108 protein-coding genes, 4 tRNA genes and 2 pseudogenes are annotated in these 106,551 nt (G+C 63.5%); 67 read left to right on the top strand and 47 right to left on the bottom strand.

Annotated features, from left to right (window positions below; translation table 11 throughout):
- Positions 1-43 precede the first annotated feature (43 nt).
- The 3 genes from IAE37_RS17590 (at position 44) to recX (ending at position 2,177) form a co-directional block, all read left to right on the top strand.
- Positions 44-526: a CinA family protein gene (locus IAE37_RS17590; RefSeq protein WP_201175590.1), complete on the top strand. Its 483-nt coding sequence runs from the start codon at positions 44-46 to the stop codon at positions 524-526.
- A 103-nt stretch (positions 527-629) separates the two neighbouring features.
- A complete protein-coding gene (recA, locus tag IAE37_RS17595; protein WP_201175591.1) occupies positions 630-1,697 on the top strand; it encodes a recombinase RecA in 1,068 nt (355 codons plus the stop codon).
- A gap of 9 nt (positions 1,698-1,706) precedes the next feature.
- The gene (gene recX / locus IAE37_RS17600) at positions 1,707-2,177 is read left to right on the top strand and encodes a recombination regulator RecX (protein WP_201175592.1); all 471 of its coding nucleotides are present in this window, start codon (positions 1,707-1,709) and stop codon (positions 2,175-2,177) included.
- Positions 2,178-2,223: 46 nt separating this feature from the next.
- On the opposite strand, the gene IAE37_RS17605 is transcribed toward recX, so the two are convergent.
- Positions 2,224-3,342 (bottom strand): LOG family protein, encoded by a 1,119-nt coding sequence (locus IAE37_RS17605; protein ID WP_201175593.1) that lies wholly within the window; start codon positions 3,340-3,342, stop codon positions 2,224-2,226.
- A gap of 276 nt (positions 3,343-3,618) precedes the next feature.
- Here IAE37_RS17605 and IAE37_RS17610 point away from each other — a divergent pair, with 276 nt between their 5' ends.
- Positions 3,619-3,822, top strand: a complete 204-nt coding sequence (locus IAE37_RS17610; RefSeq protein WP_201175594.1) for a hypothetical protein — start codon at positions 3,619-3,621, stop codon at positions 3,820-3,822.
- On the opposite strand, the gene IAE37_RS17615 is transcribed toward IAE37_RS17610, so the two are convergent.
- Positions 3,823-4,242, bottom strand: a complete 420-nt coding sequence (locus IAE37_RS17615) for a quorum-sensing-regulated virulence factor family protein (RefSeq protein WP_201175595.1) — start codon at positions 4,240-4,242, stop codon at positions 3,823-3,825.
- A 221-nt stretch (positions 4,243-4,463) separates the two neighbouring features.
- Here IAE37_RS17615 and IAE37_RS17620 point away from each other — a divergent pair, with 221 nt between their 5' ends.
- From IAE37_RS17620 to IAE37_RS17630, 3 genes are all read left to right on the top strand, one after another.
- On the top strand, positions 4,464-5,174 hold the full coding sequence (locus IAE37_RS17620) for a tRNA-uridine aminocarboxypropyltransferase (RefSeq protein ID WP_201175596.1): 711 nt from the start codon (positions 4,464-4,466) through the stop codon (positions 5,172-5,174).
- Positions 5,175-5,357: 183 nt separating this feature from the next.
- Positions 5,358-6,008, top strand: coding sequence for a response regulator transcription factor ErdR (gene erdR / locus IAE37_RS17625; RefSeq protein WP_201175597.1), 651 nt, complete (start codon positions 5,358-5,360; stop codon positions 6,006-6,008).
- Between the two features lie 73 nt (positions 6,009-6,081).
- Entirely contained in the window at positions 6,082-6,444 is a 363-nt protein-coding gene (locus tag IAE37_RS17630; protein WP_201175598.1) for a diacylglycerol kinase, read from the top strand.
- On the opposite strand, the gene finR is transcribed toward IAE37_RS17630, so the two are convergent.
- The gene (finR, locus tag IAE37_RS17635; protein WP_201175600.1) at positions 6,441-7,367 is read right to left on the bottom strand and encodes a LysR family transcriptional regulator FinR; all 927 of its coding nucleotides are present in this window, start codon (positions 7,365-7,367) and stop codon (positions 6,441-6,443) included. The genes IAE37_RS17630 and finR overlap by 4 nt on opposite strands.
- 117 nt (positions 7,368-7,484) lie before the next feature.
- Here finR and fpr point away from each other — a divergent pair, with 117 nt between their 5' ends.
- Positions 7,485-8,264 (top strand): ferredoxin-NADP reductase, encoded by a 780-nt coding sequence (gene fpr / locus IAE37_RS17640; RefSeq protein WP_201175601.1) that lies wholly within the window; start codon positions 7,485-7,487, stop codon positions 8,262-8,264.
- Between the two features lie 81 nt (positions 8,265-8,345).
- On the opposite strand, the gene tsaA is transcribed toward fpr, so the two are convergent.
- From tsaA to rimO, 5 genes are all read right to left on the bottom strand, one after another.
- Positions 8,346-9,041, bottom strand: a complete 696-nt coding sequence (gene tsaA / locus IAE37_RS17645; RefSeq protein ID WP_201175602.1) for a tRNA (N6-threonylcarbamoyladenosine(37)-N6)-methyltransferase TrmO — start codon at positions 9,039-9,041, stop codon at positions 8,346-8,348.
- A 6-nt stretch (positions 9,042-9,047) separates the two neighbouring features.
- Positions 9,048-9,509, bottom strand: a complete 462-nt coding sequence (locus IAE37_RS17650; protein WP_201175603.1) for a DUF1456 family protein — start codon at positions 9,507-9,509, stop codon at positions 9,048-9,050.
- A gap of 49 nt (positions 9,510-9,558) precedes the next feature.
- Positions 9,559-10,269: an rRNA pseudouridine synthase gene (locus tag IAE37_RS17655; RefSeq protein ID WP_201175604.1), complete on the bottom strand. Its 711-nt coding sequence runs from the start codon at positions 10,267-10,269 to the stop codon at positions 9,559-9,561.
- A gap of 120 nt (positions 10,270-10,389) precedes the next feature.
- Positions 10,390-10,851: a GNAT family N-acetyltransferase gene (locus IAE37_RS17660; RefSeq protein WP_201175605.1), complete on the bottom strand. Its 462-nt coding sequence runs from the start codon at positions 10,849-10,851 to the stop codon at positions 10,390-10,392.
- Positions 10,852-10,936: 85 nt separating this feature from the next.
- Complete coding sequence (gene rimO / locus IAE37_RS17665; RefSeq protein ID WP_201175607.1) at positions 10,937-12,268, bottom strand: 30S ribosomal protein S12 methylthiotransferase RimO; 1,332 nt, start codon at positions 12,266-12,268, stop codon at positions 10,937-10,939.
- 275 nt (positions 12,269-12,543) lie between these two features.
- On the opposite strand from rimO, the gene IAE37_RS17670 reads away from it, so the two are divergent.
- The 3 genes from IAE37_RS17670 to IAE37_RS17680 all read left to right on the top strand — a co-directional run bounded on the left by IAE37_RS17670 (position 12,544) and on the right by IAE37_RS17680 (position 15,127).
- Positions 12,544-12,768 carry a type II toxin-antitoxin system RelE family toxin gene (locus tag IAE37_RS17670; protein ID WP_201175608.1) on the top strand — a complete coding sequence of 75 codons (225 nt, stop codon included), beginning with the start codon at positions 12,544-12,546 and terminating at the stop codon, positions 12,766-12,768.
- Positions 12,752-13,078 carry a helix-turn-helix domain-containing protein gene (locus tag IAE37_RS17675; protein WP_201175609.1) on the top strand — a complete coding sequence of 109 codons (327 nt, stop codon included), beginning with the start codon at positions 12,752-12,754 and terminating at the stop codon, positions 13,076-13,078. Before IAE37_RS17670 ends, IAE37_RS17675 begins: the two co-directional genes overlap by 17 nt.
- A gap of 201 nt (positions 13,079-13,279) precedes the next feature.
- Complete coding sequence (locus tag IAE37_RS17680) at positions 13,280-15,127, top strand: potassium transporter Kup (protein WP_442967836.1); 1,848 nt, start codon at positions 13,280-13,282, stop codon at positions 15,125-15,127.
- A 95-nt stretch (positions 15,128-15,222) separates the two neighbouring features.
- On the opposite strand, the gene IAE37_RS17685 is transcribed toward IAE37_RS17680, so the two are convergent.
- The 4 genes from IAE37_RS17685 to IAE37_RS17700 all read right to left on the bottom strand — a co-directional run bounded on the left by IAE37_RS17685 (position 15,223) and on the right by IAE37_RS17700 (position 19,685).
- Positions 15,223-16,515 carry a virulence factor family protein gene (locus tag IAE37_RS17685; protein ID WP_201175611.1) on the bottom strand — a complete coding sequence of 431 codons (1,293 nt, stop codon included), beginning with the start codon at positions 16,513-16,515 and terminating at the stop codon, positions 15,223-15,225.
- Positions 16,515-19,157 (bottom strand): bifunctional lysylphosphatidylglycerol flippase/synthetase MprF, encoded by a 2,643-nt coding sequence (mprF, locus tag IAE37_RS17690; protein WP_201175612.1) that lies wholly within the window; start codon positions 19,155-19,157, stop codon positions 16,515-16,517. Before mprF ends, IAE37_RS17685 begins: the two co-directional genes overlap by 1 nt.
- Before the next feature lie 239 nt (positions 19,158-19,396).
- Positions 19,397-19,473 (bottom strand) — tRNA-Met (locus IAE37_RS17695).
- Between the two features lie 135 nt (positions 19,474-19,608).
- A tRNA-Met gene (locus IAE37_RS17700) sits at positions 19,609-19,685 on the bottom strand.
- Between the two features lie 221 nt (positions 19,686-19,906).
- Between IAE37_RS17700 and dinB the strand changes: the two genes are divergently transcribed.
- Positions 19,907-20,965 carry a DNA polymerase IV gene (gene dinB, locus IAE37_RS17705; RefSeq protein ID WP_201175738.1) on the top strand — a complete coding sequence of 353 codons (1,059 nt, stop codon included), beginning with the start codon at positions 19,907-19,909 and terminating at the stop codon, positions 20,963-20,965.
- 27 nt (positions 20,966-20,992) lie between these two features.
- Here the strand turns inward: dinB and IAE37_RS17710 are convergent, their stop codons facing one another.
- From IAE37_RS17710 to IAE37_RS17720, 3 genes are all read right to left on the bottom strand, one after another.
- On the bottom strand, positions 20,993-21,946 hold the full coding sequence (locus IAE37_RS17710; protein WP_201175613.1) for a hypothetical protein: 954 nt from the start codon (positions 21,944-21,946) through the stop codon (positions 20,993-20,995).
- 20 nt (positions 21,947-21,966) lie between these two features.
- Positions 21,967-23,682, bottom strand: coding sequence for a proline--tRNA ligase (locus tag IAE37_RS17715; protein WP_201175614.1), 1,716 nt, complete (start codon positions 23,680-23,682; stop codon positions 21,967-21,969).
- A 161-nt stretch (positions 23,683-23,843) separates the two neighbouring features.
- Complete coding sequence (locus tag IAE37_RS17720) at positions 23,844-25,160, bottom strand: OprD family porin (RefSeq protein WP_201175616.1); 1,317 nt, start codon at positions 25,158-25,160, stop codon at positions 23,844-23,846.
- A 726-nt stretch (positions 25,161-25,886) separates the two neighbouring features.
- Between IAE37_RS17720 and IAE37_RS17725 the strand changes: the two genes are divergently transcribed.
- Positions 25,887-26,306: an HIT family protein gene (locus IAE37_RS17725; protein ID WP_201175618.1), complete on the top strand. Its 420-nt coding sequence runs from the start codon at positions 25,887-25,889 to the stop codon at positions 26,304-26,306.
- A 1-nt stretch (position 26,307) separates the two neighbouring features.
- On the top strand, positions 26,308-26,517 hold the full coding sequence (locus IAE37_RS17730) for a SlyX family protein (protein WP_201175619.1): 210 nt from the start codon (positions 26,308-26,310) through the stop codon (positions 26,515-26,517).
- Positions 26,518-26,573: 56 nt separating this feature from the next.
- On the opposite strand, the gene IAE37_RS29085 is transcribed toward IAE37_RS17730, so the two are convergent.
- Entirely contained in the window at positions 26,574-27,167 is a 594-nt protein-coding gene (locus IAE37_RS29085) for a cold-shock protein (protein ID WP_201175620.1), read from the bottom strand.
- 282 nt (positions 27,168-27,449) lie between these two features.
- Here IAE37_RS29085 and IAE37_RS17740 point away from each other — a divergent pair, with 282 nt between their 5' ends.
- The 18 genes from IAE37_RS17740 (at position 27,450) to IAE37_RS17825 (ending at position 41,051) form a co-directional block, all read left to right on the top strand.
- Positions 27,450-27,923: a Dps family protein gene (locus tag IAE37_RS17740; protein WP_201175621.1), complete on the top strand. Its 474-nt coding sequence runs from the start codon at positions 27,450-27,452 to the stop codon at positions 27,921-27,923.
- A 159-nt stretch (positions 27,924-28,082) separates the two neighbouring features.
- Positions 28,083-28,409: a ribbon-helix-helix domain-containing protein gene (locus IAE37_RS17745; RefSeq protein WP_201175624.1), complete on the top strand. Its 327-nt coding sequence runs from the start codon at positions 28,083-28,085 to the stop codon at positions 28,407-28,409.
- A 92-nt stretch (positions 28,410-28,501) separates the two neighbouring features.
- Positions 28,502-28,723 (top strand): FmdB family zinc ribbon protein, encoded by a 222-nt coding sequence (locus IAE37_RS17750; RefSeq protein ID WP_201175626.1) that lies wholly within the window; start codon positions 28,502-28,504, stop codon positions 28,721-28,723.
- 95 nt (positions 28,724-28,818) lie between these two features.
- The gene (gene aspS / locus IAE37_RS17755; RefSeq protein ID WP_201175628.1) at positions 28,819-30,594 is read left to right on the top strand and encodes an aspartate--tRNA ligase; all 1,776 of its coding nucleotides are present in this window, start codon (positions 28,819-28,821) and stop codon (positions 30,592-30,594) included.
- Positions 30,595-30,705: 111 nt separating this feature from the next.
- A complete protein-coding gene (locus tag IAE37_RS17760) occupies positions 30,706-31,452 on the top strand; it encodes a YebC/PmpR family DNA-binding transcriptional regulator (protein ID WP_201175630.1) in 747 nt (248 codons plus the stop codon).
- 185 nt (positions 31,453-31,637) lie between these two features.
- Positions 31,638-32,162, top strand: coding sequence for a crossover junction endodeoxyribonuclease RuvC (gene ruvC / locus IAE37_RS17765; RefSeq protein ID WP_201175632.1), 525 nt, complete (start codon positions 31,638-31,640; stop codon positions 32,160-32,162).
- Between the two features lie 109 nt (positions 32,163-32,271).
- Positions 32,272-32,889 carry a Holliday junction branch migration protein RuvA gene (gene ruvA / locus IAE37_RS17770; RefSeq protein WP_027919956.1) on the top strand — a complete coding sequence of 206 codons (618 nt, stop codon included), beginning with the start codon at positions 32,272-32,274 and terminating at the stop codon, positions 32,887-32,889.
- Positions 32,886-33,932 (top strand): Holliday junction branch migration DNA helicase RuvB, encoded by a 1,047-nt coding sequence (gene ruvB, locus IAE37_RS17775; RefSeq protein ID WP_201175634.1) that lies wholly within the window; start codon positions 32,886-32,888, stop codon positions 33,930-33,932. The genes ruvA and ruvB overlap by 4 nt, the downstream gene beginning before the upstream one ends.
- A 125-nt stretch (positions 33,933-34,057) precedes the next feature.
- Positions 34,058-34,510 (top strand): tol-pal system-associated acyl-CoA thioesterase, encoded by a 453-nt coding sequence (gene ybgC / locus IAE37_RS17780; protein WP_201175636.1) that lies wholly within the window; start codon positions 34,058-34,060, stop codon positions 34,508-34,510.
- Positions 34,511-34,512: 2 nt separating this feature from the next.
- Positions 34,513-35,208: a protein TolQ gene (gene tolQ / locus IAE37_RS17785; RefSeq protein ID WP_133327888.1), complete on the top strand. Its 696-nt coding sequence runs from the start codon at positions 34,513-34,515 to the stop codon at positions 35,206-35,208.
- Between the two features lie 15 nt (positions 35,209-35,223).
- Positions 35,224-35,676, top strand: a complete 453-nt coding sequence (tolR, locus tag IAE37_RS17790; RefSeq protein WP_136916218.1) for a protein TolR — start codon at positions 35,224-35,226, stop codon at positions 35,674-35,676.
- Positions 35,676-36,740, top strand: a complete 1,065-nt coding sequence (tolA, locus tag IAE37_RS17795; RefSeq protein ID WP_201175638.1) for a cell envelope integrity protein TolA — start codon at positions 35,676-35,678, stop codon at positions 36,738-36,740. Before tolR ends, tolA begins: the two co-directional genes overlap by 1 nt.
- 26 nt (positions 36,741-36,766) lie before the next feature.
- Positions 36,767-38,038, top strand: a complete 1,272-nt coding sequence (gene tolB, locus IAE37_RS17800; protein ID WP_442967833.1) for a Tol-Pal system beta propeller repeat protein TolB — start codon at positions 36,767-36,769, stop codon at positions 38,036-38,038.
- Positions 38,039-38,092: 54 nt separating this feature from the next.
- Positions 38,093-38,593, top strand: coding sequence for a peptidoglycan-associated lipoprotein Pal (pal, locus tag IAE37_RS17805; RefSeq protein WP_043209505.1), 501 nt, complete (start codon positions 38,093-38,095; stop codon positions 38,591-38,593).
- A gap of 6 nt (positions 38,594-38,599) precedes the next feature.
- The gene (ybgF, locus tag IAE37_RS17810; protein WP_201175640.1) at positions 38,600-39,415 is read left to right on the top strand and encodes a tol-pal system protein YbgF; all 816 of its coding nucleotides are present in this window, start codon (positions 38,600-38,602) and stop codon (positions 39,413-39,415) included.
- 160 nt (positions 39,416-39,575) lie between these two features.
- Entirely contained in the window at positions 39,576-40,223 is a 648-nt protein-coding gene (gene queE / locus IAE37_RS17815; protein WP_201175642.1) for a 7-carboxy-7-deazaguanine synthase QueE, read from the top strand.
- A 16-nt stretch (positions 40,224-40,239) separates the two neighbouring features.
- The gene (queC, locus tag IAE37_RS17820) at positions 40,240-40,914 is read left to right on the top strand and encodes a 7-cyano-7-deazaguanine synthase QueC (RefSeq protein WP_201175644.1); all 675 of its coding nucleotides are present in this window, start codon (positions 40,240-40,242) and stop codon (positions 40,912-40,914) included.
- A 61-nt stretch (positions 40,915-40,975) separates the two neighbouring features.
- Positions 40,976-41,051, top strand: a tRNA-Lys gene (locus IAE37_RS17825).
- A 64-nt stretch (positions 41,052-41,115) separates the two neighbouring features.
- Here the strand turns inward: IAE37_RS17825 and IAE37_RS17830 are convergent.
- The 4 genes and pseudogenes from IAE37_RS17830 to IAE37_RS17840 form a co-directional block, all read right to left on the bottom strand.
- Positions 41,116-42,075, bottom strand: coding sequence for a cation diffusion facilitator family transporter (locus tag IAE37_RS17830; RefSeq protein WP_201175646.1), 960 nt, complete (start codon positions 42,073-42,075; stop codon positions 41,116-41,118).
- A 110-nt stretch (positions 42,076-42,185) separates the two neighbouring features.
- A complete protein-coding gene (locus tag IAE37_RS29255; protein WP_442967837.1) occupies positions 42,186-42,941 on the bottom strand; it encodes a methyl-accepting chemotaxis protein in 756 nt (251 codons plus the stop codon).
- 102 nt (positions 42,942-43,043) lie between these two features.
- Positions 43,044-44,252: pseudogene (locus IAE37_RS29260) on the bottom strand (PDC sensor domain-containing protein); the annotation flags it as partial.
- A gap of 66 nt (positions 44,253-44,318) precedes the next feature.
- Positions 44,319-45,671: an APC family permease gene (locus IAE37_RS17840; protein WP_201175649.1), complete on the bottom strand. Its 1,353-nt coding sequence runs from the start codon at positions 45,669-45,671 to the stop codon at positions 44,319-44,321.
- Positions 45,672-46,217: 546 nt separating this feature from the next.
- Between IAE37_RS17840 and IAE37_RS17845 the strand changes: the two genes are divergently transcribed.
- Positions 46,218-47,723 carry a YdgA family protein gene (locus IAE37_RS17845; protein ID WP_201175650.1) on the top strand — a complete coding sequence of 502 codons (1,506 nt, stop codon included), beginning with the start codon at positions 46,218-46,220 and terminating at the stop codon, positions 47,721-47,723.
- Positions 47,724-48,093: 370 nt separating this feature from the next.
- Positions 48,094-49,152, top strand: a complete 1,059-nt coding sequence (gene nadA, locus IAE37_RS17850; protein ID WP_201175651.1) for a quinolinate synthase NadA — start codon at positions 48,094-48,096, stop codon at positions 49,150-49,152.
- A gap of 28 nt (positions 49,153-49,180) precedes the next feature.
- Here nadA and IAE37_RS17855 read toward each other — a convergent pair whose 3' ends face one another.
- Positions 49,181-50,617, bottom strand: coding sequence for a M48 family metalloprotease (locus IAE37_RS17855; RefSeq protein ID WP_201175652.1), 1,437 nt, complete (start codon positions 50,615-50,617; stop codon positions 49,181-49,183).
- Positions 50,618-50,737: 120 nt separating this feature from the next.
- Here IAE37_RS17855 and IAE37_RS17860 point away from each other — a divergent pair, with 120 nt between their 5' ends.
- Both IAE37_RS17860 and IAE37_RS17865 read left to right on the top strand, forming a co-directional pair.
- Positions 50,738-50,977, top strand: coding sequence for a sulfurtransferase TusA family protein (locus IAE37_RS17860; RefSeq protein ID WP_201175653.1), 240 nt, complete (start codon positions 50,738-50,740; stop codon positions 50,975-50,977).
- Between the two features lie 20 nt (positions 50,978-50,997).
- A complete protein-coding gene (locus tag IAE37_RS17865) occupies positions 50,998-52,068 on the top strand; it encodes an AI-2E family transporter (RefSeq protein ID WP_201175654.1) in 1,071 nt (356 codons plus the stop codon).
- 131 nt (positions 52,069-52,199) lie between these two features.
- On the opposite strand, the gene IAE37_RS17870 is transcribed toward IAE37_RS17865, so the two are convergent.
- Positions 52,200-52,673: a peroxiredoxin gene (locus tag IAE37_RS17870; protein WP_201175656.1), complete on the bottom strand. Its 474-nt coding sequence runs from the start codon at positions 52,671-52,673 to the stop codon at positions 52,200-52,202.
- 10 nt (positions 52,674-52,683) lie between these two features.
- On the bottom strand, positions 52,684-53,244 hold the full coding sequence (locus tag IAE37_RS17875; protein ID WP_003254741.1) for a glycine cleavage system protein R: 561 nt from the start codon (positions 53,242-53,244) through the stop codon (positions 52,684-52,686).
- A 259-nt stretch (positions 53,245-53,503) separates the two neighbouring features.
- Here IAE37_RS17875 and dapA point away from each other — a divergent pair, with 259 nt between their 5' ends.
- The 5 genes from dapA to IAE37_RS17900 all read left to right on the top strand — a co-directional run bounded on the left by dapA (position 53,504) and on the right by IAE37_RS17900 (position 57,208).
- A complete protein-coding gene (gene dapA, locus IAE37_RS17880) occupies positions 53,504-54,391 on the top strand; it encodes a 4-hydroxy-tetrahydrodipicolinate synthase (protein ID WP_201175657.1) in 888 nt (295 codons plus the stop codon).
- A 17-nt stretch (positions 54,392-54,408) separates the two neighbouring features.
- A complete protein-coding gene (gene bamC / locus IAE37_RS17885; RefSeq protein WP_201175659.1) occupies positions 54,409-55,527 on the top strand; it encodes an outer membrane protein assembly factor BamC in 1,119 nt (372 codons plus the stop codon).
- Complete coding sequence (locus IAE37_RS17890; RefSeq protein WP_201175661.1) at positions 55,528-56,286, top strand: MBL fold metallo-hydrolase; 759 nt, start codon at positions 55,528-55,530, stop codon at positions 56,284-56,286. It begins immediately after the preceding gene.
- A gap of 29 nt (positions 56,287-56,315) precedes the next feature.
- On the top strand, positions 56,316-57,026 hold the full coding sequence (purC, locus tag IAE37_RS17895) for a phosphoribosylaminoimidazolesuccinocarboxamide synthase (protein ID WP_011535129.1): 711 nt from the start codon (positions 56,316-56,318) through the stop codon (positions 57,024-57,026).
- A gap of 92 nt (positions 57,027-57,118) precedes the next feature.
- Positions 57,119-57,208, top strand: a tRNA-Ser gene (locus tag IAE37_RS17900).
- Positions 57,209-57,252: 44 nt separating this feature from the next.
- On the opposite strand, the gene IAE37_RS17905 is transcribed toward IAE37_RS17900, so the two are convergent.
- Positions 57,253-57,417: a hypothetical protein gene (locus IAE37_RS17905; RefSeq protein WP_201175662.1), complete on the bottom strand. Its 165-nt coding sequence runs from the start codon at positions 57,415-57,417 to the stop codon at positions 57,253-57,255.
- Between the two features lie 98 nt (positions 57,418-57,515).
- On the opposite strand from IAE37_RS17905, the gene IAE37_RS17910 reads away from it, so the two are divergent.
- Together IAE37_RS17910 and IAE37_RS29265 are read left to right on the top strand one after the other, a co-directional pair.
- Positions 57,516-58,439 carry an Abi family protein gene (locus tag IAE37_RS17910; RefSeq protein ID WP_201175664.1) on the top strand — a complete coding sequence of 308 codons (924 nt, stop codon included), beginning with the start codon at positions 57,516-57,518 and terminating at the stop codon, positions 58,437-58,439.
- 68 nt (positions 58,440-58,507) lie between these two features.
- Positions 58,508-58,717 (top strand): hypothetical protein, encoded by a 210-nt coding sequence (locus IAE37_RS29265; protein ID WP_442967835.1) that lies wholly within the window; start codon positions 58,508-58,510, stop codon positions 58,715-58,717.
- Here IAE37_RS29265 and IAE37_RS17915 read toward each other — a convergent pair whose 3' ends face one another.
- The 7 genes from IAE37_RS17915 to IAE37_RS17945 form a co-directional block, all read right to left on the bottom strand.
- On the bottom strand, positions 58,718-59,008 hold the full coding sequence (locus IAE37_RS17915; RefSeq protein ID WP_201175666.1) for a DUF3892 domain-containing protein: 291 nt from the start codon (positions 59,006-59,008) through the stop codon (positions 58,718-58,720).
- A 340-nt stretch (positions 59,009-59,348) separates the two neighbouring features.
- The gene (locus tag IAE37_RS17920; RefSeq protein ID WP_201175668.1) at positions 59,349-59,618 is read right to left on the bottom strand and encodes a DUF3077 domain-containing protein; all 270 of its coding nucleotides are present in this window, start codon (positions 59,616-59,618) and stop codon (positions 59,349-59,351) included.
- Positions 59,619-59,745: 127 nt separating this feature from the next.
- On the bottom strand, positions 59,746-60,012 hold the full coding sequence (locus IAE37_RS17925; protein WP_201175669.1) for a hypothetical protein: 267 nt from the start codon (positions 60,010-60,012) through the stop codon (positions 59,746-59,748).
- A gap of 397 nt (positions 60,013-60,409) precedes the next feature.
- Positions 60,410-61,027, bottom strand: a complete 618-nt coding sequence (locus IAE37_RS17930) for a LysE family transporter (protein WP_201175672.1) — start codon at positions 61,025-61,027, stop codon at positions 60,410-60,412.
- 111 nt (positions 61,028-61,138) lie between these two features.
- The gene (locus IAE37_RS17935; RefSeq protein ID WP_201175676.1) at positions 61,139-63,580 is read right to left on the bottom strand and encodes a TonB-dependent siderophore receptor; all 2,442 of its coding nucleotides are present in this window, start codon (positions 63,578-63,580) and stop codon (positions 61,139-61,141) included.
- Positions 63,581-63,723: 143 nt separating this feature from the next.
- Positions 63,724-64,689 (bottom strand): FecR domain-containing protein, encoded by a 966-nt coding sequence (locus IAE37_RS17940; RefSeq protein WP_201175678.1) that lies wholly within the window; start codon positions 64,687-64,689, stop codon positions 63,724-63,726.
- Positions 64,690-64,693: 4 nt separating this feature from the next.
- Positions 64,694-65,224, bottom strand: a complete 531-nt coding sequence (locus IAE37_RS17945) for a sigma-70 family RNA polymerase sigma factor (protein ID WP_201175680.1) — start codon at positions 65,222-65,224, stop codon at positions 64,694-64,696.
- 330 nt (positions 65,225-65,554) lie between these two features.
- Here IAE37_RS17945 and mqo point away from each other — a divergent pair, with 330 nt between their 5' ends.
- Positions 65,555-67,192, top strand: coding sequence for a malate dehydrogenase (quinone) (gene mqo, locus IAE37_RS17950; protein ID WP_201175681.1), 1,638 nt, complete (start codon positions 65,555-65,557; stop codon positions 67,190-67,192).
- Between the two features lie 98 nt (positions 67,193-67,290).
- Positions 67,291-67,437 (top strand): annotated as a pseudogene (locus IAE37_RS28850) (helix-turn-helix transcriptional regulator); the annotation flags it as partial.
- 111 nt (positions 67,438-67,548) lie between these two features.
- Here IAE37_RS28850 and IAE37_RS17955 read toward each other — a convergent pair.
- Complete coding sequence (locus tag IAE37_RS17955) at positions 67,549-67,884, bottom strand: ArsR/SmtB family transcription factor (protein WP_201175682.1); 336 nt, start codon at positions 67,882-67,884, stop codon at positions 67,549-67,551.
- A 50-nt stretch (positions 67,885-67,934) separates the two neighbouring features.
- On the opposite strand from IAE37_RS17955, the gene xenA reads away from it, so the two are divergent.
- A complete protein-coding gene (gene xenA, locus IAE37_RS17960; RefSeq protein ID WP_201175683.1) occupies positions 67,935-69,026 on the top strand; it encodes a xenobiotic reductase XenA in 1,092 nt (363 codons plus the stop codon).
- 69 nt (positions 69,027-69,095) lie between these two features.
- Here xenA and IAE37_RS17965 read toward each other — a convergent pair whose 3' ends face one another.
- The 5 genes from IAE37_RS17965 to IAE37_RS17985 form a co-directional block, all read right to left on the bottom strand.
- The gene (locus tag IAE37_RS17965; RefSeq protein WP_201175684.1) at positions 69,096-70,346 is read right to left on the bottom strand and encodes an NAD(P)/FAD-dependent oxidoreductase; all 1,251 of its coding nucleotides are present in this window, start codon (positions 70,344-70,346) and stop codon (positions 69,096-69,098) included.
- 3 nt (positions 70,347-70,349) lie between these two features.
- A complete protein-coding gene (locus IAE37_RS17970) occupies positions 70,350-71,927 on the bottom strand; it encodes an aldehyde dehydrogenase (NADP(+)) (RefSeq protein WP_201175685.1) in 1,578 nt (525 codons plus the stop codon).
- Between the two features lie 149 nt (positions 71,928-72,076).
- Positions 72,077-73,024 carry a dihydrodipicolinate synthase family protein gene (locus tag IAE37_RS17975; protein ID WP_201175687.1) on the bottom strand — a complete coding sequence of 316 codons (948 nt, stop codon included), beginning with the start codon at positions 73,022-73,024 and terminating at the stop codon, positions 72,077-72,079.
- Positions 73,025-73,067: 43 nt separating this feature from the next.
- Complete coding sequence (locus IAE37_RS17980) at positions 73,068-73,994, bottom strand: 4-hydroxyproline epimerase (protein ID WP_201175689.1); 927 nt, start codon at positions 73,992-73,994, stop codon at positions 73,068-73,070.
- Between the two features lie 23 nt (positions 73,995-74,017).
- Positions 74,018-75,634, bottom strand: a complete 1,617-nt coding sequence (locus IAE37_RS17985) for an APC family permease (protein ID WP_201175690.1) — start codon at positions 75,632-75,634, stop codon at positions 74,018-74,020.
- A gap of 242 nt (positions 75,635-75,876) precedes the next feature.
- Between IAE37_RS17985 and IAE37_RS17990 the strand changes: the two genes are divergently transcribed.
- Complete coding sequence (locus IAE37_RS17990) at positions 75,877-76,683, top strand: AraC family transcriptional regulator (RefSeq protein WP_201175691.1); 807 nt, start codon at positions 75,877-75,879, stop codon at positions 76,681-76,683.
- Here the strand turns inward: IAE37_RS17990 and IAE37_RS17995 are convergent.
- Positions 76,671-77,558: a LysR family transcriptional regulator gene (locus IAE37_RS17995; RefSeq protein ID WP_201175692.1), complete on the bottom strand. Its 888-nt coding sequence runs from the start codon at positions 77,556-77,558 to the stop codon at positions 76,671-76,673. The two genes, IAE37_RS17990 and IAE37_RS17995, sit on opposite strands and share 13 nt — an antisense overlap.
- 98 nt (positions 77,559-77,656) lie before the next feature.
- On the opposite strand from IAE37_RS17995, the gene moaB reads away from it, so the two are divergent.
- Positions 77,657-78,238, top strand: a complete 582-nt coding sequence (moaB, locus tag IAE37_RS18000; RefSeq protein ID WP_236410028.1) for a molybdenum cofactor biosynthesis protein B — start codon at positions 77,657-77,659, stop codon at positions 78,236-78,238.
- 9 nt (positions 78,239-78,247) lie between these two features.
- Here moaB and IAE37_RS18005 read toward each other — a convergent pair whose 3' ends face one another.
- Positions 78,248-79,147: a bestrophin family protein gene (locus IAE37_RS18005; protein WP_201175694.1), complete on the bottom strand. Its 900-nt coding sequence runs from the start codon at positions 79,145-79,147 to the stop codon at positions 78,248-78,250.
- A gap of 20 nt (positions 79,148-79,167) precedes the next feature.
- On the bottom strand, positions 79,168-80,172 hold the full coding sequence (gene moaA, locus IAE37_RS18010; protein WP_201175695.1) for a GTP 3',8-cyclase MoaA: 1,005 nt from the start codon (positions 80,170-80,172) through the stop codon (positions 79,168-79,170).
- Between the two features lie 339 nt (positions 80,173-80,511).
- On the opposite strand from moaA, the gene IAE37_RS18015 reads away from it, so the two are divergent.
- The gene (locus tag IAE37_RS18015) at positions 80,512-82,842 is read left to right on the top strand and encodes an FdhF/YdeP family oxidoreductase (protein WP_201175697.1); all 2,331 of its coding nucleotides are present in this window, start codon (positions 80,512-80,514) and stop codon (positions 82,840-82,842) included.
- Positions 82,843-82,932: 90 nt separating this feature from the next.
- On the opposite strand, the gene IAE37_RS18020 is transcribed toward IAE37_RS18015, so the two are convergent.
- On the bottom strand, positions 82,933-83,394 hold the full coding sequence (locus tag IAE37_RS18020) for an Lrp/AsnC family transcriptional regulator (protein ID WP_201175699.1): 462 nt from the start codon (positions 83,392-83,394) through the stop codon (positions 82,933-82,935).
- A 113-nt stretch (positions 83,395-83,507) separates the two neighbouring features.
- Between IAE37_RS18020 and IAE37_RS18025 the strand changes: the two genes are divergently transcribed.
- Positions 83,508-84,689 carry a trans-sulfuration enzyme family protein gene (locus IAE37_RS18025; protein ID WP_201175701.1) on the top strand — a complete coding sequence of 394 codons (1,182 nt, stop codon included), beginning with the start codon at positions 83,508-83,510 and terminating at the stop codon, positions 84,687-84,689.
- Between the two features lie 84 nt (positions 84,690-84,773).
- Here the strand turns inward: IAE37_RS18025 and IAE37_RS18030 are convergent, their stop codons facing one another.
- Positions 84,774-85,010, bottom strand: coding sequence for a YdcH family protein (locus tag IAE37_RS18030; RefSeq protein ID WP_201175703.1), 237 nt, complete (start codon positions 85,008-85,010; stop codon positions 84,774-84,776).
- 117 nt (positions 85,011-85,127) lie between these two features.
- Between IAE37_RS18030 and IAE37_RS18035 the strand changes: the two genes are divergently transcribed.
- The 5 genes from IAE37_RS18035 (at position 85,128) to IAE37_RS18055 (ending at position 89,824) form a co-directional block, all read left to right on the top strand.
- Entirely contained in the window at positions 85,128-85,493 is a 366-nt protein-coding gene (locus tag IAE37_RS18035; RefSeq protein ID WP_201175705.1) for a 5-carboxymethyl-2-hydroxymuconate Delta-isomerase, read from the top strand.
- A gap of 152 nt (positions 85,494-85,645) precedes the next feature.
- The gene (locus tag IAE37_RS18040; RefSeq protein WP_201175707.1) at positions 85,646-87,283 is read left to right on the top strand and encodes a phosphoethanolamine transferase; all 1,638 of its coding nucleotides are present in this window, start codon (positions 85,646-85,648) and stop codon (positions 87,281-87,283) included.
- A 109-nt stretch (positions 87,284-87,392) separates the two neighbouring features.
- Entirely contained in the window at positions 87,393-88,526 is a 1,134-nt protein-coding gene (gene rnd / locus IAE37_RS18045) for a ribonuclease D (protein ID WP_201175709.1), read from the top strand.
- The gene (locus IAE37_RS18050; protein ID WP_201175711.1) at positions 88,523-88,816 is read left to right on the top strand and encodes a YcgL domain-containing protein; all 294 of its coding nucleotides are present in this window, start codon (positions 88,523-88,525) and stop codon (positions 88,814-88,816) included. Before rnd ends, IAE37_RS18050 begins: the two co-directional genes overlap by 4 nt.
- 75 nt (positions 88,817-88,891) lie before the next feature.
- Positions 88,892-89,824 carry a D-2-hydroxyacid dehydrogenase gene (locus tag IAE37_RS18055; RefSeq protein WP_201175713.1) on the top strand — a complete coding sequence of 311 codons (933 nt, stop codon included), beginning with the start codon at positions 88,892-88,894 and terminating at the stop codon, positions 89,822-89,824.
- 136 nt (positions 89,825-89,960) lie between these two features.
- Here the strand turns inward: IAE37_RS18055 and IAE37_RS18060 are convergent, their stop codons facing one another.
- Positions 89,961-90,554 carry a nitroreductase family protein gene (locus IAE37_RS18060; RefSeq protein ID WP_201175715.1) on the bottom strand — a complete coding sequence of 198 codons (594 nt, stop codon included), beginning with the start codon at positions 90,552-90,554 and terminating at the stop codon, positions 89,961-89,963.
- A 143-nt stretch (positions 90,555-90,697) separates the two neighbouring features.
- Here IAE37_RS18060 and IAE37_RS18065 point away from each other — a divergent pair, with 143 nt between their 5' ends.
- Both IAE37_RS18065 and IAE37_RS18070 read left to right on the top strand, forming a co-directional pair.
- On the top strand, positions 90,698-91,147 hold the full coding sequence (locus tag IAE37_RS18065; RefSeq protein WP_201175740.1) for a YcgN family cysteine cluster protein: 450 nt from the start codon (positions 90,698-90,700) through the stop codon (positions 91,145-91,147).
- A gap of 40 nt (positions 91,148-91,187) precedes the next feature.
- Positions 91,188-92,396, top strand: a complete 1,209-nt coding sequence (locus tag IAE37_RS18070) for a hypothetical protein (RefSeq protein ID WP_201175716.1) — start codon at positions 91,188-91,190, stop codon at positions 92,394-92,396.
- Between the two features lie 102 nt (positions 92,397-92,498).
- On the opposite strand, the gene IAE37_RS18075 is transcribed toward IAE37_RS18070, so the two are convergent.
- On the bottom strand, positions 92,499-92,840 hold the full coding sequence (locus IAE37_RS18075; protein ID WP_201175718.1) for a YgaP-like transmembrane domain: 342 nt from the start codon (positions 92,838-92,840) through the stop codon (positions 92,499-92,501).
- A gap of 272 nt (positions 92,841-93,112) precedes the next feature.
- Between IAE37_RS18075 and gabP the strand changes: the two genes are divergently transcribed.
- The 6 genes from gabP to IAE37_RS18105 all read left to right on the top strand — a co-directional run bounded on the left by gabP (position 93,113) and on the right by IAE37_RS18105 (position 100,956).
- Positions 93,113-94,510, top strand: a complete 1,398-nt coding sequence (gabP, locus tag IAE37_RS18080) for a GABA permease (RefSeq protein ID WP_201175720.1) — start codon at positions 93,113-93,115, stop codon at positions 94,508-94,510.
- A gap of 361 nt (positions 94,511-94,871) precedes the next feature.
- Positions 94,872-95,597, top strand: a complete 726-nt coding sequence (locus IAE37_RS18085) for a GntR family transcriptional regulator (RefSeq protein ID WP_201175722.1) — start codon at positions 94,872-94,874, stop codon at positions 95,595-95,597.
- Between the two features lie 60 nt (positions 95,598-95,657).
- Positions 95,658-96,977, top strand: coding sequence for an NAD(P)/FAD-dependent oxidoreductase (locus IAE37_RS18090; RefSeq protein ID WP_201175724.1), 1,320 nt, complete (start codon positions 95,658-95,660; stop codon positions 96,975-96,977).
- A 178-nt stretch (positions 96,978-97,155) separates the two neighbouring features.
- Positions 97,156-98,484, top strand: a complete 1,329-nt coding sequence (locus tag IAE37_RS18095; protein ID WP_201175726.1) for an MFS transporter — start codon at positions 97,156-97,158, stop codon at positions 98,482-98,484.
- A 74-nt stretch (positions 98,485-98,558) separates the two neighbouring features.
- Entirely contained in the window at positions 98,559-99,452 is an 894-nt protein-coding gene (locus IAE37_RS18100; protein WP_201175728.1) for a dihydrodipicolinate synthase family protein, read from the top strand.
- 13 nt (positions 99,453-99,465) lie between these two features.
- Complete coding sequence (locus tag IAE37_RS18105) at positions 99,466-100,956, top strand: aldehyde dehydrogenase (RefSeq protein ID WP_201175731.1); 1,491 nt, start codon at positions 99,466-99,468, stop codon at positions 100,954-100,956.
- Positions 100,957-101,126: 170 nt separating this feature from the next.
- On the opposite strand, the gene IAE37_RS18110 is transcribed toward IAE37_RS18105, so the two are convergent.
- Entirely contained in the window at positions 101,127-101,597 is a 471-nt protein-coding gene (locus IAE37_RS18110) for an RNA methyltransferase (RefSeq protein ID WP_060510325.1), read from the bottom strand.
- Positions 101,598-101,668: 71 nt separating this feature from the next.
- Complete coding sequence (locus IAE37_RS18115) at positions 101,669-102,040, bottom strand: YajD family HNH nuclease (protein WP_136916077.1); 372 nt, start codon at positions 102,038-102,040, stop codon at positions 101,669-101,671.
- 130 nt (positions 102,041-102,170) lie between these two features.
- Between IAE37_RS18115 and IAE37_RS18120 the strand changes: the two genes are divergently transcribed.
- Positions 102,171-102,458, top strand: a complete 288-nt coding sequence (locus IAE37_RS18120; RefSeq protein WP_201175733.1) for a hypothetical protein — start codon at positions 102,171-102,173, stop codon at positions 102,456-102,458.
- A gap of 51 nt (positions 102,459-102,509) precedes the next feature.
- On the opposite strand, the gene IAE37_RS18125 is transcribed toward IAE37_RS18120, so the two are convergent.
- Positions 102,510-104,552, bottom strand: a complete 2,043-nt coding sequence (locus IAE37_RS18125) for a S9 family peptidase (RefSeq protein WP_201175734.1) — start codon at positions 104,550-104,552, stop codon at positions 102,510-102,512.
- 91 nt (positions 104,553-104,643) lie between these two features.
- Here IAE37_RS18125 and IAE37_RS18130 point away from each other — a divergent pair, with 91 nt between their 5' ends.
- Genes IAE37_RS18130 through IAE37_RS18140 form a run of 3 tightly spaced genes read left to right on the top strand, consistent with a single transcriptional unit; the run spans position 104,644 to position 106,454 of the window.
- Complete coding sequence (locus IAE37_RS18130) at positions 104,644-105,135, top strand: MFS transporter (RefSeq protein ID WP_201175735.1); 492 nt, start codon at positions 104,644-104,646, stop codon at positions 105,133-105,135.
- Positions 105,136-105,149: 14 nt separating this feature from the next.
- Positions 105,150-105,923 carry a class II glutamine amidotransferase gene (locus IAE37_RS18135; RefSeq protein ID WP_201175736.1) on the top strand — a complete coding sequence of 258 codons (774 nt, stop codon included), beginning with the start codon at positions 105,150-105,152 and terminating at the stop codon, positions 105,921-105,923.
- A 9-nt stretch (positions 105,924-105,932) separates the two neighbouring features.
- On the top strand, positions 105,933-106,454 hold the full coding sequence (locus tag IAE37_RS18140) for a DUF2937 family protein (protein WP_201175737.1): 522 nt from the start codon (positions 105,933-105,935) through the stop codon (positions 106,452-106,454).
- Positions 106,455-106,551 lie beyond the last annotated feature (97 nt).

Genomic DNA, 106,551 nt, shown 5'->3' on the forward strand with positions numbered 1-106,551 from the left:
CCCCAAATGCTACGGTATCCCCATCTCCCCAAGGACCCCACCCATGGACCCGATCACCGTTCTCTCCACCCGCCTGGGCGAGCACCTGCGCCGCTTCAATGCCCAGGTGACCACCGCCGAATCCTGCACCGGCGGCGGTATCGCCGAGGCCATCACCCGTGTGCCGGGCAGCTCGGCCTGGTTCGAGGCCGGTTACATCACTTACTCCAACGCCCAGAAAACCCGCCTGCTGAACGTGCCCGAAGCTCTGTTCGCGCAGGTCGGCGCGGTTAGCCAGGAAGTGGTCGAAGCCATGGCCCGTGGCGCCCAGGCCGCCAGCGGCGCACGCTTCGCCGTGGCGGTCAGCGGCGTGGCCGGGCCCGACGGCGGCTCGCCGGCCAAGCCGGTAGGCACCGTGTGGCTGGCCTGGGCCGACGGCAACCACGTCAGCAGCGAACGCCGGCACTTCGATGGCGACCGCGAAGCGGTGCGTCGACAAACGGTGATCGCCGCGTTAGACGGCTTGTTACAGCTCGGCGCCGAGTAATTCGACGACAGGGGTTTGCCTCGGCGCTCGCCTGTGGAATAATACTGGCTACTTATACAGGTATTCCGGCCGTCAGGGCCAAGTCGAACACGTGAGGATTTCAATGGACGACAACAAGAAGCGCGCCTTGGCTGCGGCCCTGGGTCAGATCGAACGCCAATTCGGCAAAGGCGCGGTCATGCGCATGGGCGACCACGAGCGTTCGGCCATCCCGGCCATTTCCACCGGCTCGCTGGGCCTGGACATCGCCCTGGGCATTGGCGGCCTGCCAAAAGGCCGTATCGTCGAGATCTACGGCCCGGAGTCGTCGGGTAAAACCACGCTGACCCTGTCGGTCATCGCCGAAGCCCAGAAAAACGGCGCCACCTGCGCCTTCGTCGACGCCGAGCACGCCCTCGACCCCGAGTACGCTGGCAAGCTGGGCGTCAACGTCGACGACCTGCTGGTCTCGCAGCCGGACACCGGTGAACAGGCCCTGGAAATCACCGACATGCTGGTGCGCTCCAACGCCGTTGACGTGATCATCGTCGACTCCGTTGCCGCCCTGGTACCCAAGGCCGAGATCGAAGGCGAAATGGGCGACATGCACGTGGGCTTGCAGGCTCGCCTGATGTCCCAGGCGCTGCGCAAGATCACCGGTAACATCAAGAACGCCAACTGCCTGGTCATCTTCATCAACCAGATTCGTATGAAGATCGGCGTCATGTTCGGCAGCCCGGAGACCACCACCGGTGGTAACGCCCTGAAGTTCTACGCCTCGGTGCGCCTGGACATCCGCCGTACCGGCGCGGTCAAGGAAGGCGACGAAGTGGTCGGCAGCGAAACCCGCGTCAAGATCGTCAAGAACAAGGTCTCGCCGCCGTTCCGTCAGGCCGAGTTCCAGATCCTCTACGGCAAGGGTATCTACCGCAACGGCGAAATCATCGACCTGGGTGTTGCTCAAGGCCTGGTGGAAAAATCCGGTGCCTGGTACAGCTACCAGGGCAACAAGATCGGCCAGGGCAAGGCCAACGCTGCCAAGTACCTGCAAGAAAACCCGGCCATCGGCAACGAAATCGAGAAGCAGATTCGTGACAAGCTGCTCAATGCCGGTGCTGTTGCTGCCGCTGGCAAGGCCGCTGCCGCCGATGCCAACGCTGACGATGTAGCCGACGCCGACGCTGGCTATTGATAGACGCGTATGTCCGTCGTACTCGACAACCCCGTCGCGGTCCGACGGGCAGCCATGGACCTGCTCGCGCGTCGCGAGCATGGTCGAGTCGAGCTCACTCGCAAGTTGCGTCAGCGCGGTGCAACGGATGAGCTGATCGAGCCTGCGCTCGATCGGCTTGCCGAGGAAGGGCTGCTCAGTGAAGCCCGTTACCTCGAAAGCTTCATCCGCTACCGCTCCAGTGCCGGTTACGGCCCTGCCCGTATCCGCGAGGAACTCGGCCAGCGCGGCCTCAACCGTGGCGATGTCGACCAGGCCCTGCGGGAAAGCGAGGTGGACTGGGCGGCACTGCTGAGGGACACCTGGCAGCGCAAGTTTGCCGGGCAGCGCCCCCATGATCCCCGTAGTCGCGCCCAGCAGACGCGCTTTCTGGCCTACCGTGGGTTCCCCATGGACATGATCGGGCGCCTGCTCAGTGGGCGAGATCTGGACGACTACTGATTCGATGGCCTCATCGCTGGCAAGCCTGCGATGAGGCCATCGGCTTTCAGCTGACCTTCAATGCCTCCCGCGCTCGTTGGGTAGTATGCATCGGCTCTGGCTTGGCCCAGTTTTCTGGCAGGTTGATGAAATCCACCAACTCCCTCAGCCGGCCCTGGTCGCGGCCATTGAAGGCGAAGGTCAGTCGCGTCAGGTGGCTGTAGTTGCCGACCTCGTGTTCAAAGCCACTGTCCGCTTGCTGATGGTACTTGCCGCTCAGGCGCAAATCGGCGAACCCTTCCTGTATGTCGTACAACGCGGCTTCACTCAGCGCATGGTGCATGCGGATCACGAACTGGTTCTTCAGCCAGCGGCTGGAGTGGTAGTTGCTGTAGAACTGGTTGATTTCCTCAACCGCCTCGTCGGCGCTGTGTACCAGGCGCACCAGCTTGAGGTCGGTGGGCAGGATGTAGCGGTTTTCTTCCAGTTGGCGGGTGATGAAGCCCAGGCAGTCGCGCCAGAACGAACCGCCGGGCGAGTCGAGCAGCACCACCGGCACCAGCGGGCTCTTGCCGGTCTGGATCAGCGTCAGCACTTCCAGTGCTTCATCGAGGGTACCGAAACCGCCGGGGCACAACACCAGGGCATCGGCCTCCTTGACGAAGAACAGCTTGCGAATGAAGAAGAAGTGGAAGGGCAGCAGCTTGTCGGTGCCGTCTACCGTGGCATTGGCATGCTGCTCGAAAGGTAGGGTGATGTTGAACCCCAGGCTGTGATCGCTGCCGGCGCCTTCGTGGGCGGCGGCCATGATGCCACCGCCGGCGCCGGTGATGACCATGAGGTCGGAGCGGGCCAGGGTTGCGCCAAGCTCGCGGGCCAGCGCGTACATAGGATGCTCCAGGGGCGTGCGCGCCGAGCCGAACACGGTGACCTTGCGGCGGCCCTTGTAGCGCTGCAGGGTACGGAAGGAGTGGTCGAGTTCACGCAGTGCCTGCAGGGTGATCTTGGCGCTCCAGCGGTCGCTGTCGTCGTGGGCCATGCGCAGGATGGTCAGCATCATGTCACGGTAGAGAGGCAGGTTGGGGCTGTCGGGGGCCACCAATTGCAATTGTTTGTCGATGTTGCTCAGGTCGATGCCGTTTTCTGTGAAGTAGTTGAACAGGCGTTCATTCGGTTGGTAAGGCATTCAACGTCTCCTTCTGCAGCAAAACCTCATGGACACTTCATGTGTCGCGGGCTGCCGTGGCTCGAGCCTGTCACCCGAGCATTGCAGTGGGCCTGCAAGGCCGTGCTGTAGGTCGCAAAAAATCTCGTTTTTCTGGGGCGTTCGCTATCAATCTAGACCCTCGGTCCTGATCGTGCCGAAGCGGATTGGCATGCGCCGCTCGTCGGCACGTGGCCGCAGGGCGCGAAGCTTTGGTTAACTGGGAAAGCGAAGGTGCTGAAGACGGGGAGGTGGCCGATGCATCGCTTGGTCATCGAGGTAGACCGGCAGCTGTTTCAGCAGCTGGAACATGCGGCGCGGGAGCATCATCTGAGCCTGGAGGCCGAGTGTCGGCGGAGGCTGGCGGTGCTCGAGTGCCAGTCGCGTTACTTGCAGGCGATGCTGGCGGAGATGCGCGCCGACGAAGACTCGCGGCGCGCCCATGAGGATCAGCCGAGCTAGTTACTTCCTCTTGTTGCCGGCAGTGCAGCTGGCGGCGTCGAAGGCCTGGTCCATGACCGGTTGGTTGGTCTTGTAGACGGTGAAGCGATAGACCATGACCGCGCCCTTGGACATCAGGTTGCGGAAGCCGCTGTTGCGACACACGCTGTCGCCCATCTGGCTGCGCACGATCTCGGGGTTTTCCTGCATGCGTGCGGCATGTTCGGCACGTACGCTCAGGTGGTTGACCAATGCCTTGCCTTCGACGGTGTAGCCTTGATCGAGGATATCTTCGTTGATAGCTCGCGGCGTACCGACGCTGCTCTCCTTGGCGACCTTCTGCAGCATTTTGTTCAGGTCGTAGTCCTGCTTGGAGGCCGCCTGGGCTGCCAACGGCAGGGCAAGCAGCAGGCTCAGGGTCGGGACGATAAGACGCAGCATGTATCTCTCCTGGTTCGTTGACTGGCGCTTTGACATGCGCCGGCAGGCGGCGTTCCATGAAACCCTACTGGCGTGGGCATTCTCTGGCCGCCAAAGCGCGGATTATAAGGGCGCAATGCAGCGCTTGCACGGGCAAAAAGTGGCTGTTCTGGTAGACTGGCGGCCTGTCTACTCCGAGTTGCCGCAGTGTTGATTTCCTACTCGTTCCAAGGCTCGCCAGCATGAGCCATGCCGTAGCGCGGCTGCGCGCCGAGCGCCTGGCCCGCAGCATCAAGCCTTTCATTGCCCGTGGATCGCGTGCGGTCCGCTGCCCGGATTGCCGGGTGATCGCCAGCCATTGCCTGTGCCAATGGAAGCCCAAGGTCCGGGCCGAGGCGGGCGTGTGCCTGCTGATGCATGACACCGAGCCGCTGAAGCCGACCAACACCGGCTGGTTGATCGCCGACCTGGTCGAGGACACTTCGGCGTTCGGCTGGTTGCGCACGTCGGTCGATGAACAGCTACTGGCGTTGCTCGAACACCCCCAGTGGCAACCCTATATCGTTTTCCCCGGTGAGTTCGTCGCCCAGGAGCGGGTGGTCACCGAGGTGGTCCGCGAGCCAGGCAAGCGTCCACTGTTCATCCTGCTCGATGCCACCTGGACCGAGGCTCGCAAGATGTTTCGCAAGAGCCCCTATCTGGACCGCTTCCCGGTACTGAGCCTGGAGGCCGAGCAGATGTCGCGCTACCGCCTGCGCCGTTCCAAGCGGGACGATCACTTCTGCACCGCCGAAGTCGCGGCCATGTGTCTTGAGCTGGCCGGCGATGTGCGCGCCTCCCAGGCCCTGGACGCCTATCTCGACGTGTTCAGCCTGCATTATCTGAGCGCCAAGCGGCATCTGCCGTTGGATGAGCAGGACGAAGCGCACCAGCGTTTGCATACCTTCCTATAGTCCAAGGGGCATATGCCCCGGATTGGTTCATAATATCGGGGCTGGCAGCCAGGGTGGGCGGGTTCGGCAGGGCATTTGGCTTGACCATCCCCGGCTGTGCTCGGCATCCTTGCTGCCGATTCCCCGCCAGGCGCTCCACCTACCCCCCGCACGCGCCCGGCACAGAACAGGATCCATAGATCGATGGCCACATACGAAATCCTGATTGCCGATGACCACCCGCTGTTTCGCAGCGCGTTGCGCCAGGCCGTTACCCTCGGCCTAGGCGCGGATGTACGGCTGGTCGAAGTGGCGAGCATCGCCGAACTGGAAACCCGCCTGAGTGAAAAGTCCGATTGGGACCTGGTCCTGCTCGACCTGAACATGCCCGGTGCCTATGGCTTCTCCGGGCTGGTCTTGTTGCGTGGTCAGTACCCGCAGATCCCGGTTGTGATGGTCTCGGCCCAGGAAGAAGCGGCCGTGGTGGTCAAGTCACGCGAGTTCGGGGCCAGTGGCTTCATTCCAAAATCCAGTGGTCTCGAAGTGATCCAGGATGCGGTGCGCAAAGTGCTGGACGGCGAGGTCTGGTGGCCACCGCAGGCGTTCGAGAAGGTCGACGTCTCGGCGGAGGCCAAAGCCGCCAGCGAGGGCCTGGCCAGCCTCACTCCGCAGCAGTTCCGGGTGTTGACCATGGTCTGCGAAGGCTTGCTGAACAAGCAGATCGCCTATGAGCTGAACGTCTCCGAAGCGACCATCAAGGCCCACGTGACCGCGATCTTCCGCAAGCTGGGTGTGCGTACACGGACTCAGGCGGCGTTGCTGCTGCAACAACTGGAATCAGTCGCGAGCCACTAATCCCCCGCTAATTCACGCTTTTTTGACCCAGCCCCGACTAGGCTGCGGGCCTTTCATCGGTGTAGGGACACATATGTCGCCATTCAAAGGCAAGACAGGCCTTAAACGTATCTTCAATGCCGGTGGCTATTCATTGGACGGCCTGCGTGCGGCCTACAAGGGGGAGGCGGCGTTTCGCCAACTGGTGTTGCTCAACGTGGTGCTCATCCCGATCGCTTTCTGGCTGTCGGTGAGCCGTGCCGAGCGCGCCATCATGATCGCCGTGTGCCTGCTGGGGTTGATCGTCGAGCTGTTCAACTCGGCGGTGGAAGCCGCCATCGACCGCATCTCGCTGGAGCGCCACCCCTTGTCGAAAAATGCCAAGGACATGGGCAGCGCCGCGCAGTTCGTGGCCTTGACCATGGTCGCGCTGGTCTGGGGCGTGATCCTGCTCTAGGCAATCTGCGGCAGAACGATCTCGTCACTGCGGGTGAACCCCGCGGTGAAGTTGCGGCATAGCTCGAGAAACTCGCGCATGGCCGAGGTCTGGTACTTCTGCTTGTGCCAGATGAAATAGAACTGGCGCATCAGGTCCAGCTCCGGTGTCTCCACCGGCACCAGGCTGCCGCGACGGAAGGCGTCGCGCAGGGCCAGGCGGGAGATGCAGCCGATGCCAAGGCCCGACTCCACCGCACGCTTGATGGCCTCGGTGTGTTCCAGCTCCAGGCGAATGTTCAGGTTGGCGCGGTGGTGACGCATGGCCTGGTCGAAGGTCAGGCGTGTGCCCGAACCTTGCTCGCGCAGGATCCAGGCCTCGTGCGACAGGGTCTCGACATCGGCCCGGCCAATCGTCGCCAAGGGGTGTTGAGGCGCGCAGAACACCACCAGTTCGTCCTCGACCCATGGCTGCACCTCCAGGTCCGGATGATTGCAATCGCCCTCGATCAGACCTAGATCAATTTCGTAGTGGGCAACTTGTTGCACGATATGCGCTGTGTTCTGTACATGCAGTTTCACCTGGCTTTCCGGGTGCACCTGCATGAAGCTGCCGATCAGCAAGGTTGCCAGGTAGTTGCCGATGGTCAGGGTGGCGCCCACCGCGAGCGAGCCGAACCCGGACTTGCCGTTGAGCAGGTCTTCGATTTCCTTGGCCTGGTCCAGCAAGGCCACGGCCTGGGGGAGCAACTGGTGGCCAAGGGCATTGAGCGCCAGGCGCTTGCCGGCGCGGTCGAACAACTGGCAGCTCGATTGCCGCTCGAGCTCGGTGATCGAAGTGCTGGCGGCCGACTGGGAAAGGGCCAGCACGCTGGCAGCCCGAGACACGCTCTGGTGCTGTGCGACGGCGACGAAGACCTGTAGCTGACGAAGTGTGAATCGCATATCGATATAACCGATAACACATATCTTGATAATTCAGTTAACAGATATTGTCGCTGCCCCTAAACTATCGCGCAACTGCGCGTCTTGCGCGCTGCGTTTTTTTCAGGAGCCCCATCGATGAGCAACATGAACCACGAACGTGTCCTCAGTGTGCACCACTGGAACGACACCCTGTTCAGCTTCAAGTGCACCCGCGACCCGGGCCTGCGCTTCGAGAACGGTCAGTTCGTGATGATCGGCCTGCAACAAGACAGCGGCCGTCCGCTCATGCGCGCCTACTCCATCGCCTCGCCGAACTGGGAAGAGCACCTGGAGTTCTTCAGCATCAAGGTCCCGGATGGCCCGCTGACCTCCCAGCTGCAGCACCTGAAGGAAGGCGACGAGATCATCATCAGCAAGAAGCCTACCGGCACCCTGGTACTGGACGACCTGAACCCCGGCAAGCACCTGTACCTGCTGAGCACCGGCACTGGCCTGGCGCCGTTCATGAGCGTCATCCAGGACCCGGAAACCTACGAGCGTTTCGAGAAGGTCATCCTGGTGCACGGCGTGCGCTACGTCAACGAAGTGGCCTACCGCGAGTTCATCACCGAGCACCTGCCGCAGAACGAATTCTTCGGCGAGGCGGTGCGTGACAAGCTGATCTACTACCCGACCGTGACCCGCGAGCCGTTCGAGAACCAGGGGCGCCTGACCGACCTGATGCGCAGCGGCAAGCTGTTCAGCGACATCGGCCTGCCACCGATCAACCCGCAGGACGACCGCGCCATGATCTGCGGCAGCCCGAGCATGCTGGACGAAACCAGCGAAGTGCTGGACAGCTTCGGCCTGAAGGTTTCCGCGCGCATGCGTGAGCCAGGTGACTACCTGATCGAGCGCGCCTTCGTCGAGAAATAAGGCGAACGCGGTAACGAAAAAACGCAGACCCTGGGTCTGCGTTTTTTTATGCCTGCCGGGCCGGGCCTGGAAACAGCCGGCTCACTCCTCGTGCACCACCTCCAGCACCCGGATCAGGTCCGGCTGCGGGTAATGCCACCTGACCTGCACATCCCAGAATTTCACCCCATACACCCGCTCAGGCGGCGGTAGCTGGTACGCCGGCCGCGGATCCTGCGCCAGGCATTGCTCGATCAGCTCGACCAGCGGCTCATCCAGGCGCAAGGCATGCTCGCGGGCCTGGGGCAGGGCACTGTCGCTCCAGGTCACCGCGATCGCTGCAGGCGGCTCGCTGGCCATCTGGTTGCGGGCATCGCCAACGCTGTCGGCATAGGGCACGTAGGGCTTGATGTCGAGCACCGGGGTACCATCGAGCAGGTCGATGCCGGACAACAGCAGGCGCCCGGGCTCGACACGTTCGAGACGCACCACCGACTGGCCGATGCCGTTCGGTCGGTGGGTGGCGCGGGTGGCGAACACGCCCATGCTCTTGTTGCCGCCCAGCCGCGGTGGGCGCACCTTGAGGCGTGGCTTGTCTTCCAGGGCCTGGTGGAACAGGAACAGGATCCAGACGTGGCTGACCTGCTCCAGGCCGGCGACCGCGTCGCCCTGGTCGAACGGTGGCAGCAGCTCCAGCACGCCGCGTGCGGCTGGCGCCAGATGCGGCTGGCGCGGGATGGCGAACTTCTCCTTGAAGCACGAGCGCACGATACCGACCGGCGAAACCGAATACTGCATGCTCACTCAGCCACGCACGCGCAGGGTCAGGCCCTTGAGGAAGTTGCGCAGCAACTGGTCGCCGCAGGGGCGATAGTTGTCATGCCCGGCCTTGCGGAACAGGGCGCTGAGCTCGGGTTTGGACACCGGGAAGTTCACCGACTTGAGGATCGCGTGCAGGTCGTCTTCCTTGAGCTCGAAGGCGACCCGCAGCTTCTTGAGCACGGTATTGTTGGTCACCGGCAACTCGACCGGCTGCGGCGGGCGGCTGTCATCTCTGCCGCGGCGGTGGATCACCAGGCCATCGAGAAAGTGCGCCATGACCCGTTCCGGGCAGCGCACGAAGCCCGCTTCGTCTTCCTTCTTCAGGTAGGTGGCGAGTACCACTGGGTTAACCTCGAGGCCGGACAGCTCGATGATCTCGGCCATCTTGGCGTCGTTCACCTTGAGCATGTAGCGCAGGCTGCGCAGGACATCGTTGTGGTTCATGTGACTTGGATCCTGTTCAAAGCCGCACCTCCAGGCGCGGCGGTATCGCTTAGAAACGTTCGGTGCTGGCGACGTAGCGCCATTGGCCCAGGGGCAGCTTGCCCATGGAAACGCCACCCAGGCGGATACGGCGCATGCCAAGAACTTCCAGGCGCAGATAGGCGCACAGTTCGGCGATCTGCCCTGGCTGCGGGTTTTTCAGGGCCATGCGCAGGTGGGTCTCGTTCTGCCAGCTGGCCTTGGCCTTGGGCAGTTCGCGGTCGTTGCGCGTGGCACCACGGGCCAGGCGCTCCAGGGCCTGAGGCGTGGTTTCGCCGCGCACCTCGATGATGTATTCCTGCTCCATACGGCGCAGGTCGGCGTCGAGCTTGCGGGTCACACGCCAGTCCTGGGTGAACACCTGCAGCCCGCTGGCGCCGCGCTGCAGCGGCGCCAGGCAGGTCAGCCGGGCAAAATGGCCGTGCAGCGGGCGCACGCCCTCGCGGTGGGCTTCGCTGAGGCTGGCCATGGTCATGCTGGTGCGAGCGGTTTCGCTGTCCATGTCGGCGACTTGGTGCAGCAACAGGGTCACCGGCTCCAGGGTTTCGGCGCGGGCGCCCGGCAGTAGCGCGACCTGTTGCGATTCGACCTTGAACTGCGGCTGCTCGACCACCACGCCATCGACCGTGACCCAGCCGCCTTCGATATAGAGCTCGGCCTCGCGGCGAGAGCAGCCCAGCTGCTCGACAAGGCGTTTGGACAGGCGCACGGCTTCTGACATGACAGCGATTCACAAGGCAGGGAAAGACCTACATTGTACCTGCCCGGGCAGCCAAGATGATGGTAATCCATGTCAAATACGCCATTTAGGAAACATTGCACGGCGCCTTTCATGGTCGTCTTAGGACGCTGTGCGAATCCGCCGCATGTGCAGGAGCGGATAGGGCTGTCCCAGGCCGTCGGTTTCCGAGCGGCCAACCACCTCGAAGCCTTCGTGCAGGTAGAAGCCCAACGCCTGGTGGTTCTGCTCGTTGACGTCCAGGCGCTCGGCATCGAGTTCGGCCACGGCATAGCGCAACAGCCGCTTGCCCACGCCCTGGCCGCGGTAATCGGGGGCGACGAAGAGCATGGCGACCTGGCCGTTGGTGACTCCGGCAAAGCCGCAGATGCGCTGCCGGGCATCTTTGCAGCAGATCAACATGACGGCATCCAGGTAGCGACGCAGCACCTGTTCGCGCAGCAGCACGATGTAGTAGTCGGGGAGGAAATCGTGGGTCGCCCGCACCGAGGCCTCCCAGACTTGGACCAGTTCCTCGAAGTCCTGCGGGTGTGGGGTGTGCAGTGTCGCCAGTAGATGCGTCATGGAATGTTCTCCCGAGGGTATGGGGAAAACATAGATGCAAAAAAATCCCCCGCCACTGGGCGGGGTAGGTTCGGGTTGGGAGCGGTCAGATAGGCTCGGCCCACATGTCGTATTCATCGGCATCGACTACGCGGCAACGTACCTTGTCGCCCGGCTTGAAGCCGTGGTTGCCATCGATGAACACGCTGCCGTCGATTTCCGGGGCATCGAAGAAGCTACGGCCGACCGAGCCCTGCTCCTCGACTTCGTCGATCAGCACGTCGATTTCCTTGCCGATGCGCAGTTGCAGGCGTGCGGCGCTGATGGCCTGCTGGTGGGCCATGAAGCGGTCCCAACGGTCCTGCTTGACGTCGTCGGGCACTTCGTCCAGGCCCAGATCGTTGGCCGGGGCGCCTTCGACCGGCGAGTACTGGAAGCAGCCGACGCGGTCGAGCTGGGCTTCGGTCAGCCAGTCGAGCAGGTACTGGAAGTCTTCCTCGGTCTCACCTGGGAAGCCGACGATGAAGGTGGAGCGGATCACCAGTTCCGGGCACTGTTCGCGCCAGTTCTTGATGCGCGCCAGGGTACGGTCCTCGAAGGCCGGGCGCTTCATCGACTTGAGCACCTTGGGGCTGGCGTGCTGGAACGGGATGTCCAGGTACGGCAGGATCTTGCCGGCGGCCATCAGCGGGATCACGTCGTCGACGTTGGGGTACGGGTACACGTAGTGCAGGCGCACCCAGGCACCCAGGCTACTCAGGGCCTCGCACAGTTCGAGCATGCGGGTCTTGACCGGGCGGCCGTTCCAGAAGTCGGTCTTGTACTTGACGTCGACGCCGTAGGCGCTGGTGTCCTGGGAGATCACCAGGATCTCCTTGACGCCGGCCTTGACCAGGCGCTCCGCCTCGCTCAGTACCTCGCCCACCGGGCGGCTGACCAGCTTGCCACGCATCGACGGGATGATGCAGAAGCTGCAGCTGTGGTTGCAGCCTTCGGAAATCTTCAGATAGGCGTAGTGGCGCGGGGTCAGCTTGACGCCCTGGGGTGGCACCAGGTCGATCAGCGGGTTGTGGTCCTGGCGCGGCGGGACCACTTCGTGCACGGCATTGACCACCTGCTCGTACTGCTGCGGGCCGGACACCGACAGCACGCTCGGGTGCACGTCACGGATGTTGCCTTCCTCGACACCCATGCAGCCGGTGACGATGACCTTGCCGTTTTCCTTGATCGCTTCGCCGATCACTTCCAACGACTCGGCCTTGGCGCTGTCGATGAAGCCGCAGGTGTTGACCACCACCACGTCGGCGTCCTCGTAGGTGGGCACGACTTCATAACCTTCCATGCGCAACTGGGTCAGGATGCGCTCGGAATCGACCAGGGCCTTGGGGCAACCCAGGGATACGAAGCCGACCTTCGGCGTGGCGGGAGTGGTGGACATGGCTAACCTCGGTATTGAATGCAGGTCGCCCGGCCGCTGACGGGGGCGATCTCGACGGGCGCTTCTAGCGCCTCTGATCAAAAAGTGCGCAATTCTAGCGAGCGCAAGGGCGCTTGACCAGCAGAAAAGCGACGAACGCTGCATCACGTCGGATGAGCACTTGGCGCAACGCCTGAAAGACCTGGCAACACACCGTCGCTTCGGTATCCCTTGAAGACAGCGAGGCCAGCTACCACCTTTTTCACGCCATCAAAGCCTGTTTTTCTACTTATTAAGTGAAGCAGCTGCGAAGAATCAACAAAGCCGACCAGCCGAAAATCTATGACGCAGCCCAGGCATTGGCCCATATGCCCGACGTCGCCAGCGTGAAGGCGCTGACCAACCATTGCTATGGCTACCGACTGCGAGCTGGTAACTACCGCATCCTGTTCGACTGGGATGGCGGCGTGAAGATCGTCAACATCGAGGAGGTCAAAAAGCGCGATGAGCACACCTACTAACGTCCAGATCATCAACGGCGCTGATGGCCGCCCAGCCTTCGTCGTACTGCCCTATGCCGACTATATCGCCAGCCGCTCGCCAACCGATCTGGTGCCCAATGAGGTGGTGGGCTACATGGTCAAGGACGGCCTGACGGCCATTGCTGCCTGGCGACGGCATCTGGATCTTACCCAGGCCGAGATGGCAGAGCGTCTGGGCATCTCGCAGTCGGCCTACGCCCAGCAAGAAACCGTCGAGCGGCCGCGCAAGGCCACTCGCGAGAAAATTGCCACGGCACTCGGCATCCCGATGCAGTTGCTGGATCTCTGAGTACGCGCAAAGCCCCTGACCCTGGCAGAAAAGCGACGAACGCTGCGCTATGCTTCGCGGCATTGCGCCCAGGTTTCTGCAAGGCTTTGGCGTTGGGGGAGTTGTTCCGGTCTTCACGACCTTCTGCGGGAGTGGTCGATGGTTCAGGCAAGCGGTCACGCCGAAGGTGGGCAGGCGGGGAAACAGGGTGCGGCGCGGTCCATGGGCCTGCTCGTGGCAGCGGTCGGGGTGGTGTATGGCGACATTGGTACCAGCCCGCTTTATACCCTCAAGGAAGTCTTCACCGGCGGCTACGGCGTGCCGGTCAACCATGATGGCGTGCTCGGGATCCTGTCGCTGATCCTCTGGTCGCTGCTGTGGGTGGTGTCGTTCAAGTACGTGATGTTCATCCTGCGCGCCGACAACCAGGGCGAGGGCGGTACCATGGCCCTGACGGCCCTGGCCCGCCGGGCGACCGCGGCCTACCCGCGGCTGCGCTCGCTGATGGTCATCTGTGGGTTGATCGGCGCTTCGCTGTTCTATGGCGACAGCATGATCACCCCGGCGGTGTCGGTGCTATCGGCGGTGGAGGGCATGGGCCTGGCCTTCGACGGCATCGACCATTGGGTGGTGCCGTTGTCGCTGGTGGTGCTGGTGGCGCTGTTCCTGGTGCAGAAGCACGGCACCGAGAAGATCGGCAAGTTGTTCGGCCCGATCATGGTCACCTGGTTCCTGGTGCTGGCGGCGCTCGGGGTGCATGGCATCTCGCAGAGCCCGGAAGTGCTCAAGGCGTTCAACCCGGGCTGGGCGGTGAACTTCTTCGTGGTCCACCCTGGCATGGGCGTGGCCATTCTTGGGGCCGTGGTGCTGGCGCTGACCGGTGCCGAGGCGCTGTATGCCGACATGGGGCACTTTGGCCGCAAGCCGATTGCCCGCGCCTGGTTCGCCCTGGTGTTGCCGGCGTTGGTGCTCAATTACTTCGGCCAGGGCGCGATCCTGCTGCAGAACCCTGAGGCAGCACGCAACCCGTTCTACCTGCTGGCACCCGGCTGGGCCTTGCTGCCGCTGGTCGGCCTGTCGACCATGGCCACGGTCATCGCCTCGCAGGCGGTGATCTCCGGGGCCTTCTCCCTGACCCGGCAGGCCATCCAGCTGGGCTACATCCCGCGCATGCACATCCAGCACACCTCCAGCGATGAGCAGGGGCAGATCTACATCGGCGCGGTGAACTGGACGCTGATGGTCGGCGTGGTGCTGCTGGTGATCGGTTTCGAGTCGTCCGGCGCCTTGGCCGCTGCCTACGGGGTGGCGGTGACCGGCACCATGCTGATGACCACGATCCTGGTGTCTTCGGTGATGCTGCTACTGTGGAAGTGGCCGCCGTTGCTGGCGGTGCCGATCCTGCTTGGCTTTCTCTTCGTCGATGGCCTGTTTTTCGCTGCCAACGTGCCGAAGATCGTCCAGGGTGGGGCGTTCCCGGTACTGGCCGGTGCGGTCCTGTTCCTGTTGATGAGTACCTGGAAGCGCGGCAAGCAGATCCTCGTCGAGCGTATCGATGAGGCGGCATTGCCGCTGCCGATCTTCATTGCCAGCATCCGCGTACAACCGCCGCACCGGGTCGAGGGCACGGCCGTGTTCCTCACCGCGCGGCCGGATGCGGTGCCCCATGCGCTGTTGCACAACATGCTGCACCACCAGGTGTTGCACAGCCAGGTGGTGCTGCTGACGGTGGTGAGCGAGGACCGGCCGCGGGTGCCGGAGCCTGAGCGTTTCGAGGTCGAGGCCTATGGCGATGGCTTCTTCCGCGTGCTGCTGCACTTTGGTTTCATGGACGAGCCGGACGTGCCGGCGGCCCTGAAGTTGTGCCATCTGGAAGCGCTGGATTTCAGCCCGATGCGCACCACGTATTTCCTCAGCCGGGAAACGGTGATCGCCTCGCGCCTGGAGGGGATGTCCCGCTGGCGGGGGAACCTGTTCGCCTTCCTGCTGAAGAATGCCAACGGCAACCTGCGATTCTTCAACCTGCCGTTGAACCGGGTGATCGAGTTGGGGACGCAGGTCGAGATCTGAGGGCTCAAGCCAGGTGCGGTGCCTGCTTCGCGGGTAAATCGCAGCGGCGAACCGCCGCTCCTACAGGGACCGCACCAGCTTTCCGGTCGCTGGGCTCAGTTCTGTTCCGCCACGCTGGACTTGCCCTGACGCGTATCGATCTCGCCGATCAGGCGTTTGGCCAGTGCCGGGTAGTTCTCGTCGAAGTGGTGCCCGCCAGGCAGCTTCATGCGCTCACCTACCGCCGTCTTGTCGGTGCAGCCACTTTCGTCGGCCTCTTCCACGCCGTACACGCAGACCACCTTCGACGCCGGCAGCTTGGCCATCTCCGGCCCGGTCGGGGCCTCCTGGCCTTCCTTGCCCAGCCAGCCTTCCACCTCGATCTCGAAACTGCCGCTGCGGGCGAAGGCCAGCAGCATGACCGCGTCGATACGCTGCTGGTCTTCGGCAGGCAGGCGGTTGTAGATCGCAGGCAACACATCGGCGCCGAATGAATAGCCGGCCAGCACGAAGCGTTTGGTGCCCCACTTCTGACGGTAGTGCTGCATCAATTCCGACAGGTCGGCAGCGCTTTGCTCCGGCGTCTTGTGCTGCCAGTAATAGCGCAGGGTGTCGATGCCCACTACCGGATAGCCAAGCTTGGCCATTTCGCCAGCCACGTCGCGGTCCAGGTCGCGCCAGCCGCCGTCACCGGAGAGGAACAGGGTCACGGTGTCGGTGGTCTGGCCGGCCGGCACTTCCACCACGGGGATGGCCAGGGCATTGCCGTCGCGCCCGACCAGGGCTTGGGTCAGCTGGGCCTTGAGTACCTGCGGCAGGTGGATGTCGTAATCGCTGATACTGGTTTCGGCGTTGGCCTGGTCGCGCACGAACCCGGCACTGGCGTCATCCGGGTTGTCGTTCCAGGCCACGTTCCAATGGCCATGCGCAGCCGATTTGGGCAGCGCGGCCTTGCAGCCCGGTTGTTCGAGGCTGAAGTCGACCGAGATGGCCCGGGCCTTGTCGTCGCTCTGGCTGGCCAGCCAGCGCCAGGCCTGGGCTGCGCCTGGGCCGATGCCGGCGACTACGGTGGGTTGGCCGGCCAGTTGGCCAATGGCCTGGTCCATCGTCTGCTGTTGTTGGCTGCAGTCGGTAGGCGGCAGGATCACCTGGACCAATTGCGCCTCGCCGGCTTGGCTCAGGTCGAGCAGCTGCTTGTCGGTCAGGGCCTGGTCCTGGGGCACGCCGATGGCGACCCGGGCCCTGGCGTGCACGCCAGGCGTCACGCGAGTCATCGGCAGGCCGCTGACCGTCAGTTGTTCGAGGCGTGCCTCAGGGGCAGGGCGGGTCCACAGCCAGAAGGCCACGGCGCCAGCAGCAGCGGCCAGCAGCAGGGGTATCAGTACATACAACCAATAGCGTCGGATCATCAACGTTTCACCAATCCAGTCAGGCCGCCAGCGATCAGGGCAGCAGTATCAGCCAGTGCCACCAGCGGGTCCAACCCGGCCGGCACGGCCATGTAGCGGGGTTCCCAGTCCGGCTGGAACTTGTCCTTGAAGCGCCGCAGGCCCTGGAAGTTGTAGAGCTGCTCGCCACGGCGGAACACCATCGAACCCAGGCGTTGGGTCAGGGGTGCACCGCGTCGTGGCTGCAGGCCCGAGAGCGGTACCATGCCCAGGCTGAAGCGGCCGTAGTCATGGCTTTTGTAATGCAGGATGAGGCCGATCATCATGAATTCCATGGTCGACTTCGGTGCCTCGGGGTGGGCACGCATCAGGTCGAGGCTGGCCAGTTCGTTGCCATGGGTTTCCAGCAGATTGGCGAAGGCCACCGGCCGGCCCTGGAAGCGGATCAGGGCGATACGGAAGTGCTGCAGGTACTCGGGGCTGAAACGCCCGAGCGAAAAGCCCTTTTCGCGCACGTTCTTTCCGCCGAGCCAGGCGTCGGAGATTTCCTTGAGGGCATCCAGAGGTGCCTGCCCGGGCTCGTGGATTTCCAGGGTCAGGCCGTCACGGCCACCGCGATTCCAGGTGTAGCGCAGGTCTTTCATCTCCTTGCCCTTGGCTTCCAGGTCGAAGCGGCGCAGGTCGACCCTGGCTTCTTCGCCGAGCTTGAGCGCGGTCAGGCCGATGTCCATGTAGAACGGCAGGTTTTCCGCTCGCACCTGGTAGAACACCGGGCGGGCGTGGTGCAGGTCGCACAGGTCGCGGAACTGCCAGATCATCTCGGCGCGTTCCTGCGCCGGGCCGATCGGGTCGTACAACGCCACCAGGCTGCGTCCACGGCGGGCATACATGAGGAAGGCATTGTCATTGGGGTGGAACAGCAAGGCCTTGTCGCCGGTCAGGGCCAGGCCACCATCGGGCTGGTCCGAGGCCAGCAGAATGCGGTTGGCGCGCTGCAGTTCGTCGTCGTCAGGCAGGTGGATGGTCGGCCGCGCGGTGCGCAGCAACCAGGTCAGCGAAACGATCACCAGCAGCACCGCGCTGCCCATGGCTGCTCGCAGGCCACGTGGTGCATCGGCATCGAGGGTGAACTGCCACCACAATTGATGGCTGTAGGGCACGTCCTGGTAAGCGAACAGCAACAGCCACACCGACGCACCGACCACACAGGCGCTGGCCACCAGGTACACCGGCGAGAACGGCAGCTCGAGCAGCCGGCTCGGGCGGTAGAACGACCGTCGGAACAGAGCCAGCAGGGCGGCGGTAAGGGTTAGCAGGCAGGCTTCCTCCCAGTCGAAGCCCTTGAGCAGTGACAGCAGCGCGCCGACCAATAGCAGCACCGTGGTCAGCAGCCAGGCGGCCGAAAGGCGGCGGCGCAGGCCCTGGGCGAGCAACAGGCAGAGCACGCCGATCAGGCTGGCCCCGAAGTGCGAGGCATCGATCAACCGGTGGGGCACCAGAAAGCCCATGTGCTCCAGGCGCGTGTCGATCTCTGGCGTGGCGCCGGAGAACAGCAGTACCACGCCGGAAAGAAACACCAGAATCGCCAGGATCGGTGCCGCCAGGCCCGAGGCAGCCTTGATCGCCTGGTGGGTGAACAGCAGGCGCCGCGCTTCGTTGGCGAGCAGCATCGCGCAGGCCACCAGCAGCGGCAGCACTACGTAGATCAAGCGGTACAGCAGCAACGCCGCTGCCAGCGGCGCGGCGCCCAACTGGTCGGCGAAGGCCGCCAGCAGGATCGCTTCGAACACACCCACCCCGCCCGGTACATGGCTGAGCACGCCCGCGGCCAGGGCCAGCAGGTAGACCAGCACGAAGGCACCGAACGGTGGGGCTTCCGGCAACAGCAGGTACAGCACGGTGGCGGCAGCGGCCACATCCAGGGCGGTGATCAGCAGTTGCAAGGCGGCCAGGCGTGCACCGGGCAGGCGCAGGGTGCGACGGCCCAGCTGGACCAGCACGGCATCGGTCAGCGGCTGCTCGGCCAGGCGCCGGCGGTACAAACCGATGGCCAGCACCGCAGCGGCGACCAGCACAGCGACGGCAATACCGGCCAGTACGGTGGCCGGCAAGCGCAGCGCCGCAGCGGCGGCTGGCAGGTTGCTCAAGGTGGCCAGGGCCGCCAGGGGTGGCAGGGCGCAGCCGAGCGAGAGGCTGGCGAACACCGTCATGCGGGCCACTTCGGCGGCGCCCAGGCCTCGGCGCGCATACAGGCGGTAGCGCACCGAGCCACCGGAGAGCATCGACAGACCGATGGCATTGCCGATGGCGAAGGCACTGAACCCGCCCAGCAGCAAGGTGCGGGTGGGCAGCTTCACCCCGGCATAGCGGCTGGCCGACCACTCATAGCCCAGCAGGATCACGAAACCCACCACCGTCGCCAGCAGGGCACCCAGCAGCGAGGCGGTCGGCACGCTCAGCATGGCGTCGTGCAAGGCGTAGAGGTCCAGCTCGCTGAGCAGATGTCGGCAGGCGATCAGGGCCATGGCAAACAGCAGCAAGGTGACTGCCAGGCCGATGGGTTGCCGGTAGCGGCTCAGGCGCTCGAGCAGGGGCAGGCGCTGCGCGGCCGCAGGCAATGCCGAGGCCAGGGGCGCCGGGTGTTCGGTTTGATTGGAGGTCATCGAATACCCCGGGCATACAGCGCGAGGTTGGGGGAGGGTGCGGCCAAGTGAAGGTCCCTTTGAAAAACGTATCCAGATATTACTCCGGGCGGAGACGCTTTCAGCGGTCCGCCCGGGTTAAAGATAGTTCATGCTCAGGGGGCTTTGTGGGTCAGGGCAGGTAGGGGGTAGAGGTTGTCGGAAGACGAAAACAACAACGCCCACGCTGTTTTCACAGTGTGGGCGTTGTTCTGACGATATGGTTGCGGGAGCCGGATTTGAACCGACGACCTTCGGGTTATGAGCCCGACGAGCTACCAGGCTGCTCCATCCCGCGTCAGTGGTGCGCATTCTACAGTTTGGCGGATCAGTGTCAAGCGCTAACTATTGAATTTTTCTAATTTTTTTCTCTGCTACTTTTTCAGTGGCAAAGAAAAAGGCCACTGCGTGAACAGTGGCCTTTTCTCGAATCTGGTTGCGGGAGCCGGATTTGAACCGACGACCTTCGGGTTATGAGCCCGACGAGCTACCAGGCTGCTCCATCCCGCGCCTGTGGAATCGAATTCTACGGATTTGTGTCGGAGTGTCAAGCGATAATTTAAAAAAAACCTTTTTCGTTCAAACTCTTAGCGGTGCGAGCTGGCCTGCAGCTCAGGCGCTGCGGGGCTTTCAGGCCGATTATCGCGCCGCGCCATGCTCAAGCTGTCTTGGCAATAGCTGCATGCGGTACTATCTGTATGAATTTACAGTGCTGGCGAGCATCCATGTCATTGCGCAAGATCATCCATATCGACTGCGATTGCTTCTATGCCGCGATCGAAATGCGTGACGACCCGCAGTTGGCCGGCCGGCCAATGGCAGTGGGCGGCTCGGCGGACCGCCGAGGTGTCATTGCCACTTGCAATTATGAAGCCCGTGCCTACGGTGTGCGTTCGGCCATGTCCTCTCGACACGCGCTCAAGTTGTGTCCGGACTTGGTGATCGTCAAGCCGCGTTTCGACGCCTACCGCGAGGCCTCACGCGAAATCCACAGTATATTCCGCGACTACACCGAGGTGATCGAGCCCCTGTCGTTGGATGAGGCGTACCTCGATGTGACCGAGAGCCAGTGGTTTTCCGGCAGCGCCACGCGCATCGCCGAAGATATTCGGCGCCGAGTCGCCCGCACGTTGCATATCACTGTCTCGGCGGGGGTGGCGCCGAACAAGTTCCTGGCCAAGATCGCCAGCGACTGGCGCAAGCCCAACGGCCTGTTCGTCATCACCCCCGCAGAGGTAGAAGCCTTCGTATCTGCCTTGCCGGTCGCCAGGCTGCATGGTGTAGGCAAGGTCACCGCAGAAAAGCTGACACGCTTGGGCATCGAAACCTGCCTGCAACTGCGCGACTGGTCGCGGCTGGCCCTGGTGCGCGAGTTCGGTAGTTTTGGCGAGCGCTTGTGGGGGCTGGCGCGGGGCGTCGATGATCGCATCGTGCACAACGACAGTCGCCGGCAGTCGGTCAGCGTGGAGAACACCTACGATACCGACCTGCCGGACCTGGCCAGTTGCCTGGAGCGCTTGCCCGAGTTACTGGCCAGCCTCAACGAGCGGATCGAACGCATGGACAGCAGCTATCGGCCGGACAAGCCGTTCGTCAAGGTCAAGTTCCATGACTTCAGCCAGACGACCCTGGAGCAGGCCGGGGCGGGCAGGGATCTGGAAAGCTATCGGCAGCTGTTGGGGCAGGCGTTCGCCAGGGGCGGCAAGCCGGTGCGTTTGCTTGGGGTGGGCGTGAGGTTGCGCGACCTGCGCGGGGCGCATGAACAGCTGGAGTTGTTTCCGCCGAAATGAAAAGGGCCGCGATGCGGCCCTCGTTCATCACTGCACGCCCGGGTCGGCGACCAGGCGCCCGGTCGCCTTGGTCAAGGTCTGCAGGAATTCCTGTTGCAGTTCCGGATCGTTGCGGGTCAGTTCGATGAGGCTCTGCTCCATCTCGCTGGCTTCTTCCTCCAGCCCAAGCTCGGACAGACGCTTGACCCGGTGTACCCACTGGCCGACATCGTCATCTTCGAGGTCATCGAAGATCAGTTCGTGCGCCTCGAGCAGTTTGTTGCGCAGGTTGGCGCTCACCAGCAGGCTGGCATCGCCGCGTACCGCGTTGTCCTCGTCAAGTACCTGCAGGTGCAGGGTGCCGACGTGGTTGAGGTTCTGCTCGGAGAACGGGCTGTCGAGCAGGTTCAGGCGCAGCACGCCATTGCGGTCGGTGGTCAGCTCATGGGTCATCTTGCCGGCCTTGACCTCGACCAGCCGCTCGCTCCACGGCAGGCTGCTGGATTCCTCGCGCTTGTCCTTCTGCACCTCGTTGACCGAGGCCAGATTCTGCTGGGCGCGGCCATTGGACTGCACGTTCATGAATGGATTGAGCCCGGCCACGCCATAGCTCAGCCAGTCATGTGTCACGCTTTCCGGCAGGTTGCCGAGGGCAAACACGTTGACCACGTTGGCGCCGACGCCAGCCACCACGGCTACCGCGCCCAGCGGGATCTCGTAGATCTCCCGCCAGGGCTGGTAGGGGGTGTAGCGGTCGTAACGTCGGGTCACTTCGAACTCGGTGACTTCGAAGCGTTGCTCCTCGTGGACACGCACACGCCGTTGCGGGAGCTCCATTACCTTCGGCTCGCCGACATCGATCTGCAGGGTATGTTCGAGCAGTTTGCGCTCGACGCGCTCCTCATGCTCGCTGCGCTGGGACATCTGGTTGGCGCAGCCGCTGACGAGCAGGGCGCCGCACAAGGCGGCGCCCCCCAGGGTAAAGGTACTTCGCTTGGACATGATCACTCGTGCATTGATTATCAGCGGCGAACGCGGGCCTGCAGGAAGGTCAGCACCTCATTGAGCGGCAGTGTCTGGGCTTCCTGCTCGGTGCGGTGCTTGTACTCCAGGTTGCCGTCAGCCAGGCCGCGGTCGCTGACGACGATGCGGTGCGGGATACCGATCAGTTCCATGTCGGCGAACTTGATGCCGGGGCTGGTCTTCTTGTCACGGTCGTCGAGCAGCACTTCGTAACCGGCTGCGGTCAGTTCGGCATACAGTTTGTCGGTCGCTTCGCGGACGACCTCGGTTTCGTAGCGCAGCGGTACCAGGGCGATCTGGAACGGCGCCAGGGCGTCGTTCCAGATGATGCCCTTGTCGTCGTAGCTCTGTTCGATGGCGGCGGCGACCACGCGCGATACGCCGATGCCGTAGCAGCCCATGGACAGGATGACCGGCTTGCCGTTCTCGCCCAGTACCTGGCACTTGAGCGCTTCGCTGTACTTGGTGCCGAGCTGGAAGATGTGGCCGACTTCGATGCCGCGCTTGATGACCAGGGTGCCCTGGCCGTCCGGGCTCGGATCGCCCTCGACGACGTTGCGCAGGTCGGCGACTTGCGGAACCGGCAGGTCACGTTCCCAGTTGACGCCGAAGTAGTGTTTGTCGTCGATGTTGGCGCCGATGCCGAAGTCGCTCATCAGGGCGACCGAACGGTCGATGACGATTTCCAGCGGCAGGTTGAGTGGGCCCAGGGAACCCGCGCCGGCACCGATGGCGTCGCGCAGCTCGGCGTCGGTGGCCATCACCACCGGGTCGGCAACCTGTTCCAGCTTGGCGGCCTTGATTTCGTTCAGCTCGTGGTCGCCACGGACGATCAGGGCGACCAGCTTGCCTTCCTCGGCGCCACGCACGATCAGGGTCTTGACGGTTTTCTCGATCGCCAGGCCGTGGTTTTCCACGAGTTGCGCGATGGTCTTGGCATCCGGGGTGTCGACCAGGCGCAGCTCCTCGGTGGGGGCTGGGCGCACGGTTTCACGCGGGATGGCCTCGGCCTTCTCGATGTTGGCGGCGTAGTCGGAGCTGTCGCTGAAGATCACGTCGTCTTCGCCGGACTCGGCCAGGACGTGGAATTCATGCGAGTAGCTGCCACCGATGGAGCCGGTGTCGGCCTGCACCGGACGGAAGTCCAGGCCCAGGCGGGTGAAGACGTTGGTGTACGCCTGATGCATGCGGTCGTAGGTTTCCTGCAGGGAAGCCTGGTCGGCATGGAACGAGTAGGCGTCCTTCATGATGAACTCGCGGCCACGCATCAGGCCGAAGCGCGGGCGGATCTCGTCACGGAATTTGGTCTGGATCTGGTACATGTTGAGTGGCAGCTGTTTATAGCTGGACAGCTCGTTGCGGGCCAGGTCGGTGATGACCTCTTCGTGGGTCGGGCCAACGCAGAAGTCGCGCTGGTGGCGGTCCTTCAGGCGCAGCAGCTCAGGGCCGTACTGTTCCCAGCGGCCGGATTCCTGCCACAGCTCGGCAGGCTGGATGCTCGGCATCAGCACCTCCAGGGCGCCGGCGGCGTTCATTTCCTCGCGGACCACGTTCTCGACCTTGCGCATTACCCGCAGGCCCATCGGCAGCCAGGTGTACAGGCCGGAGGCCAGTTTGCGGATCATGCCGGCGCGCAGCATGAGCTGGTGGCTGATGACCACCGCGTCGGCAGGGGTTTCTTTCTGGGTGGCGAGCAAATATTGACTGGTGCGCATGGTGGGCCGTGTCGATTGCCTAAGACGTTGAAATGACCCCGCATTGTACGGGGGCGAAACGAAGGCGTACAGGATGCCCCAAGGGCGGGGCGCTTGTCAGCCAAGAAAAAGCCCGGCGGGATGGCCGGGCTTTCTCAGGTGCGGGGCACTGTAAGCCAGGCTTACAGGATGCTCAGCGGGTACTCGACGATCAGGCGCAGTTCGTCCAGCGACGGGGAGCCGTAGTAGACGCCATCGGAGGAGCGGTAGGTGGCCTGGCGGACACGGAAGCTGAGGTCCTTGGCCGGGCCTTCCTGGAGCACGTACTTGATGTCGATGTCGCGTTCCCATTCCTTGCCGTTGTTGGTGCCGTCGACGTTGGCGTCGGTACCACGGATGTAACGGGTCATGAACGACAGGCCGGGTATGCCCCACTCGGCGAAGTTCAGGTCGTAGCGTGCCTGCCAGGACTTCTCGTCTTCGGCGTTGAAGTCGGAACGGGCCACGGAGTTGGCCAGGTACACGGTACCGCCACCATCGATGCCGTAGGCGTAATCACCGTCGCCGCTGACCTTCTGGTAGGCCACGGTGAAGGTGTGCGCGCCGATGTTGTAGGCTGCCGAGAGGCTGAAGGCGCGGTTGTCCAGCTTGTCGCCGTCGTAGGCGCGAGCGCGGTCGCCATCGCTCTTGGTGTCATAGATGTTGAAGTCGAGCACCAGGCCTTGGTTGTCTGCAATTGGCAGCGCCCAGTTGACGTTGGCGTAGTACTTGCGCCAGTAATCCTCGACCTTCGAGTAGTACAGGCTGGTGCTGAGGTTGTCGGTGAAGGCGTAGGTGCCGCCGACGAAGTTGGCATCGGTCAGGCCTGGGTTCTTCAGGCCAGTGTCGGCGTCGCGTCCGCCGATGCTGTCCTTGTAGGTCTGGGCTTGGGCGTTGAGGCGGGTGAAGTGACCGGCGTTCAACTCCAGGCCTTCGATTTCCTTGCTGGTCAGCAGGAAGCCTTCGGCAACTTCTGGCAGCAGACGGCTGTCGTCGGTGGCGAATACCGGCACTGCGGTGAACTGGCCGCCGTATTTCAGCGTGGTATTGGAGATGCGCAGTTTGACGGCGCCATGTGCCTCGGAGTAGTCATCCGCCGCACTGCCATCGTCATTGATTGGGAACAGGCCCATGCCGGCACGGCCGCGGCCGGTGTCGAGCTTGATGCCGAGCAGGCCGATGGCGTCGACGCCAACGCCCACGGTGCCCTGGGTGAAGCCCGATTCGAAGGTACCGATGAAGCCCTGGCCCCATTCTTCGTTACGGCTCTGGCGCTCGCCGGTGTCCGGGTCGCGTTCGTTGTTGCGGTAATCACGGCTGAAGTACAGGTTGCGCAGCTTGACGCCAGCCGTGCTGTCTTCGAGGAAACCCTTGGATTCGTCCTGCGCAGAGGCGAACGCCAACTGCGAGGTCCCTGCCGCAACGGCCAGGGCGATCATGCTCCACTTCATCACGCGCATCGTGATTTGCTCCTTTGGTTTTAGGAAGAGTACCGCTGCGCCCAACGTGTTTTAGTTATAGGGGGCAGCTCTTTCTTGTTATGTCGGCGAAAATGTATAGCACGCTGACTGTTATTGGCGAGATAGCGAAAACGAACCTTTCAGTAGTTTTATTCGCATGTCGCTTCAAGGTATTTCCATGTCGCAAATCACTCCCCTGTCTTGTGGGGCGTACAACGCCAGCGCTGTTTCTTTCACCGTAACGAAACTGTAACTAGCGTTTCGGGTTCGGAAAACTCCCTGGGTAACCAATGCCGCTGTTGTTATTTGTCGCGTGCACCTGGTAATGCAGGTGTCGTGCCGACTTGGCGTGAAGAGAATGCAACAAGCGTGCTCAAAAAACGCAACAGTTCATGAATTTTTCACAAAGTGGGGCAGGAGTGGGGAAAACACGCCGAAAACACGGGGCGCTGCCTGTCTGATGGTGTGCCAAAGTTAGCTTGCTTACATTTTTGCAAAGGGACCATCCAACTCAATGTGTTACCTGCAACTGTTCATCTCCTGTGGTGAATGTAGCGGTAAGTACAATTCGGCGCTGGGGGTGGCCTCATTTTGGTGCGAAAAGTAGCGCTGTGTTACCGGCTTTGTGCAGGCGTGTCTAAAAGCGTGAGCGCAGGGGTGCAGGAGAGTATCCTTGCGCTCAGGTTGCCAGCGCTCGCTGGCCAGATTTCTTCGAGGAGGTTTACCGTGTTCGTCCTGGATTCACGTTTGCAGCAGGACTCCCTGGTGCTGGGCGATTTTCCGCTGTGCCAGCTGTTGCTGAGCAAGGATGCCAACTATCCGTGGTTCATCCTGGTGCCGCGGCGTGCCGATATCAGCGAGGTGTTCCAGTTGGACGCCGACGCGCAGCAGCAGTTGTGGAGCGAAACCGGCTACCTGGCCGAGGCGCTGAAGAAGGCGTTTGCCGCCGACAAGATGAATGTCGCGACCCTGGGCAACGTGGTCAGCCAACTGCACATGCATGTGATCGTGCGCTACCGCGACGACGCTGCATGGCCGGCACCGGTGTGGGGCAAGTGCCAGGCACAGGCCTACACCGACGAGCAGGTCGAGGGCATTCGCCAGCGCCTGCGGGCCGTACTCGATTCGCGTTTCAAGGAGGCATGAGGTGACGCAGGAAGATCGCATCGTCGAACTGGAGATGCGCCAGGCATTCCAGGACGACACCATCCAGGCACTCAACGACGTGATTGCCGAGCAAGGCAAGGTGGTCGAGCGGCTACAGTTGCAGGTGGCCGAGTTGATCAAGCGCTACGAGGAGATGGTCGGCCAGTATGGCGCCGAAGAGGGGGAGCAAGCGCCGCCGCCTCATTATTGAGGCAAGCGACGCTTGCGATGCAGGCGGCTCCGGGCTTGCCCCGGAGCCGCGACGTATCAGCGCCGCGTCACCGCGACCACGTCTTCGGCCTGCAGGCCTTTGTCGCGATGCATCACGGAGAATTCCACGCGCTGGCCTTCGACCAGGATGCGGTGCCCTTCGCCGCGGATGGCACGGAAGTGCACGAAGATATCGTCACCCGAATCGCGGGAGATGAAGCCAAAGCCCTTGGATGTGTTGAACCACTTGACGGTGCCGGTATCTCGTTTGCCGGCCTCCTGCGGCGTGCCTTGCGCGCTGCGTGCCTTGCGCCCGGTGCGGGCGAAGCCAGCCGCCAGGTGCAGGATCACGGCCAGGGCAGCGCAGACCAGGGCGGCGAGGTTGCCCAGTTCCGGGCGTGCTAGCAGGGTCAGGGTCTGTAGCACCACGGCCACTACCAGCAGGGCGCACGCCAGGTGTTGCAGCTGCTGTCGGGCGCCTCGGTAATAGAGCGGCACCACCGGGGCGAGCAGCAGGTTGAGCAGGCCGAGCAGGGCCAGGTAGACAGCGTCGGGTTGTTGCAGGAACGGTGTTGCGTCGGTTTTCAGGCTGGGTATGAGCGACAGCAGCAAAGCCGCTACGCCCGTCACCAGATGGACGATCTTGAACATGGGATTGGCTCACAGTCGATAAGGCCGGTCACAGGAAAAAAGCTGGCGGCACGGTGCGCATGAGGTGTAGGCGCAAACACGTTGTGGGCCAGCCTATGCACCCGGCAATAGCAGTCCGCACGGGTGGCACGGTGCCTATTTAACCGCAAAGCCGGGGGGTTCTCAAACCACGGCAGCGGATAGCCGATAGCTTGCCCTGTGTCAGGGGCGAGGTGCGGTAACTGTTGCTACAGTGTGCGGTGCCTGCTTGATCTACAAGCCATTTGGAAAAAGGGGAACTTCATGGCAATCGATATCGGTATCAGTGAAGAAGATCGCAAGTCCATCGTCGAAGGGCTCTCCCGGCTGCTGTCGGACACCTACGTCCTGTACCTGAAAACCCACAACTTCCATTGGAACGTCACCGGCCCGTCGTTCCGTACCCTGCACCTGATGTTCGAGGAGCAGTACAACGAGCTGGCCCTGGCCGTCGATTCGATCGCCGAGCGCATTCGTGCGCTGGGTTTTCCGGCGCCGGGCTCGTATGCCTTCTATGCTCAACATTCCTCCATCAAGGAGGAGGCCGGCGTTCCTGCCGCAGACGAGATGATCCGCCAGCTGGTGCAAGGCCAGGAGGCGGTGGTGCGTACCGCGCGCAGCATCTTCCCGGTGGTGGACAAGGTCAGCGACGAGCCGACTGCCGACCTGTTGACCCAACGCATGCAGGTGCATGAAAAGACCGCCTGGATGTTGCGGGTACTGCTCGACGGTAAATGATCGGCGTTTGCCAGCCAGTCGCCACGGCCCGGTCGACAGCCTTGTCACCGGGTTCGGTTGCCTGAGCGGGAACATTTTACCGCTGCACTCGCGGCGAGCCAGGGCGCTTCATGGGCGGACTACAACCGCTGATCATGGAGTGCGCTGGTGGAATGCAAGATGCAAACGAATAAAAGAAGGACAGGCCTGGGGGCGTGGCCGGGTCGGCAGTGGGTCGATCCGTTCGAGGCGGACTTCGACATGCGCCAGGCCTTGCCGGTGTCCCGCTCGGTGCGACTCAACGGGTTTTCCACCTGCCTGCGGCTGGAAACCGTGTATTGGCGCATCCTCGAGCGTATCGCCGAGGTCAATCGCTGCTCGGTCAGCGCCGTGTTGTCCTATGTCGACCGCGAGGTGCATCTGCGCCAGGGCGGCGTGCGCAACTTCAGCGGCCTGATCCGGGTGATCTGCGTGGCCTGGCTGCTCGACCCACCCCATGCACGCTGATCGCCGGGCGGGCTGCGCAGCGCTCCTTAACCATATATAATCCCGCTTTTTGCTGCCTTGGCAGCCAGCCTTGTGGTTGACGAGAGACATCCATGCCCCTGTATGACTATCAATGTGCATCCTGCGATCACAGGATGGAAGCGCTGCAGAAGATCAGCGCGGCGCCGTTGACCGACTGCCCGGCCTGTCAGGCGCCGGCATTGAAGAAACTGCTGTCGGTCCCGGGCTTTCGCTTGAGCGGTAACGGTTGGTACGAAACCGACTTCAAGACCGGGGCGAAGAAGAATCTGGCCAGCGGCGACAAAGCCGACTGAGTTGAAGTGCATTAGCCGGGTCTTGCAGTATTAGTCCCAAGGGGCGGCCAAGGCCTTACCGAATTACACGAATCACGAGAAGCGAAACCACCATCATGATGCGCAGCCATTATTGCGGCCAACTGAACGAGAGCCTGGACGGCCAGGAAGTCACCCTTTGCGGCTGGGTCCATCGTCGCCGCGACCACGGCGGGGTGATCTTCCTCGACATCCGTGACCGCGAGGGCATGGCCCAGGTCGTGTTCGACCCTGATCGCGCCGAGACCTTCGCCGCCGCCGACCGCGTGCGCAGCGAATACGTCGTGCAGATCACCGGCAAGGTGCGCAAGCGCCCTGACGGCGCGGTGAACGCCAACATGGCCTCCGGCGCCATCGAAATCCTCGGCTACCAGCTGAACGTGCTGAACGAAGCCGAGACGCCGCCGTTCCCGCTCAACGAATATTCCGACGTTGGCGAAGAGACTCGCCTGCGTTATCGCTTCATCGACCTGCGTCGCCCGGAAATGGCCGACAAGCTGCGCCTGCGCTCGCGCATCACCAGCAGCATCCGTCGCTACATGGACGACAATGGTTTCCTCGACGTCGAGACGCCGATCCTGACCCGTGCCACGCCGGAAGGCGCACGTGACTACCTGGTACCGAGCCGTACCCACGCCGGCAGCTTCTTCGCCCTGCCGCAGTCGCCCCAGCTGTTCAAGCAGTTGCTGATGGTGGCGGGTTTCGATCGCTACTACCAGATCGCCAAGTGCTTCCGTGACGAAGACCTGCGTGCCGACCGCCAGCCTGAATTCACCCAGATCGACATCGAGACCAGCTTCCTCGACGAAAACGAGATCATGGGCCTGACCGAAGGCATGATCCGCAAGCTGTTCAAGGAAGTCCTGGACCTGGAGTTCGGCGAGTTCCCGCACATGACCTACGAAGAGGCCATGCGCCGCTACGGTTCCGACAAGCCAGACCTGCGTATTCCGCTGGAGCTGGTCGACGTCGCCGATCAGCTCAAGGACGTCGAGTTCAAGGTCTTCGCCGGCCCAGCCAACGATCCTAAGTGCCGCGTCACCGCCCTGCGCCTGCCAGGCGGTGCCAGCATGCCGCGCAGCAAGATCGACGAGTACACCAAGTTCGTCGGCATCTACGGTGCCAAGGGCCTGGCCTACATCAAGGTCAACGAGCGCGCCAAGGGCGTCGAGGGCCTGCAGTCGCCGATCGTCAAGAACATCCCCGAGGCCAACCTCAACAACATCCTCGATCGCGTGGGTGCGGTCGATGGCGACATCGTGTTCTTCGGTGCCGACAAGGCCAAGATCGTCAGCGAGGCCCTGGGCGCGCTGCGGATCCGCCTGGGCCATGACTTCGAGCTGCTGACCTGCGAGTGGGCGCCGATGTGGGTGGTCGACTTCCCGATGTTCGAAGAGAACGATGACGGCAGCTTCACCGCGCTGCACCACCCGTTCACCGCGCCCAAGTGCACCCCCGAGGAGCTCGAGGCCAACCCGGCCACCGCGCTGTCGCGTGCCTACGACATGGTGCTCAACGGCACCGAGCTGGGCGGTGGTTCGATCCGTATCCACCGCAAGGAAATGCAACAGGCGGTGTTCCGCCTGCTGGGTATCGAAGCGGCAGAACAGGAAGAGAAGTTCGGCTTCCTGCTCGACGCCCTGAAGTTCGGCGCACCGCCTCACGGTGGCCTGGCCTTCGGCCTCGACCGCCTGGTCATGCTGATGACCGGCGCCCAGTCGATCCGCGAAGTGATCGCCTTCCCGAAAACCCAGAGCGCCGCGTGCGTCATGACCCAGGCCCCGGGCATGGTCGACGCCAAGGCCCTGCGCGAACTGCACATTCGTCTGCGCGAGCAGACCAAGGTCGAGTAAGCGGACCCCGGGCGCATCCACATGGATGCGCCTTTGCGTTACGGCGCAGGATTTTTCGTTGCGCCCCGTCAGGGGCGCAGTTGTTTGTGTTTCAAAGAATTTGGAGTCGTTATGGCTGGTCATTCCAAGTGGGCGAACATCAAGCACCGCAAAGAGCGCCAGGATGCCAAGAGAGGCAAGATCTTCACCAAGTGGATCCGCGAGCTGACCGTCGCCGCCAAGCAGGGCGGCGGTGACCCGGCCTCCAACCCGCGCCTGCGCCTGGCCCTGGACAAGGCCCTGGGCGCCAACATGAGCCGCGACATCATCGATCGCGCCGTGGCTCGGGGTGCCGGCACCAACGAAAGTGACAACGTCGAGGAACTCAGCTACGAAGGCTACGGCCCAGGGGGCGTAGCGATCATGGTCGAGGCCATGACCGACAACCGCAACCGTACCGCCGCCGCCGTGCGCCATGCCTTCACCAAGTGTGGCGGCAACCTCGGCACCGATGGCTCCGTCGCCTACCTGTTCGAGCGCAAAGGGCAGATCAGCTTCGCCCCGGGTGTCGATGAAGATGCATTGATGGAAGCGGCCATGGAAGCCGATGCCGACGATGTGGTCGCCAACGACGACGGTTCGTTCGAAGTATTCACCTCGTTCAACAGCTTCTATGCAGTGCGTAACGCGCTGGAAGAGGCGGGCTTCAAGGCCGCGGACGCGGAAATCGTCATGCAGCCGACCACCAGCGCCGAGCTGGACCAGGAAGGCGCGGAAAAGGTGCTCAAGCTGATCGACATGCTCGAGGATCTGGACGACGTGCAGAACGTCTATTCCAATGCGCAGATTTCCGACGAGATCATGGAAAATCTCGGTTAGGGTGTCTTGGCTATTCGCGTCAGGCCTGTGAGCTTGGCAGCGCCTGTACCGGCCTTTTCGCGGGTGAACCCGCTCCTACAGATGCAGCACCGGTTTCAATTGCGGTGCACTTCCTGTAGGAGCGGGTTTACCCGCTAAAGGGCCGGTACTGTTTGCACAAATGTACCTTCTGACTGACAGGCGCTATGACTCTGATTCTTGGTATCGACCCCGGCTCGCGCATCACCGGCTATGGCGTGGTACGCCAGACCGCCCGTGGTTGCGAATACGTGGCGTCGGGATGCATCCGCACCGGCAGTGGCGAGCTGCACGAGCGGCTGCAGATCGTTTTTCGTGGCGTGAGCGAGGTCATCCGCCTGCACGGCCCGATGACCATGGGCATCGAGCGGGTGTTCATGGCACGCAACGCCGATTCGGCGCTCAAGCTCGGCCAGGCCCGCGGCGCGGCCATCGTCGCCGCCGCCGAAGCGGGCCTTGAGATCGCCGAATACAGCGCCACCCAGGTCAAGCAGGCGGTCGCCGGCACCGGAGGGGCGAACAAGGAGCAGGTGATGATGATGGTCATGCACCTGCTCAAGCTCACCCAGAAGCCGCAGATCGACGCCTCCGACGCCCTGGCCATCGCCCTGTGCCATGCCCATACCCGTTCCAGCCTGGTGCCCCATGGCCTGGCCACGGCGCGGCGGCGCGGTGGGCGCTTGCGTCTTTAGGCGCTTCATGCGCTGATACACATTTTGTCCGGGTGAAGCGTTCACCCGTTGCATTTGCTGATAGGGTTGAGCGGTCTTCGACCGGCTCCCCGAGAGGAAGGATCGGAACGTGATTGGACGTTTGCGCGGCACCCTGGCGGAAAAACAGCCGCCGCACCTGATTATCGACGTCAACGGCGTGGGCTACGAACTGGAAGTGCCCATGACGACCCTGTATCGCCTGCCCAAGGTCGGCGAGCCGGTGACCGTGCACACCCACCTGGTGGTACGCGAAGACGCTCACCTGCTCTATGGCTTCGCCGAAAAGCGCGAGCGCGAGCTGTTCCGCGAGCTGATTCGTCTCAATGGCGTGGGCCCGAAGCTGGCCCTGGCGTTGATGTCCGGCCTGGAAGTGGACGAACTGGTGCGCTGCGTGCAGGCCCAGGACGCCTCGGTCCTGGTGCGTGTGCCTGGCGTCGGCAAGAAGACCGCCGAACGCCTGCTGGTCGAACTCAAGGACCGTTTCAAGGCCTGGGAAACCTCCCCGGCGATGTTCACCCTGGTTTCCGATGGCCCGCTGCCTGTGGCCAGCGAGTCCTCGGCCGAGGCCGATGCCGTCAGCGCCTTGGTTTCCCTGGGCTACAAACCCCAGGAGGCGAGCAAGGCGATCGCCGCGATCAAGGACAAGGCTGGCCTGAGCAGCGAAGAGCTGATCCGTCGTAGTCTCAAAGGGATGATTACCAAGTGATCGAAGCCGACCGCCTGATCGCCGCCAGCGGGCGCGACCGTGAAGAGGTCCAGGACCGGGCGATCCGTCCGCTGCGCCTGGACGAGTACATCGGCCAGCCGGTGGTGCGCGAGCAGATGGCGCTGTTCATCCAGGCCGCCCGCGGGCGCAACGAATCGCTCGACCATACCCTGATCTTCGGGCCGCCCGGCCTCGGCAAGACCACCTTGGCCAACATCATCGCCCAGGAAATGGGGGTGTCGGTCAAGAGCACCTCGGGGCCGATCCTCGAGCGCCCAGGCGACTTGGCGGCGATGCTGACCAATCTCGAACCCCACGACGTGCTGTTCATCGACGAGATCCATCGCTTGTCACCGGTGGTCGAGGAGGTGCTGTACCCGGCCATGGAGGACTTCCAGCTCGACATCATGATCGGTGAAGGCCCTGCGGCCCGCTCGATCAAGCTCGACCTGCCGCCGTTCACCCTGGTCGGCGCCACCACCCGCGCCGGCATGCTCACCAACCCGCTGCGCGACCGCTTCGGTATCGTCCAGCGCCTGGAGTTCTACAGCAACGCCGACCTTGCCACCATCGTCAGCCGTTCGGCCAACATCCTGGGCCTGGCCATCGAGGACCAGGGCGCCTTCGAGATAGCCCGCCGTGCCCGTGGCACGCCGCGTATCGCCAACCGCCTGCTGCGCCGCGTGCGCGACTATGCCGAGGTGCGCGGCAAGGGCCAGATCACCAAGGCGGTGGCCGACATGGCGCTGAATCTGCTGGACGTCGACGAACGCGGGTTCGACCACTCCGACCGTCGCCTGCTGCTGACCATGATCGAGAAATTCGACGGCGGCCCGGTGGGCGTCGACAACCTCGCCGCCGCCATCAGCGAGGAGCGCCACACCATCGAGGACGTGCTCGAGCCGTACCTGATCCAGCAGGGCTACATCATGCGTACCCCGCGTGGCCGCGTGGTGACCCGGCATGCCTACCTGCACTTTGGCTTGAATGTGCCGGGGCGGTTGGGCGAGGGCGGAGATTTTTCCGATTCCGGCGATGAATGACAGATCGAAACCGGCTTTTCGTGGTCCTAGCGCTGGCATGCCGAAAAGGTGCTGGCAATACGACATTGATGAAGAAAAAACAGTTGCCGTGGCGGATTGGCAAGCTGAGGAGTAAGCACTAGAGTATGCGCGCGCAAATAAGCCTGGAACCGTTCGCACACCGCTGTCGCGTCTATTACGAGGACACCGATGCGGGCGGCGTGGTGTATTACGTCAATTACCTGAAATTCATGGAGCGCGCGCGCACCGAGCGCCTGCGGCACCTGGGCTTCTCCCAGGCGCAACTGGCCGAGGACAACCTGTTGTTCGTGGTCCATTCCAGCGAGGCGCGCTATCACGCGCCGGCGCGCCTGGACGACGAGCTGCGGGTGACCGCGCACGTACTTGAACTCAATCGCGCCAGCCTGCGCTTCGTGCAGCAGGTATGGCGAGAAAAGGATGAAACGCTGCTCTGCGAAGGGCAGTTCCTGGTGGCCGCCGTGCGCGCCGACACTTTCAAACCCCGAGCCATACCCCCGGAGCTGCGCCACGCCTTTGCGGCGGACGGCTTGGGTACTCAATCGAATGCAGGAGAATAAGCGTGGAAGCTAACGTCGTCGACCATACCTCCATGTGGAGTCTGGTCAGCAATGCCAGCGTGGTAGTACAGCTGGTGATGCTGACCCTGGTGGCCGCCTCGGTCACCTCATGGATCATGATCTTCCAGCGCAGCACCATGCTGCGCGCCGGTCGTCGTGCGCTGGATGCCTTCGAGGAGCGCTTCTGGTCGGGCATCGACCTGTCCAAGCTGTACCGCCAGGCGGGCAGCAACCCTGACCCGGATTCCGGTGTCGAGCAGGTGTTCCGGGCCGGCTTCAAGGAATTCTCGCGTCTGCGCCAGCAGCCGGGCGTCGACCCGGACGCCGTGATGGAAGGCGTAGGCCGGGCCATGCGCGTAGCCATCTCGCGCGAGGAAGAAAAGCTCGAGCAGAGCCTGCCGTTCCTTGCCACCGTAGGTTCGACCAGCCCGTACATCGGCCTGTTCGGTACCGTGTGGGGCATCATGAACTCGTTCCGTGGCCTGGCCAGCGCCCAGCAGGCGACCCTGGCTACCGTAGCCCCGGGCATCGCCGAAGCACTGGTGGCCACCGCCATCGGCCTGTTCGCGGCCATTCCCGCGGTCATCGCCTACAACCGATTCTCCGCGCGCAGCGAAGTGCTGATCGGTCGCTACTACACCTTCGCCGACGAGTTCCAGGCGATCCTGCACCGCAAAGTGCACACCAGCGAAGAGTAAGCAGGTACTAACCCCATGGCCCGAGTTCGCCAAAAACGCAAGCCGGTCGCCGAGATGAACGTGGTGCCCTACATCGACGTGATGTTGGTGCTGCTGGTCATCTTCATGGTGACGGCCCCCATGCTCAACCAGGGCGTGAAGGTCGACCTGCCCAAGGTTTCCAGCGAAGCCTTGCCGCAGGACAACAACGTCCAGATCCTCACCATTTCCATCAAGGCCGACAAGACCTACTACTGGAACCTTGGCAGCGAAGTCGATACCGACAAACAGATGGACAAGGCCATGACCTTGCCGGAAATGACCGGCGCAGTGACCAAGATCATTGCCGCCGGTCGCGACCAGGGCAAGCAGACGCAGGTCTTCATTCGTGGCGACAAGGCTGTCGACTACGGCGCGGTCATGGGTGCCATGGGCGGGTTGCAGAAGGCCGGTGTCGGTAACGTTGGCCTGATTACCGAGGCGCCCTGATGCAACAGCGAGAGCCATCCGCCTCGGAAAGCTACTTCTGGCCCAGTGTCTGGGCCATCGGCCTGCATGTGCTGGTGTTCGGCATGCTGTTCGTCAGCTTCGCCATGACGCCGGAGCTGCCGCCTTCCAAGCCGATCGTTCAGGCTACCCTGTACCAGCTCAAGTCCAAGAGCCAGGCGACCACCCAGACCAATCAGAAGATTGCCGGGGAAGCGAAGAAAACCGCCTCGCGCCAGACCGAAGTCGAGCAGCTGGAGCAGAAGAAGGTCGAGCAGGAGGCCATCAAGGCTGCGGAACAAAAGAAAGCCGACGCTGCTCAAAAGGCCGAAGAAGCTCGCGAGGCTGCCGAGGCGAAAAAGGCCGAGGACGCGGCCAAGGCTGCCGACGCCAAGAAGGCCGCTGAAGCCAAGAAGGCCGAGGAGGCGAAGAAAGTCGCCGCCGACATCGCCAAGAAGAAAGCCGAAGACGAGGCCAAGAAGCAGGCCGAGGAAGAAGCCAAGAAGCAAGCCGCCGAGGAGGCCAAGAAGAAGGCCGCTGAAGAGGCGAAGAAAAAAGCAGCCGAGGACGCCAAGAAGAAAGCGGCGGCCGAGGACGCGAAGAAGAAGGCAGCTGAAGAGGCCAAGAAAAAGGCCGCTGCAGATGCCCAGAAGAAAAAGGCACAGGATGCAGCCCGCAAGGCGGCGGAAGACAAGAAAGCCCAGGCCCTGGCCGAGCTGTTGTCCGACACCACCGAGCGCCAGCAGGCCTTGGCCGACGAGCAGGGTGACCAGGTGGCCGGCGACTTCGACGACCTGATCCGCATGCGCGCCGCCGAGGGCTGGGCACGTCCACCTTCCGCGCGCAAGGGCATGACGGTAGTCCTGCAGATCAACATGCTGCCGGATGGCACCATCACCAACGTCAGTGTGTCGCGCTCCAGTGGCGATGGCCCGTTCGACAGTTCGGCGGTGGCAGCGGTGAAGAACATTGGTCGATTGACCGAGATGCAGGGCTTGAAGCCGAACGAGTTCAATCCGTACCGTTCGTTCAAGATGACATTTACACCTGAGGATCTAGCGTTGTGATTAAACTCCTTCGAGGAATGCTGGTCATGCTCTGCTGCGTGGCTGGCATGGCCATGGCAGAGGAAAAGAACATCCTGGTCACCAGCGGCAGCGATCGGGCCACGCCCATCGCGGTAGTGCCGTTCGGTCTGCAGGGTGGCAGCGTACTGCCGGAAGACATGGCCGACATCATCGGCAACGACCTGCGTAACTCCGGCTACTACTCGCCGATTCCGCGGCAGAACATGATCAGCCAGCCGACCCAGGCCAGCGAAGTGATCTTCCGCGACTGGAAAGCCCTCGGCGCCCAGTACGTGATGGTCGGCAGCATCGTGCCTGCGGGCGGCCGCCTGCAGGTGCAGTACGCGCTGTTCAACGTCGCCACCGAGCAGCAGGTGCTGACCGGCAGCGTCACCGGCGGTACCGACCAGTTGCGCGACATGGCGCACTACATCGCCGACCAGTCGTTCGAGAAACTTACCGGCATCAAGGGTGCGTTTTCCACCCGCATGCTGTACGTGACTGCCGAGCGCTTCTCGACCAACAGCACCCGCTACACCCTGCAGCGCTCCGACTATGACGGTGCGCGTGCGGTGACCCTGCTGCAATCGCGTGAACCGATCCTGTCGCCGCGTTTCGCGCCGGATGGCAAGCGTATCGCCTATGTGTCGTTCGAGCAGAAGCGCCCTCGTATCTTCGTGCAGAACATCGACACCGGTCGTCGTGAACAGATCACCAACTTCGAAGGCCTCAACGGTGCGCCAGCCTGGTCGCCGGATGGTTCGCGCCTGGCATTCGTGCTGTCGAAGGATGGCAACCCGGACATCTATGTGATGAACATGGGTTCGCGCCAGATCAGCCGTGTTACCGCCGGCCCCGGTATCAATACCGAGCCGTTCTGGGGCAAGGATGGCAATACCCTGTACTTCACGTCCGACCGTGGCGGCAAGCCGCAGATCTACAAACAGTCGATCAGTGGTGGCGGCGCCGAACGTGTAACGTTCGTCGGTAACTACAATGCCAACCCGAAACTTTCCGCCGATGAGAAGACTCTGGTGATGATTCATCGCCAACAGGGTTTCACCAACTTCAAGGTGGCGGCTCAGGACTTGCAACGCGGAAGTGTAAAGATTCTTACAGAGACCAGTCTTGATGAGTCTCCCACTGTTGCGCCCAACGGCACCATGCTAATCTACGCCACCCGCCAGCAGGGCCGGGGAGTCTTGATGCTCGTGTCGCTTAATGGCCGCGTGAGGCTCCCACTTCCTACCGCTCAAGGCGAAGTCAGAGAACCGTCCTGGTCCCCTTACCTGAACTGATTGCGGCGTAATACGTTTTGCTTAACACACTGGGGTTTCATTAGGAGTTTCACGATGGAAATGCTGAAGTTTGGTAAATTCGCTGCGCTGGCTCTGGCCATGGCCGTAGCTGTAGGTTGCTCCTCGAAGGGCGGTGACAACGCTGGTGAAGGCGCTGCTGTCGATCCGAACGCTGGCTACGGTGCAAACACCGGTGCCGTTGACGGTTCCCTGAGCGAAGAAGCTGCCCTGCGCGCAATCACCACCTTCTACTTCGAATACGACAGCTCGGACCTGAAGCCAGAAGCCATGCGCGCTCTGGACGTTCACGCCAAGGACCTGAAAGCCAACGGCAACCGCGTTGTCCTGGAAGGCCACACCGACGAGCGTGGTACCCGCGAGTACAACATGGCTCTGGGTGAGCGCCGCGCCAAGGCCGTTCAGCGCTACCTGGTTCTGCAGGGCGTTTCCCCTGCTCAGCTGGAACTGGTTTCCTACGGCGAAGAGCGTCCAGTTGCCACCGGCAACGACGAGCAGTCCTGGGCTCAGAACCGCCGCGTAGAACTGCGTAAGTAAGTTCTTATGCGTATGTGCCGTCGTGTTGTAACCGTCCTCGCACTCAGCCTTCCGCTTTCGGCGTGGGCTGCGGTTCCTGTAGTAGATGACAACGCCGGTGGTTATCCACCCGCGGGTTATGGCACGAGCGGCGCCTATGCCGGGTCAGGGGCTTCGGCCCCTGCCTCTGCACAGGGCCAGCTGTTCATGCAGCTGCAACAGATGCAGGATCAGATTTCCCGCCAGCAGGGCATCATCGAAGAGCTGCAGAACGATGTAGCCCGCATGAAGCAGGAAAACCTGGAGCGTTACCAGGATCTGGATCGTCGCATCAACAGTGGTGGCGCGCCTGCCGCGAACCCTGACAATTCTTCCTCCGGTGGCGCTTCCGATGCCGCCGGTGCCGCAGCAGGTGCCGCCGCCGGCGCTGCTGCACAACAACCGGCCGCCAGTAGCGAGCCGGGCGATCCTGCGAAAGAGAAGCTCTACTACGATGCCGCTTTCGACCTGATCAAGCAGAAGGACTTCGACAAGGCCAGCCAGGCGTTCAACGCCTTCCTGCGCAAGTACCCCAACAGCCAGTACGCCGGCAATGCCCAGTACTGGTTGGGTGAGGTGAACCTGGCCAAGGGCGACCTGCAGGGTGCCAGCCAGGCCTTCGCCCAGGTCAGCCAGAAGTACCCCAAGCACAGCAAGGTGCCAGATTCGCTGTACAAGCTGGCCGATGTCGAACGCCGCATGGGCCATACCGACAAGGTCAAGGGCATCCTGCAGCAGGTCATCACCCAGTACCCCGGCACATCTGCCGCGCAACTGGCGCAACGCGACCTGCAGAAGCTCTGAGCCGCACCTTTTGAAATAAACCCGCGCCTGGCGCGGGTTTTTTCGTTAGAATCGTTGCCCTTTTTTCTTAAACACGCCGCCACGGATAACGCTATGTCGAGTCCGCGGTGGTGCCTGACGGAGGCGGACAGCCTGTTCAGCTGTCACGCCCGTGGCGATCATGCAAGACACACTACGCATCACCGAAGTCTTTTACTCGTTGCAGGGTGAAACACGCACGGCGGGGCTGCCCACGGTATTCGTGCGCCTCACCGGCTGCCCTCTGCGCTGCCAGTATTGCGACAGTGCCTATGCCTTCAGCGGTGGCACCCTTCGCAGCCTCGATTCGATCCTCGAGCAAGTGGCCGGCTTCAAGCCGCGCTATGTCTGCGTCACCGGCGGCGAACCGCTGGCCCAGCCCAATGCCTTGCCGCTGCTGCAGCGCCTGTGCGATGCCGGCTACGAGGTGTCGCTGGAAACCAGCGGCGCCCTGGACATCGCCGGCACCGACGTACGCGTCAGCCGGGTGGTCGACCTCAAGACCCCGGGCTCGGAAGAGTCGCACCGCAACCGCTACGAGAACATCGAGCACCTGACCCGCAACGACCAGGTCAAGTTCGTCATCTGTTCGCGCGAGGACTACGACTGGGCGGTGTCCAAACTGATCCAGTACAACCTCGCCGAACGTGCCGGCGAGGTGCTGTTCTCACCGAGCCATCATCAGGTGAGTGCCACCGACCTGGCCGACTGGATCGTCGCCGACAACCTGCCCGTGCGTTTCCAGTTGCAGTTGCACAAGCTGCTGTGGAACGACGAACCCGGACGTTGATTGAGAGTAGACAGACATGACTGAAAAACGCGCGGTAATCCTGCTGTCCGGCGGCCTCGATTCGGCCACGGTGGTGGCCATGGCCAAGGCCGAAGGCTACAGCTGCTACACCATGAGCTTCGACTATGGCCAGCGTCATCGCGCCGAGTTGAATGCCGCGGCCCGCGTCGCCCGCGACCTGGGCGTTGTCGAGCACAAGGTGATCGGCCTGAACCTCGACGGCATCGGTGGCTCGGCCCTGACCGACAGCAGCATCGATGTGCCGGAAACCCCCGGCGAAGGTATCCCTGTGACCTACGTGCCAGCGCGCAACACGGTGTTCCTGTCGCTTGCCCTGGGCTGGGCGGAGGTGCTGGAGGCGCGTGATATCTTCATCGGCGTCAACGCCGTGGACTATTCCGGTTATCCCGACTGCCGTCCCGAATTCGTCGAGGCCTTCGAACGCATGGCCAACCTCGCCACCAAGGCTGGCGTGGAAGGGCAGGGCTTCCGGATCCAGGCGCCGCTGCAGAACATGAGCAAGGCCCAGATCGTCCAGGCCGGTATCGCCCGTGGCGTGGACTACAGCCTCACCGTGTCGTGCTACCAGGCCGACGACGAAGGCCGGGCCTGTGGCAAATGCGACAGCTGCCGCCTGCGTGCAGAAGGCTTCAAGGCCGCCGATGTGCAGGACCCGACTCGTTATTTTTGAAAAAAATGCCCGTGAACTGTTGATTTCCTGTTAGAAATCAGTATTATACGCGCCATCCAACGGGTCGTTAGCTCAGTTGGTAGAGCAGTTGGCTTTTAACCAATTGGTCGTAGGTTCGAATCCTACACGACCCACCATACGCAGTACGTCAAAGCCCGCAACCGGTAACGGTTGCGGGCTTTTTCGTTCTCTCGGGACGTTTTACTCCGCCCACTCCGGATCCCCGGTAAATACCACCGTAATCCACCGGTCCGGCCCTTCACCGCCCACGGCATCAGCAACCTCCTCGCGCAGCGCGTCCCACTCGTCGATGGTCTTCGCCCCCAGGGTTTTCGGCACGATGAAATACAGCTCGATCTCCCGCGAGCGACCGACCTTGGCTACATAGGCGCGATACGATTGCAGGCCGTGGTGGGCGACGAAGGTGCTGGCCACTTCATCCACGTGGTTTTTCAAGTCGCACGGCGTGACCAGGAATATCTCCCCCAGCGCCTGCCGGATGACCGACAGCGGCAGTGGAATGATCACCAGGCACACCAGCCCCAGGACCGCCGGGTCGATGTACGGCGACACCCATTCCCACGCCGTGCCCTGCACTGCATAGCCGAAGCAGAAGGCGATCAGCAGCGCCGCGGTGATGCTGGCCGACATCACCCAACCCTTGACGTCCATGCCCACGAAGTCCGAACGCAGCTTGCGGTTGGCGCGCGCTTCGATGACGGCAATGGTCACGCAGGCGATCACGGTCAGCACGGCGTAGACCATGGCGATGCCGAACTCCAGGTGGCGACCACCTTCGAGCAGGCTGGCGATGGCGTTGATCAATGCATAGATGGCCACGCCACAGAGCAGGATGCCGTTGAGTGCCAGCACCATCGGTTCCAGGTGCCAGAAGCCCATGGTGAAGCGCTCGCGCAGCTTGCGCGACATGTGCAGGTTGGTGGTGTGCGAGGTGATGAGGCGCACCACCACCAATGACAGGCCGCTCATGCTGGCGTCGACCAGCGAGTAGACGCCGTCGAAGACGATCGAGAACGAGCCGGAGGCCAGGCCGAAGCCGATGCCGATGGTGGCGATGAACAGGGTGACGGCTATCGAGGTGCGGAGCAGGCCCTGTTCGCTGGTGATGTCGAAGAAGGCGGGTTTGCTTGGGGTGTCCATAAGTGAGCTCGGTTGCAACGTTGTTTCTGAGGTGTTTGTAGGGGGCCTCTTCGCGGGTGAGCCCGCTCCTGCACAGATAGGCGGGGTGCCTGCGAAGAGGTCCCTACAGGTTAGACGCGGAACTGCTCCATCAACGCCTGTTGCTGGTTCGCCAGCCGGTTCAGCGCCTGGCTGATGCGCGCTGATTCGTCGGCCTGCCCGGACAGCGCCTCGGTCACGTCGCGTATCCCGGCCACGTTGCGGTTCACTTCCTCGGCCACCGCGCTCTGCTGTTCGGCGGCGGAGGCGATCTGCAGGTTCATGTCGCTGATCACCGTCACCGCCTCGCCGATGCGCTGCAATGCCGGTACCGCCTGTTCCATGCGTGTAGCGCTGTCCTGAGCCTGGCGCTGCCCTTCGTGCATGGCGCCGACCACGTCCTGGGTACCTTGCTGCAGACCCTCGATCACCTGGCGGATTTCGCCTACCGACACCTGGGTACGCTGGGCCAGGCTGCGCACTTCGTCGGCGACCACGGCGAACCCCCGGCCGGCCTCGCCCGCGCGTGCGGCTTCGATGGCGGCGTTGAGCGCGAGCAGGTTGGTCTGCTCGGCGATCGCGCGGATCACTTCGAGCACCGAACCGATCTGCTCGCTGCGGCTTTCCAGGGTACGGGCCTCGGCCATCGCCGTGGTCATGCCGGTCGCCAGTTGGTCGATGCTCTGGCGCGTGCTGGCGATCAGTTGCAGGCCTTCCCGGCTGGCCTGGTCGGCGCCGCGCGCAGCCTGGGCCGCCTGCGCCGCGTTGTGGGCGACGTCCTGGGCGGTGGCGCTCATTTCGTTGGCGGCGGTGGCCACCTGCTCGATCTCGCGCTGTTGCTGCTGCATGCCGTTGCTGGTCAGGCTGGCGATGACCGCGGACTGGTCGGCGGTAGCACGGGCTTCGTGGGATGCCCCTTTGACCTGGGCAATCACCGGTTGCAGCTTGTCGAGGAAACGGTTGAATGCGCCGCTGAGCAGGCCCAGTTCATCGTCGCGTGCGTAGTCCAGGCGGCGGGTCAGGTCACCTTCGCCGCTGGCAATGTCCTCCAGGCGTGCGGCCACGGCCAGGATCGGCCGGGTGACCCCGCGGGCGGTCAGCCAGACCAGCAGCAGGCCCAGCACCGCGGCGGTCAGGCCGATCAGCAGGTTGACCAGGTTGGCCTGTTGGCTGTGGGCGTCCAGGCGCTGGTTGAGGGCGACGGCTGGCGCCTGCAGCACCGCTTCGGGCAGTTCCAGCTGGACCTGCCAGGGGGCCGCTGCGGGGATCGGTGCAAAGGGCCGTTCGACGCGCAGCATGCCTTGGGCGACGGCTTTGCCCAGCGGTTGGCCGAGCCGGGTAGCATCGCGGCTGTGCCCGGCCAACAGGCCGCCCGGGCTGACGATGCTGACCTGGCCTTGGCCGTCGAACAGCGCCTGGCGGCCTTCCAGGCTCAACTGCTGGAGGTTGTCCAGGCCGATGTCCAGGCCGACCACGCCGATCACCTTGTCGTGTTCCAGCAGGGGCAGGGCGATGCTGGTCATCAACACCTGGCGACCGTTGACCTCGTCGAGGTACGGTTCGAGTACGCAGGCGCTGGCGGTGTCCAGCGGGCAGGTCAGCCAGCGGTTGCGGGCAACGCCGTTACTGCCGAGGCTGGCGTCGGCCAGCATGGTTTCCGGCATGGCCTCCAGCTCCAGGGTGCCTGGGCGTGGTTGCGACCAATAGAGCGAGAAGCGGCCGCTGGCGTTGCTGGCCATGGCCTCCTGGCCGGCGTACAGGCTGTCTTGCTGATCCAGGGCGTTGGGCTGGAACACCAGGTACAGGCCGATCACATCCGGATGGCTGGCCAGGCTGTTGCGTGCCTGGGTGGTGAGTTCGGCGCGCAGGTCGCTGCCGCCGCGTGTCCTGAGTGCCTGCACCAGCCGTGCGAAACCGTCGCCGAACTGGTAGGCATCCATGAAGTAGCGCTGCACGCGCAGCGCCTGGGTTTCGGCCTGGGCCTGCAGGTGCTGGCGGGCGCTGTGTTCGAGCATTTCGCTGCTGGCCTGGTTGACCAGCGCCGCGCTGCGCCGGGCCTGGGTCAAGGAGGTAGCGATCAGCAGGGCGACGATGGCCAGCAGGCACAAGCCGGCAAGCAGGGTGATCTTCCACTGGATGGAGAGGCGACGCGGCAGCATGAGGGCATTCCTTATCGATCAAGGACAACGCCCGCGGCGAGGCGCGGGCGTTGTCGGCAGCGTGGGTCAGTCCGCCAGGCAGTTGGGCGGTGCCACCCGGAAGGCCCGGGTCAGCCACGCCAGGTAGATCACCCCGAGGGCCGCCCAGAGGCCGCCGAACATCAGCGAGTGCTCATTGAGATCGAGCCACAGCGAGACGATGATGCAGAAGCCGATGGTCGGCAGCACCAGGTATTTGACGTTGTTGGCCAGCCCCCTGCGATTGCCTTCGCGCAGGTAGCAGTGGTTGATCACCGACAGGTTGACGAAGCTGAAGGCCACCAGCGCGCCGAAGTTGATGATCGAGGTGGCGGTGACCAAGTCGAAGAAGATCGCCGACAGCGACACCAGGCCGACCACCGCGATGTTGACCACCGGCGTCTTGAAGCGTGGATGCAGGCGGGCGAACACGCCGCTGGGGATCACGTTGTCGCGGCCCATCACGTACAGCAGGCGCGAGACGCTGGTCTGCGAGGCCAGGCCCGAGGCGATGGTGTTGATCACCGTGCAGGCGATGAAGATCGACTGGAACAGCTTGCCGCCGACGTACAGGGCGATTTCCGGCAGGGCCGCTTCCTGGTCGTGGAAGCGCGCCATGGTGGGGAAGTAGGCCTGGATGAAGTACGACACCAGGATGAACACCACACCGCCGATCAGCGCGGTGAGGAAGATCGCCCGGGGGATGGTCTTGCCCGGGTCGCGGGTTTCTTCCGACAGGCAGGTGACGGCGTCGAAGCCCAGGAACGAGAAGCAGAGGATGGTCGCGCCGGCGGCGAGGGCGGAGAACTGGGTCTGCTGGTCGGCGAACGGAATCAGGCTCCAGGTGGTGCCCAGCCCTTCACCCTGGCCCAGGCCGCGCACGCACAGGTAGATGAACACGGCGATGATTGCCACCTGGACGGCTACGAACAGCAGGTTGAAGTGCGCCACCAGGTTGATGCTGCGCATGTTGATCAGGCTGATCAGGGTCACGAAGCCGGCCACCCAGATCCACTCCGGCACTTCCGGGAACATCGCCGACAGGTACAGCTTGGCCAGCAGGGCGTTGACCATCGGCAACAGCAGGTAGTCGAGCAGCGACGACCAGCCGACCAGGAAGCCCACATGTGGGTTGATGGCGCGTTGGGTATAGGTGTAGGCCGAGCCGGATTGTGGGAAGCGGCGCACCAGGGTGCCGTAGCTCACGGCGGTGAACAGGATACCGACCAGGGCCAGGATGTAGGCACTGGGTACATGGCCCGCCGTTATCCCAGAGACGATGCCGAAGGTGTCGAAGACAGTCATTGGCGTCAGGTAGGCCAGGCCAATGATCACCACGTGCCAGAGGCGCAGGGATTTGCGGAACTGGGCGTTGCCGGAAGCGCTGTGGTCAGGCTGCATGCTGGCGCGGCTCCTGGGCGTGGACGGCGGACGTGGCGTACTGCGCATGCGGCAAGGGCGAGCGGGTGGGCTCCATGTTGTTCACCTTTTTTGTTGGAGCTGAAATAGGCGCGAGCACCGCGCCAGTGTCGGGATCTGGCGGGGTGGGGCTAGGAAGGCGGAGCGAGCGGGCAGGGGTGTTTTGGCATCATGTTGGCGCGACTGTTTTTCTTGGGGGATCGGGCGCTATACAAAGTGATGAAAATAAAAAACGATAGGCCGATTTGTGTCAAGTTAAACATGACAAGATGTTGCCAAAATGAAATATTTACCGGATATAGGCTATAAATGTTCGGTATTTGCGCGATTTTTTGCGGTTTTGAACAGAGATGGATGTTCGTAAAAATTTACGCTCGGAGTCACGGCCTGCGGTGAGTCAGACAATTCCCAAATGAGTCCTTTGTATCGTCGGGCCATCAACGCCCCCCAGGGACGGTGATATCCTTCCAGCCCCACGTGGCAACCCGGCTGTGTGGAAGCCCTTATGGACAGCAATCGGTTCTATTCATGAAGAAATCAATCGGCATTCTCTCCGGCCTGGCCGTCGCCATCGCCGTCGTCACCAGCGCTGGTGCCTGGTACACCGGCAAGCAGCTGCCTGCGGAGCTCGAGCGCTCCATCGCGGGCGTCAACCAGGACCTGCGCAGGGCCATGGTAGGTGTCGGTGGCGAGGTGACGTTCGAGTTGGCCTCGTTGGACCAGCACTTTTTCACCAGCACGGCGCACTACCGGGTCAAGGTCAAGGATGTTCCCCTGCAGGATGGCCAGTCGCTCGATTTCGAGGTAGGTGTCACCGACCAGATCGAGCATGGCCCGTTCCCGTGGTCGCGGGTCAAGGCGTTCAAGTTGCTGCCGGTACTGGCGACCAGCAACAGCCGACTGGACAAGGACGCGTTCACTGCCGACTGGTTCGCCGTCACCGGCGAGCGAGCGCCGCTTTCGGCGCAGACCACCCTGGGCTTCGGCGGCTCCGTCGACAGCGACATGCAGGTGGCACCGATCAGCATCAAAGGCGATAACGGCACTAGCATCGAGTTCTCCGGCATGCATCTGCAGGCTAGCGAGGATCGTGCAGGGGCTTCGACATTCCAGGGTGGGGCCGAGAGTTTCGTGTTCAAGCTGGTCGGGGCCGATCATCCCCCTGCCACGTTCGAGCTCAAGGGCCTGAAGGTCGACGGTACGCTGGCCACGACCCAGTACGATGCCGTGTATGTGGGCAACGTCGACCTGCACCTGAGTGAAGCCAAGGCGACGCTGGGACCGAAGCAGCAAGTGCTGCAGCTCAAGGGCTTGGAGCAGAACGCCGCGCAGGTTCTGGATGGTGCCGACACCATGGGTGGGCGCGTGGACTACAAGATTGCGGACATCACCTGGGACGGTCGTGCGGTCGGTAGCGCGCAGATGGGTGTCACCATGCAGTCGATCAGTGCACCGGCGTTGCAGGCCCTGTCGCAATGGTACAAGGGCCATCAGCGTGAGTTCGAACAGGCAGCCGCAGTCGGCCAGCCGTTCCCCGAACTGGTAATGAGTCCTGAGGAGAAGTCCAAGCTCCACGGTGACCTGCGTCAGCTGCTGGCGGCCAAGCCGAAGGTAGCAATAGATAACCTGTCGCTGAAAACCGCCAATGGCGAAAGCCGCTTCAACCTGGCGGTGGACTTCGCCAGTCCGTCGTCCTTCGACCTGCCGGCCGACCAACTGAGCAAGCAGTTGATCAGCCAGGTGAAGAGCCAGTTGACCCTGTCCAAGCCGATGATCGGCGACCTTGCCACGCTGCAGGCCTTCCTGCAGGGGCAGACCGACGCCCAGGCCATCGCCCAGCAAGCCGGCCAGGCCGGTGAGATGGTCGGTATGATGGCGGTGCAGAGTGGCATGGCCACGGTGCAGGGTAGCGACGTGGTGTCGAGCCTTCACTATGCCGATGGCAACGTCGATTTCAATGGCAAGAAGATGAGCCTCGAAGAGTTCGTCATGTTGCTCAACGCGCACTTCGCGGCGATGCAGCCGCAAGGCTGAGGGGCTAATGGGGTCGGCTTGAGCCGCCCCCATCTTGTGGGAGCGGCGGTTCGCCGCTGCGACTTGCCCCGCGAAGCAGGCGACACGATATATGGCACCGGCTTTGCCGGTGTTCGCGGGGCTAGCCCGCTCCCACAAGGCCCCTGTTCTTTGAGCGACAGCGCAGCCCGGCAGGGCTGGGTGATCTCCCACAGCACACAAAAACCACTTTTGAATTCCTTCGATTGTCTGTAGCCTTCGGCGTCCGATAATAATCCGCGCCCGCAGAGGGCCGTGATGGCACGCCTGCCGTCCGGCACCCCTAGCCGATCTGTCAGGGCCGGGTGGTACACTCGATTGACGCGCATGCGCGCCCGCAGGTCCAGTGATCATGACCCAGATTTCCGAACGCCTGTTGGTTCAGGCCCACCTTGACGCCAAGCAGCCCAACCCGCTGACAGCCGACCAGGAGGCCGAATACCGTGCGGCCATCGCTGCCGAGCTCAAGGCCCAGAACGCCGTGCTCGTCGCCCATTACTACTGCGACCCGATCATCCAGGCCCTGGCCGAGGAAACCGGCGGGTGCGTGTCCGACTCGCTGGAGATGGCCCGCTTCGGCAAGAATCATCCTGCCGAGACGGTGATCGTCGCTGGCGTGCGCTTCATGGGCGAGACCGCCAAGATCCTCACTCCAGAAAAACGCGTGCTCATGCCTACCCTGGAGGCGACCTGCTCGCTTGACCTGGGCTGCCCGGTCGAGGAGTTCTCGGCATTCTGCGACAAGCACCCCGAGCGCACCGTGGTGGTGTACGCCAATACCTCGGCGGCAGTGAAGGCCAGGGCCGACTGGGTGGTGACCTCGAGCTGCGCGCTGGAAATCGTCGAAAGCCTGATGGACAACGGCGAGACCATCATCTGGGGCCCCGACCAGCATCTGGGCCGCTACATCCAGAAGCAGACCGGTGCCGACATGCTGCTCTGGGACGGCGCCTGCATCGTCCACGAGGAATTCAAGTCGCGCCAGCTGGCCGACATGAAGGCGCTGTATCCGGACGCGGCGATCCTGGTCCACCCCGAGTCGCCGGAAGCGGTCATCGAACTGGCCGATGCGGTCGGTTCGACCAGCCAGCTGATCAAGGCGGCGCAAACCCTGCCGAACAAGACCTTCATCGTCGCCACCGACCGCGGCATCTTCTACAAGATGCAGCAGCTATGCCCGGACAAGGAGTTCGTCGAGGCACCCACGGCGGGCAACGGCGCGGCCTGCCGCAGCTGTGCGCACTGCCCGTGGATGGCGATGAATACCCTGGAGCGGGTGCTGGATTGCCTGCGCAAGGGCGGTGATGAGATCTTCGTCGACCCGGCGCTGGTGCCCAAGGCAATCAAGCCGCTGAATCGGATGCTGGACTTCACCCAGGCGGCGCGGTTGAAGTTGTCGGGGAATGCCTGACGCCGGGGCCGCAAAGCGGCCCCAATGACTAACGCCCCATCATCTCCCGCACCATCCGCTGCTGTTCCATGATTTCACGCTGGCGCTGGTCGATCTGCGACGCCAGCGGGAAGTTGCCGCCCGCTCGCCGCTTGGCGTAGTCCAGCTGCTGGATCGCCTGGTCGAAATCGCCCACCAGGGTGAAGTACTCGGCGCGGGCGCGGTGCAGGCCGATGGTATTGCCCGACAGCCCGCGCACCTCGGCCACGTCGTACCACACGTCCGGATCGTCAGGCCGGCTCTTGAGCAGGTCGTCCAGCACCTTCTCCGCCTCGGCCGGCTTGTTCTGCTTGACCAGCAGGTCGGCACGCACCTGTTTCAGCGGATAGTTGTTCGGGTACAGCCCGCGCATGCGCTCGACCCGCTGCATGGCGTCGGCCAGGCGGTTGTTGGTGATGTCCAGGTCGATCTGCGCCAGGTTGTAGGTGATGTCGTTGGGCGCCGAGGCCAGCAGCGGCTTGAGGTTTTCCCGGGCTTCGTTGAGCTGGCCGCCCTTGATCTGCGCCAGGGCCAGGCCGTAGCGCGCCGCATCGAGCTTGGGGTTTTCATCGAGCTGGGCGCGGAAGCGTTTGGCGGCAAGGCCCGGGGTGCCTTCGTAGGTGAGTGCCACCCGGGCGCGGATCAGCTGGTAGCGCTGGCTGTCCTCGATGCCGCCCTTGGGCGCTTGTTCGGCGCGGTTGCGGGTGTCGGCGATACGCGATTCGGTCACCGGGTGAGTGAGCAGGAATTCCGGGGGCTTGGCATCGTAGCGGTATTGCCGGGCCAGGCGTTCGAACATGGTCGGCATGTTGCGCGGGTCGTAGCCTGCGCGTTCGAGGTTCTGGATGCCGATGCGATCGGCTTCCTGTTCGTTCTGCCGCGAGAAACGCCGTTGTTCCTGAATCGCCGCCGCCTGGGTGCCGGCGATCATGCCGATGCCGGCATCGCCGGCGCCGCCCGCTGCCAGCACGATACCGGCGAGCAGCGCGGCCATCATCGGCAGCTGCATGCGCTGCTGGGCTTCGACCCCACGGGCGAAGTGGCGTTGCGACAAGTGCGCGAGTTCGTGCGCCAGGACCGAGGCATACTCGCCTTCGGTCTGGGCATTGAGGAATAGCCCGCCGTTGACCCCGACGATGCCACCCGGGGCGGCAAAGGCGTTGAGTTCGCGGCTGTCGATCAGGATGAACTCCAGGCGCCGGTCCTGCAGTTGGCTGGTTTCGGCCAACTTGTAGACGCTGGTTTCGACGTAGTCCTTGAGCTGCGGGTCGTTGAGCTGGTTGACCTGGCCGCGTAGCAGGCTGAGCCAGGCGCGACCCAGGTCATGTTCCTGTTTCGGCGAAACGATCGCGGAACTGGCGTCGCCCAGTGACGGCAGGTCGTCGGCATGGCCGGGGAGGGCCATCAGGCAGGCCAGCGTCAACAGGGTAGGGCGCAGTAGATTCATGCATGAAGCTCGCGGTCGGATCAAAGGCTCTACTGTAGCCCGCTCGCACGTTGGCGACCAGTGGCGCTATCCTAGCGGACCTGAAGGCCAATTGGCCTGCCCCGCTTGTGGAGACCCGCAATGAGTGACACCCCGACCTGCGACGCCGAACTCGACGCCAGCGGGCTGAACTGCCCCCTACCACTGCTCAAGGCGAAGATGGAACTTAACCGCCTGGCCAGCGGCGCGGTGCTCAAGGTGACCGCCACCGATGCGGGTTCGCAGCGCGACTTCCGCACTTTCGCCCAGCTTTCCGGTCATACGCTGCTGCGTGAAACCGCCGAGGCCGGCACCTACACCTACTGGCTGCGCAAGGCCTGAGCCCCCATCAAGGATCGTCAATGTTCAAAGTGCTTCGCGACTGGATGCAGCGCTACTTCTCCGACGAGGAGGCCGTGGTGCTGGCGGTGTTGCTGGCGGTGGCGTTCACCGCAGTGCTTACCCTGGGCGGCATGCTCGCGCCAGTGCTGGCGGGGATGGTGCTGGCGTTTCTGATGCAGGGGCTGGTCAATGCCCTGGAGCGGCTACATATTCCGACACGATTCGCGGTGGTGCTGGTGTTTGCCCTGTTCATCGGTGCCCTGGCCGTGTTTCTGTTGGTGCTGGTGCCGCTGCTCTGGCATCAGCTGATCACCCTGTTCAACGAATTGCCGGGCATGCTCGGCAAATGGCAGTCGCTGCTGTTGCTGTTGCCCGAGCGCTACCCGCATCTGGTGTCGGACGAGCAGGTGCTGCATGCCATCGAATCGGTGCGTGGCGAGATCGGCAAGTTCGGCCAGTGGGCGCTGACCTTCTCGCTGTCCAGCCTGCCGCTGCTGGTCAACGCGATGATCTATCTGGTGCTGGTGCCGATTCTGGTGTTCTTCTTCCTCAAGGACCGCGAGCTGATCGGGCGCTGGGTCAGTGGCTACCTGCCGCGCCAGCGTACCTTGCTCAACCGGGTGGGCAGCGAGATGAACCGGCAGATCGCCAACTACATCCGCGGCAAGGGTATCGAGATCCTCATCTGCGGTATCGCTACCTACATCGCCTTCATCAGCCTGGGGCTCAACTATGCTGCCTTGCTGGCGCTGCTGGTGGGGTTGTCGGTGGTGGTGCCCTACGTCGGGGCGGTGGTGGTGACCGTGCCGGTGACCTTCATCGCGCTGTTCCAGTGGGGCTGGGGCGATCAGTTCATCTACCTGATGACGGTGTACGCGATCATCCAGGCGCTCGATGGCAACGTGCTGGTGCCGTTGCTGTTCTCCGAAGCGGTGAGCCTGCACCCGGTGGCGATCATCTGCGCGGTGCTGCTGTTCGGCGGGCTGTGGGGGTTCTGGGGGATCTTCTTCGCCATTCCGCTGGCGACGCTGATCAAGGCGGTGCTCGATGCCTGGCCGCGCCAGGAGCCTAGCGTTGCGCCGATGCTTTGAATGCAATTGGGGCCGCTTTGCGGCCCATCCGGCCGGTCCGGCGCCCCGGCGAGGCCGCTCCTACAGGCGACGCGGATTCCTGTAGGAGCGGCCTTGCGCCGCGAAGGGCTGCAAAGCAGCCACAATCAATCTCAAGCCTTGTTCAAAGCCTGAGCCGCCGCCAACACCGCATCCACATGCCCCGGCACCTTCACGCCACGCCATTCCTGGCGCAGCACACCGTCCTTGTCGATCAGGAAGGTGCTGCGGTCGACGCCCATGTATTCCTTGCCGTACAGCTTCTTCAGCTTGATCACGTCGAACAGCTGGCAGAGCGCTTCGTCCTTGTCGCTGATCAGCTCGAACGGAAAACCCTGCTTGGCCTTGAAGTTCTCGTGCGACTTCAGGCCATCGCGCGAGACGCCGAACACCACGGTGTTGGCTGCCTCGAACGCCCCGTGCTGGTCGCGGAAACCCTGGCCTTCGGTGGTGCAACCGGGGGTGCTGTCCTTGGGGTAGAAGTACACCACCACCTGGCGGCCCTTGAGTTCGGCGAGGCTCACGGCCTGGCCGCTGGTGGCCTGGGCCTGGAAGTCGGCGACGGGTTGGTTGAGTGCTACGGCCATGGTGGCTTCCTTACATGGGGTTCTGAGGGCGCCAAGGCTCGATCAGCGCGTCCAGGTTCAGGGCGTCGGCAAAATCGAGGAACTGGTCGCGCAGCCAGCTGATCTGGGTGCCAGCCGGCAGGATCACGGTGAACTGGGCATTGAGCATGCTGCTACCAGTCTGCGGAGCCAGGTAGGTGTCACAGGTCATGGCTTCGAGCTCGACGCGGTGGTCGAGGAAGAACTGGCACAGCTCGTTGATGATGTCCGGGCGATAGGCGGCGCTGACATAGGCAACGTACGGCAGGGCCTGGGGACGTACTTCCTGGTCGGCGCTGCGCACCACGTCGAGGGTCAGGCCGTGCTTCTTGCCCAGGCCTGGCAGGGTGGACTCCAGGCGCGCCAGGGCGTCCCAGCTGCCGCCGACCTGCAATACCAGGGCGCTGGTCTCGCCGTGGCGGCTCAGGCGCGAGGTAACGACCGCGCAGCGGTTTTCGAACGCGGCGCGGCTGAGGACGTTGGCCAGCTCCATGGGGTTGGGCCCCAGGGCACTGATGACGAGGAATTGTTCGCGGACGGTGGGGGTGGACATGCAGCATTCCTAAAGCGATGAGCGGTCGGCGCAGGACGGGCGAAAGCCTCCAGTCGGCAGGGCCCGGGGCTCGCATGCGAGGCAGGGGACGCTGGCCCGGAGCGGAGTCGACGGCCCGGCGGGCCGCGCTGCACCGATCAAAGGATCAAGGGTAGCGAAATAAGGCGCCGAGGGGAATGCTCCGCCCGCCTGCTTCGCTTGTGCAAGGTCGATGCCCCCAGTACCATTACCGCTCTCTTTTTCCGGCAGGAGCAGTTACATGATTGCGGGCAGTATGGTGGCGTTGGTCACACCCATGGATGCACAAGGGCGTCTGGACTGGGACAGCCTCGACAAACTTGTAGACTTCCACCTGGAAAACGGCACCCACGCGATCGTTGCAGTCGGCACCACCGGCGAGTCCGCCACCCTGGATGTCGAAGAGCATATCCTGGTCATCAAGCACGTGGTCGAGCGCGTCAAGCGCAGCAAGCACCCCGTCCCGGTCATTGCCGGCACCGGTGCCAACTCCACCAGCGAAGCCGTGCACCTGACCCAGAACGCCAAGAACGCCGGCGCCGACGCCTGCCTGCTGGTGGTCCCGTACTACAACAAGCCGACCCAGGAAGGCCTGTACCAGCACTTCAAGCACATCGCCGAAGCCGTCGACATCCCGCAGATCCTCTATAACGTGCCCGGCCGTACCTCCTGCGACATGCAGGCCGAGACCGTGATCCGCCTGTCGAAGGTCAAGAACATCATCGGCATCAAGGAAGCCACCGGCGACCTGGGCCGTGCCAAAGCCATCCTCGACGGCGTCGACAGCGACTTCATCGTCATGTCCGGCGACGATCCGACCGCGGTCGAACTGATCCTGATGGGCGGCAAAGGCAACATCTCCGTCACCGCCAACGTCGCCCCGCGCGAAATGGCCGATATGTGCGAGGCCGCCCTTGCGGGCAATGCCGAGAAGGCCCGCGCTATCAACGAAAAACTCATGCCGCTGCACAAGGACCTGTTCTGCGAAGCCAACCCGATCCCGGTGAAGTGGGCGCTCGTCGAAATGGGCCTGATGCACAAGGGCATTCGCCTGCCGCTGACCTGGCTGAGCGAAGGCTGTCACGAAAAAGTCCGTACTGCCTTGCGCCAGTCCGGCGTACTGGTTTAAACGAGGAAGTACACCGCATGAAGCGACTGGCTGGTCTTTCCGCCCTTGCCCTGATCATTTCCAGCACCAGTGGGTGTGGCTGGTTGTGGGGCGACGAGGGTTATTTCCGCGACCGCGGCAGCGATTACCTGCAGGCGCATCCGACCGCGCCGATGCAGCTGCCGCCGGACGCCAGCAACGTCAAGCGCCTTGACCCGTTGCTGCCGATTCCGCGTAACGTTGCCGACGACCACGCCACCGGCGAGTTCGAGGTGCCGCGCCCGCAACCGCTGTCCAGCGTTGCCGATGTCAGCGACTTCACCCTGCAGCGCAGCGGCTCCAGCCGTTGGGTGCTGGCCCAGCGCTCGCCGGCCGAAGTGTGGCCGGTGGCCCACCAATTCTTCGAGGACAACGGCTTCCGCATCGCCGAAGAGCGTCCGCAGACCGGTGAATTCAGCACCACCTGGCAGCGCTTCGACGAACTGTCGGCCTCTCTCGGCCAGCGCCTGGCGAGCACCGCCAGCAGCGGCGACAGCGAAGTGCGCGTGCGTGTGCGCATGGAGCCTGGCGTGCAGCGCAACACCTCCGAGGTGTACGTGGTCAGCGTCGAGCGCCCGGCGGGCAGCACTGACGAGCCGGCGTTCCCGTCCAGCTCCGCCAACACCGGCGCCGATGCCCTGCTGGTCGACGAAATGCTCGCCAGCATGAACCGCAGCGCCGAGAAGGGCGGTTCGGTCTCCCTGCTGGCAGCACGCGACTTCGACGCGCCGAGCCGCGTCACCCTCAGCGAGGACGGTAGCGGCAACCCGGTGCTGTTCGTCGGTGCCGACCTGGACCGTGCCTGGTCCAGCGTGGGGCGTGCCCTGGAAGAGGGCGGCCAGTGGCGCGTCGAGGACATCAACCGTAGCCTGGGCCTGTACTACATCAACCTGTCGGAAAAACCGGAAGACAAGCAGAACGAGCCTGGCTTCTTCAGCCGCCTGTTCGGCAGCGAGCCGACCAAGGAAGAGCGTGAAGCCCGTGCCGAGCGTTATCAGGTGCGCCTGGCCAAGGTCGGCGACACCGTGCAGGTCACCGTCGAGAAGAACATCAACACCGTGGCCCCGGCCGATGTCGCCCGCCGCGTGCTGAGCGCCATTCAGGACCACCTGGGTTAAGTGCGCTTCGCGGTATTGGGAAGCGGTAGCCAGGGAAATGGCACGCTGATCGCCAGTGGTGACACGTACATCCTGGTCGACTGCGGTTTTTCCCTGCGCGAAACCGAGCGGCGCCTGGCGCTGCTCGGGGTACAGGCCTCGCAACTGAGCGCGGTGCTGGTCACCCACGAACATGCCGACCACGTGCATGGGGTGGGCTTGCTGGCGCGGCGCTACAATGTACCGGTCTACCTCAGCCAAGGGACGCTGCGCGGTTTGCGCAAGCCGGTTGAGGTCGCCGGTTTTCTTGCCTGTGGCGATCGCCTGGACATCGGCAACCTGCAGGTGAGCGCCGCACGTGTCGAGCACGATGCCTACGAGCCGCTGCAGTACGTGCTCAGCGATGGCCAGCGCCGCTTCGGCATGCTGACCGACCTGGGTTCGTACGATGCGCTGCTGCTCGAGCGCTACCAGGGGCTCGATGCGCTGTTGATCGAGGCCAACCACTGCCGCGACCTGTTGGCCCGCGGGCACTATCCGCATTTCCTCAAGTTGCGGGTGGGCGGCGCCCAGGGGCATTTGAACAATCACCAGGCCGCGCGCCTGGTGGAAGAGTTGGGCTGGAGCAACCTGCAGCACCTGGTTCTGGCCCACCTCAGCAGCAAGAACAACCTGCCACAGCTGGCCCGCCAGTGCTTCGTCGACACCCTCGGGTGCGACCCGGACTGGCTCCAGGTGGCAAATCAGGAACACGGGCTCGACTGGCGTGAAATCGCCTAGCCCAACCACTCAAGCAAGCGGAGCCCATCATGGAAAAACGCGACGAACTCTACCGCGGCAAGGCCAAATCGGTTTACAAGACCGACGACGCCGACCGCTTGATCCTGCTGTTCCGTAACGACACCTCGGCGTTCGATGGCAAGCGCATCGAACAGCTGGACCGCAAAGGCATGGTGAACAACAAGTTCAACGCCTTCATCATGCAGAAGCTCGAAGAGGCCGGCGTGCCGACCCAGTTCGACAAGCTGCTGGGCGACAACGAATGCCTGGTGAAGAAGCTCGACATGATCCCGGTCGAGTGCGTGGTGCGTAACTACGCCGCCGGCAGCCTGGTCAAGCGCCTGGGCGTGGAGGAGGGCATCAAGCTGGAGCCATCCACCTTCGAGCTGTTCCTGAAGAACGACGAGAAGGGCGACCCGTTCATCAACGAATCCCACGTCGTGGCATTCGGCTGGGGCACCGCCGAGCAGCTGGTCGAGATGAAGAAGCTGTCGCTGAAGGTCAACGAAGTGCTGAGCAAGCTGTTCGACGACGCCGGCCTGCTGCTGGTCGACTTCAAGCTGGAGTTCGGTGTGTTCCACGGCCAGATCGTCCTGGGCGACGAGTTCAGCCCGGACGGTTGCCGCCTGTGGGACAAGGAAACTCGCAAGAAGATGGACAAGGATCGCTTCCGCCAGGGCCTGGGCGACGTGATCGAAGCCTACGAAGAAGTTGCCAAGCGCCTGGGCGTGCCGCTGTAACCGGCATTCTCACGCAAGCGCCTGATACCACGTGGTTTTTTTGCAAATAAAGGTTTGCGTTTTTAGAAATCGCTGGTATGATGCGCGGCATTGGAGAGATGCCGGAGTGGTCGAACGGGACGGATTCGAAATCCGTTGTACTGGCAACAGTACCTAGGGTTCAAATCCCTATCTCTCCGCCATACAAGATGAAGCCCCGCAGATTAACGTCTGCGGGGCTTTTTCGTTATTGGGTTTTGGCTCTTGCCAAGCCGATCTCGGCATCGTCGAGCAGCGCCTTGGCCAAGGGCGTCATGACTATCGTCAGCCGATTTCGGTTGACGACAAATGGTATGAAAGGCATGATGATCTCAATCGCGCCCGATCCTCTGGTGCTGGCTTCGTCCGGCATTACGTTCGGGCCTTCTTATTTCTGGGAAATGGATTTTGCTGGCTCCGAAACCTTTTCGAACCTACCCAGACCTCGTCGCTCTCATCCAGCAGCGCAACATGCACGTGGCAGACCCTACACGAACAGAGCGCAAGCTGGCTCAGTTGGGTTACTACCGTCTAAGCGGCTACTGGTATCCTGCACGTGAGTTCGACATCGATCCTGCGACCAACCAGGCGAAGATTTGCCCGGTTAGCAACAAGCCGCTTCGTCAGGATGTCTTTGCAGCGGGTGCATCTTTCGATGATGTCGTTGGCCTCTACAGATTCGACAAGCACCTTCGACTTCTGATGCTCGATGCGATCGAGCGATTGGAAGTCAACCTGAAAACCGTCACCGCTCACGTTGTGGGTTATCACGATCCGATGGCGTATACAAAGGTCAGCTATATCCAGCCCAAGTACGCCAAGAATTTCACCTCGCACGGCAAACCTCGAAACAAGTGGTCCGAGTGGGTAGCTAAACAGCAGCAGCTGTTAGACAGAAGTACCGAAGACTCCATTCAATGGCACCGTCGCTCAGGAAGACCCATCCCGTTTTGGGTTGCTGTTGAGGCGTGGGATTTTGGTGCGCTGTCTCGTTACTTCGAGATGCTCAAGGGCACCTATCAGAATCAGATCCTTACAAGGTTTGGTTTGACGGACGCCAGGATTTTTGCCCGCTGGTTGCAAGAGATCAACCTACTACGCAATCGTTGCGCGCATCACACACGGATCTGGAACCAGGTTACGCCCAACCCATTGTCTGCGTTGACATCGGACCCATACTTCGCTGCCCTGAACTTGGACATCAATGCGCTGAGTAGGCTCTATGGTCTGGTTTCCGTAGTTTGGTTCCTACTCAAGAAGCTCGCGCCTAACTCGGACTGGATCAGTAAGGTTGCGGATGTCGTTGACAGTAAACCAGGGTTGCCAGGATGTACGTTTGGCTCGCTTGGTCTTCCAACTGAGAGCGGCTTCCCTCGTGCAGCTTTTGGTATTTGAAGAGTTCCCAGCCATTGGCGCCGAGCTCGAGCATCTTCCTCGGCTCGTATTAGTGTTAAAAGGGATTCGTGTCCCACGCTCCTCCGCCATGCATCGAGACGCCCCGCAGATTAAAGTCTGCGGAAATAATAAATCAGTCCCCTTTTTGGTCCCCTTTTTGTCCCGACCTGCGCAAAACTGACAGCCTTGAGGTGAAGGTGCGGGCGCTGCTGGCTGAGCGCCGACAGCGCATAGGATACGAAAAACAGCTCAAAGCTGCCTTGGTAGCCTGCCGCTGATCACACCGTAGGGAGATTTCCTAAGTTGTCCCTGCGCGTGCGGTTCGCATCTGTGGTGAGGTAAACATCATCGATTACATGGACGTCTGCTCCCTTGTAGAGCTTTCCGTCAGCATGCAAGACCCAGGTGGAGAATGTGGCTTTCTTCATGCGAATTAGGTCGGCCACAAATCCTCGAGGGACGACGTACTTCGTCCCGAAGCTACCGGGAAGATTCTCGCTTACCTCGACGAATTGAATATGTTTGTGAGAGCTGTCGTAGCGAACGCGCGTGATGCAGAAATCAGTCATGACGTCAGTCTTTTTGGCGCCCCGGATTTGGGCAGGTATGACATAGGCTCCGAATGGTGGCATTTCAATACTATCGGGCGAAAAAAATGGGACTGTGATCGTGTCGTATTTATGGGGGAATTTTGGGGGAATCAATCCCCCCAATGGTGTGGAATTCTGCTGTGTCTTTCTGCGTTGAAGTTACTGATTTTATTGATTTTCTAAAAAATGGCTCAAAAAAATATAGTGGCAAAAACGGATTCGAAATCCGTTGTACTGGCAACAGTACCTAGGGTTCAAATCCCTATCTCTCCGCCATACAAGATGAAGCCCCGCAGATTAAGGTCTGCGGGGCTTTTCGTTATGGGGATTTGGCTCTTGCCAGGCCGATCTCGGCATCGTCGAGCAGCGCCTTGGCCAGGGCGTTGAGGTAGTGCGCTGCCCAGATCAAGTGGTGTTTTTGCTCCATGAGGCCATCCAGGGTCATGTCCTGGGCGTACCCCATCAGTTCAGAGGCCTGTTCGCGGGCGTATTGGCAGTTGATGCCGGGTTCGATGCGAAACAGTGGTTGGGTCTGGTCTTCGCCTTGGTAGAAGCGGGTTTCGCCTGGGGTTACAGCGTCTTTGCTCATGTTCTATCTCCCTGAAATCTCCAGTGTCTGGGCGGGCCTCTTCGCGGGTAAACCCGCTCCTACAGGGGTCGTGAGCACCTGTAGGAGCGGCTTTAGCCGCGAAAGGGCCCGCCCAGGCAGCACACGACTAATGCAACGTGCGCGGCTCGTCCGGAAGTTGCTCGCACATCTGCGCGTGCATCGTCGCCTCTTCTAGGTGGGCCCGTACCGCTGCCATCTCATGAATCACTGCCCGCATGATCTTCGAACTGTGGCTGACGGGGTTGAGCATCACCGATTGGCTAGCGATGGAGATCGCACAGATGACGTGCTCCGAGGCCTGTACAAGCGTGTCTTGCAGGGCGACAGAGGACTCGAGGGAAGTGGCTGGTGGATCGGGGACTATCTTGCGCATGTTAGCTCCTTGGGTAAGTGGAGCTACCTGGCACCGCTGTCAAACGAATGGAGGCAGCTATACACGGGTTGACAGACCGGTTACCCAAGGACCCGGCGCACACGAATGTGCCCCATGCACAGCTGCCATGGAGCGCTGCGACGGTTACTTGAGTAGTCGGCCTGTCAAAGCCGGTCGTTGATTTTGCAACGACGAACCGAGCCTAGGCCGCAATCCAAGCAGTCGCAATGGGTTGGCAGGGGGTGGAAGTATGTTTCAGAAATGGACTACAGGAAATGGGAAAAATCTGAGACAAACAGCCTACGCTTATGCTGCCAATCTAAACATTCCGTCTCTTCCCAGGCCGATCTCGGCATCGTCGAGTAGCGCCTTGGTACAAATCTCCAGCGCTTGGCCTTCACCGCATCGCCGCCAACTTGATCCCAAACCCCACCAGGCAAGCCCCGGCCAACCGTTCGAACAGATTGGCGATGCGCGGATTGGCGCGCATGCGTTCGGCCAGTACATGGGTCAGCACCACGGCGATCAGCCCGTACAGGAAGGTCACCACCGCCACGGTCACCGCGAGGAAGCCGAAGGTCACCAGGCCCTGGTGTTTCACCGGGTCGACGAACAGCGGGAAGAACGCCATGTAGAACATGATCGCCTTGGGGTTGAGCAGGGTGATCATCATCGTCTGGCGCAGGTAGTGGCCGTTGTCCATGCGGCTGGTGCGGGGGGCGCCGCCCGGCTTGCTCAGCAGCATGCGCAGGCCCAGGTAGGCGAGGTAGGCCGCGCCGGCCCACTGCACCACGTGGAAGGCGGCAGGGTAGGCGGCCAGCAAGGTCGCCACGCCGGCCACCGCCAGCCACAACAACACCTGGTCGCCGAGGATCACCCCGCAGGTCGCGGCCAGGCCTGCCTTGATACCGCCTTTGCCGGTGGCGGTGATCAGGGCGAAATTGCCCGGCCCGGGGATGGCCAGGACGATGATGAAGGCGATGACGAATGCGCCGTAGTCGGTGACGCCAAGCATTGGGAACTCCTGTGGGCAGTGCTGGGGCAGAACGCTGGACTATCGTTCGCGCTCGCCCGCTTTGCAACCGTAATGCTTGAAGCCGTTGCAGTTTCAGGAGAACCCGGCGGCCTACCAGCGCAACGATACCGTACCCAGCAACGTGCGCTCTTCACCCCAGTAGCAGCGCCCGGCATTGTTGCAGCCGGCCACGTATTCCTTGTCGAACAGGTTGCGTGCGTTGACTTCCACCGACCAGTTCTCGTCGATCTCGTAGCCGACCTTGGCGTCCACCAGGGTCACGTCGCCGGTGTCGAGCGTGCCGTAGAGGCTCGCCGGTGTATAGGCGAAGGTGCTGTCGAAATGGCGTACGCCACCCCCGATCGCCAGGCCCTTGAGCAGGCCGTCTCGAAAGCGGTAGGTGCTCCACACTGAGGCCTGGTTGCGCGGTACGCCGGTCATCTGGTGGTCCTCGTACAGCGACCCGGCGACGTCCTTGGTGATGCGCGAGTCGGTGTAGGTATAGGCAGCGGTGACGTTGAGGTTTTCGCTGAGGTCGCTGTTCAGTTCCAGCTCGACGCCTTTGGAGCGGCTGGCACCGATCTGGCGATAATCACCCACGGCCGAGTCGAACAACACATCGTCCTTCTTGCGCAGGTCGTAGACCGAGGCGGTGAAGGCGGTGTTCCAGCCTTTGGGCTCGTATTTGATGCCGACTTCGTATTGCTCGCTCTTGGTCGGGTCCAGCGCTCCGCTCTTGCTTTCGGTCTGCTGGGTCGGGGCGAACGCGGTGGAGTAGCTGAAATAGGGCGAGAGGCCGTTGTCGAACTGGTACATCACCCCGGTCTGCCAGGTGAAATCGCTGTCCCAGCTGTCCATGTCGGCTTCAGCGTTCAGCGTGCCGGCCTTGTTGCGGAACTGGCTGTTGACCCGGTCCAGGCGTCCGCCGAGCAGCAGCACCCAGTTGTCGACCTTGGTCTGCAGCTGGCTGTACAAGCCGTACATGGTCTGTTCGAGCAGAGCGTTCTGGACGGGGAAGGGCGTGGTCGGCTTGCCGTTCCAGACCGGGTTGAAGACATCGATGACGCCGCCGTCGCCAGCGTCCCAGTCCTGGTTGAACGAGGTGCGGTCCAGGCTCGCACCCAGCAATACGGTATGTTCGAACGCGCCTCGGCTGAAGTGGCCCTCGAACTGGTTGTCCAGCGAGTAGGCGATGGACTTGTTGTAGCGGTCGTAGGCCTGGTTGCGCAGGGTGGTGCCGAAGCCGCCATCGTCCAGGTTGCCCGGCCACATTTCCTGGCGGTCGATGCGTGACTGCAGGTAGCGCGAGTTCTGGCGGAACTGCCAGGTGTCGTTGAAGCGGTGGCTGAACTCGTAGCCCAGGCTCCACGTCTGGCGTTCGAAGTTGTCCCAGTCCGGGTTGCCAGAGAGCTGGTCCTTGTCGATCTTGCCGTTGGGGTTGTGCAGCAGCGTGCCGGCCGCCGGGTAGCCCAGTTCCATCAGGGTGCGGTCGCGCTGGTAGGTGGCGAGCACGGTCAGGCTGTTGAAGTCGTCGAAGTTGAGGGTCAGCGACGGCGCCAGGTAGATGCGGTCGTCCGGTTGATGGTCGATCTGCGTATCGGATTTGCGACCCATCATCACCAGGCGTCCAAGGACGTTGCCTGAATCGGTCAGTGGCCCGGAGACATCGACGCCCAACTGACGCCGGTTGTGCGAGCCGTAGCTCAACTGCACCTCGCCACGCGGGTCGGCGGTCGGCCGCTTGCTGACCAGGTTGACCACGCCGCCGGGGGCGTTTTCGCCATACAGGATCGAAGTCGGGCCGCGGAACACTTCTACCCGTTCCAGGCCATAGGGTTCGCTGCTGGTGTCGTAGCGGTTGCCTTGCACGCGCAGGCCGTCGCGCAGCAGGCCATAGCCATAGTCAGTGGCGTTGAAACCCCGGATGAAGAACAAATCGCCCGCTTGCCCGTCACCGCCGGCGAAGGGTGGCGAGAAGATGCCCGGCACGTAGCCGAGCACTTCGGTGAGGGTTTGCGATTGCTGGTCGTCCATGCGCTGGCGGGTCACCACCGAAACCGAGCGCGGGGTGTCGGCCAAGGCGCTGCTGGTCTTGCTGGCGGTGCTGCTGGCCACGGCGCGATAGCCATTGTCGCCCTGGCCATTGCTGGCGAGCAGCGCGGCAGCGTTGATGGCAGTGGCGTCCAGTTGCAGCGCGTTGCCTTCGGCAAGGGGTTGCAACACGTAGCCGGTGTCGCCCTGGGGCACGGCTTGCAGGCCGCTGCCCTGCAGCAATCGGGCCAGGCCCTGGGCGACGCTGTAGCGGCCCTGCAGCCCTGGGCTGGTCTTGCCGGCGGCCAGCTCGTTGCTGCCCGCCAGGTAGATGCCGGCCTGGCTGCTGAACTGGTTGAGGGCGGCGGCCAGCGAGCCGGGAGCGATATCGAACAGGGTTTCGGCGTTGGCCACCTGTTCGGCCTGGGCCAGCGATGCCGGGAGCATCAATGGCGCGACTGCGCAAAGAGAAAGCGGCGCGGCAAGCGCCAGGCGAAACGCGGGGTGGAAAGGCGTCGGCATGCTGGTCCCTGAATCGTTACGGTGGTTTAGGTTTCGTACGATGGGTAAACCGAACGAGATGGGAAAAAGGGAACTGACGGATAGATTTTTTCGCTTCGCGGGCGAGTCGGGTCGCCGCACCGCCGCGCCCACGGCGACTGCAATCAGGCGGGCTCGACGGTCACCCACCACGGCGTCAATTGCTGCACCCGCACCGGCAACGCCGCCTGCAGCAATGCCAGCGCACGGTCGGTATCGTTGAGTGGAAACGTCCCCATCACCGACAGTTGCGCCACTGCCGGGTGCCAGCCCAGGTGGCCGTGGCGGTAGCGCCCCAAGGTCTGCAACAGCTGCACCAGCGGCATGCCCTCGGCATTGAGGCGCTGATGAATCCACGACTCGCCAGCGCTCGACGCCGCGGTCTTGACTCCCAGTCCGCGTACACCGAAGGACAGCTGCTCGCCGGCCTGGATCACGCAGCGCTCGGCGCTGAGGGCGGTGCAGACCTCGACGGCTCCGGCGTAGACATTCAGCTGCGTGGTATCGCCCTGCTGGAAAACGCTGAAGCGCGTGCCCAGGGCCTGCATGCGGCCCTGGGCGGTATCGACGAAGAATGGTCGGCGGGTGTCGTGGGCGGTCTCCACCAGGATCTCCCCGAAGCGCAGGTGCACCACCCGGGCCAGCAGCGAGAAGTCCAGGTCGACGGCGCTTTGCGCGCCCAGCCACAGCTGGCTGCCATCGTCCAGTCGGGTTTCCCGGGTTTCAGCGATGCCGGTGGCCAGGTCCGCGCTCCACCCCGAGAGCGGCGCGCCGCGCCACGCGTGCCAGCCCAGCAGCGAGCTGGCGCCCAGCACCAGCAACGACTTGAGCCCACTGCGGCGGCTGAAGCGTCGCTCATCCTGTTCGCGCAGCACGCGGCCGGCACTGTTGCCTGGGCCTTGCAACGGGGCGAAGCGCTGGCCGACCCGTTGCACGTAGAGCCAGGCGGCCTGGTGGTCACTGTGCTGGTCGAGCCAGCGTTGCCACTGCGTGCGCAACTGCGCATCGGCGTGCTCGTCCTGCAACTGCACATACCAGTGAGCTGCTTGTTCCAGGCTCGCGTGGCTGAGCGTGTGGGGCTGCTGGGGCATGGCGTCACTCCACCAGCAGGCCGTCGAGTTCGGCCTCGAGGATGGCGCAGTGCAGGAACGCCTGGGCCAGGTATTTCTTGATCATGCGTTCGCTCACACCCAGGTGCGCGGCGATGTCGCGGTAGCCCAGGCCGTCGATCTGGGCCAGAAGGAAGGCCTGGCGCACCTTGCCCGGCAAGCGCATGAGCATGCTGTCGACCTCGTGCAGGGTTTCGACGATCAGCGCGCGTTGTTCGGGGGAAGGCTGCAGGGCCGGGGGCTGCAAGGCCAGATGTTCGAGCCAGGCCTTTTCGAGCTTCTGCCGGCGCCAGTGGTCGATGCACAGACCACGGGCGATGGTCGCCAGGTATGACCGCTCACCAGCCTGGCCGTCGAGCTGGCGCGGGCGATGGAGAATGCGCACGAACGTGTCCTGCACCAGGTCGGCGGCATCCGGGCGATTGCCGAGGCGTCGGTAGAGAAACCCGAGCAACCAGCGCGAGTGGCTCTGGTACAGGCTTTGGATGGAGGTGTTCAATTCAGGTATCGAAACCACGGCGGCATCCGGCGCAAGCGCGTTGCTGGTGCGAATGAGAAATGCTCGCAATAGTAGGGGCCGCTGATGAATACTGCAATCGTCCTGATGGCCAGGCCGTGGCCATGAGACAACCTGTCGCTTGCGCGCGGCTGTGCAATTTGTTTGTACTGGCATTTCGGTTACAATCGGCGAAACGATTCAGCGATGTCGGTCAATACGACAAAAGCCTGGGTCGTTTTCTGGTTCTCTGGCCGCTGAACAATGAACACAACAAGCCTGCGCGGAAGAACACGAAGCACCTGGGCCAGCCACAGGCCCATCCACTTGTTCTACTGACTGGAATTCTCAATGTTCAAGAAAGCTGGCAAAACCTTGCTGGGTCTGGCTGTCGCTGCAAGCTTCATGCAGGCGCACGCCGCAGAAACCAAGAAAGTCGATGTGCTGCTGGTCGGCGGCGGCATCATGAGCTCCACGTTGGCCGTGTGGCTGCACGAGCTGGAGCCGAGCTGGTCGATGGAAATGGTCGAGCGCCTGGACGGCGTCGCCGAAGAAAGCTCCAACGGCTGGAACAACGCCGGTACCGGCCACTCCGCACTGGCCGAGCTGAACTACACCCCGGAAGACAAGGACGGCAACGTCAATATCTCCAAGGCCATCGAAATCAACGAGGCCTTCCAGATCTCCCGTCAGTTCTGGTCCTGGCAGGTGCGCCAGGGCGTGTTGAAGAACCCGCACTCGTTCATCAACACCACCCCGCACATGAGCTTCGTGTGGGGCGACGACAACATCAAGTTCCTCAAGAAGCGTTACGAGGCCCTGCAGGCCAGCCCGCTGTTCCGCCCGATGCAGTACTCCGAGGACCACGCGCAGATCGCCAAGTGGGTCCCGCTGATGATGGAAGGGCGTGATCCGAACCAGAAGCTGGCCGTGACCTGGACACCGATCGGCACCGACGTCAACTTTGGCGAGATCACCCGCCAGTTCGTCGGTCACCTGCAGACCCAGAAGCAATTCGACCTGAAACTGTCCAGCGAAGTGCAGGACATCACCCGCAACGAAGACGGCTCCTGGCGCGTCGAGTACAAGAACCTGAAGGACGGTACCGAATCGGCCACCGACGCCAAGTTCCTGTTCATCGGCGCCGGTGGCGGCGCGCTGAAGTTGCTGCAGAAGTCGGGCATTCCGGAAGCCAAGGAATACGCAGGCTTCCCGGTGGGTGGCTCGTTCCTGGTGACCGAGAACCCGACCGTTGCCATGCAGCACATGGCTAAGGCCTACGGCATCGCTTCGACCGGTGCGCCACCCATGTCGGTACCGCACCTGGACACCCGCGTGCTTGATGGCAAGCGCGTGATCCTGTTCGGGCCATTCGCCACCTTCTCGACCAAGTTCCTGAAGAACGGTTCGTACCTGGACCTGCTCGGCAGCACCACGATGCACAACGTGTGGCCGATGACCAAGGTCGGTATCGACCAGTACCCGCTGGTGGAGTACCTCGCAGGCCAGTTGATGCTGTCGGATGACGACCGCTTCGAAGCCCTGCGCACCTACTTCCCGAACGCCAAGAAGGAAGACTGGAAACTGTGGCAGGCTGGCCAGCGTGTGCAGATCATCAAGCGTGACGAAGAGAAGGGCGGCGTGCTGAAGCTGGGCACCGAAGTGGTGGCCTCGCAGGACCGCACCATCGCCGGCTTGCTCGGTGCCTCGCCAGGTGCCTCGACCGCTGCGCCGATCATGCTCAACGTGCTGGAAACCGTGTTCAAGGAGAAGGTCGCGACCCCAGAGTGGCAGGCCAAGATCAAGGAAATCGTGCCGAGCTACGGCACCAAGCTGAACGATTCGGCCGCAGCCACCCAGAAAGAGTGGAACTACACCGCCGAAGTGCTGCAGCTGGAGAAGCCGCCGGTCATCGACGAAAGCGTCGGCACCAGCGTTGCGCCAAGCCAGCCGGTCGAGAGCAAGCCTGAGAACGACATGGCGCTGTAATTGGCTGTTGTTGTGAAGAGAAAGCCACGGGGGTGACCTCGTGGTTTTTTTTTTGCCCGTTCGGGCCTCTTCGCGGCGGTTCGCCGCCCCGAAGAGGCCAGCACATGAACGCGGCCGGGTATGAGGCCGAGGTGTTCTTTCGTTCGCCGAGGGGGCCGCAGATCGTGGCGCAGGTGACGCATGAGGAATGCATGCTCAGGGGAGGGCAGGTGTGCCGGTTGGCCTTGGGCAAGAATTCACATTGATGTCGCTAGTACCGGCCTCTTCGCGGGGCAAGCCCGCTCCCACAGATGGACCCACAGTGGCCAACCTGTGGGAGCGGGCTTGCCCCGCGAAGAGGCCGGTACAGGCAAAAGTCAGGTCTGGCGCAGAATGCACTCCAACAACCCCGGAAACCGCTCGTCGAGCATTTCGCTACGCAACGAATTCATATGGGTCGTCCCGACGTTACGGGTATGCACCAACCCCGCATCCCGCAACACGCGAAAATGATGGGACATGCTCGACTTCGGCCGGCCGCCGTCCAGCTCGCCGCAGCTGGCCTCGGCGACGCCGGCCAGGTGACGGACGATTCCCAGACGCACGGGGTCGCTCAGGGCGTAGAGCACGCGTTCGAGGATCAGGTCTTCGGGATTGGGATGTTTATAGGCTCGCATGGGCACCATGATAACGAGGCTTTCCATTATTGCCATAGTTCGATTATGATCGAACTATCGTATTCAAACCTTCCAGGAGCTTACCCATGTCCGCCCTGTTCCAACCCTACACCCTCAAAGACGTCACCCTGCGCAATCGCATCGCCATTCCGCCGATGTGCCAGTACATGGCCGAGGACGGCATGATCAACGACTGGCACCACGTGCACCTGGCTGGCCTGGCCCGTGGTGGTGCCGGGCTGTTGGTGGTCGAGGCCACCGCTGTGGCGCCGGAAGGGCGCATCACCCCCGGTTGCGCGGGTATCTGGAGTGACGCCCATGCCCAGGCCTTCGTGCCGGTGGTGCAGGCGATCAAGGCCGCAGGTTCGGTGCCTGGCATCCAGATCGCCCACGCCGGGCGCAAGGCCAGCGCCAATCGCCCGTGGGAAGGTGACGACCATATCGCCGCCGACGATGCCCGTGGCTGGGAAACCATCGCGCCTTCGGCCATCGCCTTCGGTGCCCACCTGCCGAACGTGCCACGCGAGATGACCCTGGACGACATCGCTCGGGTCAAGCAGGACTTCGTCGACGCCGCACGCCGTGCCCGTGATGCCGGTTTCGAGTGGATCGAGCTGCACTTCGCCCATGGCTACCTGGGCCAGAGCTTCTTCTCCGAGCATTCCAACCAGCGTACCGATGCCTACGGCGGCAGCTTCGACAACCGCAGCCGCTTCCTCCTGGAAACCCTGGCGGCCGTGCGTGAGGTCTGGCCGGAAAACCTGCCGCTGACCGCTCGTTTCGGTGTGCTGGAGTACGACGGCCGTGACGAGCAGACCCTGCAAGAGTCGATCGAACTGGCGCGCCGCTTCAAGGCGGGTGGTTTGGACCTGCTGAGCGTCAGCGTCGGCTTCACCATCCCGGACAGCAACATCCCGTGGGGCCCGGCGTTCATGGGGCCGATCGCCGAGCGGGTGCGCCGCGAGGCAGGCTTGCCGGTGACCTCGGCCTGGGGCTTCGGCACACCGCAACTGGCCGAAGGTGCGCTGCAGGCCAACCAGCTCGACCTAGTGTCGGTGGGGCGTGCGCACTTGGCCGATCCGCACTGGGCGTATTTCGCAGCCAAGGAACTGGGCGTGGAAAAACCTTCCTGGACCCTGCCTGCGCCTTACGCGCATTGGCTCGAGCGTTATCGCTGAGGTCTGCAGGGGCTGCGTTGCAGCCCCTGTTCGCGGGTAAACCCGCTACAAGGAGCGCGCCGGCACAGGCTAGAACCGATCCAACCGGTAGGTTCGCATCCCAGGCCGCGTGGCGCCCTCGGCCAACTGCCCGACCCATTCGGCCGTCACCGCCGCCTGGGTCAGCCCCAGGTGCTGATGCCCGAAGGCAAGCAGCACCCGCCCATCGCACACCCGGTCGATCACCGGGAGCGAGTCCGGCAACGATGGCCTGAAACCCATCCACGGTGTCGCCCCCTCGACACTCAGTGCCTCGCGGAACAGTCCATTGCTCAGCCGATGCAATTGCCAGGCCCGCTGCATGCTCGGCGGCGCTTCGAGCCCGGCGAACTCCACCGTCCCAGCCAGACGCAAGCCACCGGCCATCGGCGTCATGATGAACTTGCGTTCCAATGAGGTAACGGCGAACGGCAAGCGCTGGTGCTCATTGGGCAACATCAGGTGATAGCCACGTTCGGTATCCAGGGGCACGCGCTTGCCGGTCAAGGCCGCGGTCAATCGTGCCGAGTGGGCCCCGCCACTGAGCAACACCTGGCGCGCTTCGAGCTTGCCCTGGCTGCTCGCCAGGCTGACGCCAGCGGCATTGACCTGGCCGCCGGCAACTTCAGCCCGAAGGAAACGCACGCCGCTGGCCTGGGCCGCTTCGAACAGTGCGCAGACCACGCGGTACGGATCGATGAAGTGCCCGGTAGCCGGGAAGAACAGGCCGCCGAGCAAAGTCGGGCTCAACTGCGCTGCTGCTTCGCGGACCTTGTCGGCTGACCACAGGTCGACCGCCACGTCCTGTTGCTGCATGCGTGCTCGCAACGCCTCCAGCACCTGCCGCGACTCGGGTTTCTCGAATACCAGCAACGAGCCGTCTGCTTTGAACAGCTCGCTGCGTCCGATCGACCCTAGCAGCCGTTGCCAGGCGCCCAGGCTGCCTTCGTTCAACGCCCGGATACCCGCCACGCTGCGTTGGAATGGCGCCGGTCGCAGATTGAGCAGCAGTCGGACGAACCACGGCATTGCCTTGGGCAGGTATTTCCAGTCCAGGCGCAGCGGGCCCATTGGGTCGAGCAACATGCGTGGCAGGCGCTTGAGGATCGACAGGTCGGCGATTGGGAATACCTGCTCGGTGGCCAGGTGCCCCGCGTTGCCGTAGGACGCGCCGTGACCGGGCTCGTGTCGGTCGACCAGCAGCACCTTGCGCCCCTGGCGGGCCAGTTGCAGGGCGCAAGCGACGCCGACGATGCCGGCGCCGATCACGGCGATATCGGTATCTTGGGAGGCATCGAGCATGGCCTAGGCTTCCCGTTGTCCGTCCAGCAGACGCCGCAGTTGCAGCGGATTGCCATGCTTGAGGGGCTGCGGCAGCAAGGCATCGGGGAAGTCCTGGTAGCACACTGGGCGCAGGAAGCGCAGGATCGCCGCCGTGCCTACCGAAGTGCTGCGGGTATCGGATGTGGCTGGGTACGGCCCGCCATGGACCATCGCATCGCAGACCTCGACGCCGGTCGGCCAGCCGTTGACCAGGATGCGTCCGGCCTTGCGCTCCAGCGTTGGCAGCAGGGCGCGGGCGCTGTCCAGGTCGGCATCGTCCAGTTGCAGTGTGGCAGTCAGTTGGCCTTCGAGATGCTCGGCTACCTGACGGATCTGCTCGTCGCTGTCACAGGCCACCACCAGCGACGCAGCGCCAAAGATCTCAGCCTGCAACGCCGGGTCGCCGAGAAACGCCTCCGCCTGGGTCACGAACAGGTGCGCCTGGCACTGGTTCGGTCCTTGCGCGGGTTGGCCGCTGGCGGTCGCTTCGGCATTGGCGTTTTCGGCCAGGGCGCCAACACCCGCGTCATAAGCACTGAAAATACCAGGGGTCAGCATGGTCTGCGCGACAGTCTGGTGCACCTGTTCACTGGCGGCGGCAATGAAGCGCTGCAGCGCCGGCCCCTGGCGCGCGATCACCAGCCCTGGGTTGGTACAGAACTGCCCGGCACCTTGGGCCAGCGAGGCGACAAAACCCTTTGCCAATGCCTCGCCACGGGACTGCAGCGCTGCGTCGAAGAGGAACACCGGGTTGATCGAACTCATCTCGGCGTATACCGGGATTGGTTCCGGGCGGGCCTGGGCGGCCTGGCACAGGGCGAGGCCACCGCTACGCGAGCCTGTGAAGCCGACCGCCTTGATCCGTGGGTCGCTGACCAGACCGATACCGACTTCCCGACCCGCGCCATACAGCAGCGAGAATACGCCTTCGGGCAGCTCGCACTGCTGCACGGCGCGTGCCACGGCGTGGCCGACCAGCTCGCTGGTGCCGGGGTGCGCGCCGTGGGCCTTGACCACTACCGGGCAGCCCGCAGCCAGGGCCGAGGCGGTGTCACCACCGGCAACGGAGAAGGCCAGTGGGAAGTTGCTGGCACCGAACACCGCCACCGGGCCCAGGGGCACCTGGCGTTGGCGCAGGTCGGCACGGGGCAGCGGCTGGCGCTCGGGCTGGGCGTTGTCGACCCGCACATCGAGCCATTCGCCGCTACGCACTACCCGGGCGAAAGTGCGCAGTTGCGTGCAGGTGCGGCCGCGTTCGCCCTGGATGCGTGCCTTGGGCAGGCCGCTTTCGGCAACGGCGCGGTCGATCAACGCATCGCCCAGCGCCTCGATTTGCGTGGCGATGGCTTCGAGGAATCGTGCACGTTGTTCGAGCGAGGTTTCGCGATAGGCATCGAACGCCGCCCAGGCCAGAGCGCAGGCCTGGGCTACGTGTTCGCCAGTGCCGCCGGCATAGGCGGGTTCGAGGGCTTGGTTGGTGGCCGGGTCGATGGCGCGGATCGCGTCGCCGCTGCCGGGTACGGCGCGCTGGCCGATCAGCAGGTTGCCTGTCAGGGTCATGGGGACTCCTTTGGAATGCCAATTCAAGGTCGTATCGGGATCTTTGTGGGAGCGGGCTTGCCCCGCGAACACCGGCAAAGCCGGTGCCCTGCAGCGCGGCGCCTGGTTCGCGGGGCAAGCCCGCTCCCACAGGGAATGTGTATCCTCCCTTAGGCCTGGTTCTGTTCTGCCGACCAGTTGGCGTACCAGGTGCGGAACAGCGCGTACTGCTGCTCGGCGTAGTTGCGCTGGGCGTCGGTGAGCACGTCGGTTTCGTTGAAGTGCAGGCTGTACTCGGTATCGCCGTTGAGCACCATCAGGTGCTTGTAGTACAGCACCAGGTCGCAGCCTTCATCGAACGACGACAGCACCGCCAGCGCCGACTCCAGCTCACGCGCCAGGCGGCGGGCCTTGGCGTCGCCCTTGGCGGCCTGCTTGCTCAGGCTCACCAGGTGCAGCACTTCGCGCGGCAGGGCGTTGCCGATGCCGGTGATGGCACCCGTGGCGTTGCAGTTGACGAAACCATGCACCACCTGGGTATCGACGCCGACCATCAGAGTCACGTCGTCATCCCTGGAGGTGATGTGCTCGGCGGCGTAGCGCAGGTCGGCACCGCCACCGAATTCCTTGAAGCCGATCAGGTTGGGGTACTCGCGGCGCAGTTCGAAGAACAGGTCGGCGCGAGTGGCGAAGCCGTAGTAGGGGCTGTTGTAGATCACCGCCGGCAGCTTCGGCGCAGCCGCCAGGATCGCCGAGAAGTGATGTTTCTGGGCAATCAGCGAAGCGCCGCGGCTCAGCACCCGGGGAATGACCATCAGGCCGGCCGCGCCGACCTTGGCGGCGTGGGCGGCATGCGATACGGCCTCGCGAGTGTTCACCGCGCCAGTGCCGACGATGGTCGGGATGCCGGCGGCCACCAGGCGCGCCACGCCTTCCTGACGCTCGGCCTCGGTCAGCAGTGGCCAGTCGCCCATCGAGCCGCAGTAGACCACCGCGCTCATGCCGGCCGCGATCAGTTCGCGGCCCTTGCGTACCAAGGCGTCGAAGTCCGGCTTGCGCTCGGCGGTGCACGGGGTCATCAGGGCGGGCATGGTACCGGTGAAGATGTTGTTGGTCATTGTTGTCACTCCTTGCACTGTTCAGTCGGAAAAAAGGCCGGGGTCAGATGCCCCAGGCGAATGGGTCTCGCTCGTCGATCAGCAGCTTGCTGTCGGCGGTCATGTAGGCGCGGCCGGTGATGAACGGGCGAATGCGCTCGCCGTCACGCTCGAAGCGGCCATGGAACTGGCTGCCGGTGATGCTGGCCTGGACCCACGTCTGGCCTTCTTCGAGCTTGCCGTCGGCGGCCAGGCAGGCCAGCTTGGCGCTGGTGCCGGTGCCGCATGGCGAGCGGTCGTAGGCCTTGCCGGGGCACATGACGAAGTTGCGGCTGTCGGCGTTGGGGTCGTCGGCGAACAGTTCGACATGGTCGATGGCGGCGCCGTCTTCGCCGGTGATGCCCTGGGCGGCGAGCGCCTGGAGCATGGCCCAGGTGTAGTCGGTGAGGGCATCGCGGTTGTCCAGTTCGATCCGCTGGCCGTGCTCGGCAACCAGGAAGAACCAGTTGCCACCCCAGGCGATATCGCCTTGCACCACGCCATGGCCGGGGACGTCGACCGCAACTTGCTGGCGGTAGCGATAGGACGGCACGTTGCCGACGGTGACCGCACCATCTTCATGGAGGATGGCGCTGACCTGGCCGACCGGGGTGTCGATCTTGTGCTCGCCCGGTGTGATCAGGCCCAGGTGCTGCAACGAGGCAACCAGGCCGATGGTGCCGTGGCCGCACATGTTCAGGTAGCCGGCATTGTTGAAGAAGATCACCCCGCAGGTGGCGTCTGCCGACACTGGCGGGCAGTACAGCGCGCCGACCAGCACATCGTTGCCACGGGGCTCCAGCAGGCAGGCGCGGCGCCATGGGTCGTGCAGCTCGCGCAGTTCATCGCGCTGCTCGGCCATGCTGCGGCCGTGCAGTTGGGGGAAGCCTTTCATCACCAGGCGGGTCGGTTCACCGCCGGTATGCGAATCGATGACGTGAATAGCTTTCATGGGGTAGTCCGTTGAGAAGGGCATCAGGAGACGATGGCGGTCGGTTGCTGATCAGGGTAGGGCTCGCTCGGGACTTCGCTTTCATCCTCGCCTTCCAGGCGCACCAGGTGGGCTGGCACGCCAGTGGCAGCGCCCCAGTAGTAGATGCCCAGCGCGCAAGCGGCGACGACGATGGTGTCCAGCGGGTGGCCTATCACGCCCAGGCCGCCGAAACTACCCAGCCAGGAGAGCAGGATGGTCACCGCATAGAAGCCGATCAGCCAGGCTGACGAGCGCACCTGTTGGGCCAGCGAGAGGTGCTGGGTGGGAACGAAGCGACCGCACAGCAGGTACAGCACGAACATCAGGATCTGCAGCGCCAGCAGCCAGGACACGGTGTTCCAGCCGGACCAGTAGACGATCAGCGCGGCGATGATGAACGACAGCGGGCCCAGCACGCCCATGCCCTTGACCCGGAACGGACGCGGCATGTCGGGGGCGTTGCGGCGCAGGGCGGCAACGCTGACCGGGGCCACGGCATAGCTCAGTACCAGGGCCGCCGAGACCACGTTGATCAGCGCCTCCCAGGATGGGAATGGCAGGGTCCAGAACACCGCCAGGCCAAAGGTCAGCCACAGCGCCGGGCGCGGGATGCCGGACTCGGCGTCGATTCGGGTGAAATACTTGAAGAAGGTGCCCGTCTGCGCCCAGCCATAGACCACGCGCGGAGTGGCGTTCATGTAGATGTTGCCGCAGCCGCTGGGCGATATCACCGCATCGGCCACCACCAGGTAGGCCAGCCAGCCGACGCCCAGGGCCAGGGCGATGTCGCGGTAGGGCAGGGCCAGCTGCTGGGTCACCGCGGCCCAGCCGTTGGCCAGCATTTCGGTCGGCACGCTGCCCAGGAAGGCCAGTTGCAGCAGGGCATAGATCGCGGTGGACAAAAGTACCGAGAGGATCAAGGCGATGGGAATGGTGCGCTGTGGGTTCTTTACCTCGCTGGCCACCGAGATGATCGGTGTCAGGCCCAGGTAAGCGAAGATGATGCCGCCAGCCGATACGGCCATTTCCACGCCCGACAGGCCGAACGGGGCAAAGCCCTGGACCGTGAAGTTTTCCGGCTTGAAGAAGGTGAACAGCACGCCGATCACCAGCAACGGCACGATGAACTTGAATACGCTGACCAAGTTGTTGGCTTTGGCGAAGGTCTTCACGCTGCGGTAGTTGAGGAGGAAGAACAGCCCCAGCAAGGCGAACTGCACCAGCCAGCCGAGCACGGTCGGGTCGCTGCTGCCGGCCTTGGTCAGCCCGGGAAACCAGGCGGCGGCGTACTGGCGCGAGGCGACCACCTCGATGGCGATCAGGCTGGAAAAGGCGATCAGGGTGATGAAGCCCATCAGGTAGCCGAGCAGCGGGCCGTGCGAGTACACCGGGTAACGCACCACGCCACCGGCCCGGGGCAGGGCGGCGCCAAGCTCGCAGTAGACGATGCCCAGCAACAGCACGGCAAAGCCGCCGAGGAACCAGGAGAGGATGCCGGCCGGCCCGGCGATGGCCGAGACGTGGCTGGCGGCGAACAGCCAGCCGGAGCCGAAGATGGCGCCGAGGCCGATGAAGGTGAGGTCGAGCAATGACAGCTGTTTCTTGAATTTGCCTGACATGGGTTCGCCTTTTTGTTGGTTATTGGATAGGCAGGTCTGATGTCACGTTTGTGGCGTGTTGCGGCCGCACTCTTGTGCTGTTGGGCGGCTTGCATGAGCCATAGAGTGGACTGGTCGGGGGCGGGGATTCTTGATGGTTTTCTGCAAGGGGTATGACGAAATCGGCACAGTCGGAAAAAGTGCTGGTGCAGCAGGGAGTCGGCTGGGTAGGCTGGAGGCCTCACGATTCAAGGGTTCTAGCGATGCACAGCCACCGAGATCGAGCAGATGATCGTTCCCCCCTGGCAACCCTGTATCAATCCTTGGACCAGCAACGTCCCGCCACCCTCGAAGGGTTGCTGGCCGGCGTTACGCTGCTGCTGCCGATTCTCGACGCCATCCCCAACGCAGCGATCTTCATCAAGGACGCCGAGGCCCGCTACGTGCTGGCCAACACCACCCTGGTCCAGCGCTGTGGCCTCAAGCGCCTGCAGCCACTGCTGGGCAAGACCAGCGCCGAGGTGTTCCCGGCGCAGCTGGGCCCCGGCTATACCGAGCAGGACCGCCGGGTGCTGGAGGAGGGACGGGTGCTGGAGGACCAGCTCGAACTGCACCTCTACGGCAGTCGTGAAGCCGGCTGGTGCCTGACCCACAAGCGCCCGCTGCGCAACCCGGCAGGTGAGATCATTGGCTTGGTCGGTATCTCGGTCGACCTGCAGTCAGCTGCCGACAGCCACCCGGCGTACCAGCGCCTGGCTGCGGTGGATGAGCACATCCGCCGACATTTTCATCAACCGATCAGCATGGGTGAGTTGACCCGTATCGCGGGGATTTCCGTGGCGCAACTGGAGCGCTACTGCAAGCGCGTGTTCCACCTCACGCCACGGCAGATGATCCACAAGGCACGGCTGGAGCATGCCCATCGGCTGCTGCATTCGGCGCTGCCGATCACCGAGGTCGCCCTGCGATGCGGCTACACCGACCACAGCGCTTTCAGCCGCCAGTTCAAACAGCTGACCGGGTTCACGCCACGCCAATACCGCCAGGCGACGGCTGGTCAGATGGACTGAAACAGCCCACGCGCCTCGGTGAAACACTGCTCGGCGATGGCCGAGCGTGGCTCGCTGCGGCGCAGCAGCAGGCCGACCGGGCTATGGATGCTGGCATCGACGATGGGGATGATGCGCAGGTGTTCGCTGAGGTCTTCCAGGCCACAGTGCAGTGGCATCACCGCGCAGCACACTCCCGTGGTGATGGCCTGGATCAGCTGGAAGCTGGAGTCGCTTTCGAGTACGGCCAGGGGCTCCAGGCTGCGGCTGCGAAAGCTCAGGTCCAGTGACTGGCGGTAGTGCATGCCTTTGCTCAGCAGCCCAAGCGGGATCTCGGCCAGGGCATTCCATTGCAACTGCGCCTGCTCGAACTGGAAATGCCGGGTGTCGTGCAGCAGGCCCATGGTGGTGGTGCCCAGTTCGATCACTTCGAAGAAACTGGCGTTGACCTGGTCGAGGTAGCAGATACCCAGGTCGAGCTGGTTGCGGCTCAGGCCATCGATGATCTGCTCGGTGCTGTGCGAGCTGAGCTGAAACTGCAGCTCGGGGTATTTCTCGCGCAGCGGCAGCAGCAGGTGCATGGGGTTGAAACTGGCCAGCGGCACCGTGCCCAGGCGCAGGCTGCCGACCACCTGGCCGCGGCAACTGGCGGCCTCGGCCTGCAGGCCGTCGTGGGCCGCGAGCAAGGTGCGGGCCCAGGCCAGGATGCGCTCGCCGGCCTCGGTGAAACCCTCGAAGCGCTGGCCGCGCTTGACCAGCACCAGGTCCAGTTCATCCTCCAGGTTGCGCAGGCGCATCGACAGCGTCGGCTGGGTGATGTGGCACAGCGCCGCAGCCTGGCCGAAGTGGCGGGTCTGGTCGAGGGCGATGAGGAACTTGAGCTGCTTGATGTCCATGGAAGTGCCTGGCGTCTGGTTGAGCAGACCTTAACCCACGTCTGCGATAGATGTCATTGATCGGCCGGTACGCCATATCGATTGGACGCCCTGGAGCCATGCGCCTAGCGTGGCGACAATGCCATTCAAGGAGCTCTACCGTGCGCGTCCAAGCCGATGCGGTCTTCGTACCGCTCAACATCGCCGTGCTGACCGTCAGCGATACCCGTACCTACGACAATGATACTTCTGGCGAGCTGCTGGCCAGCCGCTCGCTGGAAGTGGGCCACCGCCTGGTGGCGCGCGCGCTGCTCAAGGACGACCTGTACAAGATCCGCGCCCAGGTCGCCACCTGGATCGCCGATGACGACGTGCAGGTGGTGCTGATCACCGGCGGCACTGGCTTCACCGGGCGCGACAGCACGCCGGAAGCGGTGCAGTGCCTGCTGGATCGGCATATCGATGGGTTCGGCGAGCTGTTCCGCGCCTTGTCGATTCTCGATATCGGCAGCTCGACGGTGCAGAGCCGAGCGCTGGCGGGAATGGCCAATGGCACCCTGGTGTGCTGCCTGCCAGGTTCGACCGGGGCCTGTCGCACGGCCTGGGAAGGGATCCTGGCGGAGCAGCTGGATGCGCGGCATCGGCCGTGCAATTTCGTCAAGCACCTGAAGCCGATCGAGGCCTGTGAAAGCCGCGGTTAGCCTGCGACTTCAACTCAACACATACGCCACCGGCTGCAACGCCGGTGGCAGCGTAGTCTCCCCCAGCGCCGACAGCACATCGCGCTCGATCGTGCGCACCATGGCATCGGTCGGCAGGTCGTTCTCGTCACGGCCGAACGGGTCTTCCAGCTCGTTGCCGATGGCATCCAACCCGAAGAACGTATAACCGACGATGGTAGTGAACAGCGGTGCCAGCCAGCCCAGCGGTTCGGCCAGGGCAAATGGCAACAGCAGGCAGAAGATGTAGATGGTGCGGTGCAGCAACAGGGTGTAGGGGAAGGGTAGCGGCGTGCCCTTGATCCGCTCGCAGGTGGCCTGCACCTGGGCCAGCCCCACCAGGCGCTGCTCCAGCAGGGTGTAGCGCCACTCGCTGATCGCCTGTCGTTCTGCAAGGCGCGAGCAGCGTGCGCCCACCTCGCGCAGGATGCCGTCGCAGACATTGTGCGCGCCCACTGCCTGCGGCTCGGCCAGCCACGGGCGCGCGACGGCCAGTTCGTCTTCGCCGCGCAACCTGGCGTTGAGCGCGTGGGCAAAGCCGCACAGGTCGCGCAGCAGGGCATGGCGTTGTTGCGGATCGGTGATCGCCACGCTTTCCCGAGTGAACGAGCGGATTTCGATGATCATCTGCCCCCAGGCCTTGCGCCCTTCCCACCAGCGGTCGTAGCAGGCGTTATTGCGAAAGCTCATGAAGATCGACAGCGACAACCCGAGCAAGGTGAACGGCGTGGCGCTGACTGGATAGAAAAATGCCGGGAAGTGCCGCTCGACCAGCACGATCAACGCGGCCAGCAGGGTGATCATCAGGCAGCGCAGGGCGATGCGCTTGACGATCGATCCCTTGAGGGTGAACAGCACGCGCAGCACATCGGGGTGGGGGTGGACGATCATGGAAATCCAGAGACGGCCGATCAGCCGCCGGTCATGTTCATGAAACGCAGGATCTGCACCTCGCCACCGACTTCGAAGTGGTGACGGTAGGGTTTGAGGTGCAGGGAGTCGCGGATGGCTTTTTCCAGCCGGTCGGCATTGCCGGGGTGAGCGCGCAGTACCTGTTTGAGGTCCATCGAGTGCTCGTTGCCCAGGCATAGCAGCAACCGGCCCTCGACGGTGAGGCGTACGCGGTTGCAGGTGGCGCAGAAGTTGTGGCTGTGTGGCGAGATGAAGCCGACCCGGGTGCTGGCGGATTCGGCCAGGCGCCAGTAGCGCGCCGGGCCTTGGGACGACTCGGCCGATTCGATCAGGTTAAAGCGCTCAGCCAGGCGGTCGCGGACTTCGTCGCTGGAGCAGAACGACTCGCCGCGCTCATGCTCGCTGATCACCCCCAGCGGCATTTCCTCGATGAAGGTGATGTCCAGTTCGCGGTCGATGGCGAACTGCACCAGGTCGACCAGTTCGTGGTCGTTGCGGCCCTTGAGTACCACGCAGTTGAGCTTGGTGCGCTGGAAGCCGGCGCGGCGCGCGGCGTCGATACCGGCGATCACCTGGGCAAGGTCGCCGGTGCGGGTGAGCCGCTTGAAACGTTCGGTATCGAGACTGTCGAGGCTGATGTTCAGGCGCGACAACCCGGCGTCGAACAGGGGTTGGGCCAGGCGCCCGAGCTGCGAGCCGTTGCTGGTCATGCACAGTTCGCGCAGGCCGGGCAGGGCAGCGATGCGCTGGCACAACTCGACGATACCCTGGCGCACCAGTGGCTCGCCACCGGTCAGGCGGATCTTGCGGGTGCCGAGGGCGACGAAGCGCTCGGCCACCAGGAACAGCTCTTCGAGACTGAGGATTTGCTGGCGCGGGAGGAACTGCATGTCTTCGGCCATGCAGTAGACGCAGCGGAAGTCGCAGCGGTCAGTGACCGACATCCGCAGGTAGTCGATTTTCCGGTTGAAGCCGTCGATCAGGGCCCGGCTGTTCTGTTCCACGTGCTCGCTCGAATAAGGGGGTGGCTACTGAATCCAAGCTATAACCTGCGGCCAACCCCGTCAAATTGCTTTGCCCGACTGCTTGATCAATGGCGTCTATCAAGGATTTCGGTTTGCCGGCGGTATTGGCCCCTTCGCGGGTAAACCCGCTCCTACAGGGATTTTTGCTGCCCCTGAAAGCGCCGCTCTACCTGTAGGAGCGGGCTTGCCCGCGAAGAGGTCAGCCCCATTCCACAGGCATGATCGAAACCGCCTATCACGCCGTAAGGTATTTCGATTGGACGGCCTCCCCCACGCTCCATAGGCTGGATAAAAGCATCGAGCGTGAGGAACCATCGCATGAGCCAGGACCAACACATCAGGGACTACAAGGGCCCTGCCGCCGGCTGGGGGGCGCTGAAGAGCGTGACCAAGAGCTGGCTCGGCAGCGACAACGCCTTCAAGAACCTGCGGGCCATGCTCAAGACCAACCAGAACGGCGGCTTCGACTGCCCCGGCTGCGCATGGGGCGAGTCGCCGGAAAGCGACATGGTCAAGTTCTGCGAGAACGGCGCCAAGGCGGTCAACTGGGAAGCCACCGGCCGCTCGGTGGACCCGGCGTTCTTCGCCAGGTACAGCGTCAGCGCGCTGCGCGACCAGACCGACTACTGGCTCGAATACCAAGGCCGCCTGACCCACCCGATGCGCTACGACGCTGCCTCCGACCACTATGTCGAGACTACCTGGCAAGAGGCGTTCGAACTGATCGCCAGCCATCTGCGGGCGCTCGACTCGCCGGATGAGGCCGAGTTCTACACCTCCGGCCGGGCCAGCAACGAGGCGGCGTTCCTCTACCAGTTGTTCGTCCGCGCCTACGGCACCAACAACTTCCCCGACTGCTCGAACATGTGCCACGAAGCAAGCGGTGCGGGTATGTCGGAAACCCTTGGCGTCGGCAAGGGCACCGTGGTGTTCCATGACCTGGAGTTGGCTGATGCGATCTTCGTCATCGGCCAGAATCCTGGCACCAATCACCCGCGCATGCTCGAACCGCTGCGCGAGGCGGTCAAGCGCGGCGCCCAGGTGGTGTGCTTCAACCCGCTCAAGGAGCGCGGCCTGGAGCGCTTCCAGCACCCGCAGCACCCGCTGGAGATGCTCAGCAATGGCTCCGAACCGACCACCAACGCCTACTTCCGTCCGGCCCTGGGCGGCGACATGGCGGCCTTGCGCGGCATGGCCAAGTTTCTCTTGCAGTGGGAACGCGAAGCCCAGGCCAAGGGTGAACCGGCAGTGTTCGACCATGCCTTCATCGCCGAGCACACCTCAGGTGTCGACGCCTACCTGGCTGCGGTGGATGCCACCCCTTGGGCGCACATCGTCAAGCAGTCGGGGCTGACCCTGGCCGAGATCGAGCTGGCCGCGCGCATGTACCGCAAGGCCGAGCGGGTGATCATGTGCTGGGCCATGGGCGTCACCCAGCATCGTCACTCGGTGCCGACCGTGCAGGAAATCGTCAACCTGCAGCTGCTGCGCGGTAACGTCGGCAAGCCGGGTGCCGGCCTGTCGCCGGTGCGCGGGCACAGCAATGTGCAGGGCGACCGCACCATGGGAATCGACGAAAAGCCCAAGGCTGCCTTGCTCGACGCCCTGGAACGACGCTTCCAGTTCCGTGTGCCGCGCGCCCACGGGCATAACGCGGTGCTGGCGATCAAGGCCATGGAAGAGGGGCGGGCCAAGGTCTTCGTCGCGCTGGGTGGCAACTTCGCCCAGGCCACGCCGGACACCCCGCGCACCCACGCGGCGTTGCGCAATTGCGCGCTGACCGTGCAGATATCCACCAAACTCAACCGTTCGCACCTGGTCACCGGCCGCGATGCGCTGATCCTGCCGTGCCTGGGCCGGACCGAAATCGACATGCAGGCCGAGGGGCCCCAGGGCGTGACCGTGGAGGACACCTTCAGCATGGTGCATATCTCCAACGGCCAGTTGCGCCCACGTTCCGCACACATGCGTTCGGAGCCGTGGATCATTGCCGGCATGGCCAAGGCCACGCTGGGCAACCAGCCGATCGACTGGGAACATGCGGTAGCGGACTACAACCGGATTCGCGACATGATCGCCGACGTCATCCCCGGGTTCGCCGATTTCAACCAGCGCCTGCAACACCCGGGTGGCTTCCACCTGGGCAACAGCGCCGCCGATCGCAGCTGGCGCACCGTTACCGGCAAGGCGCGCTTCATGCCGCATGCCTTGCCCGAGGAGCTGGTCAACGCGCAGGTGCTGGCGCGTGGCGACAAGCCGGACCTGATCCTGCAGACCATGCGCTCGCACGACCAGTACAACACCACGCTGTATGGCCTCGACGATCGCTATCGCGGTGTGTTCGGGCTGCGTGAGGTGGTATTCGTCAGCGAGGCGGACATCCGCCGGCTGGGCTTCGAGCCGGGCGAGCATGTGGACCTGGTGTCGCTCTGGGAGGATGGCGTGGAGCGGCGGGTATCCGGGTTCCGCCTGGTGCCCTATGACATTCCCGATGGGCAGGCGGCGGCCTATTACCCGGAGACCAACCCACTGGTACCGCTGGAAAGCTATGGTGAGGGGACTTATACGCCGACCTCGAAGTTCGTGGCGATTCGGTTGGAGAAGGCGCGGGCAGGGAACCGGATCGAGGCGGTGTTGGCGTCCGATTGATCGTCTGCCTGTTCGCGGGTAAACCCGCTCCTACAGAAGGTGACACCCCCCTGTAGGAGCGGGTTTACCCGCGAATAGGCCGGCACCGATTCAGCATCGGTGCACCGGCAGCGCCGTGGTGTACTTCATCTGCTCCATGGCAAAACTGGAGGTAATGTTGGACAGCCCTTCGGTACAGGTGATCAGCTTCTTGTAAAAGCGGTCATAGGCCGCGATATCACCCACCACCACCCGCAACATGTAATCCCAGTCGCCGGACATGCGGTAGAACTCCATCACTTCTTCGAACCCGCGCACGGTCGTGGCGAATTGCTCCAGCCAGGCACTGTCGTGGCGCTGGGTCTTGAGCTGGACGAACACGGTCAGCCCCAGGCCCAGCCGCGTCGGGTCGAGCAACGCCACGCGGCCGAGGATGTAGCCGTCCTCCTCCAAGCGCTTGACCCGCTTCCAGCAGGGCGTGGTGGAGAGGTTGACCGCTTCGGCCAGGTCCTTGAGCGAAATGGAAGCATCGCGTTGCAGCAAGGTCAGGATGTGCTGGTCGAAACTGTCCATGGTGAAGGCGTCCGATGGGAAAATATTCTCCAGCCTACTCCAGTGGTAGAAAAATTTCCTGGTGGAGTCGATGCCGCCGGGCTTGTGCGATAGTTGTACATCCAACTCTGCCAATGGGCCCGACCATGTCCGACAAGCCGCGCAAGTTCGCCACCCGCACCCTCCACGCCGGCGAGCAGTTCAGTGTTGCCGACAATGCCATCTTTCCCGCCATCGTGACCGCCAGTTCGTTCATCAAGCGGGGCCTGGATGACCGCCCGGAGTATTCCTACAGCCGTGTCGGCAACCCCACTCGCCATGCTTATGAGACGTGCGTCGCATCGCTCGAAGAAGGGGTTGGCGCGGTGGCCTGCGCTTCGGGGGTGAATGCGACCGCCACGGTGCTGGAGTTATTGCCCAAGGATTCCCACGTGGTGGTGATGAACGGTGTCTACGGTGGAACGTTCCGCATCCTCGAGGATTTTCGCGGGCGTACCTCGGGCCTCACCACCACCTACGTCGACCTCAACGACCTGGGCGCCGTGGCGGCGGCGATCCGCCCCGAGACCCAATTGATCTGGATCGAATCGCCGACCAACCCGCTGCTGCACCTGGTCGACATCAAGGCGGTGTGCGACCTGGCGCGCGCCCGCGGCATCCTCACCTGTATCGACAATACCTTCTGTTCACCCTGGAACCAGCGGCCGATCACCCTTGGCGTGGACCTGGTGATGCATTCGGCGAGCAAGTACATCGGCGGCCATTCCGACCTGACCGGCGGCGTGGTGGTGGCGGCCAACGACGCGCTGCTGGCCCGCCTGCGGCGCATCAGCATGGCAGTGGGCGCGGTACAGGGGCCGTTCGACTGCTACCTGGCCCTGCGCGGCCTGAAGACGCTCGACGTGCGCATGGAGCGCCAATGCGCCAACGCCCTGGAAGTGGCGCGCTTTCTCGAAGGCCACGAGCGGATCGAGCAGGTGTTCTACCCCGGCCTGCCGAGCCACCCGCAGCACGCCTTGTGCCAGCAACAGATGCGCAGCGGCGGGGCGGTGGTGGCGATGAAGGTCAAGGGCGACCGGGCGGCGCTCAACCGTCTGGTCGAAGCGCTGCAGATCTTTGTCCTGGCGGATTCGCTGGGCGGGGTGGAGAGTATGATCAACCACTCCTGGAGCATGTCGCATGTGTCGTTGAGCCCGGCTCAGAAAGGCGCGATGGGCATCAGCGAGAACCTGTTGCGGTTGTCGGTGGGGATCGAGGATTACCGGGACCTGATCGAGGATCTGCAGGGGGCGCTGAAGGCATCGGCTGCGACGTAGACCCTTTCGCGGGCAAGCCCGCTCCCACAAACGTGTAGGAGCGGGCTTGCCCGCGAAGAGGCCGGTGAATTCAATCGAGGGTCATCAGGACTTCGGCGGGTGGACGATCCTTTCGATCTTGTCCTTGATCAGCAACCGTTCCTTGCGCAGGCGGTTGACTGCCTCGTCGTTGGTGCCATTGCCCTCGGCGGCCAGGACTTCCTTGTCCTTGGCGTTGTATTCCTTGTGCAGCGTATGCAGCGAGTGGTCCTTGTCGATGAGTGCCTGAAACTGGTCAGCGGTAACGTGCAGGTCAGCGAGCAGATCATGCGGAACTGGCATTTCTTCACCTCTGTCAGGGTTGTCGGTAGGTGTCCTGACCTTTGAGGATAGCCGCCTTTGCGCATCTGCGGGGCTGGGGTAGTCTGTCGCATCCCTCCCGAGCCTGGAACCCGCGCCATGCCCCACTTGAACCTGGAATACAGCGACAACCTGCGTGAGTTGAACGTCGATGTACTGCTGTTGCGCCTGAACCACGCCCTGGTCGGCAGTGGCCAGTTCGCCGACGAGGCCGACATCAAGAGCCGCGCCGCAGCGTTCAAGCAGTTTCGCGTGGGCACCGCACCCGCCGAGCGTGCTTTTGCCCACGTGCGCCTGGCGATTCTCGGCGGGCGCTCACCGGCGGTGAAGCAGCAGCTCTCGGCCAGCCTGCTCGAGGTACTGCGCGAGGCGATCCCGACCCAGGCCGGGCTGGATATCCAGCTGTGCGTCGAGGTACTCGACATCGACCGCGATGCCTACGCCAAGCTGCGCCTGCCCGGTTGAATGAAAGACATTTAATCCAGCCCAGACGCCATTCACGAATTTGTTGGCGTCTTTTTCACAAAAAATTGATGGCACGCTTTCTAGAGTTCGCCCAACTTTCCGCGGTGCGCATGTTGCCCCGGGCTGATAATCACTCTTGATTGCGAATATCCATGCACAAATTCAAATCCCTGCGGACTGAATGGGTCACGCTGTTGGCCAGTCTTTACCTGCTGGTTGGCTTCAACGTGTTCCTCTGGCAGCACCTGAACGCGGTGGTACCTGCAGGCTTGCCGGGGCTTTGGCTGGGCCTGGCATTCGCCGTGATGATGTTCTTCGCGTTCAACTTGATCCTCACGCTGCTGGCCTTTCGTTATGTATTGAAACCGGTGCTCATTGCCTTGTTCATGAGTGGCGCGGGCGTGGCTTACTTCATGAATCAATATGGCGTACTTATTGATTCCGGCATGTTTCGCAATATCGCCGAAACCAATGTGGCTGAAGTACGTGACTTGTTATCGTTGAAGTTCGCCGGTTATATCCTGTCGCTCGGCGTGCTGCCTTCGCTGTTATTGTGGAAGGCGCCGATCGCCTACCGGGCCTGGCACCGCGAGCTGCTGGGCAAGCTGGTGGTCAGTGCGTCCTGCGTGGTGGCCGTGGGGGCGGTGGCGTTGGTCAACTACCAAGGCCTGTCGTCGTTGTTGCGCAACCACCATGAACTGCGCCTGATGCTCACCCCGAGCAACATCGTCGGAGCTTCCTTCAGCTATGTCAGCGAGCGCGTGGGCACCGCAACCCGGCCATTCCAGGCCTATGGCGAGGACGCCCAGCGTGACGCCGCCTGGCAACGCCACGAGCGCAGGTCGCTGACCGTGCTGGTGGTGGGCGAGAGTGCGCGGGCGGGGAACTTCGGCGTGCTCGGCTATGACCGCGATACCACCCCGAAGCTGGCCAAGGAACGGGGCTTGCTGGCGTTCAGCGATGTCCATTCGTGCGGGACCGAGACCGCCGTGTCGGTGCCGTGCATGTTCTCCGGGATGGGCCGCAAGGACTACGATGCACGCGTGGCGAAAAACCGCGAGGGCCTGCTCGACATACTCCAGCATGCAGGCTTTGCCGTGCAGTGGCGCGACAACCAGTCCGGCTGCAAAGGCACCTGCGACCGTGTGCAGTTCATCGATGTCAGCAACCTCAAGGACCCGGTGCTGTGCGCTGGTGGCGAATGCCACGACGAAATCCTCCTGCAAGGCCTGGACGAACTGATCGACCACCTCGACAAGGACACCGTGCTGGTGCTGCACCAGATGGGCAGTCATGGCCCCGAATATTACAAGCGCTACCCGGCGGGCGCCGAGCCATTCACACCGGTGTGCCGCAGCAATGCACTGGACCAGTGCAGCCAGCAGGAAATCGTCAACGCCTACGACAACACCGTGGCCTACACCGACACTCTGCTGGCGAAGCTGATCGACACCCTGCGCAGCCACCAGGACCAGGTCGACACGGCGATGATCTACCTGGCCGACCATGGTGAGTCCCTCGGCGAATACAACCTCTACCTGCACGGCACGCCCTACATGATGGCCCCGGAGCAACAGAAGCACGTCCCGCTGCTGACCTGGTTCTCCGACAGCTATCAGCAGGACTTCGGCCTGGACACCGGCTGCCTGGCGCGCCTGCGCGATGCGCCGCTGTCCCAGGACAACCTGTTCCACTCGATGCTCGGCCTGTTGCAGGTACGCACCGAGGTCTACCAGCGTTCGCTGGACATGTTCGCCAGTTGCCGGCCCTGGCTGGCGGCCGATCGCTGATTGGCCGGCGCCATGAACCACACCGTTTATCGATACCCTGGATGGCGCAGGTTTCACCCGCAGTGCCCGCGCCGTATATACTGCGCGCCAATGATAGTGGGAGAGCCTCGTGGCCATCGAAATACACTGGATCCGTGACGACCAGACCCTGGCCGAACACTGCCGTGCCTGGCACGACTTGCCCTTCGTGGCCGTCGACACCGAGTTCATGCGGGTCGACACCTTCTACCCCAAGGCCGGCCTGGTGCAGGTCGGCGATGGCCAGCGTGCCTTTCTCATCGATCCGCTGACGATCGGTGACTGGCAACCGCTGGCGGCGCTGCTCGAAGACACCCGCGTGGTCAAGGTGCTGCATGCCTGCAGCGAAGACCTCGAAGTGCTGCTGCGCCTGACCGGCAAGCTGCCGCAGCCGCTGTTCGACACCCAGCTGGCGGGCGGCTACCTGAACCTGGGCTTCTCCATGGGCTATTCGCGCCTGGTGCAGGAAGTGCTCGGCATCGAGCTGCCCAAGGGCGAAACCCGCTCCGACTGGTTGCAGCGCCCGCTGTCCGAGACCCAGATCAGCTACGCCGCCGAGGATGCCGTGCACCTGGCCGAGCTGCTCGCCACCCTGCGCCCGCGCCTGTCCGACGACAAGTACGCCTGGGTGCTGGAGGATGGCGCCGAGCTGGTCGCGGCGCTGCGTCGTGAGGTCGACCCGCAGACCCTGTACCGCGACGTCAAGCTGGCCTGGAAGCTCTCGCCCCAGCAACTGGCGGTGCTGCGCGAGCTCTGCGCCTGGCGCGAGCGTGAAGCCCGCAGCCGCGACGTGCCGCGCAACCGCATCCTCAAGGAGCACTCGTTGTGGCCCATGGCCAAGAACCAGCCAGACAACCTGTCGGCCCTGGCCAAGATCGACGAGATGCACCCACGCACCATCCGCCAGGACGGTGACACCCTGCTCAAACTGATCAAGCGCGCTGCCAGCCAGCCTGCCGAACAGTGGCCGCAGGCGCTGCCCGAGCCGCTGCCGATCGAGGCCGCCGGTATTCTCAAGCGCCTGCGCGCCATCGGCCAGGCCGAAGGTGAACGCCTGGGGATCACCCCGGAGCTGATGCTGCGCAAGAAAGCCCTGGAAGCCTTGCTCAAGAGCGGCTACCCCAACGGCCCCTATGAACTGCCCGATTCGCTGCGCGGCTGGCGCCGTGAGCGCATGGGCCAGGCCCTGCTGGACGACCTGGCAGGCGCCGGAGAGACCCGATGAAACGTATCTGCTCGATCTACAAGAGCCCGCGCAAGCGCGAAATGTACCTCTACGTGCTCAAGGCCGACGGCCTGGAGCGCGTGCCCGAAGCGCTGCTGCCGGCATTTGGCACCCCCGTGCACGCCTTCGACCTGGTGCTTACCCCCGAGCGCAAGCTGGCTCGCGAGGACATCGTCAAGGTCCTGGAAAACCTCGACACGCAGGGTTACCACCTGCAGATGCCGCCGCCGGACGACGAGTACATCGAGCACCTTCCCGAAGAGCTGCTGCGCCGTAACGACCCGGCCTGAGCCGCCGGATCACCTCTTTATGCCAGGCGGCCCGCGTGTCGGGCCGCCGTCGTGTCTGCCAAGGTTGTCTTCTCGATGCGCGTTCTGATCGTCGAACAGGATCACGCCAACTACGCTCGCCTGCTGGGCGAGGCGGCGCCGGACCTGGAAATCCTCACCAGCGGTGATTCCGCCGAACTGGCGCGCCTGGCGCCACAATGCCCGGTCTGGCTGGGCCAGCCGGACCTGCTCGCGACCCTGCTGCGCCAGGGCCACAAGCCGCAATGGATGCAGTCGACCTGGGCCGGCATCACGCCGCTGCTGGCCGAGGGCCTGCCGCGTGACTACCGCCTGAGCCGCGCCGTGGGCATCTTTGGTCAGGTCATGGCCGAGTACATGCTCACCTACATGCTCGGCCACGAGCGCGAAGTGCTGTCGCGCCTGGTCAGCCAGGTGGAGCGGCGCTGGGACGACCGCCCTGGGCTTACCCTGGAAGGGCGCAAGGTGCTGATCGTCGGCACCGGTGATATCGGCCTGCGCGTGGCGCAGTTCCTGCAGCCGTTCGGGGTCACCCTGTATGGCGTGGCCAGCAGTGCCCGCGAGTTGGCACCGTTCGTCGAGGTGGCGGGGCTCGATGAGTTGCCGCGCCTGGTTGGCCAGGTCGACTACGTGCTCAACCTGCTGCCCGATACCCCGGCGACCCATGACATCTACGATGCGGCGCTGTTCAAGTGCTTCAACCCCAGCGCGTTGTTCATCAATGCCGGGCGCGGCGTGGCGGTGGTCGACGCCGACCTGGTCGAGGCGTTGAAGCAGGGGCATCTGGCGGGCGCGGTGATCGACGTCTGCCGGCAGGAGCCGCTGCCCCAGCGCCACCCGTTCTGGACGGCTTGGGGACTGCTGCTGACCGGGCACAGCTCGGCGCCGACCTCGCCGTTGGCGATGGTGCGGTTGTTCGTCGAGAATGCGCGGGCGTATGCGGCGGGGCAGGCGGTGCGGGGTGAAGTGGATTTCGCGCGGGGTTATTGACGCGTAGGATCGGCGCTGGCCCCTTCGCGGGCAAGTCGCAGCGGCGAACCGCCGCTCCCACAGGAACCGCAGCAATCTGCAGATTTGCGGAGTACCTGTAGGAGCGGGTTTACCCGCGAAGAAGCCAACCCATCACTTACAGGCTGAAATCCCCCTCAGCCGCCAGCTCATTCAACGGCCGGCGCGGGCTTGGCACTTCACGCGCCTGCAACGCCTCGTCCAGGCTGGCCTTGTCGCCCAGCTTGCCGATCGCCACCATGGCATGCAGCTCGTAGCCTTCCGGCACTTTCAGCTCCTGGCGCGCCAGGTCCTTGTCGAAGCCGGCCATGCCATGGGTGTGCCAGCCGCTGATGCTGGCCTGCAGGGCCAGGTGGCCCCAGGCCGAGCCGGTGTCGAAGGTGTGCCACAGCGCCGGTTTTTCTTCGCTGGCGCCCGGTGCGGCGAAAGTGGTCTTGGAAATGATCAGCACCAGGGCCGATGCCTGCTGCGCCCAGCTGCGGTTGAACGGTACCAGCAGGTTCAGGTAACGCTCCCAGCTCGGCGTGTCGCGGCGCGCATAGAGGAAGCGCCAAGGCTGCGAGTTGTAGGCCGAAGGTGCCCAGCGCGCGGCCTCTAGGAAGCTCAGCAGGGTTTCCTGGCTGATCGGCTCGGCGGTGAAGGCGCGTGGCGACCAGCGGTTGATGAATTGCTCGTTGATGGCGTAATCGGCAACGCGGGGGGTGGCGCTCATGGCAGCTCCTGCAAGCGGACGGGAAAAACGCACGCTACTGCGTCCTGCCGGCACTGACAAGCGGTCTGGTATTGCCGAAGGCCAGGCTCTAGACTGGCGCCGCCGCGCGCCGCGGACTCAAGATGAAGCAGGAAACCCGTGTGATGATCGCTGACAGCGCGCCGTTCTGGCGGCGCAAGACCCTCGAACAACTCGACCCGCAAGAGTGGGAGTCGCTGTGCGACGGCTGCGGGCTGTGCTGCCTGCAGAAGCTCGAGGACGAGGACGACAACAGCGTCTATTACACGCGCATCGCCTGCAAGCTGCTCGACCTGCAGACCTGCCAATGCAGCGACTATCCCAACCGCTTCGCCCAGGTGCCGGACTGCATCCAGCTCACCCCGGGCAAGGCCGACCAGTTCAAGTGGCTGCCCAGCACCTGCGGCTACCGCCTGGTCAGTGAAGGCAAGGATCTGCCAACCTGGCACCACCTGGTGTGCGGCGATCGCTCGCAAGTGCATGAACAGCGAATTTCCCAGTCAGGGCGTATGCTCAGTGAGCATGATGTGGACGAGGACGACTGGGAAGACCATCTGATTTTCCGCGCCAGCTGAGCGGCGCGGCCGTCGTCTGCGGGAAACAAGGAGGTTCTGAATGCGTTGCCAGCGGTTGTTGCTCCTCTGCCTCTTGGCCTGTTCCCCGGCCTGGGCCAAGAAAGTCGACCTGGACTACCAGGTGCGTCTGCTGCCGGCCAACGGCCAGGCCGAGGTGCGCCTGACCTTGTCCGAGGGCAGCGCCGTGCGGAGCCTGGACTTCGACCTGGGCAAGGCCGGGGCGTACAGTGGCTTCCTCGCCGACGGCCAGTGGCAACAGAAGGGCGAGCGCGGGGTGTGGCACCCGGCAGCCGGCAAGACCAGCCTCAGTTACCGGGTGCAACTGGACCAGCGTTTGAGCGGTGGCGCCTATTCCTCACGGGTGACACCGCACTGGGCATTGTTCCTCGGCGACCAGCTGGTGCCACCGGCACGCCTCGACCAGCAGGATGGCACCGAGCTGGTGGCGCGTCTGGCCTTCGACCTGCCCGAGGGCTGGAAGAGCATCGAGACCTCCTGGCCACGCATCGGCAAGGAAAAATTCCGCATCGACAACGTTTCAAGGCTGTTCGACCGCCCGACCGGCTGGATGCTCGCCGGCGACCTGGGCAGCCGCCGCGCGCGCCTGGGTGAGACCGATGTGACCGTCGCCGCGCCGGTAGGGCAGGGCATGCGGCGGATGGACAGCCTGACCCTGCTCACCTTCGTCTGGCCGCACTTGCAAGCGGTGTTCCCGCGCAACCCGCCGAAGCTGCTGTTGGTGGGCGCTCGCGACGGCATGTGGCGCGGCGCCATGGCGGCCCATGGTTCGTTGTATCTGCACAGCGGCCGGCCGATGGTCAGCGAGAACGGCAGCAGCCCACTGTTGCGCGAGCTGGTGCAGTTGTTCGCCCAGATCCGCCCACGTGCGGGCAGCGATTGGCTGGGCAAGAGCCTGACCGACCATTACGCCAACGAACTGCTGCGCCGCGCGGGTGGGATCAGCGATGACCGCTACGAGGTGTGGCAGGCGCGGCTGCAGAAGCGTGCGGCCAAGGTGACCAGCTTGCGCGGCGCGCAGGCGAGCCCTGCGCAGGTGGCGCGGGGTACCCTGCTGCTGCAGGCGCTGGACAAGGAAATCCGTATTCATACCCAGGCCAAGCGCTCGCTGGACGACGTGGCCCAGGCGCTGATGCGCCTGCCCAGCGTGAGCACCGAGGAGTTCGTGCAGATCAGCGAGAACGTGCTGGGGCGGCGCTCCGAGGTGTTGCAGAGCAAGGTGTTGCGCTAGCCTGGGCCGGCCTCTTCGCGGGTAAACCCGCTCCTACACGAGCGCCGCTGCCCTGTAGGAGCGGGTTTACCCGCGAAAGGGCCGGCCCAGACAAAACATCGATCAGCTCCCCACCAACGGATCCTTCCCAGTCACCGTCACCCCCGCAGTCGCCGCCTTGGCACTGTCCTTCAATGCCTTCAAGTCATCGGCACTGCGCTCGATGTCCGCCTTCAAGCTGTTGTACTCCTGGCGATGACGCTGCCACCAGGCCTTGGTCGAGCAGTGCCCACTGACCCCGCGTGCCAGGGCCAGGCCGCCCACGGCGATCTGCAGCAGCCCCAGCAGGCCGCCGTGGCGCAGCCCCTTGCTGATCATCAGGGCGCCCCCGGCCAGAGAGCTGGCGCGTTCCAACCCATGGACATTGTGCTCGTGCGACGTTGCAGCGCTATGGATATCCAGCATGGCGTGGTCTCCGTGTGAAGTGTAAGCAACTGACCTGTCTGGCACCGCTGCCGTTCCTTCTGCATGCCAAGCGGTAGCCCTGGCTCCGCGAAGGCTCTGCAACGGGCCTTTTGCCCGGGCGATGTCCGTTTTGGTCAAGTGCTTGACGGGTTGAGGCAACTGAAGCGGCGCCCGCCTGGATTAACGTGGCCAAGCGCGAAGCTCATCCACGCTGGGTTTCGATCCAGGAGCTTCACGTCCCCCCCACAAAGAAAACAACAGCAGGGACCAGGATGACAATGACAAGCGCCAGTGGCGCCGGCAATCAGCTGGCGCAAGGCTTCAAGCAACGCCATGTGACCATGCTTTCCATCGCCGGGGTCATCGGCGCCGGCCTCTTCGTAGGCTCCGGGCATGCCATCGCCGCAGCCGGCCCCGCCGCCATCGTGGCCTATGCCCTGGCCGGTACGCTGGTGGTACTGGTGATGCGCATGCTCGGGGAGATGGCGGTGGCCAGCCCCGATACCGGCTCGTTCTCCACCTACGCCGACCGCGCCATCGGGCGCTGGGCCGGCTTCACCATCGGCTGGCTGTACTGGTGGTTCTGGGTGTTGGTGATACCCATCGAAGCCATCGCTGCAGGTGTGGTACTCAACAACTGGTTCCCGCAGGTCGATGCCTGGTTCTTCGCCTTGAGCATGACCGTGCTGCTGACCGCCACCAACCTGTTCAGCGTGGCCAAGTACGGCGAGTTCGAGTTCTGGTTCGCCATGCTCAAGGTCATCGCCATCGTCGCCTTCATCGGCCTCGGTGCCATCGCCCTGGCGGGTGGTTTGCCCGGCCGCGAGGTCAGTGGCCTGCAGCGCCTGCTGGTGGAGCATGGCGGGTTCATGCCCAACGGCTGGACGGCGATCATCGGCGCTCTGCTCACCACCATGTTCAGCTACCTGGGCACCGAAGCGGTGACCATCGCCGCGTCCGAATCGAAGGACCCGGCGCGCAACATCGCCAAGGCCACCCGCTCGGTGATCTGGCGGATCAGCGTGTTCTACCTGCTGTCGATCTTCGTGATCATCTCGGTGGTGCCGTGGAACGACCCGCTGCTGCCGGTGCAGGGTTCCTACCAGCGCGCGCTGGAAATCATGAACATCCCCTACGCCAAGCTGCTGGTTGACATGGTGGTGCTGGTGGCGGTTGCCAGTTGCCTGAACTCCTCCATTTACATCTCTTCGCGGATGCTCTACTCGCTGAGCAAGCGTGGTGATGCGCCGGGCTTCATCCAGCGCACCTCGAAGGTCGGCGTGCCTCGCGCGGCAGTGATCGGCAGCACACTGATCGGCATGTTGGCGACCATCGTCAACTACTTCGCTCCGGCCGAGGTATTCGCTTTCCTGCTGGCAAGTTCCGGCTCGATCGCCCTGCTGGTGTACCTGGCCATCGCCTTCTCGCAACTGCGCATGCGCGCCATCCTGCAGAAGCAGAATGTCGAGATCGCCTTCCGCATGTGGCTGTACCCGTGGCTGACCTACGCGGTGATCGGCTTCATCGTGTTCGCCCTGGGCACCATGTTCGTGATGCCGCAACATCGGATGGAAGTGTCGCTGACCTTGGCGCTGGCGTTGGTCATCCTGTTGCTCGGGGTGATCACCAGCAAGCGCCATGCGCGCCGGGAGGCGTTGGCGGCGGTTTGAGCTCCGGAGATGCCTTGAACGAAGCCACCTGCCTGCAGGTGGCTTTTTTTTATTTGTACCGGCCTCTTCGCGGGTAAACCCGCTCCTACAGGGATTCCACGCTCCTTGTAGGAGCGGGTTTACCCGCGAATGGGTCCATGCCGACCAGGCCGGTGTCTCGTTTGGATAATTACCTGTCCGGTTTGGCAATGCAGCCGAGAGGGTGTTTAATCACACCCGATAAATCCCTGAACCCCTCTAGAATTAAGGCTCCCAGGGATTTGAACCGTTCATCGAAATCGCTGTAGACAGACTGTCTAACAGTGCCATATAGTCGTTATACAAATAGTAGACACAGTCTATGACAACAAAGAAGGCCGCCATGAAAGCCACCGCTCAACCGATCAGCGCACCCGTCGCCGAAGCGCCGCCAGACCGCAAGGCGGTCCTCGCCGAAGCGCTGCGCCGCCGGATCCTCAGCATGGAGCTGGCGCCAGGCGCAGTGGTCGACGAGTTGGCACTGTGCGACGAATTCGGCCTGTCGCGTCCTCCCGTTCGCGAACTGCTGCGCCAGATTGCCGCCGAAGGCTACATCGAGCTGGAAGCCAACCGCGCCCCGCGTGTCGCCGCGATGAACCACGAGTCGCTGCACAGCTTCTTCGTTGCCGCCCCCCTCATCTATGTAGCCACCACCCAGCTGGCCGCGACCAACGCCACTGCCATCGAAATCGAAGCGCTCAAGGCCATCCAGGCGATGTTCCGCCAGGCCATCGAGGAGCGCGACGTGGAAAACCGCGTGCTCTACAACGACGCCTTCCATCTCGAGATCGGCAAGATGGCGCACAACGAATACCTCATGCCCAGCCTGCGTCGCCTGCTGATCGACCATACCCGCCTGGGCAAGATCTTCTATCGCCACCCGACCACCGACGACATGCAGCGCGACCTCGAAGTCGCCTGCGAACAGCACGAACAGATGATCCAGGCCATCGAGCGGCGCGACCCGCACAGCGCCGGGCAACTGGTGCGCGAGCACTTCGAGTTGTCGCGCCGACGCATGGCCGAATACGCAGCCCCGCAAGGCTTGGATGTACCGATTCAGATATGACGTACCAGGTCGTCGCCGCAGGCGCGATCGCTCGATAACAACACGATTCAGGTTAGTGACATGACAAAAATAAGTTCGTTACCTGCCGATGATGCCACTTGTGGTTGGTATCACCTCAGCGCGCCACGCACGCCACGCCCGGCCCATAGCGGCCACAGCAAGGCCCGTTGGGTCGTGGTGGGCGCCGGTTTCACCGGGCTGGCGGCGGCACGCCAACTGGCTACGAACTTCCCTGACGATGAGATCGTGCTGATCGAGGCGCAGGAGGTCGGCTTCGGCACTTCCGGGCGCAACGCCGGCTTCGCCATCGACCTACCCCACGACATCGGTGCCGAGGACTATATCGGCGACATCGATATCGCCAAGACCGTGCTCAAGCTCAACCTGGGTGGCCAGTCGTTTCTCAAGGAGCTGATCGACCGCCATGGCATCGAGTGCCAGTTCCGCCACTGCGGCAAGTACCAGGCGGCCGTCGAGGATCGCGGCATCGCCGTGCTCGATGCCTACCGCCGCGGTCTGGACAAGCTCGACCAGCCTTATGAGGTGATCGAAGGGCGCGACCTGCCCGAGCACATCGGCACGCACTTCTACCGCAAGGGCCTGTTCACCCCAGGTACCGCACTGCTGCAGCCATCGGCGCTGGTCAAGGGCCTGGCCGACAGCCTGCCGGCCAACGTCTCGCTGTATGAGCACACGCCGATCACCGAAGTGGACTACGGCGACAAGGTGGTGCTGCGCCACGCCAACGGTTCGATCACTGCCGATAACCTGGTATTGACCACCAATGCCTTTGGCATGAGCTTCGGCTTCCTCAAGGGCCGCATGCTGCCGGTGTTCACCTACGGCAGCATTACCCGCCCGCTGACCGAGGACGAGCAGGCACGCCTGGGCGGCAAGCCGTTCTGGGGCGTGATTCCGGCGGACCCGTTCGGCACCACCATGCGCCGTACCGTCGACAACCGCCTGCTGATCCGCAACAGCTTCAGCTACAACCCGGACGGGCGCGCCAACCGCAAATACCTCGAGCGCTTCGTCGAACGCCATCGCGATTCCTTCGCCCGGCGCTTCCCGATGTTGCCGGGCGTGGACTTCGAATATACCTGGGGCGGCGCCCTGGCCTTATCGCGCAACCATATGGGCTTCTTCGGCAAGTTGGCACCCAATGTCTATGGCGCGTTGTGCTGCAATGGACTTGGCGTGACCCGCGGCACGGTCACCGGCAAGTTGCTGGCCGACTGGCTGGCCGGTGACAAGAACGAACTTATCGAGTTTCTGCTCAATGCCCCAGGGCCTTGTGCGAATCCACCGCAGCCCCTGGTTTCCTTGGGCTTGAACGCCAACCTGATGTGGGGACAATTCCGCGCCGGCAAGGAAAGCTGATTTCAGGAAGTTCTGGATACAGGTAACACAGACGCTGGGTTGATACCTGGCACGGGCGCGGCTTGCCCGAAATCATGATCGAAACAGGCTGTTCGATCAAACGGGGCTAAACGCAAGTTTAGGATTCGCGAACTCGCTCGCCCTGAATAAACGCAATAGAGATGTAGCAGGTACAACAATGACAAACCCGAATATTTCCGTTGAAGATGTACCGATCAATCGCTTTCACCAATTGCTGACGCTGCGCTCTGGTGGCGGTTCGTTCGTCGATGGCTACGTGCTGAGCATCATCGGCGTGGCGATGGTGCAGATGTCCGCCGGCCTTGACCTGACCAGTTTCTGGCAGGGCATGATTGCCGCTTCGGCACTGATCGGCATCTTCTTCGGCGGCTTCTTCGGGGGGTGGCTGACCGACCGTTTTGGTCGCAAGCGTGTGTTCTTCGTCGGCCCGGTCCTGTTCATGCTGGCATCGCTGGCCCAGCTCTGGGTCGAGTCGGCCCTGGCTTTGTTCCTGCTGCGCTTTGCCATCGGCATTGCGGTGGGCATCGAATACCCGGTGGCCACTTCGTTGCTGGTGGAATTCCTGCCCAAGAAGAACCGTGGCCCACGGCTGGCGACCCTGACCGTACTCTGGTTCGCCGGTGCCGCCACTGCCTACATGGTCGGCGAAGCGATCCTGCGTCATGGTGGCGACGACGCCTGGCGCCTGGTACTGGCCAGCGCCGCGGTGATCGGCGCGATCCTCTTCGCCATCCGCCTCGGCACCCCTGAGTCGCCGCGCTGGCTGATCAGCAAGGGCCGCTCGGCCGAGGCCGAACAGGTGATCAAGCGCGTCTATGGCAACGACTTCTCGCTGCGCAACCTGCCTGAGGAGCCCAAGACTCGCAAGCTGTCGTTCATGAGCCTGCTGCACTCGGGCTATGGCAAGCGCATGCTGTTCGTCACCATGTTCTGGACCTGCTCGGTGATCCCAGTGTTCGCGGTCTATGCCTTTGCCCCGAAGGTGTTGGCGGCACTGCACCTCAAGGGTGACTGGGCCTCCATCGGTTCGGTCGCCATCACTTGCCTGTTCGTGGTCGGCTGCATCATCGGTACCCGCCTGCTGAACAGCATCGGTCGCCGCACCACGCTGCTGCACAGCTTCTTCTGGTCGGGGCTGGCGCTGCTGGGCCTGGGCGCCTTCAGCGACGGCAACGAGATGCTCATCCTGGTGCTGTTCGGTGCCTATGCTTTGTTCATCGGCGGCGCGCAGGTGTTGCAACTGGTCTACCCCAACGAACTGTTCCCGACCGAGATCCGTGCCGGCGCCGTGGGCGTGGGCACGTCGATGTCGCGTATCGGTGCTGCGGTCGGTACCTGGCTGGTGCCCATCGCCCTGGATAGCTACGGCATCGGCGCGACCATGTATGCCGCTGCCGCCGTGACCTTCGTCGGCCTGGCGTTCTCGGTGGCGCTGGCCCCGGAAACCCGCTCGCTGAACCTGCAAGAAGCGGCTGCGCTGAACTGAACCCATGACAACCCGCCGCAGTGTCGATCCGCTGTGGCCTTTACAACACTGAACCACGCACTGGAGAACCTACCGTGAAATTCGAAGGCATCTACACCCCGGCAATCACTCCGCTGGCTGCGGACGGCTCGATCGACAAGGCGGCTTTTGCCGAGGTCCTCGAGTACCTGGTCGAATCCAAGATCCACGGCGTCATCATCGGTGGCTCCACCGGTGAGTACTATGCTCACACCACCCAGGAGCGCATCGACCTGGCCGCCCAGGCCAAGGATGTGCTCAACGGTCGTCTGCCACTGATCGTCGGCACCGGTGGCATCCGCACCGAAGACGCCGTGGCCTTCGCCCAGCACGCCAAGGAAATCAAGGCCGATGCGCTGCTGGTCGGCACCCCGCCGTACGCGCTGCCGACCCAGCAGGAAATCGCCCTGCACGTCAAAGCCGTCGATGCTGCCGCCGGCCTGCCGATCATGCTCTACAACTACCCAGGCCGCATGAGCGTGAGCATGGGCGAAGAGTTCTTCGACGCCGTGGCCGACGTGAAGAACATCGTCGCCATCAAGGAAAGCTCCGGTGACATGGCCCAGCTGCACCGCCTGGCCATTCAGCGCCCGAACATCCAGCTGTCGTGCGGCTGGGACGACCAGGCCCTGGAATTCTTCGCCTGGGGCGCCAAGAGCTGGGTGTGCGCCGGCTCCAACTTCATCCCACGCGAGCACGTCGCCCTCTACGAGGCCTGCGTGATCGAGAAGGACTTCGACAAAGGTCGCAAGATCATGGCCGCCATGATGCCGCTGATGGACTTCCTCGAAGGTGGCAAGTTCGTCCAGGCGATCAAGAACGGCGTTGCCCTGAACGGCCTGAAAACCGGCGGCGTGCGCAAGCCACTGTACGACCTGGACGACGCCGAAAAGGCAGAACTCAAGCGTGTGGTCACCGAACTGAAGGCGACCATCGCCCAGATCAAATAAGGAGGCTGGAAAAATGGCTGAATTGCTGAGCAAGGAACAATACGCGGCCATCGCCGCCGACCTGCAATTGCGCACCCAGGCATTCATCGACGGTGAATTCCGCGATGCCATCTCGGGCCGCACCTTCGTCACCACCAACCCGGCCACTGGCAAGCAGCTGGCTGAAGTCGCCGCCTGTGACGTGGACGACGTGAACGTCGCAGTGGCCGCTGCCAAGCGCGTGTTCGAAGAGGGCACCTGGTCGAAGATGCAGCCGAACGACCGCAAGCACGTGCTGCAGAAGTTCGCCCAGCTGCTCGAAGACAACGCCCATGAGCTGGCGGTGCTGGAAGCCCTGGACAGCGGCAAGCCGGTCAGCGAGTGCCAGACCGTCGACGTACCGGAAACCATCCACACCATCCGCTGGCACGCCGAGCTGATCGACAAGATCTACGACGCTACCGCCCCGACCGGCAACGCCGCCGTGACCATGGTGGTGCGCGAAGCCATTGGCGTGGTCGGCCTGGTACTGCCGTGGAACTTCCCGCTGCTGATGCTGGCCTGGAAGATCGCCCCGTCGCTGGCCGCCGGTTGCTCGATCGTGGTCAAGCCGGCCAAGGAAACCACCCTCAGCGCCTTGCGCGTGGCCGAGCTGGCCCATGAGGCGGGCATCCCTGCTGGCGTGTTCAATCTGGTGCCTGGCGGCGGTCGCGAAGTGGGCGAAGCCATTGGCCGCCACATGGACATCCCGATGGTCAGCTTCACCGGTTCCACCGACACCGGTCGCCTGTTCCTGAAATACGCTGCTGAGTCCAACCTCAAGCGCATCGTTCTGGAGCTGGGTGGCAAGAACCCGGCCGTGGTCATGAACGACTGCGAAGATCTCGACGAAGTGGCCCAGTTCGTCACCGCCGGTGCGTTCTGGAACATGGGTGAGAACTGCTCGGCGTCGTCGCGCCTGATCGTCCACAAGGACGTCAAGGACGAGCTGCTCGGCCTGATCGCCAAGCACCTGAAGGACTGGAAGCTGGGCGACCCACTCGACCCGGACAACCGCCTGGGCGCGATGGTCAGCAAGTCGCACTTCGAGAAGGTCAAGTCGTACCTGGAATACGCTGCCGAGCAGAAGCTCAGTGTCGTGCAGGGCGGCGAAACCGAGGACGGCGTGTTCGTGCAGCCGACCATCGTCGACAACGTCGGGCGCGACAACAAGCTGTTCGTCGAGGAAATCTTTGGCCCGGTGCTGAGCGTGACCAGCTTCGAGACCATCGACGAAGCCATCGAGCTGGCCAACGACACTGTCTACGGCCTGGCCGCTTCGGCCTACACCGGCAGCCTGCGCAATGCGCTGCGTTTGTCGCGGGAAATCCGCGCGGGCGTGGTGACGGTCAACTGCTTCGGCGAAGGTGATGTGACCACGCCGTTCGGTGGTTACAAGGAGTCCGGGTTTGGTGGGCGTGACAAGTCCATCTGGGCCCATGATCAGTACACGGAGCTGAAGACCATCTGGATCAACGCTTCGTAATACCGAGCAGTATCGGTGCTGTTCTGACGGAGTTCGGCACCTGGCCGCTTCTGTGTTGTCAGTGCTGGCCTCTTCGCGGGTAAACCCGCTCCTACAGGGTATGCACAGCCTGTAGGAGCGGGTTTACCCGCGAAAGGGCCGGACCTGCTATCGCAGTGGCGGCCTTTTTATTACTTGAACTTGGGCCCGGAGCGGGTATTCAACCCCTTGGCCAACCGGTCATACAGCACCACGTTCACCGTCGCCGCCAGGTTCATGCAGCCTTCGGTGGGGATGTAGATCGTCTCTTCGCACCACCCCCGCACTTCCTCGCTCAACGAACCGTCCTCCGGCCCGAAGATATAGATGGCACGGTCGGGATGGGTGTATTCGGGCAGCGGCCGTGCGCCATCGACCAGTTCCACCGCCACCGGGGTGCAGCCCAGGGGGATGATGCGCTGCAGGTCGTCGATGCCGATCAGCGGGATGTCGTAGTGCACGCGCTTGGTGTCGGTGACGAAATCACGTGCCCGCTCATAGCGCTTGCCGGTGTAGAACACCGAGTTGACGCCGTAGCAACCCGCCGCGCGCATCACCGAACCGACGTTCTCCGCAGACTTGGGGTTGAACAGGCCGATGCAGCTGTACCGTTTGTTTGCCACGTGCCGGGGCCCTTCACGAAAAAACCGCGATTATACGGGCTGCCCGGCATTAGCGGGGGTAATGGCGACGTTCAGTCTTTTTTCAGCAGGCCAGCCAGCCCGGCGAATGGATTGTGGGTGGCCTTGGCGATGCTCGGGGTGCTGGTGGAGCCTTCGCTGAAATACTGCTGGTCGGTGTAGCGCGAGTGCTCGTTGTCGTGGCAGTACAGGCACAGCAACTCCCAGTTGGAGCCATCCTGGGGGTTGTTGTCGTGGTTGTGGTCACGGTGGTGCACGGTCAGTTCGCTCAGGCGCTTGCCGGAGAACTCGCGGGCGCAGCGGCCGCAGACGTGCGGGTACATTTTCAGCGCCTTGTCGCGGTAGCCCATTTCCTTGTCGCGCTTGGCGTCGGCGAGGATGCGGTCGAGGCGGGCGGTGGCGGCGGAAGTGGAGGCCGAGCTCATGGTGTTTCCTTCGTTGTAATCAGGCAATGACGGTTATGGCTTGAGTCTAGCGCGCTTGCCGGGCAGGCGGACAGGCGAAAACGCGAATATCGGCGTAGCCTGTAGGAACGTTACCGACAGGAGGTTGCTGATGTTTCGTGCGATCCTCGCCGCGCTGCTCGTGGCCGGCATGCCCCTGGCCCAGGCCGCAGGCACGCCGTCACGTCTCAATACACCGGTGCCCGGGGCGCCTGGCACGCCGACGCCGACGCCGTATCCGCAGATCACCCCGAGCACGCCGCCCAAGGCATTCGACAACCAGCCGGGTGCGCCGCTGTTGCCACCGATGCCGGTGCCTGGGCCGCCCCGGGACCAGCCGCTGCCGGGCCTGCAGCAAGACCCGCCGAAAGCGCCGGAGGGGTTGGATAGGGGCGCATAGCCTAACGTCGGTCAATTAAACCGATTGGGGCGCGAAGCGGCCCCAATCGGTTTAACTGACGGTTAGCTGACCCAACACGAAGGCGTATTCCAGCGCCACATCGCGCAGCCCCTGATACCGCCCGCTCATGCCGCCATGCCCGGCCCCCATCTCGGTCTTGAGCAGCAACAGGTTGTCGTCGGTCTTGCGTGTGCGCAGGCGCGCCACCCACTTGGCGGCTTCCCAGTACTGCACGCGGCTGTCGTTGTACCCGGCTACCACCAGCATGGCCGGGTAGGCCTGGGCCTGGACGTTTTCGTAAGGCGCATAGGCCTTGATCCGCGCATAGACCTCCGGCTCTTGCGGGTTGCCCCACTCGTCGTACTCGGTGACGGTCAGTGGCAATTCCGGGTCGAGCATGGTGTTGAGCACGTCGACGAACGGCACTTCGGCGATGGCGCAGCGGAACAGTTGCGGGCGCAGGTTGAGCACCGCGCCGATCAGCAGGCCACCGGCACTGCCGCCGCTGATGGCCAGGCGTTCGGCAGTGGTCACGCCCTGGCCGATCAGGTGCTCGGCGCAGGCGATGAAATCGCCGAAGCTGTTGTGCTTGTGTTCCTGCTTGCCGGCGCGGTACCAGGCCTCGCCCAGCTCGCCACCGCCGCGCACGTGGGCGATGGCAAAGCCCACGCCACGCTGCAGCAGGCTCAGGCGCGCGTGCGAGAACCACGGGTCGAGGCTCTCGCCATAGGCGCCATAGCCATACAGGTAGAGCGGCACGGCCTGGCCGACGTCCTGGCGCCGGCGCACCAGGCTGATTGGCACCTGGGTGCCGTCCGCTGCGGTGGCCCACAGGCGTTCGCTGACATAGTCGTCGGCATCGAACGGGCCGAGCACCGGGGTCTGCTTGAGCACGGCCTGTTCACCCGTGGCCAGCGTCAGCTGGCGTACCTGGGCCGGGCGGTTGAGCGCTTCGTAGCGCAAGCGGATGCGCGCGCTGGCGAATTCCAGGCTGTCCTGTACGTACAAGCTGTAGGCCGCGTCCGGGAGATCGACCCGGTAGGCCGGCAGGCCCTCAGGGCGCACCTCGATGATCGGCAGGCCGCCTTCGCGCAGGCTCAGGGTCAGGGCGGTGGCATTCAGGCTCAGGCCTTCGAGCATCACGTCGTCGCGGTGGGCGACCAGTACCTGCCACTGCTCGCGAGTAGGTGGCTGCTCGGCCGGCGCCTGGAACAAGGCGAAGTTGATGCCGTCCTGGTTACTGCGGATGAACCAGCGCCACTGGCCGTCGAGCTGGCCGTGGTCGGGGAAGTATTCGTGGCCTTCGACCCGCGCCGCCAGGCAGACGAACGGAGCCTGCGGGGTTTCGGCGTCTAGCACCCAGGCTTCGCTGGTGGTCTTGCTGTTGAGCAGCAGCACCAACTGGCGCTCGGAACTGGCCCGGTAGCAATGCAGGAAGAAGCGCCCGTCAGGTTCTTCGAACACGTCGTGCGCATCGGCTTCGCCCAGGGTATGGCGACGCAGCCGCCAGGGCCGGTGGGTGTCGTCGAGTTCGGCGAAGAACAGCGTCTGGCTGTCGTTGGCCCAAGTCAGGCTGCCATCGCAGTCGTCGAAGGGCAGGGTGGTCACGCTGCCGCTGTCCAGGTCCTTGACGTACAGGGTGTAGACCTCGTCGCCGCTGGTATCGAGGCTGTAGGCCAGCAGCGTGTGATCGGGGCTGACGTTGAAGGCGCCGAGGGCGAGGAAGCCGCCATTGGCCAGGACGTTGGGGTCGAGCAGCAGCTGTTCCTGGCTTTCATCGACCGTGTTCGAGTCGTCGGCCGGGCGCGGGCAGCGGTAGTGGCGGGGGTATTCATCGCCGGCCGTGGTGCGGGTGTAGTACAGGTATGGGCCCCAGGGCGAGGGCAGCGACAGGTCGGTTTCCCTGATGCGGCCCTTGATCTCTTCGAACAGCTGCTCGCGCAGGGGCGCCTGGTCGGCCAGGCAAGCCTCCTGGTAGGCGTTTTCTGCCTGCAGGTAGTCGAGTACCTCGGGGGTATCGCGCTGTTGCAGCCAGGCATAGGGATCGGCGGCCTGGTCCTGGCGGGCGATGGGCGGCTGGGGCTTGATGGACATGAAGGATCTCTTGGCTGGGGCGGCAAACGCTGCCGGGCGCGTGCAAAAGTGTTTATCATAGGCCTCTCTTTGCCTGGCTTGCACGAACACCATGACCGAGAACGACTATACCCTTGTCTGGGGCCTGTATGTCCTTGCCGCCCTGGGCTGCCTGTGGGTGGGCTTCAAGCTCACTGGCTGGATGTGGCGCTGGCTGCGTGAACCGCTGCGGGTGATCCTGGCGGTGTTGCTGCTGACCCCGACCATCGTCGACCCGGTCAAGGAAGCCTTTGCCCCGGCCATCGCCATCACCGCGCTGGATGTCGCCTTCAAGGTCGGCAACAATGCCTGGCGCGCGGTTTCCGACTTCGCCATGTACGGCCTGATCGCCTTCGCTTTGTACATCGTCTTCGTGCTGATCCGCTGGCCGCTGGAAAAACGCGCCCGCGAGCGCCGCGAGCAGGCCGAGGCGGCTGCCCAGCGTGAAGCCCGCGAAGATGAAGCCCTGGCGGACACCTCGCTGGTTGCCGAGCGCCGAGACCGATACCGCGACGCCCCGCCGCCTGCTGCCCCGGCCGGTGGCCGGGTCGAGCCGCGACTGTAACCGGAGGCAGCCCCATGTGCGAACTGCTGGGCATGAGCGCCAACGTCCCCACCGACATCGTCTTCAGCTTCACCGGCCTCATGCAGCGCGGCGGACGCACCGGCCCGCACCGTGACGGCTGGGGCATCGGCTTCTACGAAGGCCGTGGCCTTCGGCTGTTCCAGGACCCGGCAGCGAGCAGCGAGTCGGAGGTGGCCAAGCTGGTGCAGCGCTACCCGATCAAGAGCGAGGTGGTCATTGGCCATATCCGTCAGGCCAACGTCGGTCGGGTATGCCTGTCCAACACCCACCCGTTCGTACGCGAGATGTGGGGCCGCAACTGGTGCTTCGCGCACAACGGCCAGTTGGCCGACTTCAACACCGAGCCGACGTTCTATCGGCCGGTGGGCGATACCGACAGCGAGGCGGCGTTCTGCGACCTGCTCAACCGCATCCGTGCCGCGTTCCCCGAGCCGGTCGAGGTGGAACAGCTGTTGCCGGTGTTGGTCGAAGCCTGTGCGCACTATCGCGGCAAGGGCGTGTTCAATTGCCTGCTCAGCGATGGCGACTGGTTGTTCTGCTTCTGCACCACCAAGCTGGTACACATTACCCGGCGCGCGCCATTTGGTGCCGCCCGCTTGAAGGATGTCGACCTGATCGTCGATTTTCACACGCAAACCACTCCCAACGACGTGGTCACGGTGATCGCCACCGAGCCGCTCACCGAGAACGAGATCTGGCACCGCTACGAACCGGGCCAGTGGGCCCTGTGGCGGCACGGGGAGTGCGTTGCCCACGGCCAGAGCTAAGGACGCCGAATGTTCAGAAGTTACCTGCGGTTGCTGCTGTTCACCTTCGGCCTGCTGGCCGGTATCCAGGTTCCGGGGCTGATCACCGACTACAGCCAGCGGGTCGAGGCGCATCTGTTCGAGTCGCGCCAGGCGCTCGACGGTTTCAAGCAGACCGCCGAGCGCTTCTTCAATGGCGACCTGCAGGCACTGTTACGGCATTACCGCGCAAGCGACGACCCGGTGTTCAACAGCGATGCCAACAGCATCGAGAGCCTGCAGGTGCGCAACCAGCTGTTCGAGAACGAATGGCAGGCGTTGCAAGGTTCGTGGCTGAGCCGCACCTGGCATGTGCTGGTCCAGGCGGACCCGCAGCTGCGCGAGGAAACCTTGAATGGATATGGGTACCAGATCGTGCTGGTGCCAGAGGCGATCGGCTGGGGGATCGGTGCCGGGTTCGTGCTGGCGTTCGTGGTCGAGAGCGTGTTGTTGGGGATCGGCTGGGTGCTGCTGGGTGGGCGGCGGCGGGCGGTGAAAGAGAGCTGGCGTTGAATTGAGCTCGCCTGTGGCGGGGGGGGGGGGGGGGGGGGGGGGGGCGCGCGGCCCCCCCCCCCCCCCCCCCCCCCCCCCCCGGTCTTTGGCCCACCAC

Origin of the sequence: Pseudomonas sp. S31 (genome assembly GCF_016648105.1) — a bacterium.
Taxonomy (GTDB): Bacteria; Pseudomonadota; Gammaproteobacteria; order Pseudomonadales; family Pseudomonadaceae; genus Aquipseudomonas.

Bases quoted from the DNA above. Each gene is read 5' to 3' on its own strand.
- IAE37_RS17965 (WP_201175684.1), bottom strand. From the start codon at position 70,346: ATGCTCGATGCCTCCCAAGATACCGATATCGCCGTGATCGGCGCCGGC.
- IAE37_RS17715 (WP_201175614.1), bottom strand. From the start codon at position 23,682: ATGCGCACCAGTCAATATTTGCTCGCCACCCAGAAAGAAACCCCTGCC.
- IAE37_RS18140 (WP_201175737.1), top strand. From the start codon at position 105,933: ATGTTCAGAAGTTACCTGCGGTTGCTGCTGTTCACCTTCGGCCTGCTG.
- IAE37_RS17955 (WP_201175682.1), bottom strand. From the start codon at position 67,884: ATGGCAATAATGGAAAGCCTCGTTATCATGGTGCCCATGCGAGCCTAT.
- IAE37_RS17605 (WP_201175593.1), bottom strand. From the start codon at position 3,342: ATGCCTTACCAACCGAATGAACGCCTGTTCAACTACTTCACAGAAAAC.
- IAE37_RS17980 (WP_201175689.1), bottom strand. From the start codon at position 73,994: ATGAAAGCTATTCACGTCATCGATTCGCATACCGGCGGTGAACCGACC.
- recA (WP_201175591.1), top strand. From the start codon at position 630: ATGGACGACAACAAGAAGCGCGCCTTGGCTGCGGCCCTGGGTCAGATC.
- IAE37_RS17675 (WP_201175609.1), top strand. From the start codon at position 12,752: ATGAGCACACCTACTAACGTCCAGATCATCAACGGCGCTGATGGCCGC.
- IAE37_RS17930 (WP_201175672.1), bottom strand. From the start codon at position 61,027: ATGCTTGGCGTCACCGACTACGGCGCATTCGTCATCGCCTTCATCATC.
- IAE37_RS17620 (WP_201175596.1), top strand. From the start codon at position 4,464: ATGAGCCATGCCGTAGCGCGGCTGCGCGCCGAGCGCCTGGCCCGCAGC.
- IAE37_RS18005 (WP_201175694.1), bottom strand. From the start codon at position 79,147: ATGATCGTCCACCCCCACCCCGATGTGCTGCGCGTGCTGTTCACCCTC.
- IAE37_RS18070 (WP_201175716.1), top strand. From the start codon at position 91,188: ATGCGTTGCCAGCGGTTGTTGCTCCTCTGCCTCTTGGCCTGTTCCCCG.
- IAE37_RS18065 (WP_201175740.1), top strand. From the start codon at position 90,698: ATGATCGCTGACAGCGCGCCGTTCTGGCGGCGCAAGACCCTCGAACAA.
- IAE37_RS17920 (WP_201175668.1), bottom strand. From the start codon at position 59,618: ATGAGCAAAGACGCTGTAACCCCAGGCGAAACCCGCTTCTACCAAGGC.
- IAE37_RS18055 (WP_201175713.1), top strand. From the start codon at position 88,892: ATGCGCGTTCTGATCGTCGAACAGGATCACGCCAACTACGCTCGCCTG.
- purC (WP_011535129.1), top strand. From the start codon at position 56,316: ATGGAAAAACGCGACGAACTCTACCGCGGCAAGGCCAAATCGGTTTAC.
- IAE37_RS17610 (WP_201175594.1), top strand. From the start codon at position 3,619: ATGCATCGCTTGGTCATCGAGGTAGACCGGCAGCTGTTTCAGCAGCTG.
- ybgF (WP_201175640.1), top strand. From the start codon at position 38,600: ATGCGTATGTGCCGTCGTGTTGTAACCGTCCTCGCACTCAGCCTTCCG.
- IAE37_RS18030 (WP_201175703.1), bottom strand. From the start codon at position 85,010: ATGCCAGTTCCGCATGATCTGCTCGCTGACCTGCACGTTACCGCTGAC.
- mprF (WP_201175612.1), bottom strand. From the start codon at position 19,157: ATGACCTCCAATCAAACCGAACACCCGGCGCCCCTGGCCTCGGCATTG.
- IAE37_RS18040 (WP_201175707.1), top strand. From the start codon at position 85,646: ATGCACAAATTCAAATCCCTGCGGACTGAATGGGTCACGCTGTTGGCC.
- IAE37_RS17875 (WP_003254741.1), bottom strand. From the start codon at position 53,244: ATGTCCACCCCCACCGTCCGCGAACAATTCCTCGTCATCAGTGCCCTG.
- IAE37_RS18085 (WP_201175722.1), top strand. From the start codon at position 94,872: ATGAAAGCCACCGCTCAACCGATCAGCGCACCCGTCGCCGAAGCGCCG.
- IAE37_RS18075 (WP_201175718.1), bottom strand. From the start codon at position 92,840: ATGCTGGATATCCATAGCGCTGCAACGTCGCACGAGCACAATGTCCAT.
- IAE37_RS18130 (WP_201175735.1), top strand. From the start codon at position 104,644: ATGACCGAGAACGACTATACCCTTGTCTGGGGCCTGTATGTCCTTGCC.
- IAE37_RS18105 (WP_201175731.1), top strand. From the start codon at position 99,466: ATGGCTGAATTGCTGAGCAAGGAACAATACGCGGCCATCGCCGCCGAC.
- IAE37_RS18035 (WP_201175705.1), top strand. From the start codon at position 85,128: ATGCCCCACTTGAACCTGGAATACAGCGACAACCTGCGTGAGTTGAAC.
- IAE37_RS17830 (WP_201175646.1), bottom strand. From the start codon at position 42,075: ATGGACACCCCAAGCAAACCCGCCTTCTTCGACATCACCAGCGAACAG.
- IAE37_RS17975 (WP_201175687.1), bottom strand. From the start codon at position 73,024: ATGACCAACAACATCTTCACCGGTACCATGCCCGCCCTGATGACCCCG.
- IAE37_RS17845 (WP_201175650.1), top strand. From the start codon at position 46,218: ATGAAGAAATCAATCGGCATTCTCTCCGGCCTGGCCGTCGCCATCGCC.
- IAE37_RS17985 (WP_201175690.1), bottom strand. From the start codon at position 75,634: ATGTCAGGCAAATTCAAGAAACAGCTGTCATTGCTCGACCTCACCTTC.
- IAE37_RS17995 (WP_201175692.1), bottom strand. From the start codon at position 77,558: ATGGACATCAAGCAGCTCAAGTTCCTCATCGCCCTCGACCAGACCCGC.
- tolR (WP_136916218.1), top strand. From the start codon at position 35,224: ATGGCCCGAGTTCGCCAAAAACGCAAGCCGGTCGCCGAGATGAACGTG.
- IAE37_RS18015 (WP_201175697.1), top strand. From the start codon at position 80,512: ATGAGCCAGGACCAACACATCAGGGACTACAAGGGCCCTGCCGCCGGC.
- IAE37_RS17935 (WP_201175676.1), bottom strand. From the start codon at position 63,580: ATGCCGACGCCTTTCCACCCCGCGTTTCGCCTGGCGCTTGCCGCGCCG.
- aspS (WP_201175628.1), top strand. From the start codon at position 28,819: ATGATGCGCAGCCATTATTGCGGCCAACTGAACGAGAGCCTGGACGGC.
- IAE37_RS17840 (WP_201175649.1), bottom strand. From the start codon at position 45,671: ATGCAGCCTGACCACAGCGCTTCCGGCAACGCCCAGTTCCGCAAATCC.
- finR (WP_201175600.1), bottom strand. From the start codon at position 7,367: ATGCGATTCACACTTCGTCAGCTACAGGTCTTCGTCGCCGTCGCACAG.
- tsaA (WP_201175602.1), bottom strand. From the start codon at position 9,041: ATGCAGTATTCGGTTTCGCCGGTCGGTATCGTGCGCTCGTGCTTCAAG.
- IAE37_RS17745 (WP_201175624.1), top strand. From the start codon at position 28,083: ATGCAAACGAATAAAAGAAGGACAGGCCTGGGGGCGTGGCCGGGTCGG.
- IAE37_RS18050 (WP_201175711.1), top strand. From the start codon at position 88,523: ATGAAACGTATCTGCTCGATCTACAAGAGCCCGCGCAAGCGCGAAATG.
- IAE37_RS17710 (WP_201175613.1), bottom strand. From the start codon at position 21,946: ATGTCCAAGCGAAGTACCTTTACCCTGGGGGGCGCCGCCTTGTGCGGC.
- IAE37_RS17940 (WP_201175678.1), bottom strand. From the start codon at position 64,689: ATGCCCCAGCAGCCCCACACGCTCAGCCACGCGAGCCTGGAACAAGCA.
- IAE37_RS18135 (WP_201175736.1), top strand. From the start codon at position 105,150: ATGTGCGAACTGCTGGGCATGAGCGCCAACGTCCCCACCGACATCGTC.
- bamC (WP_201175659.1), top strand. From the start codon at position 54,409: ATGAAGCGACTGGCTGGTCTTTCCGCCCTTGCCCTGATCATTTCCAGC.
- erdR (WP_201175597.1), top strand. From the start codon at position 5,358: ATGGCCACATACGAAATCCTGATTGCCGATGACCACCCGCTGTTTCGC.
- IAE37_RS17860 (WP_201175653.1), top strand. From the start codon at position 50,738: ATGAGTGACACCCCGACCTGCGACGCCGAACTCGACGCCAGCGGGCTG.
- rimO (WP_201175607.1), bottom strand. From the start codon at position 12,268: ATGTCCACCACTCCCGCCACGCCGAAGGTCGGCTTCGTATCCCTGGGT.
- IAE37_RS17680 (WP_442967836.1), top strand. From the start codon at position 13,280: ATGGGCCTGCTCGTGGCAGCGGTCGGGGTGGTGTATGGCGACATTGGT.
- mqo (WP_201175681.1), top strand. From the start codon at position 65,555: ATGTTCAAGAAAGCTGGCAAAACCTTGCTGGGTCTGGCTGTCGCTGCA.
- fpr (WP_201175601.1), top strand. From the start codon at position 7,485: ATGAGCAACATGAACCACGAACGTGTCCTCAGTGTGCACCACTGGAAC.
- IAE37_RS17660 (WP_201175605.1), bottom strand. From the start codon at position 10,851: ATGACGCATCTACTGGCGACACTGCACACCCCACACCCGCAGGACTTC.
- IAE37_RS17925 (WP_201175669.1), bottom strand. From the start codon at position 60,012: ATGCGCAAGATAGTCCCCGATCCACCAGCCACTTCCCTCGAGTCCTCT.
- tolA (WP_201175638.1), top strand. From the start codon at position 35,676: ATGCAACAGCGAGAGCCATCCGCCTCGGAAAGCTACTTCTGGCCCAGT.
- IAE37_RS17990 (WP_201175691.1), top strand. From the start codon at position 75,877: ATGCACAGCCACCGAGATCGAGCAGATGATCGTTCCCCCCTGGCAACC.
- xenA (WP_201175683.1), top strand. From the start codon at position 67,935: ATGTCCGCCCTGTTCCAACCCTACACCCTCAAAGACGTCACCCTGCGC.
- IAE37_RS18060 (WP_201175715.1), bottom strand. From the start codon at position 90,554: ATGAGCGCCACCCCCCGCGTTGCCGATTACGCCATCAACGAGCAATTC.
- IAE37_RS17750 (WP_201175626.1), top strand. From the start codon at position 28,502: ATGCCCCTGTATGACTATCAATGTGCATCCTGCGATCACAGGATGGAA.
- IAE37_RS17760 (WP_201175630.1), top strand. From the start codon at position 30,706: ATGGCTGGTCATTCCAAGTGGGCGAACATCAAGCACCGCAAAGAGCGC.
- IAE37_RS17650 (WP_201175603.1), bottom strand. From the start codon at position 9,509: ATGAACCACAACGATGTCCTGCGCAGCCTGCGCTACATGCTCAAGGTG.
- IAE37_RS17855 (WP_201175652.1), bottom strand. From the start codon at position 50,617: ATGAATCTACTGCGCCCTACCCTGTTGACGCTGGCCTGCCTGATGGCC.
- IAE37_RS17615 (WP_201175595.1), bottom strand. From the start codon at position 4,242: ATGCTGCGTCTTATCGTCCCGACCCTGAGCCTGCTGCTTGCCCTGCCG.
- IAE37_RS17740 (WP_201175621.1), top strand. From the start codon at position 27,450: ATGGCAATCGATATCGGTATCAGTGAAGAAGATCGCAAGTCCATCGTC.
- queC (WP_201175644.1), top strand. From the start codon at position 40,240: ATGACTGAAAAACGCGCGGTAATCCTGCTGTCCGGCGGCCTCGATTCG.
- IAE37_RS17685 (WP_201175611.1), bottom strand. From the start codon at position 16,515: ATGATCCGACGCTATTGGTTGTATGTACTGATACCCCTGCTGCTGGCC.
- IAE37_RS17630 (WP_201175598.1), top strand. From the start codon at position 6,082: ATGTCGCCATTCAAAGGCAAGACAGGCCTTAAACGTATCTTCAATGCC.
- nadA (WP_201175651.1), top strand. From the start codon at position 48,094: ATGACCCAGATTTCCGAACGCCTGTTGGTTCAGGCCCACCTTGACGCC.
- recX (WP_201175592.1), top strand. From the start codon at position 1,707: ATGTCCGTCGTACTCGACAACCCCGTCGCGGTCCGACGGGCAGCCATG.
- IAE37_RS17915 (WP_201175666.1), bottom strand. From the start codon at position 59,008: ATGACTGATTTCTGCATCACGCGCGTTCGCTACGACAGCTCTCACAAA.
- IAE37_RS18025 (WP_201175701.1), top strand. From the start codon at position 83,508: ATGGGCCCGACCATGTCCGACAAGCCGCGCAAGTTCGCCACCCGCACC.
- IAE37_RS17865 (WP_201175654.1), top strand. From the start codon at position 50,998: ATGTTCAAAGTGCTTCGCGACTGGATGCAGCGCTACTTCTCCGACGAG.
- IAE37_RS17905 (WP_201175662.1), bottom strand. From the start codon at position 57,417: ATGCCGGACGAAGCCAGCACCAGAGGATCGGGCGCGATTGAGATCATC.
- IAE37_RS18095 (WP_201175726.1), top strand. From the start codon at position 97,156: ATGACAAACCCGAATATTTCCGTTGAAGATGTACCGATCAATCGCTTT.
- ybgC (WP_201175636.1), top strand. From the start codon at position 34,058: ATGCGCGCGCAAATAAGCCTGGAACCGTTCGCACACCGCTGTCGCGTC.
- IAE37_RS18125 (WP_201175734.1), bottom strand. From the start codon at position 104,552: ATGTCCATCAAGCCCCAGCCGCCCATCGCCCGCCAGGACCAGGCCGCC.
- IAE37_RS18115 (WP_136916077.1), bottom strand. From the start codon at position 102,040: ATGAGCTCGGCCTCCACTTCCGCCGCCACCGCCCGCCTCGACCGCATC.
- IAE37_RS29255 (WP_442967837.1), bottom strand. From the start codon at position 42,941: ATGCAGCAGCAACAGCGCGAGATCGAGCAGGTGGCCACCGCCGCCAAC.
- IAE37_RS18020 (WP_201175699.1), bottom strand. From the start codon at position 83,394: ATGGACAGTTTCGACCAGCACATCCTGACCTTGCTGCAACGCGATGCT.
- gabP (WP_201175720.1), top strand. From the start codon at position 93,113: ATGACAATGACAAGCGCCAGTGGCGCCGGCAATCAGCTGGCGCAAGGC.
- IAE37_RS18090 (WP_201175724.1), top strand. From the start codon at position 95,658: ATGACAAAAATAAGTTCGTTACCTGCCGATGATGCCACTTGTGGTTGG.
- IAE37_RS17720 (WP_201175616.1), bottom strand. From the start codon at position 25,160: ATGCGCGTGATGAAGTGGAGCATGATCGCCCTGGCCGTTGCGGCAGGG.
- queE (WP_201175642.1), top strand. From the start codon at position 39,576: ATGCAAGACACACTACGCATCACCGAAGTCTTTTACTCGTTGCAGGGT.
- tolB (WP_442967833.1), top strand. From the start codon at position 36,767: ATGCTCTGCTGCGTGGCTGGCATGGCCATGGCAGAGGAAAAGAACATC.
- IAE37_RS17910 (WP_201175664.1), top strand. From the start codon at position 57,516: ATGCACGTGGCAGACCCTACACGAACAGAGCGCAAGCTGGCTCAGTTG.
- IAE37_RS17870 (WP_201175656.1), bottom strand. From the start codon at position 52,673: ATGGCCGTAGCACTCAACCAACCCGTCGCCGACTTCCAGGCCCAGGCC.
- IAE37_RS17590 (WP_201175590.1), top strand. From the start codon at position 44: ATGGACCCGATCACCGTTCTCTCCACCCGCCTGGGCGAGCACCTGCGC.
- IAE37_RS29085 (WP_201175620.1), bottom strand. From the start codon at position 27,167: ATGTTCAAGATCGTCCATCTGGTGACGGGCGTAGCGGCTTTGCTGCTG.
- IAE37_RS17970 (WP_201175685.1), bottom strand. From the start codon at position 71,927: ATGACCCTGACAGGCAACCTGCTGATCGGCCAGCGCGCCGTACCCGGC.
- pal (WP_043209505.1), top strand. From the start codon at position 38,093: ATGGAAATGCTGAAGTTTGGTAAATTCGCTGCGCTGGCTCTGGCCATG.
- IAE37_RS18120 (WP_201175733.1), top strand. From the start codon at position 102,171: ATGTTTCGTGCGATCCTCGCCGCGCTGCTCGTGGCCGGCATGCCCCTG.
- ruvC (WP_201175632.1), top strand. From the start codon at position 31,638: ATGACTCTGATTCTTGGTATCGACCCCGGCTCGCGCATCACCGGCTAT.
- moaB (WP_236410028.1), top strand. From the start codon at position 77,657: ATGCGCCTAGCGTGGCGACAATGCCATTCAAGGAGCTCTACCGTGCGC.
- dapA (WP_201175657.1), top strand. From the start codon at position 53,504: ATGATTGCGGGCAGTATGGTGGCGTTGGTCACACCCATGGATGCACAA.
- IAE37_RS17655 (WP_201175604.1), bottom strand. From the start codon at position 10,269: ATGTCAGAAGCCGTGCGCCTGTCCAAACGCCTTGTCGAGCAGCTGGGC.